Origin of the sequence: Enterococcus sp. FDAARGOS_375 (assembly GCF_002393265.1) — a bacterium.
Classification (GTDB): domain Bacteria; phylum Bacillota; class Bacilli; order Lactobacillales; family Enterococcaceae; genus Enterococcus_D; species Enterococcus_D innesii.
In genome coordinates this window covers 1-115,343 of the sequence record NZ_CP023515.1, presented here as the reverse complement: position 1 = coordinate 115,343, position 115,343 = coordinate 1, and the positions used below count along the sequence as shown (strand labels likewise).

The 115,343-nt window shown below is 43.1% G+C and carries 114 protein-coding genes, 1 tRNA gene, 1 pseudogene and 3 other annotated features (1 of these 119 running past the window's edge); of the genes and pseudogenes, 90 read left to right on the top strand and 26 right to left on the bottom strand.

Annotation, left to right across the window (positions count from 1 at the left end):
* From CO692_RS01560 to CO692_RS17625, 3 genes are all read left to right on the top strand, one after another.
* Window positions 1-540, top strand: partial view of an NAD(P)/FAD-dependent oxidoreductase gene (locus tag CO692_RS01560; RefSeq protein ID WP_005225695.1) — the 3' portion only. 486 nt of this gene lie to the left of the window's left edge; only the last 540 of its 1,026 coding nucleotides appear in the window; the start codon falls outside the window, past its left edge; its stop codon occupies window positions 538-540.
* Window positions 541-740: 200 nt separating this feature from the next.
* A complete protein-coding gene (locus tag CO692_RS01550) occupies window positions 741-1,616 on the top strand; it encodes a cation diffusion facilitator family transporter (protein WP_005225697.1) in 876 nt (291 codons plus the stop codon).
* A 131-nt stretch (window positions 1,617-1,747) separates the two neighbouring features.
* Entirely contained in the window at window positions 1,748-1,918 is a 171-nt protein-coding gene (locus CO692_RS17625; RefSeq protein ID WP_005225698.1) for a hypothetical protein, read from the top strand.
* Between the two features lie 116 nt (window positions 1,919-2,034).
* On the opposite strand, the gene CO692_RS01545 is transcribed toward CO692_RS17625, so the two are convergent.
* A complete protein-coding gene (locus CO692_RS01545) occupies window positions 2,035-2,298 on the bottom strand; it encodes a hypothetical protein (protein ID WP_096741345.1) in 264 nt (87 codons plus the stop codon).
* Window positions 2,299-2,465: 167 nt separating this feature from the next.
* Between CO692_RS01545 and CO692_RS01535 the strand changes: the two genes are divergently transcribed.
* Both CO692_RS01535 and CO692_RS01530 read left to right on the top strand, forming a co-directional pair.
* Entirely contained in the window at window positions 2,466-2,954 is a 489-nt protein-coding gene (locus CO692_RS01535) for a GNAT family N-acetyltransferase (RefSeq protein WP_096741344.1), read from the top strand.
* Window positions 2,955-2,984: 30 nt separating this feature from the next.
* Entirely contained in the window at window positions 2,985-3,722 is a 738-nt protein-coding gene (locus CO692_RS01530; protein ID WP_096741343.1) for a MurR/RpiR family transcriptional regulator, read from the top strand.
* A gap of 23 nt (window positions 3,723-3,745) precedes the next feature.
* Here CO692_RS01530 and CO692_RS01525 read toward each other — a convergent pair whose 3' ends face one another.
* Window positions 3,746-4,516, bottom strand: coding sequence for a MurR/RpiR family transcriptional regulator (locus CO692_RS01525; protein WP_016620488.1), 771 nt, complete (start codon window positions 4,514-4,516; stop codon window positions 3,746-3,748).
* A 171-nt stretch (window positions 4,517-4,687) separates the two neighbouring features.
* Here CO692_RS01525 and CO692_RS01520 point away from each other — a divergent pair, with 171 nt between their 5' ends.
* From CO692_RS01520 to CO692_RS01475, 10 genes and pseudogenes are all read left to right on the top strand, one after another.
* Window positions 4,688-6,079, top strand: a complete 1,392-nt coding sequence (locus tag CO692_RS01520; RefSeq protein ID WP_096741342.1) for a glycoside hydrolase family 1 protein — start codon at window positions 4,688-4,690, stop codon at window positions 6,077-6,079.
* A gap of 12 nt (window positions 6,080-6,091) precedes the next feature.
* On the top strand, window positions 6,092-7,396 hold the full coding sequence (locus tag CO692_RS01515) for a PTS sugar transporter subunit IIC (RefSeq protein WP_096741341.1): 1,305 nt from the start codon (window positions 6,092-6,094) through the stop codon (window positions 7,394-7,396).
* Window position 7,397: 1 nt separating this feature from the next.
* Window positions 7,398-7,643: a hypothetical protein gene (locus CO692_RS01510; RefSeq protein ID WP_010747943.1), complete on the top strand. Its 246-nt coding sequence runs from the start codon at window positions 7,398-7,400 to the stop codon at window positions 7,641-7,643.
* A gap of 140 nt (window positions 7,644-7,783) precedes the next feature.
* A complete protein-coding gene (locus tag CO692_RS01505) occupies window positions 7,784-9,082 on the top strand; it encodes a PTS sugar transporter subunit IIC (protein ID WP_005225702.1) in 1,299 nt (432 codons plus the stop codon).
* A gap of 27 nt (window positions 9,083-9,109) precedes the next feature.
* Window positions 9,110-9,361, top strand: a complete 252-nt coding sequence (locus CO692_RS01500; RefSeq protein ID WP_005225703.1) for a hypothetical protein — start codon at window positions 9,110-9,112, stop codon at window positions 9,359-9,361.
* A gap of 1 nt (window position 9,362) precedes the next feature.
* Window positions 9,363-10,457 (top strand): DUF871 domain-containing protein, encoded by a 1,095-nt coding sequence (locus CO692_RS01495; RefSeq protein WP_096741340.1) that lies wholly within the window; start codon window positions 9,363-9,365, stop codon window positions 10,455-10,457.
* 4 nt (window positions 10,458-10,461) lie between these two features.
* Window positions 10,462-11,574, top strand: a complete 1,113-nt coding sequence (locus tag CO692_RS01490; RefSeq protein WP_096741339.1) for an amidohydrolase/deacetylase family metallohydrolase — start codon at window positions 10,462-10,464, stop codon at window positions 11,572-11,574.
* Window positions 11,558-12,664, top strand: coding sequence for a DgaE family pyridoxal phosphate-dependent ammonia lyase (locus tag CO692_RS01485; protein ID WP_010747946.1), 1,107 nt, complete (start codon window positions 11,558-11,560; stop codon window positions 12,662-12,664). The genes CO692_RS01490 and CO692_RS01485 overlap by 17 nt, the downstream gene beginning before the upstream one ends.
* Complete coding sequence (gene dagF / locus CO692_RS01480; RefSeq protein WP_074931736.1) at window positions 12,661-13,410, top strand: 2-dehydro-3-deoxy-phosphogluconate aldolase; 750 nt, start codon at window positions 12,661-12,663, stop codon at window positions 13,408-13,410. The genes CO692_RS01485 and dagF overlap by 4 nt, the downstream gene beginning before the upstream one ends.
* Window positions 13,411-13,419: 9 nt before the next feature.
* Window positions 13,420-14,423, top strand: a pseudogene (locus tag CO692_RS01475) (sugar kinase).
* Window positions 14,424-14,529: 106 nt separating this feature from the next.
* On the opposite strand, the gene CO692_RS01470 reads toward CO692_RS01475, so the two are convergent.
* From CO692_RS01470 to CO692_RS01430, 8 genes are all read right to left on the bottom strand, one after another.
* Window positions 14,530-15,108 carry a TMEM175 family protein gene (locus CO692_RS01470; RefSeq protein ID WP_010747949.1) on the bottom strand — a complete coding sequence of 193 codons (579 nt, stop codon included), beginning with the start codon at window positions 15,106-15,108 and terminating at the stop codon, window positions 14,530-14,532.
* A 99-nt stretch (window positions 15,109-15,207) separates the two neighbouring features.
* Window positions 15,208-15,723 (bottom strand): TetR/AcrR family transcriptional regulator, encoded by a 516-nt coding sequence (locus tag CO692_RS01465; RefSeq protein WP_016610348.1) that lies wholly within the window; start codon window positions 15,721-15,723, stop codon window positions 15,208-15,210.
* Between the two features lie 47 nt (window positions 15,724-15,770).
* Complete coding sequence (locus CO692_RS01460; protein WP_010747951.1) at window positions 15,771-16,694, bottom strand: phytoene/squalene synthase family protein; 924 nt, start codon at window positions 16,692-16,694, stop codon at window positions 15,771-15,773.
* A complete protein-coding gene (locus CO692_RS01455; protein ID WP_005235239.1) occupies window positions 16,684-18,171 on the bottom strand; it encodes a phytoene desaturase family protein in 1,488 nt (495 codons plus the stop codon). The genes CO692_RS01460 and CO692_RS01455 overlap by 11 nt, the downstream gene beginning before the upstream one ends.
* Entirely contained in the window at window positions 18,168-18,884 is a 717-nt protein-coding gene (locus CO692_RS01450; protein ID WP_005225713.1) for an ABC transporter ATP-binding protein, read from the bottom strand. The genes CO692_RS01455 and CO692_RS01450 overlap by 4 nt, the downstream gene beginning before the upstream one ends.
* Window positions 18,885-18,895: 11 nt before the next feature.
* Window positions 18,896-19,960, bottom strand: coding sequence for an ABC transporter permease (locus CO692_RS01445; RefSeq protein WP_005235249.1), 1,065 nt, complete (start codon window positions 19,958-19,960; stop codon window positions 18,896-18,898).
* 313 nt (window positions 19,961-20,273) lie between these two features.
* Window positions 20,274-20,933 carry an HD domain-containing protein gene (locus tag CO692_RS01435; RefSeq protein WP_096741337.1) on the bottom strand — a complete coding sequence of 220 codons (660 nt, stop codon included), beginning with the start codon at window positions 20,931-20,933 and terminating at the stop codon, window positions 20,274-20,276.
* Window positions 20,923-21,846: a dihydrodipicolinate synthase family protein gene (locus tag CO692_RS01430; protein ID WP_096741336.1), complete on the bottom strand. Its 924-nt coding sequence runs from the start codon at window positions 21,844-21,846 to the stop codon at window positions 20,923-20,925. The genes CO692_RS01435 and CO692_RS01430 overlap by 11 nt, the downstream gene beginning before the upstream one ends.
* A 335-nt stretch (window positions 21,847-22,181) precedes the next feature.
* Between CO692_RS01430 and CO692_RS01425 the strand changes: the two genes are divergently transcribed.
* From CO692_RS01425 to CO692_RS01415, 3 genes are read left to right on the top strand one after another with little or no spacing between them, the layout of a single operon-like run.
* Window positions 22,182-24,014: a beta-glucoside-specific PTS transporter subunit IIABC gene (locus CO692_RS01425; RefSeq protein ID WP_096741335.1), complete on the top strand. Its 1,833-nt coding sequence runs from the start codon at window positions 22,182-22,184 to the stop codon at window positions 24,012-24,014.
* Window positions 24,015-24,061: 47 nt separating this feature from the next.
* On the top strand, window positions 24,062-25,525 hold the full coding sequence (locus CO692_RS01420) for a glycoside hydrolase family 1 protein (RefSeq protein WP_096741334.1): 1,464 nt from the start codon (window positions 24,062-24,064) through the stop codon (window positions 25,523-25,525).
* Window positions 25,526-25,545: 20 nt separating this feature from the next.
* On the top strand, window positions 25,546-26,394 hold the full coding sequence (locus CO692_RS01415) for a PRD domain-containing protein (RefSeq protein WP_077454460.1): 849 nt from the start codon (window positions 25,546-25,548) through the stop codon (window positions 26,392-26,394).
* A gap of 67 nt (window positions 26,395-26,461) precedes the next feature.
* On the opposite strand, the gene CO692_RS01410 is transcribed toward CO692_RS01415, so the two are convergent.
* On the bottom strand, window positions 26,462-26,827 hold the full coding sequence (locus CO692_RS01410) for an HIT family protein (RefSeq protein WP_008378569.1): 366 nt from the start codon (window positions 26,825-26,827) through the stop codon (window positions 26,462-26,464).
* Between the two features lie 208 nt (window positions 26,828-27,035).
* Between CO692_RS01410 and CO692_RS01405 the strand changes: the two genes are divergently transcribed.
* The 4 genes from CO692_RS01405 to CO692_RS01390 all read left to right on the top strand — a co-directional run bounded on the left by CO692_RS01405 (window position 27,036) and on the right by CO692_RS01390 (window position 29,916).
* The gene (locus tag CO692_RS01405) at window positions 27,036-28,016 is read left to right on the top strand and encodes an aldo/keto reductase (protein ID WP_074931714.1); all 981 of its coding nucleotides are present in this window, start codon (window positions 27,036-27,038) and stop codon (window positions 28,014-28,016) included.
* Window positions 28,017-28,091: 75 nt separating this feature from the next.
* Complete coding sequence (locus CO692_RS01400) at window positions 28,092-28,496, top strand: MerR family transcriptional regulator (protein WP_096741333.1); 405 nt, start codon at window positions 28,092-28,094, stop codon at window positions 28,494-28,496.
* Window positions 28,497-28,563: 67 nt separating this feature from the next.
* Complete coding sequence (locus tag CO692_RS01395; RefSeq protein WP_096741332.1) at window positions 28,564-29,124, top strand: NAD(P)H-binding protein; 561 nt, start codon at window positions 28,564-28,566, stop codon at window positions 29,122-29,124.
* Window positions 29,125-29,292: 168 nt separating this feature from the next.
* Window positions 29,293-29,916 carry a YitT family protein gene (locus CO692_RS01390; RefSeq protein WP_096741331.1) on the top strand — a complete coding sequence of 208 codons (624 nt, stop codon included), beginning with the start codon at window positions 29,293-29,295 and terminating at the stop codon, window positions 29,914-29,916.
* A 46-nt stretch (window positions 29,917-29,962) separates the two neighbouring features.
* Here the strand turns inward: CO692_RS01390 and CO692_RS01385 are convergent, their stop codons facing one another.
* The 4 genes from CO692_RS01385 to CO692_RS01370 are packed head-to-tail and all read right to left on the bottom strand — an operon-like array spanning window position 29,963 to window position 33,042.
* Complete coding sequence (locus tag CO692_RS01385; protein ID WP_096741330.1) at window positions 29,963-30,727, bottom strand: ABC transporter permease; 765 nt, start codon at window positions 30,725-30,727, stop codon at window positions 29,963-29,965.
* Window positions 30,724-31,635: an ATP-binding cassette domain-containing protein gene (locus tag CO692_RS01380; RefSeq protein WP_096741329.1), complete on the bottom strand. Its 912-nt coding sequence runs from the start codon at window positions 31,633-31,635 to the stop codon at window positions 30,724-30,726. Before CO692_RS01380 ends, CO692_RS01385 begins: the two co-directional genes overlap by 4 nt.
* Entirely contained in the window at window positions 31,632-31,859 is a 228-nt protein-coding gene (locus CO692_RS01375; RefSeq protein ID WP_074931695.1) for a PLD nuclease N-terminal domain-containing protein, read from the bottom strand. Before CO692_RS01375 ends, CO692_RS01380 begins: the two co-directional genes overlap by 4 nt.
* Window positions 31,852-33,042, bottom strand: coding sequence for a helix-turn-helix domain-containing protein (locus CO692_RS01370; protein WP_096741328.1), 1,191 nt, complete (start codon window positions 33,040-33,042; stop codon window positions 31,852-31,854). Before CO692_RS01370 ends, CO692_RS01375 begins: the two co-directional genes overlap by 8 nt.
* 170 nt (window positions 33,043-33,212) lie before the next feature.
* Between CO692_RS01370 and CO692_RS01365 the strand changes: the two genes are divergently transcribed.
* Window positions 33,213-34,364: a glycerate kinase gene (locus CO692_RS01365; RefSeq protein WP_096741327.1), complete on the top strand. Its 1,152-nt coding sequence runs from the start codon at window positions 33,213-33,215 to the stop codon at window positions 34,362-34,364.
* A 73-nt stretch (window positions 34,365-34,437) separates the two neighbouring features.
* On the opposite strand, the gene CO692_RS01360 is transcribed toward CO692_RS01365, so the two are convergent.
* Window positions 34,438-34,776: a RidA family protein gene (locus CO692_RS01360; RefSeq protein ID WP_096741326.1), complete on the bottom strand. Its 339-nt coding sequence runs from the start codon at window positions 34,774-34,776 to the stop codon at window positions 34,438-34,440.
* Window positions 34,777-35,044: 268 nt separating this feature from the next.
* Here CO692_RS01360 and CO692_RS01355 point away from each other — a divergent pair, with 268 nt between their 5' ends.
* Window positions 35,045-37,609, top strand: coding sequence for an HAD-IC family P-type ATPase (locus CO692_RS01355; protein WP_096741325.1), 2,565 nt, complete (start codon window positions 35,045-35,047; stop codon window positions 37,607-37,609).
* Between the two features lie 16 nt (window positions 37,610-37,625).
* Here CO692_RS01355 and CO692_RS01350 read toward each other — a convergent pair whose 3' ends face one another.
* A complete protein-coding gene (locus CO692_RS01350) occupies window positions 37,626-39,077 on the bottom strand; it encodes a helix-turn-helix domain-containing protein (RefSeq protein WP_096741324.1) in 1,452 nt (483 codons plus the stop codon).
* A gap of 844 nt (window positions 39,078-39,921) precedes the next feature.
* Window positions 39,922-40,136 (top strand) — a binding site (T-box leader).
* A gap of 65 nt (window positions 40,137-40,201) precedes the next feature.
* Window positions 40,202-40,446: a binding site (T-box leader), on the top strand.
* A gap of 58 nt (window positions 40,447-40,504) precedes the next feature.
* On the opposite strand from CO692_RS01350, the gene trpE reads away from it, so the two are divergent.
* Genes trpE through trpA form a run of 7 tightly spaced genes read left to right on the top strand, consistent with a single transcriptional unit; the run spans window position 40,505 to window position 46,915 of the window.
* The gene (trpE, locus tag CO692_RS01335) at window positions 40,505-41,911 is read left to right on the top strand and encodes an anthranilate synthase component I (RefSeq protein ID WP_096741323.1); all 1,407 of its coding nucleotides are present in this window, start codon (window positions 40,505-40,507) and stop codon (window positions 41,909-41,911) included.
* A complete protein-coding gene (locus tag CO692_RS01330) occupies window positions 41,892-42,470 on the top strand; it encodes an aminodeoxychorismate/anthranilate synthase component II (RefSeq protein ID WP_096741322.1) in 579 nt (192 codons plus the stop codon). The genes trpE and CO692_RS01330 overlap by 20 nt, the downstream gene beginning before the upstream one ends.
* 18 nt (window positions 42,471-42,488) lie before the next feature.
* Complete coding sequence (gene trpD, locus CO692_RS01325) at window positions 42,489-43,523, top strand: anthranilate phosphoribosyltransferase (protein WP_096741321.1); 1,035 nt, start codon at window positions 42,489-42,491, stop codon at window positions 43,521-43,523.
* 26 nt (window positions 43,524-43,549) lie between these two features.
* Window positions 43,550-44,308 (top strand): indole-3-glycerol phosphate synthase TrpC, encoded by a 759-nt coding sequence (gene trpC / locus CO692_RS01320; protein WP_096741320.1) that lies wholly within the window; start codon window positions 43,550-43,552, stop codon window positions 44,306-44,308.
* Window positions 44,305-44,952 carry a phosphoribosylanthranilate isomerase gene (locus tag CO692_RS01315; protein WP_096741319.1) on the top strand — a complete coding sequence of 216 codons (648 nt, stop codon included), beginning with the start codon at window positions 44,305-44,307 and terminating at the stop codon, window positions 44,950-44,952. The genes trpC and CO692_RS01315 overlap by 4 nt, the downstream gene beginning before the upstream one ends.
* Entirely contained in the window at window positions 44,949-46,142 is a 1,194-nt protein-coding gene (gene trpB / locus CO692_RS01310) for a tryptophan synthase subunit beta (protein ID WP_096741318.1), read from the top strand. Before CO692_RS01315 ends, trpB begins: the two co-directional genes overlap by 4 nt.
* The gene (gene trpA / locus CO692_RS01305) at window positions 46,139-46,915 is read left to right on the top strand and encodes a tryptophan synthase subunit alpha (RefSeq protein ID WP_096741317.1); all 777 of its coding nucleotides are present in this window, start codon (window positions 46,139-46,141) and stop codon (window positions 46,913-46,915) included. Before trpB ends, trpA begins: the two co-directional genes overlap by 4 nt.
* A 146-nt stretch (window positions 46,916-47,061) precedes the next feature.
* Here trpA and CO692_RS01300 read toward each other — a convergent pair whose 3' ends face one another.
* From CO692_RS01300 to CO692_RS01285, 3 genes are all read right to left on the bottom strand, one after another.
* Window positions 47,062-47,919, bottom strand: a complete 858-nt coding sequence (locus CO692_RS01300; protein ID WP_096741316.1) for a PhzF family phenazine biosynthesis protein — start codon at window positions 47,917-47,919, stop codon at window positions 47,062-47,064.
* Window positions 47,920-48,400: 481 nt separating this feature from the next.
* Window positions 48,401-48,474: transfer RNA gene (locus CO692_RS01290), tRNA-Arg, on the bottom strand.
* Window positions 48,475-48,619: 145 nt separating this feature from the next.
* On the bottom strand, window positions 48,620-49,318 hold the full coding sequence (locus CO692_RS01285; protein WP_010747978.1) for an O-methyltransferase: 699 nt from the start codon (window positions 49,316-49,318) through the stop codon (window positions 48,620-48,622).
* A 577-nt stretch (window positions 49,319-49,895) separates the two neighbouring features.
* On the opposite strand from CO692_RS01285, the gene CO692_RS01280 reads away from it, so the two are divergent.
* Genes CO692_RS01280 through leuD form a run of 4 tightly spaced genes read left to right on the top strand, consistent with a single transcriptional unit; the run spans window position 49,896 to window position 54,427 of the window.
* Entirely contained in the window at window positions 49,896-51,416 is a 1,521-nt protein-coding gene (locus CO692_RS01280; protein ID WP_096741315.1) for a 2-isopropylmalate synthase, read from the top strand.
* Entirely contained in the window at window positions 51,413-52,477 is a 1,065-nt protein-coding gene (gene leuB / locus CO692_RS01275) for a 3-isopropylmalate dehydrogenase (protein WP_096741314.1), read from the top strand. Before CO692_RS01280 ends, leuB begins: the two co-directional genes overlap by 4 nt.
* Window positions 52,458-53,840 (top strand): 3-isopropylmalate dehydratase large subunit, encoded by a 1,383-nt coding sequence (leuC, locus tag CO692_RS01270; RefSeq protein ID WP_096741313.1) that lies wholly within the window; start codon window positions 52,458-52,460, stop codon window positions 53,838-53,840. Before leuB ends, leuC begins: the two co-directional genes overlap by 20 nt.
* Window positions 53,840-54,427, top strand: coding sequence for a 3-isopropylmalate dehydratase small subunit (leuD, locus tag CO692_RS01265; protein WP_016612252.1), 588 nt, complete (start codon window positions 53,840-53,842; stop codon window positions 54,425-54,427). Before leuC ends, leuD begins: the two co-directional genes overlap by 1 nt.
* Before the next feature lie 17 nt (window positions 54,428-54,444).
* Here the strand turns inward: leuD and CO692_RS01260 are convergent, their stop codons facing one another.
* Window positions 54,445-55,098 (bottom strand): uracil-DNA glycosylase, encoded by a 654-nt coding sequence (locus CO692_RS01260; RefSeq protein ID WP_081118056.1) that lies wholly within the window; start codon window positions 55,096-55,098, stop codon window positions 54,445-54,447.
* 169 nt (window positions 55,099-55,267) lie between these two features.
* Window positions 55,268-55,338 (top strand) — a sequence feature (ribosomal protein L21 leader region).
* A gap of 19 nt (window positions 55,339-55,357) precedes the next feature.
* On the opposite strand from CO692_RS01260, the gene rplU reads away from it, so the two are divergent.
* From rplU to CO692_RS01065, 37 genes are all read left to right on the top strand, one after another.
* Window positions 55,358-55,666, top strand: coding sequence for a 50S ribosomal protein L21 (rplU, locus tag CO692_RS01255; protein ID WP_005225751.1), 309 nt, complete (start codon window positions 55,358-55,360; stop codon window positions 55,664-55,666).
* A gap of 26 nt (window positions 55,667-55,692) precedes the next feature.
* On the top strand, window positions 55,693-56,037 hold the full coding sequence (locus CO692_RS01250) for a ribosomal-processing cysteine protease Prp (RefSeq protein ID WP_005225752.1): 345 nt from the start codon (window positions 55,693-55,695) through the stop codon (window positions 56,035-56,037).
* Window positions 56,038-56,049: 12 nt separating this feature from the next.
* Window positions 56,050-56,343 (top strand): 50S ribosomal protein L27, encoded by a 294-nt coding sequence (gene rpmA / locus CO692_RS01245; protein ID WP_003126181.1) that lies wholly within the window; start codon window positions 56,050-56,052, stop codon window positions 56,341-56,343.
* 109 nt (window positions 56,344-56,452) lie between these two features.
* Entirely contained in the window at window positions 56,453-56,917 is a 465-nt protein-coding gene (locus tag CO692_RS01240) for a GNAT family N-acetyltransferase (protein WP_081118057.1), read from the top strand.
* Window positions 56,918-57,377: 460 nt separating this feature from the next.
* Window positions 57,378-58,313 carry a phosphate/phosphite/phosphonate ABC transporter substrate-binding protein gene (gene phnD, locus CO692_RS01235; protein ID WP_005235326.1) on the top strand — a complete coding sequence of 312 codons (936 nt, stop codon included), beginning with the start codon at window positions 57,378-57,380 and terminating at the stop codon, window positions 58,311-58,313.
* Window positions 58,314-58,404: 91 nt separating this feature from the next.
* Entirely contained in the window at window positions 58,405-59,187 is a 783-nt protein-coding gene (phnC, locus tag CO692_RS01230; RefSeq protein WP_096741312.1) for a phosphonate ABC transporter ATP-binding protein, read from the top strand.
* A 2-nt stretch (window positions 59,188-59,189) separates the two neighbouring features.
* The gene (gene phnE / locus CO692_RS01225; protein ID WP_096741311.1) at window positions 59,190-59,972 is read left to right on the top strand and encodes a phosphonate ABC transporter, permease protein PhnE; all 783 of its coding nucleotides are present in this window, start codon (window positions 59,190-59,192) and stop codon (window positions 59,970-59,972) included.
* Window positions 59,969-60,760, top strand: a complete 792-nt coding sequence (gene phnE / locus CO692_RS01220; protein ID WP_096741310.1) for a phosphonate ABC transporter, permease protein PhnE — start codon at window positions 59,969-59,971, stop codon at window positions 60,758-60,760. The genes phnE (CO692_RS01225) and phnE (CO692_RS01220) overlap by 4 nt, the downstream gene beginning before the upstream one ends.
* Before the next feature lie 145 nt (window positions 60,761-60,905).
* The gene (locus tag CO692_RS01215; protein ID WP_096741309.1) at window positions 60,906-61,814 is read left to right on the top strand and encodes a diacylglycerol/lipid kinase family protein; all 909 of its coding nucleotides are present in this window, start codon (window positions 60,906-60,908) and stop codon (window positions 61,812-61,814) included.
* Between the two features lie 95 nt (window positions 61,815-61,909).
* On the top strand, window positions 61,910-62,443 hold the full coding sequence (locus CO692_RS01210) for a GNAT family N-acetyltransferase (RefSeq protein ID WP_081118061.1): 534 nt from the start codon (window positions 61,910-61,912) through the stop codon (window positions 62,441-62,443).
* A 180-nt stretch (window positions 62,444-62,623) separates the two neighbouring features.
* Window positions 62,624-65,446 (top strand): sigma-54-dependent transcriptional regulator, encoded by a 2,823-nt coding sequence (locus tag CO692_RS01205; RefSeq protein WP_096741308.1) that lies wholly within the window; start codon window positions 62,624-62,626, stop codon window positions 65,444-65,446.
* A gap of 229 nt (window positions 65,447-65,675) precedes the next feature.
* Window positions 65,676-66,170 carry a PTS system mannose/fructose/N-acetylgalactosamine-transporter subunit IIB gene (locus CO692_RS01195; protein ID WP_026008065.1) on the top strand — a complete coding sequence of 165 codons (495 nt, stop codon included), beginning with the start codon at window positions 65,676-65,678 and terminating at the stop codon, window positions 66,168-66,170.
* A 69-nt stretch (window positions 66,171-66,239) separates the two neighbouring features.
* Window positions 66,240-67,232, top strand: a complete 993-nt coding sequence (locus tag CO692_RS01190; RefSeq protein ID WP_096741307.1) for a mannose/fructose/sorbose PTS transporter subunit IIA — start codon at window positions 66,240-66,242, stop codon at window positions 67,230-67,232.
* 30 nt (window positions 67,233-67,262) lie between these two features.
* Window positions 67,263-68,066, top strand: coding sequence for a PTS mannose/fructose/sorbose transporter subunit IIC (locus CO692_RS01185; RefSeq protein ID WP_081118064.1), 804 nt, complete (start codon window positions 67,263-67,265; stop codon window positions 68,064-68,066).
* A 20-nt stretch (window positions 68,067-68,086) separates the two neighbouring features.
* Entirely contained in the window at window positions 68,087-68,998 is a 912-nt protein-coding gene (locus CO692_RS01180; RefSeq protein ID WP_005235347.1) for a PTS system mannose/fructose/sorbose family transporter subunit IID, read from the top strand.
* Between the two features lie 116 nt (window positions 68,999-69,114).
* The gene (locus tag CO692_RS01175) at window positions 69,115-69,480 is read left to right on the top strand and encodes a DUF956 family protein (protein ID WP_005235348.1); all 366 of its coding nucleotides are present in this window, start codon (window positions 69,115-69,117) and stop codon (window positions 69,478-69,480) included.
* A gap of 74 nt (window positions 69,481-69,554) precedes the next feature.
* Entirely contained in the window at window positions 69,555-69,794 is a 240-nt protein-coding gene (locus CO692_RS01170) for a GlsB/YeaQ/YmgE family stress response membrane protein (RefSeq protein ID WP_005225767.1), read from the top strand.
* A 214-nt stretch (window positions 69,795-70,008) separates the two neighbouring features.
* Entirely contained in the window at window positions 70,009-71,073 is a 1,065-nt protein-coding gene (locus CO692_RS01160; protein WP_096741306.1) for a M24 family metallopeptidase, read from the top strand.
* Window positions 71,074-71,282: 209 nt separating this feature from the next.
* Window positions 71,283-71,708: an Asp23/Gls24 family envelope stress response protein gene (locus CO692_RS01155; protein WP_005225770.1), complete on the top strand. Its 426-nt coding sequence runs from the start codon at window positions 71,283-71,285 to the stop codon at window positions 71,706-71,708.
* A complete protein-coding gene (gene nusB / locus CO692_RS01150) occupies window positions 71,701-72,165 on the top strand; it encodes a transcription antitermination factor NusB (protein WP_005235350.1) in 465 nt (154 codons plus the stop codon). The genes CO692_RS01155 and nusB overlap by 8 nt, the downstream gene beginning before the upstream one ends.
* Before the next feature lie 293 nt (window positions 72,166-72,458).
* A complete protein-coding gene (locus CO692_RS01145) occupies window positions 72,459-73,310 on the top strand; it encodes a bifunctional methylenetetrahydrofolate dehydrogenase/methenyltetrahydrofolate cyclohydrolase (RefSeq protein WP_077454331.1) in 852 nt (283 codons plus the stop codon).
* Window positions 73,311-74,663, top strand: a complete 1,353-nt coding sequence (gene xseA, locus CO692_RS01140; RefSeq protein WP_096741305.1) for an exodeoxyribonuclease VII large subunit — start codon at window positions 73,311-73,313, stop codon at window positions 74,661-74,663.
* Window positions 74,644-74,865 (top strand): exodeoxyribonuclease VII small subunit, encoded by a 222-nt coding sequence (locus CO692_RS01135; protein ID WP_005235356.1) that lies wholly within the window; start codon window positions 74,644-74,646, stop codon window positions 74,863-74,865. Before xseA ends, CO692_RS01135 begins: the two co-directional genes overlap by 20 nt.
* Window positions 74,862-75,758 (top strand): polyprenyl synthetase family protein, encoded by an 897-nt coding sequence (locus CO692_RS01130; protein ID WP_096741304.1) that lies wholly within the window; start codon window positions 74,862-74,864, stop codon window positions 75,756-75,758. Before CO692_RS01135 ends, CO692_RS01130 begins: the two co-directional genes overlap by 4 nt.
* Window positions 75,755-76,576, top strand: coding sequence for a TlyA family RNA methyltransferase (locus CO692_RS01125; RefSeq protein WP_077454328.1), 822 nt, complete (start codon window positions 75,755-75,757; stop codon window positions 76,574-76,576). The genes CO692_RS01130 and CO692_RS01125 overlap by 4 nt, the downstream gene beginning before the upstream one ends.
* Before the next feature lie 97 nt (window positions 76,577-76,673).
* Window positions 76,674-77,123: an arginine repressor gene (gene argR, locus CO692_RS01120; RefSeq protein ID WP_005235362.1), complete on the top strand. Its 450-nt coding sequence runs from the start codon at window positions 76,674-76,676 to the stop codon at window positions 77,121-77,123.
* A gap of 15 nt (window positions 77,124-77,138) precedes the next feature.
* Entirely contained in the window at window positions 77,139-78,812 is a 1,674-nt protein-coding gene (recN, locus tag CO692_RS01115; protein WP_096741303.1) for a DNA repair protein RecN, read from the top strand.
* A gap of 96 nt (window positions 78,813-78,908) precedes the next feature.
* A complete protein-coding gene (locus CO692_RS01110) occupies window positions 78,909-79,640 on the top strand; it encodes an alpha/beta hydrolase (protein ID WP_175632080.1) in 732 nt (243 codons plus the stop codon).
* A 398-nt stretch (window positions 79,641-80,038) separates the two neighbouring features.
* On the top strand, window positions 80,039-80,893 hold the full coding sequence (locus tag CO692_RS01105; protein WP_086292174.1) for a phosphate ABC transporter substrate-binding protein PstS: 855 nt from the start codon (window positions 80,039-80,041) through the stop codon (window positions 80,891-80,893).
* Window positions 80,894-80,990: 97 nt separating this feature from the next.
* Entirely contained in the window at window positions 80,991-81,911 is a 921-nt protein-coding gene (gene pstC / locus CO692_RS01100) for a phosphate ABC transporter permease subunit PstC (RefSeq protein ID WP_077454324.1), read from the top strand.
* Window positions 81,911-82,795 carry a phosphate ABC transporter permease PstA gene (gene pstA, locus CO692_RS01095; RefSeq protein WP_077454323.1) on the top strand — a complete coding sequence of 295 codons (885 nt, stop codon included), beginning with the start codon at window positions 81,911-81,913 and terminating at the stop codon, window positions 82,793-82,795. Before pstC ends, pstA begins: the two co-directional genes overlap by 1 nt.
* Before the next feature lie 13 nt (window positions 82,796-82,808).
* Window positions 82,809-83,615: a phosphate ABC transporter ATP-binding protein PstB gene (gene pstB, locus CO692_RS01090; RefSeq protein WP_005225783.1), complete on the top strand. Its 807-nt coding sequence runs from the start codon at window positions 82,809-82,811 to the stop codon at window positions 83,613-83,615.
* 31 nt (window positions 83,616-83,646) lie between these two features.
* Window positions 83,647-84,405, top strand: a complete 759-nt coding sequence (gene pstB / locus CO692_RS01085; RefSeq protein WP_077454322.1) for a phosphate ABC transporter ATP-binding protein PstB — start codon at window positions 83,647-83,649, stop codon at window positions 84,403-84,405.
* Window positions 84,406-84,416: 11 nt separating this feature from the next.
* The gene (gene phoU, locus CO692_RS01080) at window positions 84,417-85,094 is read left to right on the top strand and encodes a phosphate signaling complex protein PhoU (protein WP_008378477.1); all 678 of its coding nucleotides are present in this window, start codon (window positions 84,417-84,419) and stop codon (window positions 85,092-85,094) included.
* Window positions 85,095-85,626: 532 nt separating this feature from the next.
* Complete coding sequence (gene liaX / locus CO692_RS01075) at window positions 85,627-87,189, top strand: daptomycin-sensing surface protein LiaX (RefSeq protein ID WP_086292175.1); 1,563 nt, start codon at window positions 85,627-85,629, stop codon at window positions 87,187-87,189.
* 49 nt (window positions 87,190-87,238) lie between these two features.
* The gene (locus CO692_RS01070) at window positions 87,239-87,547 is read left to right on the top strand and encodes a PspC domain-containing protein (RefSeq protein ID WP_005225787.1); all 309 of its coding nucleotides are present in this window, start codon (window positions 87,239-87,241) and stop codon (window positions 87,545-87,547) included.
* The gene (locus CO692_RS01065; protein ID WP_005225788.1) at window positions 87,547-87,906 is read left to right on the top strand and encodes a phage holin family protein; all 360 of its coding nucleotides are present in this window, start codon (window positions 87,547-87,549) and stop codon (window positions 87,904-87,906) included. Before CO692_RS01070 ends, CO692_RS01065 begins: the two co-directional genes overlap by 1 nt.
* 62 nt (window positions 87,907-87,968) lie before the next feature.
* Here CO692_RS01065 and CO692_RS01060 read toward each other — a convergent pair whose 3' ends face one another.
* Complete coding sequence (locus CO692_RS01060; protein ID WP_096741302.1) at window positions 87,969-89,669, bottom strand: M3 family oligoendopeptidase; 1,701 nt, start codon at window positions 89,667-89,669, stop codon at window positions 87,969-87,971.
* A gap of 157 nt (window positions 89,670-89,826) precedes the next feature.
* On the opposite strand from CO692_RS01060, the gene hprK reads away from it, so the two are divergent.
* From hprK to CO692_RS01030, 6 genes are all read left to right on the top strand, one after another.
* Window positions 89,827-90,762, top strand: coding sequence for an HPr(Ser) kinase/phosphatase (hprK, locus tag CO692_RS01055; RefSeq protein ID WP_005235388.1), 936 nt, complete (start codon window positions 89,827-89,829; stop codon window positions 90,760-90,762).
* Between the two features lie 14 nt (window positions 90,763-90,776).
* On the top strand, window positions 90,777-91,607 hold the full coding sequence (gene lgt, locus CO692_RS01050) for a prolipoprotein diacylglyceryl transferase (protein ID WP_005235390.1): 831 nt from the start codon (window positions 90,777-90,779) through the stop codon (window positions 91,605-91,607).
* A gap of 75 nt (window positions 91,608-91,682) precedes the next feature.
* The gene (locus CO692_RS01045) at window positions 91,683-92,711 is read left to right on the top strand and encodes an NAD(P)H-dependent glycerol-3-phosphate dehydrogenase (RefSeq protein ID WP_096741301.1); all 1,029 of its coding nucleotides are present in this window, start codon (window positions 91,683-91,685) and stop codon (window positions 92,709-92,711) included.
* A 17-nt stretch (window positions 92,712-92,728) separates the two neighbouring features.
* The gene (galU, locus tag CO692_RS01040; RefSeq protein WP_074931604.1) at window positions 92,729-93,646 is read left to right on the top strand and encodes a UTP--glucose-1-phosphate uridylyltransferase GalU; all 918 of its coding nucleotides are present in this window, start codon (window positions 92,729-92,731) and stop codon (window positions 93,644-93,646) included.
* Between the two features lie 160 nt (window positions 93,647-93,806).
* Entirely contained in the window at window positions 93,807-94,232 is a 426-nt protein-coding gene (locus tag CO692_RS01035) for a DUF948 domain-containing protein (protein ID WP_005235398.1), read from the top strand.
* A gap of 14 nt (window positions 94,233-94,246) precedes the next feature.
* A complete protein-coding gene (locus CO692_RS01030) occupies window positions 94,247-94,927 on the top strand; it encodes a YtxH domain-containing protein (protein ID WP_096741300.1) in 681 nt (226 codons plus the stop codon).
* An 81-nt stretch (window positions 94,928-95,008) separates the two neighbouring features.
* On the opposite strand, the gene CO692_RS01025 is transcribed toward CO692_RS01030, so the two are convergent.
* Window positions 95,009-95,887: an NAD-dependent epimerase/dehydratase family protein gene (locus CO692_RS01025; RefSeq protein ID WP_096741299.1), complete on the bottom strand. Its 879-nt coding sequence runs from the start codon at window positions 95,885-95,887 to the stop codon at window positions 95,009-95,011.
* A 53-nt stretch (window positions 95,888-95,940) separates the two neighbouring features.
* A complete protein-coding gene (locus CO692_RS01020; protein WP_096741298.1) occupies window positions 95,941-97,041 on the bottom strand; it encodes a M24 family metallopeptidase in 1,101 nt (366 codons plus the stop codon).
* A gap of 194 nt (window positions 97,042-97,235) precedes the next feature.
* Here CO692_RS01020 and ccpA point away from each other — a divergent pair, with 194 nt between their 5' ends.
* Entirely contained in the window at window positions 97,236-98,234 is a 999-nt protein-coding gene (gene ccpA, locus CO692_RS01015; RefSeq protein WP_008378470.1) for a catabolite control protein A, read from the top strand.
* Between the two features lie 144 nt (window positions 98,235-98,378).
* Here the strand turns inward: ccpA and CO692_RS01010 are convergent, their stop codons facing one another.
* Window positions 98,379-100,817 (bottom strand): transglycosylase domain-containing protein, encoded by a 2,439-nt coding sequence (locus CO692_RS01010; RefSeq protein WP_096741297.1) that lies wholly within the window; start codon window positions 100,815-100,817, stop codon window positions 98,379-98,381.
* Between the two features lie 262 nt (window positions 100,818-101,079).
* Between CO692_RS01010 and tyrS the strand changes: the two genes are divergently transcribed.
* From tyrS to CO692_RS00990, 4 genes are all read left to right on the top strand, one after another.
* On the top strand, window positions 101,080-102,342 hold the full coding sequence (gene tyrS, locus CO692_RS01005) for a tyrosine--tRNA ligase (protein ID WP_096741296.1): 1,263 nt from the start codon (window positions 101,080-101,082) through the stop codon (window positions 102,340-102,342).
* A gap of 69 nt (window positions 102,343-102,411) precedes the next feature.
* On the top strand, window positions 102,412-103,323 hold the full coding sequence (locus CO692_RS01000) for an AEC family transporter (RefSeq protein WP_096741295.1): 912 nt from the start codon (window positions 102,412-102,414) through the stop codon (window positions 103,321-103,323).
* An 88-nt stretch (window positions 103,324-103,411) separates the two neighbouring features.
* Window positions 103,412-104,305 carry a deoxyribonuclease IV gene (locus CO692_RS00995; protein WP_077454311.1) on the top strand — a complete coding sequence of 298 codons (894 nt, stop codon included), beginning with the start codon at window positions 103,412-103,414 and terminating at the stop codon, window positions 104,303-104,305.
* A 43-nt stretch (window positions 104,306-104,348) separates the two neighbouring features.
* Window positions 104,349-104,735 carry a cytidine deaminase family protein gene (locus CO692_RS00990; protein ID WP_096741294.1) on the top strand — a complete coding sequence of 129 codons (387 nt, stop codon included), beginning with the start codon at window positions 104,349-104,351 and terminating at the stop codon, window positions 104,733-104,735.
* Between the two features lie 140 nt (window positions 104,736-104,875).
* On the opposite strand, the gene CO692_RS00985 is transcribed toward CO692_RS00990, so the two are convergent.
* The gene (locus CO692_RS00985) at window positions 104,876-105,493 is read right to left on the bottom strand and encodes an FMN-dependent NADH-azoreductase (RefSeq protein WP_005225804.1); all 618 of its coding nucleotides are present in this window, start codon (window positions 105,491-105,493) and stop codon (window positions 104,876-104,878) included.
* A 161-nt stretch (window positions 105,494-105,654) separates the two neighbouring features.
* Here CO692_RS00985 and CO692_RS00980 point away from each other — a divergent pair, with 161 nt between their 5' ends.
* The 7 genes from CO692_RS00980 to CO692_RS00945 all read left to right on the top strand — a co-directional run bounded on the left by CO692_RS00980 (window position 105,655) and on the right by CO692_RS00945 (window position 115,042).
* Entirely contained in the window at window positions 105,655-106,350 is a 696-nt protein-coding gene (locus CO692_RS00980; RefSeq protein ID WP_096741293.1) for a response regulator transcription factor, read from the top strand.
* Complete coding sequence (locus tag CO692_RS00975) at window positions 106,347-107,294, top strand: sensor histidine kinase (RefSeq protein WP_077454308.1); 948 nt, start codon at window positions 106,347-106,349, stop codon at window positions 107,292-107,294. Before CO692_RS00980 ends, CO692_RS00975 begins: the two co-directional genes overlap by 4 nt.
* A gap of 89 nt (window positions 107,295-107,383) precedes the next feature.
* On the top strand, window positions 107,384-108,160 hold the full coding sequence (locus tag CO692_RS00970) for an ABC transporter ATP-binding protein (RefSeq protein WP_077454307.1): 777 nt from the start codon (window positions 107,384-107,386) through the stop codon (window positions 108,158-108,160).
* The gene (locus tag CO692_RS00965) at window positions 108,132-110,222 is read left to right on the top strand and encodes an ABC transporter permease (protein WP_096741292.1); all 2,091 of its coding nucleotides are present in this window, start codon (window positions 108,132-108,134) and stop codon (window positions 110,220-110,222) included. The genes CO692_RS00970 and CO692_RS00965 overlap by 29 nt, the downstream gene beginning before the upstream one ends.
* A 303-nt stretch (window positions 110,223-110,525) precedes the next feature.
* Complete coding sequence (locus CO692_RS00960; RefSeq protein WP_096741291.1) at window positions 110,526-111,986, top strand: Ig-like domain-containing protein; 1,461 nt, start codon at window positions 110,526-110,528, stop codon at window positions 111,984-111,986.
* Between the two features lie 181 nt (window positions 111,987-112,167).
* Window positions 112,168-113,220 (top strand): LPXTG cell wall anchor domain-containing protein, encoded by a 1,053-nt coding sequence (locus CO692_RS00955; protein WP_096741290.1) that lies wholly within the window; start codon window positions 112,168-112,170, stop codon window positions 113,218-113,220.
* Window positions 113,221-113,518: 298 nt separating this feature from the next.
* Window positions 113,519-115,042, top strand: a complete 1,524-nt coding sequence (locus tag CO692_RS00945; protein ID WP_096741288.1) for a helix-turn-helix domain-containing protein — start codon at window positions 113,519-113,521, stop codon at window positions 115,040-115,042.
* Window positions 115,043-115,343 lie beyond the last annotated feature (301 nt).

The following is a 115,343-nucleotide window of genomic DNA, read 5'->3' as shown; positions in this document are numbered from 1 at the left end:
GATTATGCGATCGAAGCAGTGTCTTATGGTGCCAAAGTCACCCTGTGTTACCGAGGAGAAAAATTGAAAGCCCATGAAGCACAAGTAAAGAAGATGAAAGCAGAAGGGATTCAAGTGCTGATGAATCACACCATCGATGGGGTGAATCAAGCTGAAACATTCAATATGGTTCTACGACTAAAAAACAGTGCCAACCATGAAACGATCGATTTTTTATGTGATCATCTACTGATCCAACACGGGTATGACCGTGACAGTGGCTTGTTAGATAAAGTCTCCTTTGATCTTGCACGCCATGAAGACTTTTACCTCAATTGCGAGATTCCTACAAAAACTAGCCATCCCGGTGTTTTTGCGGCGGGCGACATTCATTATTTCAAAGGCAAAGTGAATCTTTTGGCGGGAGCCTTTCAAGATGCTGCGCAAGCAGTCAACCAAATCAAGCACTATTTAGAGCCGACCAGTGTCCCACAGGCGATGGTTTCATCCCACAATGAGAAATTCAGTGAAAGAAATCGCCAGTTGTTGGTGAATGAGTAGCCATGCTTCTTTGTGAAAGAAAAAGTAGAAAAAGCAGGAGTCCCTTATGGGTCCTGCTTTTTTGGTGTCCTCAGAACAGAAATTCGTTTCACTAGAAGTGAATGTTTGCCGCTCCTAAAAAATAAAATCTCTCAAATAAATGATGCAAACTGTGAAAATTTCAGCTATTATTTTCAAGTTGACTATTTGGAGGGGATGACATGAATCAAACAAGATACGCAGAATTAAAACAAGCAGAAAGAGGCGCCATCTTAAGTATCGTTGCTTACATTTTGGTTTCGATCGCCAAACTTGCCATCGGTCGTTTGGCAAACTCTGAAGGACTATGGGCAGATGGGTTGAACAATGCGACGGATATCGTAGCGTCGATCGCTGTCTTGATTGGTTTGCGTTTGGCTCAAAAGCCAGCAGATGAAGACCATAAATATGGTCATTGGAAAGCAGAAAACGTGGCGAGTCTCGTAACGTCCTTGATTATGCTGGCAGTCGGTCTGCAGGTCTTATGGTCTTCCATTCAAACGATTCTACTCGGAGAAACGCAAAGTCCCGATATGATCGCGGCAGTCGTCGGTATCATTTCAGCTATTTTGATGTATGGCATGTATTATTATAATAAGCGATTATCCGCTCGCGTAAAAAGCTCCGCTCTGCTAGCAGCTGCTAAAGACAACCGCAGCGATGCGTGGACGAGTATTGGAACTGCGATCGCTATTTTTGCCGCCTCATTTGGTATCGGTTGGTTGGACAGTTTGACTGCGATCGTGGTAGCTCTTTTGATTATCAAAACCGCCGTCGATATTTTTCGTGAGAGTGCCTTTTCACTTTCTGATGGGTTTGATGAATCGTTAGTCGTGGAGTATGAAGCGGCAATCGCTGGTTTTTCTGAAGTGAAATCTGTCAAATCGATTCGAGGAAGAATGTATGGCGCCAATGTTTTTCTCGATGTCGTCGTGACGATGGACAAATCTTTGACGGTTGAAAAGAGTCATAACGTTGCAGATGCTATTGAAGATCTCTTAGCTGATCGTTTTCAGGTGTTTGATACTGACATCCACATCGAGCCTGCTACCGAATAAATTTTCTGGCAAAACCTTGATAGGACAAGGATGTAAACCACCCGTTTCCTGTTTGTAAACTGAAAAGTTCTTACGGAACCTGCTCATTCATGGCAAACTAGAGGTAACAAAGGAAGAAAGTAGGGAGCCCTATGAATAATAAGCAGGTAGTAGAAAATGAATTAGTTATTTCTTTAGATAAAATGGATGAAACAGAAATGATGGCACTTTGCCAACAATATATTGCGGCTATTGATGATAGCCAAGTCCTCTTCGCTTTACTAAAAAAAGTTCAAGCCTCAAAAGCAGCAGTAAGTAAATAAAAAACAAACCGGCATCTTATGCATTGATGTTCCCCTCAGCGAAAGCGAAAGGCGCATTGATCAACAGGAAAAGATGCCGGTTGTTTTTTAATTTGTTTGAGTCTTTTTAAAGACTTTTAAAGGACGTTTAATAGTGCGATTAACCCATAGATGATCAAAGAGGCTATTCCTAGAGGAACAATGCGTCGGAATATATTCTCTTTCAAGCGCTTGCCTGCTTGTCGTTCTTTTTCATAGTTAGGATCATGGGCATGCGCTTTAAATTGCTGAGGAGAACGAGAGAAGATCAAGCCGTTGGTCATCGATAAAACCCAGCCAATCAACGCCATGAAGAACGAAACAAAAATGATTGCCAGTAAAAGTAGTTGCAAGAGCTGCATCGTGTTGCTACCTCCTTTTCGTCACCATTTTTTCACTTCTAGTTTACCATCTTTTGAGACATTTTGGGGTCTTTGTTCCACGTGCCCTTTCTTTTTTTCCTTATCCCTTATAATAGAGATATTTATAAACGAGTTTTTGTTTCGTGCAGCAGAAAGAAGGGGTTCTTATGGCAATCACAAAAAAAATCGTTCAATCACCTGAAGATTTCCAAACGTTGGATCGTTTGATCAAAGAAATCTGGCCAGAAGTGTTTACACCTATCATTCGGTCCGATCAAGTCGCGTATATGCTGGCTCATTACCAATCACCAGCAGCGATTCAGAACGAAGTCCAGCAAGGAGCAGTCTATCTTTTGTTATTAGAAGGAGACCGAGCAGTAGGATATACAGCGTATGAAGAAACACTGCAGCAGATTTATTTAAGTAAATTGTATCTCCATCAATCCACTAGAGGCAAAGGCTATGCCAGCCAAGTCTTTGATTGGTATGAGGAGATCGCCTCAGGAAAAACACTGCATTTAAACGTCAACAAACAAAACCAGCAAGCGATCGCTGTTTATGAGCATCGCGGCTTTACGCGTGTTTCTGAACGCACCGTTACGATTGGTTCGGGATTTGTGATGGATGATTTTATTTATGAGAAGAAGATGGTTTGAAGGCGAAGGTGCGCAGCAAGGAGAAAACTGATGGAACTCACTGCCGAGAATAAGTCATTTAGTAAGAAAGAATGGCAACTATTTCAGTACGTATTAAATCAGCAAGCAGAAGTCTGTTCGATGTCTATTCGTGAGTTGGCGGATGCAACAAAAACTAGCTCAACGACTGTTCTACGGTTTTGTCGAAAATTTGATTGCGAAGGTTTTTCAGAATTTAAAATCAAGCTGAAAAAGACGTTACAGAAACAAGGAAAGACTGATCGATTATTCAAACAAGATAAAAAAGCCCTGCACTATTTTTTTGAACGTATGGATGAATCCTTCTATCGAGAAACATTATTAACGATTGCTAAACGAATAAGCAAAACAAAACTTTTAATCTTAGCCAGTGATAGGGAATCAACACTTGCTTTGACCTATGCCCAACAAAAGTTTGCACGTTTAGATAAGATCGTGAGCGTAGAGGAAGAAGCAGCACCGATTAAATCTGTTTGGCGAACCTTAAGTAGCGAAGCCACGTTGCTGGTTTTTTCTAATAAAGGCGCCGATCCATTCCTTGAATCCTTGATTACTGAATGTACCACCGCTGGAATTTCGACCATTTCACTAACAAATCGTTCAACAACGTCAATTGCCAAACTTTCTGAGCGAAACTTTGCTTATTATTTTTCCGATAATCAAGCAGCTGATTCATTGTCCTCACAAATTCCAGCCATTTATTTGGTGGAACTTTTATTTGATTTAGTTACAGATTATGAAGATCGCTGAATAAATGAAACTACCTGCGCCTATCAGAGAAGTTCTTCTGATAGGCGTATTCTTTTGGCAATTTTTTCAATTAAATAGATTGCTGGTAGTTGAGAAGTCAGTTCAATGGTTTTCTCTTTTTTCTGACTGGCTTTAAAAATAGTCTCTCTTTCGATGTAATAGGGCACCGTTAAGTCGGATAACTGGCTGATGGTTGAATCTTCAGTATTCGTGATGGCAATAATCTGACAATCTTTTTGATTTAACTTTTGTAAGTATCGAATCATTTCTTGTGTTTCCCCAGAAATAGACAAAACAATGATACCGGTTTTGCACAATATGTCTTCTGGAAACCAGTCGATAGGATAATTTGAGGGATCGTCAACTTTTAATGCCGTTTTTCCCAAGTCAGTAAAATAGAGTGCGCCATATTCCGCAATCGTTTCAGATAAGCCTGATCCTATAAATAGCACGAAGCTTTTGTTCTTAAGAATCTCTGTTGCCCGATCGATTCTTTCAGATAAAAAGGGCTGGTTTACTCGCTTCAAGAAATCAATTGTTTGGGATTCATCACTATCGGATATTTTAGATTTTACGAGAGAATCTAAGTAAAAGCGCAAATTGATCTTAAATTCAGTAAACGTATTACATTCAAATTTCTTGCAAAAGCGGCTAATACTAGCAGTACTGGTATGGGTCTCTTTGGCAAGTTCTTTCATCTTCATTTTAGACACTGAAGCCAAGTTTTTTGATACAAATCGGTAAACCTCGTATTCTAGTGCAGTAAGTTCAGGATTGTAGTCAAGAAAAAGCATGATGCACCTCCGTAACAAAGTGTTTTTTTTGTGGAACAAATGACAAGGGATGAATACGTTCTCTATTTTGGATTATAACATTATATTGATTTTACTTCATGCTATACTTTCGTTGTTCAATAATGTAAGCGGATGCTTCGCTTAGTAAAAAAGGAATTGTAGGAGGGCGACATGGCGTATAATTTTTCGAAAGACTTTTTCTGGGGTGCAGCAACAAGTGCGACACAATCAGAAGGAACGATTGCTGGAGACAATAAAGGAGAAAACATTTGGGATTATGCATCAAAAAACTATAACCATCGGTTTTTTGAAGGAGTTACAACAGAACATACATCAAGGTTTTATCAGGAAATGGAAGCGGATTTGGATCGAATGGCGGCACTTTCTTTTAATTCTTTTCGGACTTCGATCTCTTGGTCACGTCTTATTCCCGAAGGTACAGGGGAAGTTAATCCAGAAGCTGTTGACTTTTATACCAGAATGCTTGACGGGTTAAATCAAAGAGGCATCAAACCGTTTATCAATCTTTATCACTTTGACATGCCAATGAAATTACAAGAAATCGGCGGATTTGAAAATCGTGAGGTCATCGAAGCGTATCGGGCGTATGCAAAAATTTGTTTTGATCTATTTCATGAGAAAGTTGCGTACTGGTTTACCTTTAATGAGCCGATGATTCCAGCAGAAGCCGGCTATTTGCATGACCGACACTATCCTTATGTAGTTGATTTTAAACGAGCGGCGCAAGTACTTCACCATATCATCCTTGCTCACTGTGAGGCAGTTAAGGTCTTTCGACAAGGAACATATCAAGGAAAAATCGGTATCATTATGGATGTGATTCCAGTTTACCCAAGAAGCCAGCATCCTGCCGACTTAAAAGCAGCGGAAATGGCAGACCTCTTCTATACTCGCTCGCTTAATGAAGCGATTTTAAAAGGTCGTTACCCGCAGGAGTTAAAGGGTATTTTAACGCGCTACAACCAAATGCCACGAGTGGAAGAACAAGATCTTGCCTTGATTGCTGAAACAACGATTGATCTGTTAGGAATCAATTATTACCGTCCACGGCGAGTGAAAGCCAAAGAATCTTTGCCTAATCCCGAGGGAGTTTTCTCACCAGAATGGTTTTACGATGATTACGAGATGCCTGGCAGAAGAATGAATACTTCAAGGGGGATTGAGATTTATCCTCATGGCTTGTATGATATCGCTAAAAAAATCCAGTTAGAATATGGGAATATTGATTGGTTTGTTTCAGAAAATGGCATCGGAATCCAGGGAGAAGAAACATTTATCGAAGGGGGGCAAGTGCAAGACAACTACCGAATTGCTTTTTTAAAAGAGCATTTAATTGAGCTTCATCAAGCAATGATGGAGGGGAGTAACTGTCTGGGGTATCACATGTGGACATTTGTGGACTGTTGGAGTTGGCAGAATGCGTTCAAAAATCGCTATGGCTTTTATAGTCTGGATTTAGAAACGGGAGAAAAAACGATGAAAAAGTCTGGTCTATGGTTTAAAGAAGTGATTCAAAAAAATGGTTTTTCAAACGAATTTTAGGAGGGTTTTATAATGAAAGTTTTAGACTCGGTTGCAATGAAGTTATTACCGATTGCCAATGCTATTGGACAGCAGCGGCACTTGCAGGCAATTCGAAATTGGTTGATTTCTATTTTGCCGCTCACGATCGTTGGCTCTTTTTTCACCATTATTTTAAATTTGCCGATTCCTGGTTATACCGAATGGGTCGCTCCTTATTTACCGGCACTTGACATTCCTTTTCGATTTACGGTGGGGTTAATGTCTCTCTATGCCTCATTTACGATTGGCTCCAACTTAGGTGCTAGTTACAAACTCGATCGGATAACAAGTGGGTTTTTATCCATGTTAGCGACGATTTTAATGGTCGTTCCGATCAATTTGGCGGAAGGCATCAGCACGACAGGAGATGCCGTACTTGCAGGAAGGTATTTACCCATCGCTTCCCTTGGATCCCAAGGATTATTCGGTGCGATCATTGCGGCGCTAGTTTCAGTAGAGATTTATCATTTTACAAAAGCAAAAAACTTGGAAATCAAGATGCCAGAAGGCGTACCGCCTGTTGTAGGCGAATCCTTTGCGGCACTCCTACCAACCTTGCTGGTTATCTTAGTCTTTTGGATTCCGCGCCACTTTTTCGGCTTTGATTTAAATGGATTGCTGACGATCGCCATCTCTCCTTTAAAAGGTTTCTTAACAGGTAATAATTTGATAGGCGGAATCATCACACAATTTGTTATCTGTGTTTTCTGGGTATTGGGTATTCATGGCCATGCCGTTTTAGGACCCATCATTCGTCCATTTTGGGATCAAGCAATTTTAGAAAATGCGGAATTATTCCAAAACGGTATGTCTGCCTTTGATCTACCAAATCTTTTTACCGAACAATTTTATCAATGGTATGCGCAAATGGGTGGTACTGGATCAACGCTTGCATTGGTTGTTTTGTTTATGTTCTCTCGTTCAAACTATTTAAAACAATTGGGTCGTCTTTCCATTTTACCAGGGATTTTTAATATTAATGAACCGATGATCTTTGGGACGCCAATTGTGATGAATCCACTGTTGGCAATTCCGTTTATTCTTGTGCCAATCGCTAATACTATCTTAGTCTATATCGTTACCGCTTTAGATTGGATGCCTAAGATGATGGTCAAACCACCATTTTCGATTCCCGCACCTCTTGGCGCATTGATTACCTCAAATTGGAATTGGGTTGCTTGTTTGATGGTCTTCGTCTGTTTCTTCGTTTCATTAGCGATTTACTATCCATTCTTTAAAGCATTTGAGAAACTTCAAGTGGCGCAAGAGCTAGAAACAGCTAAAGAAGGTGAGTAGAATGGTTCTAGTAGTGAGTTGTTTGCTCTTGATTTTTCTGACCCATCTTCTTTTAGAAAAAAATAATGCCAAAATCACGCTGGCTTTTTGGAAACTATTACTTGTTTCCTTACTTTTCTTACTCAGTTTGTTTTTCTTGTTGATCCGCACTCCTTTGGCACCAGTTTTCATTTTGTTACTTATTATCAATTGTACCGTCATCCAAAATCGTTTTATGTATCAGTATCGACCGAAAGGACAACGATAGGACGCTTGATGGTTACTGTAGGAAATGTTATTGCGAAAAGATTATTCTATCTACTGTTTAAAAAACTATTTACGAACCCAGATCCTCAGTGCTATTATCCTTGTATAAACATTATAATGTTATAAACTAAGGAGGCGATTATGAAAGGGTTTGTAGAATTTATTGAACAGAAGTTGATGCCGATTGCAAATAAAGTGGGGATGCAACGGCACATGGTAGCGATTCGTAAGGGGATCATCGCTACGTTACCGTTAACGATCGTTGGGTCTTTCTTCACGATCTTGCTGAATTTTCCCATCGAATCAGTCGCTGCGGTGATCGAACCGTATCGGGAAGTTTTGGATATTCCCTTTCGTTATACAGTCGGATTATTGGCATTGTATGCAACGTATGGGATTGCTTCATCGCTAGCCAAAAGCTACAAGCTGGATTCATTGACTGCGGGTATCTTAGCAACGATGTCCTTTCTTGTAACCGCTGCACCACCGTTGCGAGTCTTTGATTCTGTGGAAGGCATCATTGATGCGGGACGTTATATCAATGTGGCAAATTTAGGGTCAGGCTCTTTGTTTGGCGCGATCGTCACGGCAATCTTATCCGTTGAAATCTATCGTTTCTTTATCGTAAAAAACATTACCATCAAAATGCCAGATGGCGTGCCACCAGAAGTGACGAATTCATTCATGGCGTTGATTCCTGGAGGAGCGATCCTGATTTTGTTCTGGGTGATCCGTCATATGTTAGGCTTTGATATCAATGGCTTTTTAAGTAACTTGTTGATGCCGTTAAAAGACGTGCTAGCTGGTAACAGCTTGTTTGGTGGCTTATTGACTGTCTTCTTGATCTGTTTCTTCTGGGTACTGGGGATTCATGGACCAGCCATCATGGGTCCTGTCATTCGTCCATTCTGGGATATTTCCATCGCTGAAAATATGGAAGCGTTCCAAGCATCTGGCAATGCGCATGAATTGCCTAATATTTTTACGGAACAATTTTTACAATGGTTCGTCTGGATCGGTGGAGCCGGTACGACCTTAGCGTTGGTCGTTTTGTTCTTCTTCTCCAAATCAAAATACTTGAAACAATTGGGCCGTTTGTCCATCTTGCCAGGCTTATTCAATATCAATGAACCAGTGATTTTCGGTGCACCGATCGTAATGAACCCGATCTTAGGCATTCCGTTCTTGGTGGCACCATTGATTACGACAACGATTTCTTACTTCGCGACCATTACGGGTGTCGTACCGATGATGGCTGCCAGACTTGGGTTTGCCATTCCAGCACCAATCGCCGCCTGGATGAGTACGGACTGGAGTATCGCAGCAGCGATTTTAGTGATCGTCAACTTCTTTATCACACTCGCAATCTACTACCCATTCTTTAAAGTCTTTGAGAAACAGCAGATTGCCCGCGAACAAGAAGAAGAAACTGCCGCTTAGGCAAGACAAAAAGAGTGAGGTGCAAACATGGGGATTTATGCCATTTGTTTATTTTTTGGTTGTCAAATTTGGTTAACAAAATCAGCACAAGGGAAAAAAATTCAAGAAGTGCCGTTTTGGCGGATGCTTTTGTTCGGGATTCTTGGCGTTGCTGCAGCGATCCTACTGAGCCGTCAGTTTCCGTGGGGACCATTTTTGACGATAACGGCGACGATTGTTTGCAGTTCGCTTTTACTGACACGTTTTACTGCTTTTTATGAAGAAATGAGGATGAGATAAGTTGAAAAGACAACTAGGAGTATCGGTGTATCCCGATCACAGTGATTTTGAAACAGACAAAGCCTATCTGCAATTAGCCCATGATTATGGCTTTAGCCGCATTTTTATGAGTATGCTGGAAGTGAGTGACGGCAAAGAAAATGTGCAGAAAAAATTTAAAGCGTTGATTGATTTTGCCAAAGGATTAGGCTATGAAACGATTTTAGACGTGGCACCAGCCATCTTTTCGGAACTAGGCATCTCCTATGATGACTTGACCTTTTTCCATGAACTAGGTGCCGATGGGATTCGTTTAGATTTAGGCTTTGACGGCAATAAAGAAGCGATGTTGACCTACAATCCCTTTGGCTTAGCTGTTGAATTGAATATGAGCAATGATGTGGCGTATTTAGACAATATTTTGACCTATCAAGCCAACATTCCTTACTTATATGGCTGCCACAATTTCTATCCGCAAGAAGGGACTGCCTTGCCCTATGATTTCTTTGAAAAATGCAGTCGTCGTTTCAAGGAAAAAGGCATTCGAACCGCCGCATTTATCTCTTCTCAAAAGGGAACGATCGGACCTTGGGATATCAATGATGGCTTACCGACCTTAGAAATGCACCGAAGAATGCCTGTAGAAACTGCCGCAAAACATTTGTTTGCCACAGGCTTGATCGACGATGTCATTATCGGAAATGCTTATGCTTCTGAAGCAGAATTGGCAGCGCTAGGAGCGATTGATCGCTATCAGACCGCATTTGCTATTGAATTTGTGCCTGAAATCAATGAAGTTGAACGCCAAATCGCCCTGGACGAGCAGCATTACCGTCGAGGCGACATCACCGATCGGATGATCCGTTCCACAGAAGTTCGTAAAAAGTATAAGAACCATGACAATCCTGTCCATGACCACGAAGGCATCTTTCAACGAGGGGACGTTGTGATCGGCAACGATCGTTTTGGCAAGTACAAAAACGAGCTGCAAGTCGTGCTGGAGCCTCACTCAGATCCACGAAAAAATAAAATCGGTTCGATCGTCGAACAAGAGTTAGTTCTGCTGCCCTTTATCCATCCTTGGTCGAAATTCACTTTCACAGAGAGGAAGGTGTAACGAAATGTTTGATATGATTATTCGTCAAGCTCGCACGATCGATGAAGAAGTATTTGATATTGGGATTCAAGACGGCAAAATCACTGCTCTGGCACCCACATTGCAGGAGCAGGCGAAACAAGAGCTGACCTTAGCAGAAGGGGAGTTCTTGTCAGCTGGTTGGATCGATGACCATGTCCATTGTTTCGAGAAAATGACGCTCTATTATGATTATCCAGACGAGATCGGTGTCAAACAAGGCGTCACGACCGTTATCGATGCGGGGACGACGGGCGCTGAAAATATCCATCGGTTTTATGATTTAGCCAAAGAAGCCAAAACCAATGTCTTTGCTTTAGTCAACATTTCCAAATGGGGGATCGTAGAGCAGGATGAACTTGCGGATCTGTCAAAAGTCAAAAAAGAATTGGTCAAAGAAGCACTGCAGAAGTTTCCTGACTTTATCGTCGGGATCAAAGCCCGAATGAGCAAAACGGTGATCGGCGAAAATGGCATCACGCCGTTGAAATTAGCGAAAACGATCCAAGCTGAAAATCAACCGCTGCCTTTGATGGTCCATATTGGTTCAGCACCACCGAATTTAGCAGAGATTCTCGCTGAATTGGAAACAGGCGATGTGGTAACCCATTGCTTTAACGGCAAAGCCAATGGGATTTTGGATCAGACAAACCAAACCATCAAGCCTTTCGTCTTTGCTGCCTATGAAAAAGGCTTGGTCTTCGATATTGGTCATGGGACAGACAGTTTCAATTTTGACGTGGCGGAGACAGCCTTTGCCAATCAGCTGAAGGCTTCTTCCATTAGTACAGATATCTACATTCGCAATCGTACCAATGGACCAGTCTTTGATTTAGCGACGACTATGGAAAAATTAGCGGTCGTAGGGTATGATTGGCGTGAGATCATCGAGAAGGTGACCAGTGCCCCTGCGAAGCAATTTCATTTACAGAACAAAGGCGAGATCGCATTGGGATATGATGCTGATTTTACGATTTTCCGCTTTGAAGCGGGCGAAAAGGAATTGACGGATTCTAACGGCAATCGCCGAATCACGACACAACAGATCGTGCCGCAAAAAGCGGTGATAGGAGGGGAACTTTTTGACACTGAATATTGAAGAATTAGGCTTGAAAGAAGTCATCAATGCTTCTGGCAAAATGACGATTCTAGGTGTCTCGAAAGTCAGCGAAAGTGTGCTTGCAGCCCAGCGCTACGGCGGGGAGCATTTCTTTGAAATGGCAGATCTAGCAGAAAAAACCGGAGCCTATTTAGCAGAATTGTTGAAAACGGAAGATGCACAGATCGTTTCTTCCGCTTCAGCGGGGATCGCCCAATCAGTGGCGGCACTCATCGGTCAAGGCGACAGCTATCATTTGTATCATCCATATAGTGAGAAAATCAGTAAGCGGGAGATCATCTTGCCCAAAGGCCACAACGTAGATTATGGCACACCAGTGGAAGTGATGGTGACACAAGGTGGTGGGAAGGTAGTGGAAGCAGGCTATGCCAATATGTGTACACCCGAGCACATTGAACAGATGATCACACCCGAAACGGCGGCGATCCTCTACATAAAGAGTCATCACACCGTTCAAAAAAGTATGCTGACGGTAGCAGAAACGGCCCAAGTTGCCAAGGCACACGATCTTCCATTGATCGTTGATGCGGCTGCTGAGGAAGATTTGTTTGCCTATACCCAAGCTGGTGCTGATTTAGTGATATATTCAGGTGCCAAAGCATTTTCAGGACCGAGTGCTGGCTTAGTGATCGGCAAGCAGCCCTATGTCTCTTGGGTGCGCCTGCAATCCAAAGGGATAGGTCGAGCAATGAAAATCGGTAAAGACAATATTCTCGGATTTACCCAAGCCGTGACGGATTATCTAGCGGAGGGAACGGAATCTGGCGCTTCGATGCAAGAGCGTCTGCAACCATTTATTGCGGCAATCAATGAAATCACTGGTTTCGAAGCAAAAATCGTTCAAGACAGCGCGGGCAGAGACATTTATCGGGCGAGTGTTAAAGTGAAAGAACCAAGTGCCAAAGCAGTGATCGACGCGCTAAAAGCAGGAGAACCAGCGATTTATACCCGTGAGTACCAAGCCAATAACGGCATTATTGAATTTGATATCCGAGCAGTCAATGAACAAGAAATGGCAGTGATCACTGATCGCTTACAAGAAATTATGTTAGGAGCAACCCAAAAATGAAAACTTCACCCAATTATTTCGCTGACCGTGTCTGTCTAAATGTGTTAGCAAACTCCATCGACAATGCGAAAGCTTGTTACGAAGCAGCAGAGGGCAACATCGTCCTAGGTGTTTTATCAAAAAACTATGATAGTGACGAGGCGGCTATCGCTGACATGAAGAACTATCAAGTGGCAACAAATAATGCCCTTTCTGTAGGGCTTGGTGCTGGCGACCCCAATCAAAGTGAAATGGTCTCCCGAATTTCCGCTGTTCTTCAACCACAGCATGTTAACCAAGTGTTCACGGGAGCGGGGACCTCACGAGCTTTGCTAGGACAATCTGAAACGATCGTCAATGCCCTTGTTTCACCAACGGGAAAAGTCGGCTATGTCAATATTGCGACTGGTCCATTGAGTTCACAAACTCCAGCTGCAGAAGTCCCAGTTGAAACAGCGATCGCTTTATTAAAAGACATGGGCGCTAGTTCTATCAAGTATTTTCCAATGAAAGGGTTGGCTCATAAAGCAGAATATCAAGCGGTAGCCGAGGCTTGTGCCGCGAATGATTTTTATTTGGAACCGACCGGCGGTATCGATTTAGAAAACTTTGAAGAAATCTTGCAGATCGCTGTTGATGCAGGAGTGAAAAAAATCATTCCACATATTTACAGCTCGATCATCGATGGAGAAACAGGGGACACACGCCCTGGAGATGTACAGACATTAGCAGAAATGACGAAAAAGGTGTTGGCAGCAGCCAAATAGGGGGGATCAATGATGCGGATCGGTGCTTACGGTGAGGTAATGATGCGGTTGACGCCACCAGAATATCGAACGTTGGAACAGACCCACTCTTTGCGGATGGATTTTACGGGAACAGGGGTCAATCTGTTAGGCAATTTGGCGCATTTCGGCTTGACGACGTCGATGCTGACGCAGGTGCCAGCCAACCGATTAGGAGATACGGCAAAAGCCAGCTTGCGTTCCTATGGGATTCAAACGGCATTTGTTGGCAAAAAATATAGTCATATCGGCAGTTATTTCGCCGAGATCGGCTACGGCGCTCGTCCGACTTATGTGACGTATCAAAATCGCCATCATAGTTCCTTTGGCGTTTCAGGTCCAGAAGAATATGCTATCGATGGATTTTTAGAAACGGTCGATCTCATTCATATTTGCGGGATCTCTCTTAGTTTGACTGAGAAAACCTGGCAAACAGCTTTGGCTTTGGCGAAACAGGCCATGCCAAGCAGATTCGCGTCTGCTTTGATTTCAACTTCCGTCCAAGCTTGAATGAAGAATTAAATCGGGAGGTACTGAAACGACGGTATGAAACGATCCTACCCTATTGTGACCTAGTTTTCGGCTCTGTCCGTGACTTGGAGGAGCTATTGGCTTATCCCTTAGAGGAAACAGAAGGCGCAGAGCTTGCGTTGATCCAATCCTTTATTGACCAGTATCAACTAGAATGGTTCTGCGGGACACGGCGTCTAGCCGTGGAAGACAAGCAGTTTATCAGCGGAAGGATCATTACGGCACAAGATACCTATGAAACGGCACCGCAGCTGCTGCAAGTGTTGGATCGGATCGGGGCAGGGGATGCCTATGCTGCTGGCGTATTATTAGGCTATGCCGAAAAATGGTCGCTCCAACGCACCGCTGATTTTGCTATCACCAATGCAGTATTGGCTCATACGATGCTGGGGGATGTCCCCTTAACCACCAAAGAACAAGTTGAGCAAGTCTTGCAGGCACCTGGGAAAGACTTGATTCGCTAGAAAAAACACTTGTGTCCTTCTCTTGATGGATGACTGTGCAAAAGTAGACCAATCGGCTGCTTGTGCGCAATCATTCACCGCTTTTAGGAGAAGGACGCAAGTGTTTTTATTGTTTTAAAAAGGTTTCTACTTTTTTCTCAGGGATCACCCACAACAATAGCACGAGACTATCCAGTGTGATGATAAATAGGGGATGGATCAGCCAGCCGAGGAGCAATGCCAGCACGTTGATAAACAACGTAAAGTAGAGTTTCTTGTATCCGCGAAACAGTTCCACGATGGCTTGATTGTCAGGATTGGCACGAACCAAGGATTTTCCAACTAGGAAATAGCTGAAATCCGTCAATAAAATGACAGCCCCGTATAGCAGCTGTGGGGCAAGAGCGACTGGATAACGACTGACCCATGACGTTACAAAAGGAAAGAGGGTCAGTGCCAGAATCAACAAATGATTCGCCCACAAGGTCCAACCGTCGATTTTAGACACTACTTGAAATAGATGATGGTGATTGTTCCAGTAGATCGCTAACATCACAAAGCTGATCAAATAAATAATAAATTGCTGTTCCACTCCTAAAAAAGAAGCAAAGGTATCGCCTTCGGGCTGGTGCAATTCCAATACTAATAAGGTCATTACGATCGCAATGACCGCATCCGTAAAGGCTTCGATTCGATTTTTTGACATGTACATCCATCCTTTTAAGTTTCTGTTTACTGGATCAGTGTACGCGATTGTCAGAAATTCGTCGAATGATTATTCTCGGGACAAAAGCCAACGTTCCAGCTATTTCGCAATTGGCCCATTGCCTAGTGCACCGAATAAAAACAAATCGATCGCTTCTGGCATCTTGTCTTCTTTTTCTGGTGAGTCCAAATGAGCCGCCATCAGTACTAACAATTGACTGGTGACAAATTCTGGGTCGACATCCGAACGGAGATTGGAATCACTGCGACGAAACAAGTCAAGAAACGGTTCTTTGTAATTTTTCCGCCAAAGCAAGTACAGTTTTTTAGAAGTGTCCTCAGAAACGGTATGCTGAATGTCGTGCATCATCATATAAAAATTGATCCGATGCCGACTTCTTAAAAAAAGAAACATGTTCAAGATTTTTTCAGAGATCGTCAAGGAAGTATCTTCAACGGTCTGATTTAGCTTTCCAGAAACCTCTTGTGCCAAAGAGACCATCACTTCATAATAGATGGCTTCTTTGCCTTTGAAGTGATAATAAAGATTGGGTTGGGTGATGCCGACGGCTTCTGCGATCTGTCTAGTAGAAGTTGCTTGATACCCCTGCTGCATAAACAGGTTCTCTGCCACTCGTAATATTTTTTCTCGCAAGTTCAAAGTCAGCCCTCCCAACGTTCCTGACGAAGCATTTTTTTCGCGGTAAACAAAAGTTGGATTTTCCGTTGTTTCGGTACCGCTGTTTTTTCAGCAAATACTTGATAGTTGTTTTTGCGAATCACAGTCAAGATTTCCCGATAGATCAAAGCAGCTGCTAATAGAGCTTCACGGCAATCTTCATCGATTTGCGGCATCATGACAAAAGATTCTTGATAAAGCGTCTCTGCCAGTTGCGCCTCGTGTTCCCACATCTCGATAAACTGCGGGTTTTGATTGCCAGCTGCTAAAGCCTCTCGCGAAAGGTTGTATTGCGCCAAGACCGTTTGCGGCAAATAGATGCGGCCCATCCGCAGATCCTCGCCAATATCACGTAAAATATTGGTGCGCTGCATCGCTTCACCCAATTTGATGGCAGGCTCTTGAATCGCAGCGGCTGCTTGCGAGAGAATCGGCAAGAGCATCAGACCTACACTGCCAGCTACGTAGTAACTATAGTCAGAAAGCTCTTTTTCAGAGGTGGGCTGCTGGAAGTCAAGGTCTTGTTTTTGCCCCACCAATAGGTCGAAAAAGGGTTGAAATTGCAGATCAAACTGTTGGAAAGAAAGGGTCAATGCCCGCCAAATGGCTTCATCAGGATCTTCTTCCTTGACGGCTTGCGGCAAGTCGATCGTATCGTCTGATACTTGTTTTTGCATTTCTTCCAAGCGTTTTTTCATGGCTTCGATCAACAATGGGTCTTGCTTTTCATCGACGGCATCATCGGCACGTCGGCAAAAGGCGTAGACGGCATAGACGGCGCGGGCTTTGTCTTTTGGCAATTGAGAAAAGGCGGTATGAAAATTTTTCGAATGCTTTTTTATGATGGCCTCACAGTATAAAAAATCGTTGTCGTATTCATCAAAGACGCTTAATGATTTAACGGTCATCTTTTAACAACTCCTCCACAGCTAACTTGGCACTTTGCATCACGATTGGCACACCCGCTCCTGGATGCGTACTGCTGCCGCAGAAGTATAGGCCTTCTGCATAATCAAATTTATTATGGGGACGATAGTAATTGCTTTGGGCTAAGGTCGGTTTCAAGCCAAATGTCGCACCGTTGTAGGCATTGAACCGATCATTGAACGTATCTGGCGTATACATTTTTTCATACACGATGTGTTCATCGATATCCGTAAAGATCGTTTTTTCTTTTAATAATCCAATGATCTGCTGGCGGTAGCTTTGGATCGTTTCATCCGTCCATTGATCAAATTTAGATAATTCAGGTACTGGGACTAAAACATAAAGACCTTCTTGACCATCAGGTGCTAAGGAAGCATCTTTCAGGGTTGGGCGATACAAGTAGAAGGAAGGATCTTCTGGCAGCTTACCAGCCTCGAAAAGATCATCTACATTGCGTTTGAAATCATTGGCAAAATAAATGCTGTGGAGTGCGCTATCCTCATATTTTTTGTCCAGACCTAAATAAAGCAAGAAACAAGAACAAGAATAATCCATCGAAGCGATTTTTTGATTGGTGTATTTGCCGCGTTTTGATTCATCAGGAATCAAGCTTTCCATAGCATAAGGAAAATCAGCCGCACAAATCACGGCATCTGCGGTGATCGTTTCTCCATTGACACGAACGCCTTTGGTTTGCTTGTTTTCGATCAATAATTCATCGATCGGCGTATTGTAATGGATCGTACCGCCTAATTCTTGGAACAAACGTGCCATACCAGTGGCTAACGTATACATGCCACCTTTGATGAAATAGACCCCATACATCAACTCGATCATAGGGATGATCGTATAAAGGGACGGCCCTTGGTAAGGGGAGACACCGATATACAAGGTTTGAAACGCCAATGATTTACGCAGGCGATCATCTTTGACAAATTTAGAAATGGAAGAGTAGGCGTCACTAAACGTTCGCAGCTTTAACCCTGCCCATAATGATTTGGGATTGTAAAAATCTCGCCATGTCCGAAACGACTTGGTGATGAAGGACTCTTTGGCGATCACATAGCGTTTGTAAATATCTGCTAAAAAGGCAAAATAGCCTTGAGCATCTTCTTCTGAGATCGCTTCTAGCGTTTTGGTCAATTCTACTAAGTCATTTGAGAAGGTCAGCGGTTCGTCTTGGGCAAAATACAGCTGCAGCATCGGATCGACTTTCTCCATAGGAATATAGTCATTCGGATCAACGCCAGCAAATTCAAACACTTCACGATAAATTTCAGGCATCATCACGATGGTGGGGCCCACATCAAAGGTAAAGCCGTTTTCCTTGATCTGATTCATTTTGCCCCCAGGTTGACCTTCTTTTTCGTAGAGGGTGACGTCATAGCCAAGTTTTTGCAAACGGACAGCAGCAGCTAATCCTGACACGCCCGCACCGACAACAATAATTTTTTTCATGCTTGCTCCTTCTGCGAATCATCTGATTCGGCTTCTTTTTTCGTGTGTTCTTTTTCTTCTAAAACGCCATCTTTCATGACGAGAACCCGATCACAATAATCTGTTAAACGGGTATCATGGGTCACCATAATGGTGGCTTTTTGTTTTTCTTTGGTTTCTTTTGCTAAGATTTTGACGACTTCGACGGCTTTTTTTGAATCAAGACTCGCCGTTGGTTCATCTGCCAATATGATGGTGGGATCATGATAGAGCGCTCGGGCAATAGCCACACGCTGTCTTTCACCACCAGAAAGTTCATCGGGGTATTTGTTCTGCAGCTTTTCGATCCCAAGTTGTTCAAACAATTCAGTTGCTGATTGCTCTTGGGTTTCTTTGCTGACCTTATCCACTAATTGGAGTTGCTTTTTGACCGTCAAAAAAGGGACAAGGTTGGAAGCTTGTAAAATAAAGCCGATCTTTTTGAAACGAGTTTTTGCCCGTTGCTTTTCTTTTTGTTTACTGAAGGGTTCGTCATTGATAAACACTTCGCCTTCAGAGGGGGCTTGCAGACCACCGGCGATCGTTAGAAAGGTACTTTTCCCAGAGCCAGAAGGACCGATGATGGCGACAAATTCGCCTTTTTCTACCGAAAAGTTGGTTTCTTTCAAGGCTTCAATTGTCGCGTCCCCATCTTTAAATGATTTTTTGACTTGTTTGAATTCAATGGCACTCATGTTTTTTCCTCCTATCCGATTGCTTTCAATGGGTCGATTTTTACAATCGTTCGCACCGAGAAGAAAGCACCTAGCATCGCGATCAGAATCATCATGACACTGATACTAGCAAAGAATAATAGATTGATTTGGAATGGCACTGCCGCAGGTAACACGAGGGCGGTACCGATCGTTGCCAAACCACCGATCAAAACACCCGAGGTTGCCAATAAGAACGTTTGGGCGATCACCGAAAAAGCAATGTAGCGGCTAGAGATCCCTTGAGCTTTCATGACACCAAAAATTTCTGATTTTTGCATCGTTAGCACATAGATAAAAATACCGATAACGATGGCAGCGATCACGATCAAGAACCCGATCATAAAGCCAAAGGTCAGCACTTGTGCGTTGTAACCAGGCAATTCATTAATAAATTTGCTGATATCCGTAGCGACCAGATCATCTGGCACTTCTTTGATTTTGCCACGAGTTACGATCGCGTTGATACGGGCATTTTCAGAATCATCTTCTTTTTCAAACCGAATTTCTTGATAGGCACCGATCGACGTGTAGAGGACCGGAGCGACACTGAAGCGGGCGTTATCTGTAAAACCGACGATTTTTAATTTTTTGTCACTGCCGGCTAATTTGATGGTGTCACCAATGGAAATCCCGTATTCTTCCTCAATACTGCTGTCGGCGACCGCTTCATCATCTGACGCAAACATCTCGCCATCGGTAATATTTGGTGCTAAAAATTGATCTGGATCAATGCCGAAAAAGGTGACATCGACTTTTTCACCGTTGTCTTCTTTGGTCACAACCCCAGCGGTTTGCGCCAAAACTGCTTTTTCTGGTGCATCGACTTCATCATAAAGACTGCGAGGAAGCATCGACATGTTTAAATTATCATTTGCTTCTTCGGTCAACAAAATTTGATCTGCCTCCCATTTGTCGACCGCCATCCGATTATCTTGAGCCAACCCGTAAGCTAACCCAGTTAAAAAAAAGACCAAATAGGCGATTAAAAACATGACCCCTGTGACTAGGGCGTAACGCAATTTGGAATGGCGTATTTCATTGATTGCCAAAAACATAACGATTCCTCCTACTATTTTATCACTTGATAAAATAAAAATACCATTTTTTTTATTTTCAGCAAACTATCTTGCTTACAAAGAGTAAATTCGGTTAAAAAAAGGAGGTTATGTAGAAGGGGCGTCTGTTGATTGAAGAAAACCAGTTGCTGCTCCCTGATTTCACTAGGTGCGAGGGAGCAGTGAAGGAGAGGGGGGACTATAGTGAAAAAAGAACTAGAATAACAGTAAAAGCCCTCTGATTCAGCGCACACACAGAAGCGACGCTAAATCAGAGGGTTTCTATTTTAAAGAAAGTTGTTGGAATGAATTGTTACTTGTCAGTTTCTCCACTTGTAGCGATAACTAACGGCACGATTTTTTCAAAGGAGTGACGGAAGCTTTCAGGTTGTGCTAATTTTTGATAAATGATCGCCAAACCGTCTTGGTTTTTGCGATAATCCAACCAAACCTTCAGCTCACTTTGAGGACCGTATTTCTTTGAAATGTACTGATACGCTTCATGATGCAATTGTTCTAAATCTGTGAGCTGCTTTTTCTCATAAGCAAAAAGCAAGGTTCGCTTGAGGATTCGCTCAAAATCTAAGTCGCGATCGGCTTCGGAAATAATTTTGCCATAAAGCGAGCGAGGCTCATAGGGCAGCGAGGCGCGATGATCTTCTACAGCTTCACCGATCATTGAAATGACTGAAGGAGAGAAAAAGCGTGGCAACACAGCATCTTGTTCAACGATCTTGCGAGAATTGCTTTCGTGGTTTTTGCGGCCATAGAGCAAGCCGATATCATGGTAGGCAGCTACCGTATAGACGATATTCAGGTCAACAGGCAATGTTTCAGCAATCTCAAAACTATTTTGGATCACTTGGTGGACGTGCGCTGGGGCGTGACTGCTATCCAATTGGTTGTATTGCGGGATGATGGAGCTTTCAATATAGTGCTTTAGTTGTGAATCAATCGGTGGATCAATCTTCATGAGTCTGGTTCTCCTGCCTTTCTTGTGTTGGATGAGAGGGAATTGAGCCAGTGCCAAACCGATCACTCGTTTCTAGACCTAGCGGCTGACGACAAATGCCAAAGGGCTGTCCATCAATGGTGATTTGTTGCTTAAGCCACGGAAGATAGCTGATGGTATCTGTTGGATCGCCGGCAGCTGCTTGTTCCATTTTCTGCCATTCATTCGACTTAGGAATCGTTGCAGCACCTTGGAGTAACCCTTGCCATATCACCTGGATTTCCTTGGGACAAAGGTTGCCTGCCATTGATGACAGCCCGTTAAACCCTAGTGCGACCTTTTCCGCTAAGTCCGCTTCACCACCGGCATAAAAGCGAAAATCGACAGCCGTCTTTGTTTTTAGTTGAGGCACTCGCTCCTTACTACCAGCTTCTTTTAAGCCGATCACCCGAGGGTCAGCGATCAAGGTCAAGAGACTTTCTGCAGATAAATCAAAGCCCGTGCGGCGGGGATTGTTGTATAAAATAACTGGTTTTTCGCAAGTATGGATCAATCCCTGAGCGTAGAACACGGCTTCCTTTTGGGTCAGGCAAAGATAAGGGGGAAAGCCTAAAACCACACCATCGATTCGGGGATTTTTGCTGATTGCTTCTGCCAACGCGAGCGTTTCATGAAATACGATGCCAGCTAAACCGAAGAGGACTTCGAAATCGGCTGGCCAGCTGGTTTCTTGCGCTAAGGCATGTAGAAGCTGTTTTTTTTCTGTTAAAGTCAATGAGTGTTGTTCACCGGTGGAGCCGCACACCAAAACCGATTTGATCCCTAGTTTTTGCAGCTGCAAGATATGGGCAATCGTCCTTTTCGTGTCAAGTCTTTCTTCATGATCAAATGCTGTGGGGACGGCAACATGCAGTGAGTGATTCAATGGAGTCATCCGATTCATCCTTTCTTGAGATACGTTTAGCCAGCGATGTTCTTCTTGCTTATAGTGCAAGCCTAGTAAGACAAAACAACTGATTATCCACTAAGTGTAGCAAACTTCTCGTTTCAGCAAAAGGCTTAGCGAAATTTTTTAAAACGGTGGTTGCGTTTTCAAAAAAAGCATGGTATTATGCAAGTAATAAAACAGGCATGTGACTGGTAATGCAGGCAGGAACTATAAAAAACATGGAAGGGATCGTTGGATTCCGTTCAATGTTTTTGTAGGTGCTGCCTGCTTTTTTCTTTGTTTGGCCAACAAAGGAAAACTAATTAAAGGAGAAGAAAATTATGAATGTAAAAGAAACGGCAACTGCCATCGTTGAGTTGATTGGCGGAAAAGAAAATATCGCACATTTGGAACATTGCTCCACCCGCTTGCGCTTTACTTTAAAAGACAATAGCCTCGTACAAAAAGATGCCTTGGAAAAAGTCGCTGGTGTGATTGGTGTGCGACAAAATGTCCAATGCCAAGTCATCATCGGCAATGATGTCGTCGAAGTGTATGATGAGGTGATGAACGTGTTAGGTCATGAGCTAACAGCGGATGGAGGAAGTGAAGCGAAACAAAAACAATCGTGGGGGGCGGTCCTGCTTGATTTTATTATCTCGATTTTTCAACCGTTGATTCCAGCGGTCGCTGGTGGGGGCGTCTTGAAATCCTTACTATTACTTGCTTCTGTCACTGGATTGATGGACAATACGAGCCAGACGTATCAAATTTTGAATCTGATCGGTGGCGCACCATTGTATTTCTTACCGATTTTAGTGGCGATCACCACGGCAAATAAATTAAAGGTCAACCAATTGGTGGCGGTTTCCGCTGTCGGTGCCTTGATTTTGCCTGAACTAACGACACTATTGACAGATGGCGCAGCGTTCATGGGCTTCGGTTTACAAAATATCGCCTATGCGTCACAAGTATTTCCAGCCATTTTAACGGTTTTATTTTACGCTCAAATTGAAAAGCTGTTTACCCGAATCTCACCAAAACCGATCCGTATCTTCTTTGTTCCGATGATGAGCTTGGTTATTACGGTTCCAGTTGCTTTATTGATTTTAGGCCCATTAGGCTTTGAAGTCGGAACGATTTTTTCAGCAGCGATCATTTGGCTGTACGCTCATTTAGGTTGGGTGGCAACAGGGATCTTAGCCGCTGTTTTACCATTAATGGTGGTTACCGGTATGCACAAAGCCATGATTCCCTATGCTGTTTCGTCCATGAGTGAGATGGGGGCAGAGCTGTTATACTTGCCTGCCTCATTGGCACATAACATTGCAGAAGCTGGTGCTTGTTTTGCGGTGAGTGTTCGGACCAAAGACCAAAAACTTCGTTCAACCGCTGTTTCTGCAGGCATCTCCGCCCTTTTTGGCATCACCGAACCTGCTTTGTATGGGGTGACGATCCTGCATAAACGAGTGCTTTACGGCGTGATGGCTTCCAGCCTAGTTGGTGGAGCGGTGGCTGGTTTGTTTGCTATCAAGGCCTTCGCATTAGTTGGCCCTGGTCTAGCAAGTATCACTATGTTCGTGGATGAAGCCAACCCGATGAATCTTGTGTGGGCTTTGGTCACGTTAGGGGTATCCTTTGCTGTTTCCTTTGTCCTTGTCCTTTTCTTATTCAAAGACAAAGTAGTAGAAAATAAGACGACTGTTGCCGATCCGAAAGCCGAAGTATTGAGTAAACCAGTAGAAGGCCAAGTGGTAGCCCTCTCTGAAGTCAACGATGAAGTCTTTTCAAGCGGTATGATCGGAGAAGGGTTCGGGATCATCCCGACGTCTGGCGAATTGATCGCACCAGAAGATGGCGAGATCACGATGTTGTTTGAAACCAACCATGCAATCGGGTTAAAAACCCGTAATGGCGCAGAATTGCTCTTTCATATCGGCTTGGATACCGTTCAATTAGAAGGCAAACACTTTACCCCTTATGTAAAAGCGGGGGATCAAGTGAAACAAGGGCAACCCCTGATCCAATTTGATCTAGAGGCTATCAAAGCAGCTGGTTTTGATCCAATCGTGATCTGTGTGGTCACCAATCAAGAAAACTTTACGGTCAAAACGATCGAATCAAGCGATGAGCGCAACGACCAAGGTGTTCTATCGATCGCACCGGTCGTCTAAACAAATCAGCAATGCAACAAAAACAATGTAAAAAGGAGATTGAACAAATGACTAAAACAACTTTTCCAAAGGACTTCTTATGGGGCGGCGCTATCGCCGCAAATCAAGTAGAAGGAGGTTGGAATCTTGGCGGCAAAGGTTTGTCGGTGGCAGATGTAGCGACTTACAAACCGCATGTCGACGTGAAAAACTATGCAGCACACATGAGTGTGACTGTTGATGCCGTCAAAGAAGCAATGGCGGATCAAACGGATACCATTTATCCAAAGCGCCGAGGGATCGATTTCTATCATCGCTATCCAGAAGATTTGGCTTTGTTTGCGGAAATGGGCTTTAAAGTACTGCGCCTGTCGATTGCGTGGACCCGCTTGTTCCCAACCGGGGAAGAAACGACACCTAATCCAGAAGGGATCGCTTTTTACCGCAATGTCTTCCAAGAAATGCAGCGCTTGGGGATCAAACCGATCGTAACGTTGTCTCACTATGAGATGCCGCTAGCGCTGAGCTTGAAGTACAATGGCTGGGTGGAACGCAAAGTGATCGATGACTTTGTCCGCTTTGCGACCGTCTGTTTTGAAGAATTCGGGGAATACGTGGAGTACTGGTTGACCTTTAACGAAATCGACAGTATCCATCGTCATCCCTTTACGACAGCAGGCCTCATTCCTGAGCAATCAGAAGCTGGCAAGGAAGAGCAAGATGTGTATCAAGCCCTTCATCATCAATTTGTGGCCAGTTCATTAGTGACCAAAATCGCCCATGAGATAAATCCTGACAACAAAGTCGGCTGTATGATCACGAAGTTGATGACCTATCCATTGACTTGTGACCCACTGGATGTTGAATTGACCTTAAAGAAAAACTTAGAAAATGATTTCTATGCAGACGTTCAAGTCAAAGGTGCTTATCCGCGAATGATTGAAAAAGATCTGGAAAAACGCGGTATCAAGATTGAAATGGCACCAGAAGACCGCCAAATCTTAAAAGATCACACCGTTGATTTTCTCTCCTTTAGCTATTATATGTCTATGGCTGAATCAGGTGATCCAAATGCCGAACGGACGCCAGGTAATACAGTTTTAGGAGTAAAAAATCCCAAGCTGCCATCCACTGAATGGGGCTGGCAGATCGATCCTAAAGGCTTGAAAATCTCCTTGCTTTCATTGTATGATCGGTATCAAGTGCCATTGATGATCGTTGAAAATGGCATGGGGGCCATTGATATCCTCGAAGATGGGCACGTGCATGATCCGTATCGGGTCGATTATTTCAAGGCACATTTCAAACAAATGAAGGAAGCCATCGATGAAGGGGTCGATTTGATTGGTTATACTTCATGGGCACCGATCGATCTGGTCAGTGCGGGGACGTCACAAGTGACGAAACGTTATGGCTTCATTTATGTGGATGCCGATGATGAAGGTAATGGCAGTTATGACCATTTGAAAAAAGATTCCTTCGACTGGTACAAAGAAGTGATCGCCACCAATGGCGCAAATTTGGCAGAATAAACAGTGAGGAGCGAGAGTGCATGATTTACATCAAGAAAGTCTTAAATTCAAGTGTCGTACTTGTTGATAAGGAAGGCCAAGAAATGATTGCACTTGGGAAAGGGATCGGCTATGGAAAAAAAGTCGGCGACAGCATAGCTGATACTCAGATCGATCAAGTTTTTCTGCCGATCGATGAAAAAAAATCGGGTCAGTTTGCCGATTTGGTGGATGAGATTCCGTTGTACTATTTTGAAATGACCAAAGAAATCGTTCAGCTAGCGCAAAAAATGCTGCCTTATCCGCTAAATTCAACGATTTACCTCACCTTATCGGATCACTTGCACTTTGCTGTGGAACGTCAGCAAAAAGGCTTGAGTGTGACGAATCGGCTCTATTGGGAAATCAAGAATTACTATACGGAGGAATTTCGAGCCGCCGAACAGGCACTACGCTTGTTGAAAGAGCAGTATCAAATTGATCTACCAGAAGAAGAAGCCTCCAATATCGCGTTTCATTTGATCAATGCCCAGTCGAACACCGAGGAAAATCAAGATGGGCTGAAAAAAGCCAAATTGATCGGGTTGATCGTCAATATGGTGCGCTACTCGATCCAGCAAGACGTCAACACCAATTCGATCCATTACAATCGCTTTATTACCCACGTGCGTTTCTTCGTTGACCGGTTCTTTTTGGATGGTCTGCTGCAAGAAGAAGATGAAGGACTATACCGTCAAATGTGGGCTCTTTATCCAAATGCTATGGAGATCGCGACAAAAGTCAAAGCCTATATCGACAAAGAATATCAAACGAAGATCCCTGTCAATGAAATCGTCTATCTAGGCGTTCATATCAATCGGTTGATGAACCATTCAGCGATCAATTCCTAAGCGTCCTCATTTTTAACAAATACAAACAAGCCGTTTCCCTTTGCTGGAAGAAACGGCTTGTTTGTATTTAGTAGGCTTGCTTGTCAGGAATCACGCCTCGAACGCCGCCTTTTGGTTCCTCCACGTCGCCTTGGTAGCGTGGGATCAAATGACAATGGCAATGAAAGACCGTTTGTCCGGCAGCCTCCCCGCAATTGAAGCCGATGTTGAAGCCGTCTGGTCGATAGGTTTCCAACAAATAGGCTTTGCCTTCCTGCAACAAAGCCTGCAAGTCTTGTAATTCCTCTTGGGTGAGGGCAAAATAATCCCTTCGATGTTCTTTGGGTATCAATAGCAGGTGTCCAGGGGTGACGGGAAACTTATCAAAGATCGCATAAAAGCGTTCGTTTTCAATGATCGCATGTTTTGAGGCAGTACAAAAAATACAAGTCAAAATCTTTCACTCCTTTTTCTCGGCTAGATAGCGTATCAATACTTATCTTTAGTGTACCAAAAGCTGATTTGAAATGAAACGCACGACAAAAAGCATGTCCTTTTGAGTCAATTGACAGTAAAATAAAAAAAGTTTATAGATTCGCTTGACTTAGAGTGCACTTCAACCTGTATGCTTAGTGTAACTTAAAAAACAGGAGGACGTACAAATGGACTATGTAAAATTTGGCAATACAGGACTTGATGTGTCACCTTTGTGTTTAGGGACAATGGGATTTGGCGATCCCAACAGTGGGTTTCATGAGTGGGTCTTAGAAGAAGACGATAGTCGTGAAGTCATCAAAAAAGCCTTGGATCTAGGCATCAACTTTTTTGATACGGCAAATGTCTATTCTTATGGAGCGAGCGAAGAAATCGTCGGTCGAGCATTGAATGATTTTGCGCCCCGGGATGAGATCGTGGTTGCCACAAAACTATATTCTAAAATGAAGCAGCGACCTAACAGTGGAGGCTTATCCCGAAAAGCGATTTTTTATCAAGTCGAGCAAAGCTTAAAACGCCTGCAAATGGACTACATTGATTTGTATATCATCCATCGTTGGGATTACCACACGCCAATTGAAGAAACCATGAAGGCACTACATGATTTGGTGGTTTCTGGAAAAGTACGCTATATTGGTGCATCTGCGATGTACGCTTGGCAATTTGCCAAAGCGCAAGCAGTCGCTGAAAAAAATGGCTGGACCAAATTTGTTTCGATGCAAAATCACTTGAACTTGCTTTATCGAGAAGAAGAGCGAGAAATGATGCCCTTGTGTGCCGATCAAAAAATTGCCGTGACGCCATATAGCCCACTGGCAGCCGGACGTTTAACAAGAGATTGGGGTGCAGAGACCAAGCGGTACTTAACGGATAAAACCGCCAATCAAAAGTACGACAAAACGATGGAACAAGACCGGGAGATCGTGGCACGAGTCGCACAAATTGCTGACAAACACCAAAGCAAGCGGGCGCAAATCGCCTTGGCTTGGTTATTACAAAAAGAACAAGTGGTCGCACCAATTATCGGCGCAACAAAAGAAAGCCACTTATTGGATGCATTACCAGCCCTTGACTTGAAGCTGACAGCCGAAGAGATTGCGTATTTGGAAGAACCTTACTTGCCTCATGCAGTGGTAGGGGCGGTATAACGAGTAACAAAAGGGCTTCTGGCTCGTAGCATACAAAACGATCTAGGAAAAAATGCAAAACAAGGAAGTGAAGCCATGAATATCAAAAAAGTCAGTGAACTGAGCGGTGTCTCGGCTGATACCATCCGTTACTATGAAAAAATTGGGCTGATTCCGCCGGTCAAACGCAATAAAAACGGTGTTCGTGAATTTGATGATGACGACTTAAAGTGGATCACGTTTGCAAGGCAAATGCGCAATGCTGGATTATCGATTGAGGGTCTAAGTCATTACCTGGCTTTATTTGAAGAAGGACGAGAGACGGTTCCTGAACGAAAGCAGCTCCTAGCAGACCAAATAGCGGTACTGAGGGAGAAAATCTCTGATATGACGGAAGCTGTCGAGCGCTTAGAATACAAACTTGAACATTATGATGAGCATGTTTTACCGACAGAAGAACGATTGCGTCAACGAAAAGCCAATTTAGTCACTAAGTCTTAATGACTGGATTTGTTGGAATGGAAACCAGAAGCAATCTGCATAATACAATCGAAAAGAAAGGAAGCTTATGAAACAACTTGCGATTTTAGGTGCTGCTGGGACGATTGGGCAGCTGACACGTAAAAAAATTTTAGAAAGAACCAATTTATCCCTGGTACTTTATGCTCGTCGTGCGAAGGAGCGTTTGCAATCAGCAGATCCAGAACGTGAGACCATCATAGATGGTGACTTTCTGGACTTGGGTCGACTGGTTCGTGCTTTTCAAGGATGTCAGTATGTTTGTCTGACGGATATTCACGATCCGCGGGCAACGCTACGGGTGATCGAAGCAATGAAATTAGCAGGCGTCAAAAAGTTGATCAGTATTGCACCAGAAAGAAACCTGTGTCAGCCAGAGGCATTAAAGCAATTGGCATCCTCATCTGATCTTTCCCTTTCCCCAAAAACGCATCAGCTGCTTTTGCAGCAAAAAAATCGGTTGATGTCCTATCATTTGATTGCGGGATCAGAATTGATTGTTTCCTTTGTCCATTTGCCGTCAGAGAAGAAACGTATGGCGAATAGAAGAGCATGGCGGGAATCTGTTGTAGAAGAAATCCTTTCCGCTTGTGATTGCTGTGCAGCTTAACAGCAATCTTAAAGGAATGAAAAAATAGCAGAATACTTTCTAGAAGGTCAGAATCAATTTTTTCATGTTTTCATGAAAAAATTGGTTCTTTCTTTTAGTGTTTTTTTGATAGAATAAACAGAAGCTTTTCTACATAAAAATAGGTGCCAGATTGAAAGGAGAACGTTGATGGACTCATTAATCAAAAAAAATCTTGCTTTATTGCTTGGGGTGCTGTGGATTTGCATTGCTTTAAATTTTTTTCTGTTACCTCATAGCATTGCTTCTGCCGGCGTTGGTTCGATTGGTTATCTTATTGAAACTGGATGGTCCATTAATCGGCACATCATTGTCTGGGGCATCAATTTATTGATGTTGGCCCTTGCGTTTTTACTTTTGAAACGAGAGGTCTTTGTCAACACGGTTATCGGTAGCTTGGCATTTCCCGTTCTACTGGCGCTTTTACCCGAAATCATGGTACTGCGCTTTTATTCCATCTCATTGATTTTAGGTAGTTTCTTCTTTAGCTTCGGCATCTTTTCGCTCTATAAAATTGGTGCTTCTAACGGTGGCGTAACGATCCCACCGCTGATTTTGGAAAAATACTATGGCATTCGCAGATCTAGTGGGGTTTTCTTAACTAATTTGATCATCATCTTGCTGAACCTTTTGATCTTTTCTTGGCAAGAAGCGCTTATTTCTGCCTTTTCAATTTACTTGATTGCCTTCTTCATGCGGCTCTTCATGCGGCTCGAGCAAAGAATGCAGGCTAAAAAATCTGTTGAAGTCCAAGAGACAGGAAAAGTAGAGTGAAATAGCAGTAACAAAACATCGGTGCAAAAATCTGCACCGATGTTTTTTAATATTTTCTTTTTCTTAGAACAGCTACGGCACCAGTCAAACAAGCGATGATCAAAAAGCAAGTTAACAACAGTGCTGGCAGCAGTTCCCCTAACTTGATTTGGTCGGTTAAGTAGTTAGGAAATTGGCTGGAAAGAGAGTAAGGGTTCCAATTTGTTAATTGACTCCACAGATTGCCTAACATACCCATCAGATAACAGACACCAAGAAACAACAGTCCTTGATAGATACTTTTAGCAAAGCTAGAACCTAGCAGCAGGATGCTGATTGCTAATAAACCGAAGAGCCAATAGCTGACCAAAGCGCTAGGGACTTGAACAGCTCTGTCATCATGGAAATAAATCATCGTATAAAAAGCACTGACACTGGCACTTAGGAGGAAACTCAAAGACCAAAGGATCGATAAATAGCAAGCTTTGGCTAAGACGATCGTGGTTTTCGGTAAGCCTTTCGTGATCAGTTGAATAAAGGTGCCATGACTGATTTCGGCGGAGATCGTATCGGTAAAAAGAATCACAAACACTAGTAACCCGATCGTGCCGATGTTGCTGTAAAACTGAAGCCATGCATCGATCGAAGTCGGATCAGCAATCGTGATCTGAATTGATTCTGGCACCATACTGGCCATCAGATCGGGCATGATTTTCGCTGTAAAGGGAGAAAGCATGCCAATCAGGGCAAACAGGATCAAGCAAATCAACAATTTCTTACTGCGAAGGCCGCCGAGAAATTCTTTCTTTAAGAAAACAAGAAACGTCTTCATTTGATCACCTCCAAATAAATCGCCTCTAACGTTGGTTCGATTCGTTGAAAGGATTCAGGTACTATCTGTTGTTCATTGAGCAATCGCAGCAACTGCTTTCCAACATTCGTGTCAGCAGTTTCGTCGATCAGTAATTGATTGTTCTTTCTTTCTGCCGCAATGCCGTGGAATGCTAACACATTGGCAAATTTCACATGCTCACCTTCGTCGGCAAAGACAATCCCAAAGGCGGTTTTTCGATAACGGTTTTTTAAGGAATCCATCGTTTCAAATGCCCGGATCTGGCCTTTGTGCAAAATCGCAATGTAATCTGACAGCTGCTCGACATCTGCAAGAATATGGGATGAAAAAAGAACCGTTGTTTCTTCTTTGATTTTTGCCAATACATCAAGAAACGCTTTGCGACCTAAAGGGTCTAGTGCGGATGTTGGTTCATCGCAGATCAAGATGGCGGGGCGATTGATCAGAGCTTGGGCTAACCCGAGACGTTGTTTCATACCACGAGAAAAGCCAGCGATTTTTTGTTTCGAAGCTTCTAGACCTACCAATTCTAAGACTTCTGTTACCCGCTGAGGTTGAAAAGGTTCTTGATTGGGCTGGATTTTTCCGCAGAAAGTCAAATATTCTGCAGCTGTCATAAAAGAGTAAAATTGCGGCACGTCTGGCAGATAGCCGATCCAGCGATTGGTCTTTGCTGAGCCAAATTGCACCGGTTCGCCACAAACGGTGATTTCTCCTTCATCAATGGGGAGTAATCCTAAAATCGCCTTCATGGTCGTTGTTTTGCCGGCACCGTTTTCCCCTACAAAACCCACAACGCTGCCCTTTGGAACCGAAAAGGTTAGGTCTTGTAGCACTTGTTTGTGCCCAAAACGCTTGGATAAATGATTGATCTCGATCATCTTCATTGTTGGTCCTCTTTTCCGAAAGCAAAATAAAGGATAGGACCAATCAGGCTAATACAACATGATATTAAAAGCCATAACGTGCGAGAGCCAAATTTAAACTGTTCCTGCTTTAAAATATCCCGAACTGACAGGACGATTAAGACCAGTTGTAAGATAATTAGGGGAATCAGTATGGGCAAATAATCAGCCATATTGTTTGGAATATTTAGTTGAACACTATCCATGGGAATCACTCCTTTGGGAATTAGATGCTTGCTCAGCTAGTTTGCTCAAGCGCTGAAATAGTTCTTTAAATGGGGGTTTTTCTTGATACGGTTCAAACAAGGGTGTCAGCTGTGCTAATTCAATAAATTGTTTTTTGACACTACCTGAGTTACGCGGGATCTGACTGCCTAATTCCAATTCACTAATCCACTCATCGATGCTGTTGAAATAATCATCTCCTTTCAAAACGATTTCTTCAGGTGTTGTTGCTATCGTTTTGACGTACTTTTCTAATGCATCTGCTAGTAAGTCCTCTTTTCCTAAAGCGGCAAAAGAAACCATTCCAGCGGCTAAAAAGTTCAGCACAGAAATAGGATGCAGTTCGGCCAGATGGAAGCTCTCGCTGAGTGCCAGTCCACGTGCATAGGTTTTTTCCAGTTGCTCCTCGTCTTGTGTGAGCATTGCTAAATAATTCGTCAGTAAGCTCATAAAAATAATCAAGTATTGATAAATCGCACTTTGAGTAACGATCTCAGCTTGTTGCAACTGATTGTTTTGCTGGAATGCGGCGGCAATCAACGGTTCGCTAGGTAAAAAAGAGAGAGTTTTCGTGCCAAGGATCGCCAAGACTTCTTCTGGCTTGTTTCTCATCAGCAGACAATAAGCATCGATCTGTTTCGCTTGTTGGGCGAGCTCACTGTCTCCTTGGTCCATGATCCGTTGGTACAGGGTTTCTGCTTCCTTCAAATAGGTGTTTTTCTTCGCTTCCATTAGAGCGTTTTCGTAAGTTTGTCCTTCTGGGATGCTTTCTACAGGGACATCTGGCAGTAGATCCCAATGATTTAAGTAAAAGGACCCCATTTGTAATAAGAACGGATAACAAGAGTAATACCGTTTGGTAAAACTTTGAGCAAGAGCGAGAACTTCCGTCGATGTTTTTGTTTGGAAGGCGTCTTTTAATAGTTGGTAAATCCGTTGAATCTCTTTAGGGGATAGCTGCGAGTCCAAAATCAATAATTCATCGACGCTGCAATCAAAATACGCTGCTAATAAGGGCAGCGAGGTGATATCTGGATAAGACTGTCCCGTTTCCCATTTCGAAACGGATGCTTTGGACACATTCATAAACACTGCTAATTCTTGCTGGGTAATACCTCGTTGTTTTCTTCTCCGAGCGATTTCCTCGCCAATTGGTAAGACCATGGTGCACCTCCGATAGGTTTGTTTGGTATACTTCTATCATAAGAGGAGAAGGGATGACTTACAATGGATTGCTAGTTAATTTTTGGTTGATTTAATTAACTAAAAGTTGATTATAAGACAAAGTATTCCAATCTTTGGGAAAGAGATGATCGTAAATGAGAGGTAGAAAAATGAAAGTTGTAGCAGCAATCGATTCCTTCAAAGGAAGTGCCACTTCCGCAGAATTAAATCAAGCGGTCTTAAGCGGGTTCTCAGACCAGTGGGAAAAACGCAGTATTCCCATCGCTGACGGGGGAGAAGGATCAATGGCAGCAGTCATTGCTGCGCTGGGAGGAAATTACGAAACGGTTTCAGTGACCGCGCCATTGGGCGGTAAGTTGCAATCTCGTATGTTGATCACAAAAATCAAGGAAGAAAAAATAGCCCTGATTGAATCTGCAGAAGTGATTGGGTTGCAACTCGTGGAACCTAGTGACGAGACCACCCGCAATAGCTCTTCTTTTGGGTTAGGCCAAATGGTCTTAGCAGCTTGCAAGCAAGGAGTGAAAAAAATTTACCTGACCCTTGGCGGTAGCGGCACTTCTGATGGGGGCGTAGGCTTTTTACTTGCGTTAGGAGCAAAAATCACAACAAATGGGCAAATGGAAAAAAATCCATTGTTGCAAACAGATGCATTAAAACTCAGCGAGTTGAATCCTCTACTTAAGCAAATTGAATTGTTTGCCTTAGCTGATGTAACAAATCCTTATTCAGGTGAACAAGGATTTGCGCCGGTTTTTGGTCCGCAAAAAGGGGCATCCAAAGAAACGATCCAGCAGTTGGATCAGCAAGCAAAGCGTTTGGCTGAACACATCAAGCAAACCACGGGGACCGATCTGGAAGTCCCTGGTGCTGGTGCGGCAGGGGGGCTTGGTGGTGCTGTTCGTTTGGCAGGTGGTCAATTGGTTCCAGGATTTGCGACGATCGCTTCATTGATTGGATTTGAGGAAAAAATCAAAGGCGCAGATTTGTTGATCACCGGTGAAGGACGCATCGATGGGCAAACCGCTGGGGGAAAAGTGCCCTATGGCGTCGCGTTGCTCGCCCACAAACATCAGGTCCCAGTCGTTGCCATCTGCGGCTCTCGAAGCGACGATCCAGGAAAACTGCCGCAACTCTTATCTGCCGTTTTTTGTATCCAGCAAGGTCCGGTTTCATTGACAGAAGCGATGGAGAAAAAACGAACCTTAACGAATGCACAACAGACTGCTCAAGCGATCGCTGGTTTTGTGGAGCAGTGGCAAAAAAAGATCGAATCAGATGTTTCAGAAGGGACTGAATAAGAAGATAGCACCAAAAAACTTCGTACAAAAGGCTGCAGCCGGTACGAAGTTTTTTTGGTGTTTTTCTCTATGCTTAAGCCATGGTAGCTTGTGCTTCAATCTCTACTTTAAATTCAGGTGCAACCAATCCGGCGACGATGACGAGACTCATAGCTGGTTTGTTTTCTGCCAAAATAGCTGTAAACGCCATACGGATAGCAGATAAGTAAGCGGCATCTGTTAAAAAGACGGTCATTTTGACCACTGATGACCAAGACAGTTGATTGGCTAATAAATGCTCTTCGATTTTCTTCAAAACGATGGCTGCTTGTTCTTGTGGGTCCTCAGGTGTGGCTCCGTCTTGCGACGGCGTTTGACCAGAAATGAAAAGAAATGGTCCTTGAGCGATTTTTGTATCGGTATAGATTGCCATTTATTTGGCTCCTTTCGTCTATCTTGCCTTTGGATGATGGGACAGATAGAAATTGATTGGGTGGGTCCTAGTTTACTTGATTTCACCTGCAAAAACAATCAACGGAGGTTTTCAGTTGGTTGTGTGAAGCCACGCGACCAAGCCGCTCTTCCCCTTTAATAAAAGCACTCATTTTTTTCAGGCTCCGCTGAAATTATCGCCAGAATTTTATGGTTTTAATGTTTTATACTATGTTCAGATCAAATAAATAAACAAGGAGGAAAAAAATATGAATTGGTACAAAAACACAACAGAAGAACTATTACACACGTTGCAAACAACACGGCAGGGCCTTTCCTCCGAAGAACGCAACCAGCGTTTAGCAAAGCAAGGTGAAAATAAAATTACTGAGGCAGCGCAGATCCCTACATGGAAGAAAGTCGGCAAGCATTTTACAGACTTACTGATGTTGGTCTTGATCGTCGCAGCCGTCTTAAAAGGGGTTTCTGGTGATTATATCGAAAGCGGCATTATTATGGCGGTCGTCGTCATTAATGGATTAGTCGGCTACTGGCAAGAGCGTAAAGCCCAAGAGTCACTGGATGGGTTGAAGCAATTCATGGGGCAAGAAGCAACGATTTATGTTCATGGCCGCAAGAAGAAAATTGCTGTTTCTTCCTTAGTAAATGGAGATTTAGTCGTTTTAGGACCAGGAGATGTCGTACCAGCAGATATGCGCTTGATCGAAACCCATGATCTGGTGATTGAGGAGTCGATTTTAACCGGCGAATCTGAGCCAGTTCAAAAAATGACCGAACCCATTACTCAAGAAAGTACGATTGGCGACCAGCGGAACATGGCGTTTTCTGGTACCCATGTAGAGAGCGGAACCGCCAGCGGGATCGTCGTTGAAACAGGCGACGATACGCAAATCGGCGAGATCAATCAAGCAATTCAGTCTGTGAAAGCGCAAGAAACCCCCTTGATCAAAAAAATGAAGCAATTAAATCACCAAATCTTTAAAGGCATTATCGGATTAGTGATTTTCTTGATCTTCTTTACTACCTTCCGCTACGGCTTTGATCTTGATCTCTTGTTCTCATCAGGTATTGCATTAGTTGTAGCAATGATTCCTGAGGGCTTGCCAGCCGTGCTGACCATGATTTTATCGATGGGTGTCAAGGAAATGTCTGAGGAGCAAGCAATCATCAAAACGATGCCATCAGTGGAGACACTAGGTGCCATGACGGTGATTTGTTCAGATAAAACAGGAACCTTGACCAAAAATGAAATGACGGTTGTCGATGTCTTGGTTAAGTCGAACGTGGATAAAGAAATGGTGCTTGATATCATGGCGAATTGTCAAGATTTGAAGCAGGACGAAGAACAAAAGGCTGCGGATCTCGTTGGTAACCCAACCGAAAAAGCCTTGTTGCAATACGCAGAATCAGCGCAGCAACCATTGCGTAAAACAGTCGATAAGATTCCTTTTAGTTCCTCTTACAAGTACATGGCAACCCGTCATCAAAATCAAGAAGAGCCGAATGCCTCGGTAATTTTTGTCAAAGGTGCGCCCGAAGTATTGCTTGAGAAAAGCCAACTGACTTCAGATCAAAAGCAATGGTGGTTAGATGAAAGTGCAAAATTAGCAGCGAAAGGGCAGCGGCTGATCGGCTTTGCGCATCTGACGCTGTCGGCACAGGAGTCCTTGTCCCACGAAGCACTCATCAATTTATCCTTTGTTGGGATCGCTGGCATCATTGATCCTCCGAAAGACAGTGCCATCAAAGCAGTAAAAGAGTGCTTGCAAGCGGGCATCCAAGTTAAAATGATCACAGGAGATCATGGCAAGACCGCTCAAGCCATCGGCAAGCAAATTGGCTTGAAGCACACGAATCACGTGTTGGAAGGGCTGGAAATCGATCTGCTGTCTGAGGAGGAGTTGCAGCAAGCAGTCCAAAAGACAGATATCTTTGCTCGAACGACCCCAGAGCATAAATTACGAATCGTCAGTGCTTTGCAGGCGAATGAAGAGATTGTCGGAATGACCGGCGATGGTGTAAACGATGCACCAGCGCTGAAAAAAGCCGACATTGGGATCGCTATGGGAATCAAAGGCAGTGAAGTAACCAAGCAAGCAGCCGATATGGTTTTGGCAGACGATAATTTTCATACGATCGCCAATGCCGTCCGCGTGGGTCGTCGGATCTACGATAATTTGAAGAAAACCATCAACTTCTTCTTACCAACGGCCGTTGCACAAGGATTGATCGTTATTGCGGCACTCTTGTTGAACCGACCACTGCCACTGACACCTGTACAAATTTTATGGGTAAATATGGTGACAACCATCACGCTTTCATACGCACTCGGTTTTGAAAAAGCAAGTGCGGATGTCATGAATCGACCACCACGGCCAATCAAAGAAGGTATCTTATCTTGGTACAGTCTGTTCCGCATCTTCTATGTCTCGTTGTTAATCATGATTCCTTCCTACGTCTTAGCGATTCAGTTTGAAGGAACGGTCCTTCAGCAAAGCATGCTACTGCAAAGTATCGTCTTCGCCCAAGCGGTCTACTTGTTGAACTGTCGTGAGCTGGTAAAGCCGGCGTTGAATCGCCAACTCTTTGCCAATAAAGCACTCTTAGTCTCCCTAGCACTACTGATCGTATTGCAGGCAGCGATTTTCCTAACACCTATCGGACACCAGCTTTTAGGGATCGGTTCTTTGACGCTGATGCAGCAGTTGAGTATTGCAGCCAACGGGGCACTTCTTTTCACAGTCGTCGAAGGTGAGAAATTTATTACAAATAAGTTGCAAGGACGTCAAAAAGCTGCCCCAGTGAAACAATAAAGGCAGCTTGATAATTCTAGTGATAACTTAAATAATAGGTTTGAATGAGCTCAGTCACTTGATTGAGCTCATTTTTGGTTGGTACCATCGATAAATAAAAGACTGGGACAGGAGCATCATCTAATGGAAAATTTGATAAGACAAAATCAACGTCGATTGCCGATAGCCCTTCTAGTTGACCTGGTTCGATGGCTGATAAAAGGATACGAGCTCCGAGAAAGTCATTCAATTCTTGTAAAAGGTAAGCTTTCCATGCCGGCTCCCCTTGAAAGACAAAGTATCCCTTTGCTCGGATAGGGTTGATTTGTAAAATTGCTTGTTGAATCAACAAGGTGGTGGTAGACCACAAAGGGAAACTCGTCTCCCTTTGTCTGCTTGTCTGCTCCTCTAAAAAGTCATGGATCGTTGCTTCGATCGGTAACGAATAGGGCTGATTCAGGCGCTGGATCTCGTGAAATTCTAACCCAAACCATTCTGAGAGTTTGGCAGACTCTTGCGTTTTGATCAAGAGCAGCAACAGATTCTCAATCAGTTGCGTCCCACTAGCGAGAGGTAGCTGCAGCAAGCGGGCTAATTTTTCGACAAAATAGGTTGTTTTTTTATAAATGGCTTGATACGTTTCAAGGGTTGTTTGAATTGTTTCGGACCATTCATTATTGTAGTTCCAACTTTCTAAAAAGCAATAGAAGCTAAAGAAGTGTTCGCTGCGCTCTAAATAAACACCTTCTTTTTGATAGAGCTGACTTAATGGCTGTTGGAAAAGGCCATAAAGGGGATCATCTTCATTAAATTCGAAGGAATCAATGCGGCAATTGGCTTTGATACGGATTGAATTGATAAAAAACCAGCAGGTGCCGAAGATTTGTTCCACATCAATTTGCAGCTTGGCTTTTGCCAAGCGATCCAAGAAATGATAATAGTGGGACTCATGAATCGTATATTCCTCAAAAAAGTAATTGTTATGGGTGTAAGGCAGTAAAAGACGATGGAAGAAGACGCGAATATTGATCTCACTTCCTTCAAAACGAATCACTCGATTTGTGACGCGAATCCGCAAAGAAAAATCCGTCAGACTTTTGTTTAATTTTGAGATATGCCGCCGCAGGGTTTCATAGGAAGTCCCTGTTTGGCTAAGAATCTCTTGGGTACGGAGTTCGCTAGAAAAAAGCAATGCTTTCATTAAAGAAACTCCGATCGATTGAGGAAAAAATGTTTCCCATAGCTGACTCATCAGCAATGGGCCATCATGGGTCAAAGCAAAGCCACTACTGGCAGCTTCGATCTGCCAACCATCAGGTAATTGTTGACGAATATAGGTTATATCAGAAAAAACCGTTCGTTCCGTCGTATTGATTAGTTCTGCCAAATGTTTGGCAGTGATCATTTTGTGATTGGCTAACTGTTCCAAGAGCAAGATTTGGCGCAACAAATCTTTCTCCGTAATGATTTTTTTCATCATCCCATCCATGACAAAAACTTCCTTTCCGATTCTTGAAGGTCAAAAGCATCCCATTGACTGCTTTGGTGTAAAACAGCTCGTTCGTGTTCTTATTGATTTTATACGAAAAAGCCAAGTTTTGCTATTTACAATTCATCGGAAGAGGTTATTTATCAAAAAAATGGGGATCAGGTGTAGTAACGGTCTGCAAAGAGTGAGCGCTATTTTTTCATGTGTCTCAACTGTTAAAGATCGATCATATGCTCGTATTTCTTCATTCGTAAATATAAAGAATAACTTTCTTTCGATAATTTTATCTTAGAAGAAAACAAACTTTTTTTGCGTGAAGCATAGAGTTTTCGATGGAGAGCAGAGTCAATGATCCACTCAATTTCTACTTGTTCTTCCCTGGATAAAGAAATTTTTTTCTCATTGGATTGAATAAGTGAGTAAGTAAATTCCAAACAACTCATTTTATAAATAAAGTTAGAAAAATAGGATTTATCTATGTACATTTAATCACCCTTTCTCACATCTGGTTCAATCATATGAGATTTCATTTAAAATAACAAAAATATATTTTCACCATGTGATGAAAATATAAAAAAATGCAATAATTTTTTGAAAAAAGAAAACCGTTTTTTAGGTGATAACGTAAATAAAAAAACAAAAAGTAGAAATTTGGAAGGGGATGTTTCGACGTTTTTTTTAATGAGAAGGGAGAATGTATCGTAAGTAAACGCCGACTCATCCATTTATCAGAAGCGTCAAGTTCTGTTGTGCTCATGTTAACAAAGAAGGAATAAAGCAAAAAAAATGATCTTTTCCTGTTGACAGATCAGCAAAAGCCACGTAATATAACTACCAATAACTCATTAAGACCATACAAAAGAGAAGTATGAGGATGTTCGTCTTGCAGAGAGCTGATGGTGGTGTAAATCAGCAGATGGGTGCTTCAGAAATGGACTTTTGTGTCGAAAGGCTGAAATCAGTAGGCTTTTTCCGGGAACTCCCGTTACAGAGAGCGATCGTTGATAGACGATCTAGAAAGAACCAATTGAGGTGGCACCGTGAGTAATCGCCCTCAGGCAGACAAGTTTGTTTGCGTGAGGGCTTTTTTGTTTTTTTCCCCTCGATCAATGAGAAAAATAGCAACAAAATCAAACTAAGAGAAGTACTTGAATATTTTTGGCTACAGAAAGTCGGCGATGATGAGAGTCCGGTACCAAGAAATCAAGGAAATGGCCTTAGCCGATCATTTTTTGAACCCTTTTTTGGCAGTAGGAAAATGCGGGAACTCCCGTTATAGAGGAAGACCGTTGTTAGACGGTTGATAGAGATGAAGTTGTTTATTTGGGCAACTTCAATTGAGGTGGTACCGCGATCATTCGCCCTCAAGCAGACGTTTTTATGGCGTTTGCTTGAGGGCTTTTTGTTTACAAAGAAAGGAGCAGCTTATGTATCGAATGGAACGAATCAACAGCGATTGTTTGACACCTGTCTCAGTGTTTTTACGGATTCAAGGGGCGCATAAATGTTTATTGGAAAGTATTCCCAGAGAAGAAGATACCGGACGCTATTCGATCCTTACCTTTGATCCCGTTCAGAAACTGACCTTTAAGGATGGTGTTTTTCAAGTGGAGGATCTTTTGAAAAAAACGGTCAACAAGTATCCCTGCCAGGACCCTTTAAAAGAAATGGAACGATATGTAGTCAAAAAAGAAATCACCGCTTTACCGGATCTGCCGTTGCAAAGTGGGGCTATCGGGTATGCGGGCTATGATATCGCCGCTTGCTATGAAGACATTGGACAACTGCCCGCAGATGAATTGCAGGTGCCTGATATGGCCTTTTGGCTTTTCGAAACTTTTCTCGTTTTGGACCATCAGACGGAAACTTTAACGATCATTCTTGAAAATTGCTACAGCCAAAGAGGAACCGTCGAGATGGAGCAGGTACTGCAAGCAGTGAAGCAGCAGTTAAGGACACCAGTCGCCGCTGAGACCCGTGTATTGTCAAACGAAAACCTACATTTTACCAGCCATGTCACACAGCAAGCCTATGAAGCGATCGTTCAAGAGGCGAAAGCCCGGATTACGGCGGGAGACATGTTCCAAGTTGTTCCTTCGCAACGTCTGAAAGCGTCATTTAAACAAGAGCCCTTTGACTATTACCGCAAACTGCGAGTGACAAATCCTTCCGCTTACCTCTATTATCTTGATTTCGATCAAGGATTCAAAGTAATCGGTAGCTCACCTGAAAGCCTGATTCGCGTTCAAGGCGACGCAATCACCACAAATCCCATCGCTGGTACCCGCAAACGAGGGGCGACCAAAGCGGAAGACGAAGCTTTAGCAAATGAACTGTTGGCAGATGAAAAAGAGCGTGCGGAGCACCAGATGCTGATCGATCTTGGACGCAATGATTTAGGGCGGATCGCTGAACATGGGACGGTTCATGTTCCTTTATACATGGTGATCGAGAAATACCGCTATGTCATGCACATCGTTTCGGTAGTGGCTGCCAAGCGCAGAGCAGGTGTGACGGCAATGGATGCCTTGAAAGCAACCCTGCCAGCAGGCACGGTCAGCGGGGCACCAAAGATTCGTGCCATGACACGCATCTATCAGTGGGAAGCTGTTCGAAGAGGGGTCTATGCGGGAGCCGTTGGGTATTTTTCTCGTAATGATCAAGCGGATTTTGCCATCGGGATTCGGACAATGGTTTTGAAAGACGAGATCGCTTATGTCCAGGCAGGGGCGGGTGTCGTCTATGATTCTGATCCTTCATCTGAATACCAAGAAACATTACACAAAGCCAAAGCACTATTGGAGGTGTCAGCCAATGATTTTACTCGTCGATAATTATGATTCCTTTACGTATAACTTAGTCCAGCAATGTCCAGCGGATACGATCGTCTTGCGAAATGACGATCCAGAGCTTTTTATTGTTGCTGAAGAAGCAGATGGCATCATTTTTTCCCCGGGACCAGGCCGACCAGAAGAGGCAGGATTCATGATTTCTTTGATCAAAACATACCATGATAGCAAGCCGCTTTTAGGTATCTGCTTAGGGCATCAAGCCATTGGTGAAGCGTTTGGTGCCACAGTGGTCCAAGCACCAGCCATTATGCACGGCAAGCAATCGAGCCTTACGTATCAGAAAAAAGGCGTGTTCGAAACCTATCTAGGAGATATGACGGTCATGCGCTATCACTCGCTGGTCATTGAGCCAGCGACACTCCCAGCGGAGTTTGAGGTATTGGCTGAAACAGAAGGGATCATCATGGCGATTCAGCATCGCGAAAAACCAATCGTAGGACTCCAATTCCATCCAGAATCAATGGGAACAAACGAGGGGGCATTTTTCATAGAACAGTTTCTTGGACTCGTCTCAGATAATACAGCAAAAAACACAAGATGAAAAAAGGAGGAATCGTAAATGCAAGCAATAAAAAAACAGCCGCCGCAACAAATCACTCAGCAATTATTCAATGGCCGTCATTTAAGTTATCAGGAGATGCGCCACTTTGCTCAAGGAATTTTAAGCGGGGTGTTTTCAGAAAGTCAATTGGGGGCAGCATTAGTTGCAATGAAGATCAACGGCATCACAGCTGCCGAATTGACTGCTTTAGCAGAAATTATGTTAGAGCATGCCGTGACCATTCCTTATGAAGGAGGAGACGCCATGGACAATTGCGGCACTGGCGGTGACCACTCTAATAGTTTTAATGTCTCTACTACGGCAGCCTTCGTTTTAGCAGCCGGGGGAATCACGATGGCAAAACACGGCAATCGCAGTATCTCTAGTCGTTCAGGCAGTGCCGATGTCTTAGCCTGCTTGGGGGTATCGATCCAAGCATCGCCAGAAAAAATCGCTGAGCTATTAGCGACAGTTGACATCGCTTTTCTCTTCGCTCCCTCGTTGCATCCGGGGATGAAAGCAGTGATGAAGATACGGCAAGAATTAGCGACACCAACGATTTTTAACTTACTCGGGCCCTTGATCAATCCTGTGCCATTGACCACTCAACTGATCGGTACCTACGCAGGCGAGAGCTTGGCCGACACCGCTCAGGCGTTAGGCAGTCTTGGTCGACAACGAGCAATGGTGATCCATGGATGCAATGGAATGGATGAAGCCAATTTGGCAGGTGAAACGGCGATCAGCTTTTATCACGAAGGAGAGGTAGCCAATTTTTCTTTGGATCCACAAGCGTACGGCTTTACGCCAGCGCCAATCAAGGCGATCGTCGGCGGGGATGCCGCTCAAAACGCCGCAATCTTAACAGCAGTTTTGAAAAATCAACCTTCCGTTTATCTTGAGACAGTGGTCTTAAATGCAGGCTTAGGCTTTTACGCCAACGGCAAAGCCGCCACCCTAGCGGAAGGCTTTGAGATGGCACGAGCGTGTATCGCTTCGGGCGCCGCCTACGACAAACTGCAGATGCTGATTCGTCAGTCAAATAGTCAATAACTACGAAAGTTGTAAGGAGGAGAAACATGGATTTTTTAGAAACGATCATCCAGAAAAAAGTTGAAGAAGTTGCCGCGATGCCGCAAGAAACCGAAAAGGTTGTAGCGAAACGACCATCATTTTATCAGCATGTCAAGGACCGACCACAGAAGATGCACCTTATTGCTGAAATCAAGCGTGCTTCACCCTCCAAAGGAGACATCAACCAAGGGATCGATCCTGTCGCTCAAGCGCAAGCATATGAAGCTGCAGGTGTCAGCGGGATTTCCGTTTTGACCGACCAGCAGTTTTTTAACGGCTCGCTGGCAGATCTTAAAGCAGTCAGTAATGCCGTTTCGGTGCCTATACTATGCAAAGATTTTATTATCGACAAAAAACAATTGATTTGCGCCAAGAATGCAGGTGCCAGTATCGTTTTATTGATCGTGGCTGCGTTGGAGCCAGCCCGTTTCGTTGCGCTGTATCAAGAAGCCGAAGCACTAGGGTTGGAAGTACTCGTTGAGACTCATAATGCGGCAGAATTTCAACAAGCCCAAGCAGTAGGTGCCAAAATCATCGGCGTCAACAATCGCGACCTAAAAACTTTTGACGTTTCCTTGGATGTCAGTGTTTCTCTAGCGCCTCAGCCATCAGAGGCGATTTACATCAGTGAATCTGGTATTCGAACTGCCGCCGATGTGCTGCAGCTTGCACCGTTTTATCATGGAATCCTCGTTGGAGAAACGTTGATGAGAAGCAATCGAATTGCTGAAACAGCGGCAGATTTGCAGGTGAGTCGACCATGACCAAAGTGAAAATTTGCGGACTCACCGAACGCCTCCATGTCGAAGCTGCCATCAATGCTGGAGCAGATTACCTTGGCTTTGTTTTTGCCGAAAGCCGCCGGAGAATCGATCCGACACAAGTCCGCAAGATAACGGAGCAAGTACCCCAAAATATAGGGAAAGTCGGAGTCTTCGTTTCTCCAAGTTTTGAAGAAGTTCAAGAGGCAATTCAAGCCGCCCAGTTGACAGCGATTCAGCTCCATGGAAAGATCCTGCCATCTTTGCAAACAGCCATCCAAAAGGGGGTTTTTGCTCATCAAAAGATCGCAGTGATCCAAGCCTTTGATGGAGAAGCAGATACTTTAGAACAAGATTTCCTAAGCTGCGATGCAGATTTTGGGTTATTGGACGCTCCAGTAAGAGATCACCCTTATGCTGGCGGCAACGGCCAATCCTTTGATTGGCAAAAAGCGGCGAGAAAACCGTTGCCGTTGTCTGAGCGATTTTTTATTGCTGGCGGTTTGCACGCGGAAAATGTAGAAGAGGCGATCCAACTTTTTAGGCCTTATGCTGTCGATGTTTCTTCAGGCGTGGAAACTCAGGGCAAGAAAGACAGTCGGAAAATCGAACAATTTATTCACTTAGTAAAGGAGAAGATAAAATGACCCAATACCCCACAGAAGCAGGTTTTTATGGTTCTTTTGGCGGGCAGTTTGTGCCAGAGACATTGATGTATGCAGTCAAGCAATTAGAAACTGTCTACCGTGAAGCACAAGCGGACGCAAGTTTTCAAGCAGAATTACAGGAATATTTGCAAGAGTATGTAGGAAGAGAAACACCTCTTTATCATGCCCAGCGCTTGTCACAACACTTAGGCGGTGCCAAAATTTATCTGAAGCGAGAAGATTTGAATCATACGGGCGCCCATAAAATCAATAATGCGTTAGGGCAAGTGTTATTAGCAAAACGGATGGGAAAAAAGAAAGTGGTAGCGGAGACCGGTGCTGGACAGCATGGCGTCGCCACCGCGACTGCGGCTGCGTTGTTCGGTATGGAATGTACGATTTTTATGGGCGCAGTAGATGTTCAGCGGCAAGCACTAAACGTCTTTCGAATGGAATTGTTGGGAGCAAAAGTGGTTTCAGTCACTTCAGGCAATCAGACATTGAAAGATGCTGTCAATGAAGCGCTGCGCTACTGGGTTGCAACCGTTGAGGACACTCACTACGTGATGGGTTCGGTACTCGGTCCGCATCCTTTTCCAGAGATCGTTCGAGATTTTCAAAGTGTGATTGGCAGTGAGACACGGCGGCAACTATTAGAAAAAGAAGGGCAACTGCCAACGACAGTCGTTGCGTGTGTTGGCGGCGGCAGCAATGCAATGGGGATGTTTTACCCTTTTATCAACGATCAGACCGTTCGTTTGATTGGCGTTGAAGCAGCTGGAAAAGGCGTGGATACTACCGAGCATGCGGCGACTTTAACGAAAGGCAGTATCGGTATTTTACATGGTACCAAAATGCATCTGCTACAAGACGGTGATGGGCAAGTGATCGAACCCTATTCGATTTCAGCTGGTTTGGATTACCCAGGGGTCGGTCCCGAGCATTCTTATTTGAAGGAAATTGCACGCGCGGAGTATTTCGCGGTCACTGATGAAGAAGCCGTTGACGCCTTTTATCTCTTGTCTCAAATCGAAGGCATTATTCCTGCTTTGGAAAGTGCTCATGCCGTTGCCTATGCCTTAAAGTTAGCACCAACAATGACAGCAGAAGAACGCTTAGTGATCTGTTTGTCTGGGCGAGGGGACAAAGATGTTCAACAAATCAAAGACCGGAAAGGAGCAGCGAAATGACCAGCAAAACATTGACGATGAAACTAAAGGAGCGCCAAAAACAAGGCAAGCCACTGTTTGTCCCTTATATCATGGCGGGGGCCAACGGACTGGAACGCCTGCCAGCAGAAATCGAACTGTTGACGACACATGGCGCCGCCGCCATTGAAATCGGCGTGCCCTTTTCAGACCCGGTCGCAGATGGACCGATCATTCAAGCAGCTGGAATGCAGGCATTAGCCAATGGGACCACTTTAAAAAAGATCATTGCTGCGCTGCAAACCATCCATTCCGAGGTTCCACTGGTATTGATGGGGTATGCCAACTCATTCTTTCATTATGGCATTGAACAGCTAGCAAATGAATTAAAAACGACGGATGTGAAAGGGGTGATTATTCCAGATTTGCCCTTTGAACATCGATCGCTAGTAACGCCTACGTTTGATGCGGCGGATCTCGCGCTGATCACATTGGTTTCCTTGACCAGTCCGCCAGACAGAATTCAGACACTGAACGAAGAAGCGGAAGGATTCGTTTATGCTGTGACAGTGAACGGTGTCACTGGAGAAGATCGCCAATACAACGAACAGCTGGATCAGCATTTGCAAGCCATTTCGGAAAAAAGTCCGATTCCAGTACTAGCTGGTTTCGGGGTCTCGACCCATGCAGACGTGCAGCGCTTTGCCCAAGTGTGCGATGGGGTAGTGATCGGTTCAAAAATTGTAGCAGCCTTACAAAACGAGCCACTGCCTGAAGTCAGTGAGCTGTTAGCAGAACTTGTTGGTAAGCCATAGAAAATCAATGTGAGGAAAGAACCCGATTTGGGTTCTTTTTTTTGAGAAAACTAGTATTCGAGGTACTGATGGGCTGTTATGGAAAAAAGAACGTGATTTGTGAAGAGGAAAAAAGGCTGATGGAAGATCAGCCCAAATTCCCATGATTATGCCAGTGTATCGGTGTCGATGGTGACCGTCTCGCAATAATGCCCTCTGCCCCCAACGTAAACATGTTGGATTTCCTTTTGTGAGTTCGTTGCGAGTTTAACACAAATTTCAGAAGGTTCACCTAAATTGCTGCCTTGCTCAAAACGATACACTTCTTTTTCGAGAGCACACTTTTGATACAAGAAGCAAGCCAAAGCGGCATTGGAAGTGTCTGTGGCAGATTCTTCATTGATGTCAAACAATGGGGCAAAGTTACGGCAAACGATTCGTTCTTTTTCCATTGCATATAAGTGCATGCCAACTACTTGTTGAAGTGCACTTACTTTTTTTATTTCCTCAAAATCAGGTACAACTTGCTGCAACTGCGCCGTTGTTTTGATTGGAACAAGGATATCCTTTAATCCAGTCGAAACGATTTGAATAGGAATTTGATCATTGATAGCATTGGTATCGAAACAGTCAGCTAATTGTTCTAGTGAAAGCACATCTGAAAACAGCGGTTTGTTCTGTTCCATGAAAATAACACCGTCTTTGATGGTGATCGACAAACGTCCGGCGTTGGTGTCGATGCGATACTGTTGCTTGGAAAGTTTGTTTAGATACGATAATAGGGCAAAGGAAGCGATTGTTGCATGTCCGCATAAGTCAACTTCTTCTTTTGGCGTAAAATAGTCAAATCGGAAATCGGCCTGCGGGGCTTTCGATAAAAAAGCTGTTTCTGAAAAGCCTAACTCTTTTGCGACAGCTAACTTTTGGCGTGGTGTAAGGGGCTGTTCCAGCAAAACGACTCCAGCCTTGTTGCCACCCGTTTGGTTTTTACTAAACCCGCTTGCGATATGTACCGTTATCTCCATAGGACACCTGCTTTCTTTATTCTTGTCAAGCATAGCATAATTTTTGTAGGGGGAGGATAAGAAAGGGATTGGGTAAGCGATTAATCATGAAGAGCCGATGAAATGAAAAAACATGGGTGTTCAAAGAGTGCGGTATTTAAGCATACTATAGCAAAAACGTTTCTTTGAGCATTCCAACCTTTCTCGTCAACGATTATCTTATAGGTACCAGTGAATATTTTAGATATAAAAAAAGCAAATTAGAACGCAGCATCTTTGTTGCTTTCTCATTTACTTAAATCGTTTGGTAAAAAGCGTTGAGGTTATGCTAAAATCATTGCTGCATAAAAAAATGATAACCTTACTGCGAGGCGGAAATAGTTTAACTTTGATTGTAAACTTTCAATATTGCTATGGCAAAAAATCTAAATCAATTTGGCACACATTTGGCACAAGAACAAACAAAAACCGCCAAGAACAAGGGTTCTCGACGGTTAAATAACGTTCCAGGAGGGATTCGAACCCCCGACCGTTCGCTTAGAAGGCGAATGCTCTATCCGGCTGAGCTACTGGAACAAATAAATTTCAGCGAATGCTCACTTCGCCTAAGCTGTTGAAATCAATCAGCAACAAATAACATTATAGAAAAAGGGCGCAGCAATGTCAATCGCTTTTCGCCCTTTTCTTATTTTTTCTTTGAAAAAAGGAAGCGCAGCTGCCCTCAACCTTTCTCAGGTTCCTCAAGTATTACGCTATCGGCTTCTTTCGTAATGAGAATCACGCCATCTCCTAAAGGGACGAGGGTGGAGGTCAACTGAGGATGGTTCATCACGGTATCCAAGAAAAGATTCAATTTGCGATGGATCGCTCGCTGGTTGCGCGGGATTTCTTCGATGGGTTGTAGAATCGTTCCAGCTTGAAACACGTCATCCACCATCAACACGCCACCTTTGCGTAACAGGCGTAGACATTCTGGCAAAAATTCAATGTATTTCGATTTGGCACTGTCCATGAAGATAAAATCATAAGGCCCACTCAATGTAGGCAGGACATCTGCCGCTTGTCCTTCTAAAAGCGTGATTTTGTCTTCATTTCCTAAGCGAGCATAGGTTTCTTTGGCTTTGCGGATCATGACGTCAAAGCGATCGATCGTTGTGACATGCCCCTCTTTCACACATTGCGCCATCAAGCTTGAAGAAAAACCGATCGCTGTGCCGATCTCAAGGATTTCTTTTGGCTGAAGCTGTCCCAATAAAAACTGCAAAAAGACCACAGTTTCATGTGGGATGATTGGCACTTCTTTTTCATGAGCGGCTTGCTCGATTTCACCAAGTTCGCCGGGTAATTGTTTTTGTTTTTCACGCATAAACGCCACTAGTTCTGGTTTGACTACTGGACGATGCATCATTTCGTTGCGCATCTTCATCCTCCTCATTTATCGCTGCCCCTTATTATACGAATAACTTACCTTAAGTTCAATCTTTTCGAGTCTTTGGGAACAACAAAAAAACCAGTCATACGACTGGCAGGATAAAGGGGTGAAAAAATATTTTTGGGATATTTCTATCATAACGGTGTTATGTGGAGGTTTGGTTAAAATCCTGTGAAGATCTCGTCAGGTTCTGCTTAATTTTTTATCAAGGAAGAAAAGCAACCCATCATCAGGGTGAAAACGAACTTTTTATCGAAATATTCAGAAAATTCAGGGAAAAGTGTTGACAGAGGAACCTGCTGTTTGGTATCTTCATAACAAGATAAAAAAAGTGATAGGTGACGACGATGGATAAACGATTGAAACAAACAGCAGCATTTTTATTATTATTATCGTAAGGACTCTTTTTCTATGACCCGCCTTTTTAAGGCATCATTTGAAGAGTCCTATTCGCATTGCATGAAGGAAACCCTTTATGGAGTGCTTTTTTTATACCATTTTTTCAATGGTGTTTGAATGATATCGAGCCAATCGTGCACCTACAAAAGCTTAGGAGGAACTAGTGATGAGAAAAATCCAGTTTTTTGATACGACATTGAGAGACGGTGAACAGACCCCAGGCGTCAACTTCAATACGAAAGAAAAGGTTCAATTGGCGTTGCAATTAGAAAAATGGGGGATCGATACGATCGAAGCAGGTTTTCCGATTGCATCAGAAGGAGACTTTCAAGCAGTCCAAGCGATTGCTGGGGCGGTGACGAGGATGACCGTTGCAGGACTTGCCCGCTGTCAGAAAAAAGACATTGATCGTGCCTATGAAGCTCTTCATCAAGCCGTCGATCCCCAGATCCATGTCTTTCTAGCAACGAGTGAGGTACATCGCCAGTACAAGCTGAATATGACGAAAGCAGAAGTACTCGCTTCCATCAAAGAACATGTGGCTTATGCCCGTGAACGCTTTGAAAAAGTTCAATTCTCGCCAGAAGATGCCACCCGCACCGATAAGGCTTTCTTACTTGAGGCGGTTCAAACAGCGATTGATGCCGGAGCGACGATCATCAATGTGCCCGATACAGTAGGGTTTACCAATCCTACAGAATATGGTGCACTTTTTGCCTATTTGATTGCCAATATCAAAAGCGAGCAGCCGATCATTTTTTCTTCCCATTGTCATGATGACTTGGGAATGGCGACAGCCAATGCGCTGGCAGCTATCGAAAATGGTGCTGATCGGGTGGAAGGAACGATCAACGGGATCGGCGAGCGAGCGGGCAATACCGCATTAGAAGAAGTGGCCTTGGCGTTGCATATTCGCAATGATTTCTATCAGGCTACCTCCAACATCAAATTAAATGAAACGAAACGCACCAGCGATTTGGTAGCGCGTTTGTCAGGAATCACGGTACCGAAAAACAAAGCGATCGTCGGCGGCAATGCCTATGCCCATGAATCTGGGATTCATCAAGATGGTGTCTTGAAAAATCCTGAGACCTACGAAATCATTACCCCACAGTTGGTGGGGGTAGAAACCAACTCGTTGCCTTTAGGTAAACTTTCTGGCCGCCATGCCTTTGTCGATAAAATGCAGCAGCTGGGGTACCAGTTTGACCAAGAAGAAACCAACGAGTTGTTTAAACGTTTCAAAGAGTTAGCAGATAAAAAGAAACAAGTGACCGAACAAGATTTGCTGGCTTTGGTGGCTGATCAGGGCCGCAGCCAAGAAGATGGCTGCGAGTTGGACGTCGTTCAGCTGCAATACGTGTCCAATGGTCATCAAGGAGCGGTGGTTTCTATCATCAAAGATGAGGAAAAACAAGTGGCATCAGCTATCGGTGCCGGCAGTATCCAAGCAATCTACAACTCGATCGATCAGATTTTCCAGCAGCAGCCAAAGCTGTTGAATTATGAGATCACTGCCTTGACCAGTGGGGAAGATGCGCAAGCCGAAGTGCACGTGGTCATTGAATGTCAGGATACCAATGAAAAAATCAGCGGGATTGGCTTAGACTTTGATGTCTTGCAGGCATCAGCCAAAGCCTATGTGCAGGCCAGCGCTGCATTGAAGAAACGAGGTGTCCTTGTTTGAAAAAGATCGTTGTTTTAGCAGGAGATGGCATTGGACCAGAAATTATGGACAGTGCCCTTGCGGTATTGAAAGCAGCTTGTCCTGACCATCTCCAACGCTTTCATTTTGACCAGCGGCCATTTGGTGGTGCGGGGCTGGCACTTACTGGAGAGCCATTGCCGCAAGAAACACTACAAGCTTGCCAGCAGGCGGATGCGATCCTCTTAGGAGCCATTGGTGATCCAATTTGGGAAAACGCACCGATAACACCCGAGAAAGGACTTTTGAATTTGCGTCAAGCGTTAGGGCTATACGCCAATATTCGACCCATCAAAGTTGTTGATGCGGTGATTGCCTTGTCTCCCATCAAAGAAGCGATCCTTCGGGGGACAGATTTTGTCATCGTTCGTGAGTTGACTGGCGGTATCTATTTTGGCGAAAAAGCAGAAAAACCTGAAGAAGCCTACGACATCAATCATTATCATCAAGCAGAGATTCGACGGATTTTGCGTAAAGCCTTTGAGATCGCCCGCACGCGGAAGAAGCGGGTTCTCTCTGTCGATAAAGCAAATGTGTTGGCGACTAGCCGACTTTGGCGCCGATTAGCGGAAGAAATAGCACAAGAATTTCCAGATTGTCAGTTGACTCATCAATATGTTGATTCCGCCGCTATGAAAATCATCCAAAATCCTAAAGACTTTGATGTAATCGTGACAGAAAATCTCTTTGGCGACATTTTAAGTGATGAAGCCTCGGTTTTGCCAGGGTCATTAGGAGTGCTGCCTAGCGCAAGTCATGGCGCAGAAGGGGTTTCTTTATATGAACCGATTCATGGCTCGGCACCGGATATTGCTGGGCAAAATTGCGCCAATCCGGTTTCCATGATTTTGTCTGTCGTCATGATGCTAAGAGAGTCCTTTCAAGAGGAAGAGCTGGCGGATACCATCGAAAGTGCTTGTTCCGAGGTAATGGATGCGGGGATCTTGACCCGCGATTTAGGTGGTACGGCAACGACAACTGCCTTTACAGAAGCGGTTATTGCACAGTTAGGAGTGAGCAATTATGGGGAAAACGCTGTTTGATAAACTATGGGATCGGCATGTCATCACAGGAGAAGAAGGGCAGGCTCAGCTGCTTTACGTCGATCTGCATATGATCCATGAGGTGACGACACCGCAAGCCTTTGAAGGGTTGCGGCAAGCGGGACGGACAGTCCGTTGTCCCGAAAAAACCTTCGCAACGATGGATCATAATGTGCCTACCAAAGATATTTTTACTATCACCGATCTGGTTGCAAAAAAGCAAATGGATACGTTACGTAAAAACTGTCATGATTTTGGGATCGAATTGTGTGACAATGGCTCTGCCAACCAAGGAATTGTCCATATGGTTGGCCCAGAAGTAGGCTTGACGCAACCAGGAAAAACGATCGTTTGCGGTGATTCCCATACTGCCACCCATGGCGCTTTCGGCGCGATCGCGTTTGGGATCGGTACGAGTGAAGTGGAGCATGTCTTTGCGACACAGACGATTTGGCAGACAAAACCGAAACGGATGGGCGTTGAGATCACAGGTCACCTGCAGCCGGGGGTGTACGCCAAAGATATTATTTTGGCATTGATCGCGACCCATGGCACTGATTTTGGTGGTGGCTATGCCGTAGAATTCTTTGGCGAAACGATCCGTAGCCTGACGATGGAAGAACGCATGACTATTTGCAATATGTCGATCGAAGGTGGGGCGAAAATGGGCTTGATCGCACCTGATGAAACGACCTTTGCTTATGTGAAGGATCGACGCTTTGCGCCACAAGCGTTTGCCAGTGCGGTGGCTGATTGGCAAACCCTTTATACCGATGAAGATGCCAATTATGATGCCCTGATCACCTTAGACGCAGCAACCTTAGAACCTTACATCACTTGGGGAACCAATCCAGAAATGGGGGTACCGGTCAGCGAAGCGTTTCCTGAAGTGCGGGATCACAATGATCAGCAAGCCTATGAATATATGGCGCTGCAACCTGGACAGACAGCTGCTGATATCCCCATTGAATACATTTTTATTGGATCGTGTACCAATGGTCGTTTGTCTGATCTGCAAGAGGCAGCGGCGATTTTGAAAGGTCAAACCATCAAAGAAGGGGTCACTGGTATTATCGTTCCTGGTTCACGCCCTGTTCGTAAAGCAGCGGAAGCGATCGGTTTAGACAAAGTCTTTATTGAGGCTGGTTTTGAATGGCGGGAGCCTGGCTGTTCCATGTGTCTAGGAATGAATCCTGATAAAGTTCCAGAAGGCGTCCACTGTGCCTCGACGTCAAATCGGAATTTTGTTGGACGGCAAGGGAAAAACGCGCGGACGCACCTCTGTAGTCCAGCGATGGCGGCAGCAGCTGCGATTCATGGTCGCTTTGTCGATGTACGAGAAGTGGTTGGAGGTGTTGGTTAATGGAAGCTTTTACGCAATTTGAAGGTACGACGCTGCCTTTGATGAATGACAATATCGATACCGATCAAATCCTACCGAAAAATTATTTGAAGCGCGTTGAAAAAACGGGGTTTGGCGAATTTTTATTTGACGATTGGCGCTATTTGCCGCAACGCAAGCCTAATCCAGCATTTATCTTGAATGATCCAGCATATCAGACCGCTCAAGTCCTCGTCACTGGTGATAATTTTGGTTCTGGCTCTTCTCGAGAGCATGCGGCATGGGCGCTGTTGGATTACGGCTTTAAAGCCGTGATTGCTGGCAGCTTCGGTGATATTTTCTATATGAATGCCACCAAAAACGGGCTGCTGCCCATCGAGCTGCCTTTGACTGTTCGCCAAAGGATCGCCTCGCTGCCTGCTTCTGAAAAAATCAGCATCGACTTGCCGAGGCAATGTGTGATCGTTGCCGGGGAGGAGCATTTCTTTGCAATCGATGCTACCTGGAAACACAAATTGATCCACGGTCTCGATGAAATCAGTATCACCTTGCAGGAAGAGGCGAAAATCACCGCCTATGAGCAGACGATTCCAGCGTATTGGCAATAGGGCTAGGGGACTGGTCGTTATTCGTCGGCTGTTATTTGTGAGAGAATGTTTCTTAACCCTCGCCAATCAGCTTCGATTTGCGGAGTCAACGTTCGATTGTAAAAGATCGCAGCGGGATGATACATCGGCACGATCAAATATTCTTTTTCCGACCATTGATAGCCATCCTTTGTCGGATTGCTTTCTTGTATTTTGGAACGGATCACTTCGCCATGGTGGTCTTTGATATAATAGGCGTTGCCTAATAATCGCTGCAGTCCGATATTGCCAACAGTTGCAATGACGGGCGGATCTACAACGGACAACTCGTAGTCAAGCAGCGGTGCGTGTAGCAAGACTTCTTTTTTGGTAGGTGTACGATTGGGATGGACGATCTCATGGGCACCGCTGCGCTTGTTGATCCGTTCTTTGACGGAATATGGGCGGCTGCGGACAGCGCTAGTGATGTAGACATCCTCACGGGTCAAACCGGCTAAAGCCAACGATTTCATCAATTCTTTTCCTGCTTGTCCGCTAAAAGGAATAAAATTCTCGATTTCGGTTCGACCAGGGGCTTCACCAACGATCATCAGTTTTGGCTGCAGCGGTCCTTGACCGGGAACAAATCCTTCCAATGGATAATTGCGGGACGCCTGTTGAACGGCAATGGCTAATTCTTTGGGGTATTGCATGAAAACTCCTCCAATTCTGTTTCACTTGTGCTCTTTCTTCTATAGTAATAGAAAATAAAAAATGCACAAAAGGAAATGACTAGTAGCAAAAGAATTCTGTCTTTTCCCTAATTAGTGATTGACTTTAGGAAAACATTTTGATAAAGTTAATCTGTTGTAATTGTGGACTCCACAGCTACAACCGCACAGAACAAGTAGTAAGTACGAAAGTCACTTGGGATGGCGAGTCTAAGTATATTATAAGGAGGTGCTGTAGAGCATGTACGCAATTATCAAAACTGGTGGGAAACAAGTAAAAGTTGAAGTGGGTCAAGCAATCTACGTTGAAAAATTAGACGTTGAAGCTGGACAAAAGGTTACTTTTGATGAAGTTATCTTAGTAGGTGGCGAATCAACAAAAGTAGGTGCCCCAATCGTTGCAGGAGCAACTGTTGAAGGGACTGTTGAAAAACACGGCAAACAAAAGAAAGTCGTAACTTTCAAATACAAACCTAAAAAACATTCACACCGTAAACAAGGTCACCGTCAACCTTACACAAAAGTTGTTATTGACGCGATCAACGCTTAATTCTTACGAAAAGCAGGGTAACGAATATGATCAAAGGGACATTCAAACGAAATGACTCTGGTCGGATTGTTTCTTTTGAACTGGCTGGACACGCACAAGCAGGAGAATACGGCAAAGACATCGTCTGTGCTGCAGCATCCGCTTTAGCGATCAGTGCAGTCAATGGGATCGATGCTTTGGCTGGCGTTGCGCCAAAAGTTGAAGCAGATAACGAAAATGGTGGGTACTTATTAGTCACACTGCCTTCTCGTTTGACCCAAGAGCAGTCGAATATCGCACAAATTCTTTTAGAGAATTTGTTGATCGGCTTGCAATCAGTTCAAGAAGAGTACAACGATTATATCCAAATCAAAACTACTAAAGAAAACTAGGAGGTGCATCTCATGTTGATGAAAATGAATTTGCAATTCTTCGCTCACAAAAAAGGTGGGGGTTCTACTTCTAACGGACGTGACTCTCAATCAAAACGTTTAGGTGCGAAACGTGCTGACGGTCAAACCGTTTCAGGCGGATCAATCCTTTATCGCCAACGCGGTACTAAAATTTACCCAGGGGTAAACGTAGGTATCGGTGGAGATGATACATTGTTTGCAAAAGTTGACGGCGTTGTTCGTTTCGAACGTAAAGGCCGCGACAAAAAACAAGTATCTGTTTATCCAGTAGCGCAAGAAGCATAAGAAAATGACATCCAGATTACGTAAAAGTAACCTGGGTGTTTTTTTATACATCAATGAAACCGTTTTAACAAAATAGTCAATATTAATGACTTTTAAAAGGAGCGAAGCAATGATTCAATTAAAAGAAATCACGAAGGAAAACTATCGTGCGTGTATGAATTTGAAGACAACGAAGGAGCAAGAAGACTTTGTTGCGCCCAATTGGTACTCAATGTTAGAGGCGATCTATGAGGAACCTCGTCAGGCATTTGCCCTATACAATGGTGAGGAAATGGTCGGCTTTATCCTATTTAGTTTTTACGAGGCGGATGAGGATTATCCAAAAGCTTCGTGGTGGATCGAGCGGTTTATGATCGCAGAAAAATTCCAAAATCAAGGGTTAGGCACTCAGGCGTTTCTTGCTGGGTTAGATTGGTTCAAAACCCATATCCAAGCGCAAGAATTAAGGATCTCCGCTGTGGATGGCAACGAGATCGCAACGAAGCTTTACGAACGCAATGGCTTTGTTTTGACGGGTGAAATGATTGAGAACGAGCATGTACTCTTGTTGCAGCTGCCAACGGATCAAGGGTAAATGACTCTTTTTACAGTAAGAGAATGAGGTCAAAAGCAGAGGTTCTTAAGGGAATCCTCTGTTTTTTTTGTGTTGTTTCGTTAAAAAAAGTGTGCGGTCATCTTCTGGTTAGACGTTTCAAGAAATTTTGTGCACTTGGGGTAAGAATTACGAGTATGTCCATGCTTTGTTGTTCACAAAGTTCCTTTTGCTGTTAACAGAATCTTTACACGTTGACAACACAAACCTTATATTCATTTGATACTCTGAGGAAGTAGAACAAATGGAAAGAAACTTTCGAAAAACGTTGATTATTGAGAATGTGCTCACGAATGATCCCGGTCAAAACACGAACATTATCAAAAAAGAAAACGTTCGTAATTCGAAAAAGATTGTTTTTAATTCGGTGGTTTTTTATAATCAAAAAGGAAAGTTCGGAATTCCATGAGTTCGATTTTTTATATGAAAAGGAGAAAAAGTGATGAAAGTTTGGAAGAAAACGGCAATGTTTGGTTTAGGTTTGGTGGCGGCAGTTACGCTGGCGGCATGTGGCTCAGGTGGAGCAAGTACTGACTCGGCGGCTGAGGAAGCAGGATATGTACCAGAAAAGTTGACCGTTCAATTTGTCCCATCACAAGCAGCAGAAACATTAGAAGCAAAAGCAAAACCACTTGAGCAATTGTTAAGTGATGAATTGGGGATTCCAGTCACAGTGAGTGTTTCCACTGACTACAATACAATCGTTGAAGCAATGGCTTCGAAACAAGTAGATGTCGGCTTTTTACCGCCGAATGCCTACGTTTTAGCAAATGAACAAAGCAATGTTAAGGTACTGTTGCAAGCGCAGCGTTATGGCATCAAGCAGCCTGGTGGCGAATCAACAGATGAATTGGTTGATAGCTATCGTTCAATGATCGTCGTAAAAAGCGGCAGTGACATCAAAGAGTTGGAAGATTTAAAAGGCAAAACGATTGCCACGCAAGATGTTACTTCTTCTGCCGGTTATGTTTGGCCAGTAGCAGAAATGAAAAAAGCAGGCATCGACATCAATACAGATGTGACGACTGTTCAAGTCAAAGGCCATGACCAAGCGGTCTTATCTGTCTTGAATGGCGACGTTGACGCGGCCTTCGTTTTTGAAGATGCCCGTAACACGGTCAAAAATGATTACCCTGAAATCATGGATGAGGTAGAGCCAATGTACTTTACCGAACCGATCCCGAACGATACGATCAGTGTTCGCAGCGATATGAGTGAAGAGTGGGACAAAAAAATCCAAGATGCCTTTATCGCGATCGGAAAAGATGAAGAAGGAAAACAAATCATCTCTGATATTTACTCGCATGAAGGATACGTTGTTTCACAAGACAGCAATTTCGACATTGTAAGAGAGTATGCGGAACAAGTCGGACAATAATAGATGAATAGATCGGGAGGGTACCGGTACTTGAGGTACCCTTTTCGAATGGACAGCAATTTTTATCTAATGGAAAGAAAGTAGGAGAATCATGGCTCTAGAGAACGAAACGATTATTTCATTTCAAAATGTGACCAAGCAATACCCAAATGGGGTGTTGGGGTTGAAGGATTTGAACATCGATATCAAAAAAGGAGAATTTGTCATCGTCGTGGGTTTATCCGGTGCAGGCAAATCAACGATGTTGCGCTCCATCAATCGACTGCACGAAATTACAAGCGGCGAGATTTTAATCGATAACAAGTCGATCACAAAAGCAAAAGGAAGAGAGCTACGCTTGATTCGTCGAGACATTGGCATGATTTTCCAAAGCTTCAATTTGGTGAAACGTTCGAGTGTCTTGCGAAACGTCTTAACGGGGCGAGTGGCTTATCATCCCACGATCAAAATGCTGCTTGGTCTCTTTCCGCAAGCGGACAAAGAGTTGGCGTATCAATCACTGCAGCGGGTCAATTTAGCAGAAAAAGTCTATACCCGAGCCGATGAATTGTCTGGCGGTCAGCAGCAGCGGGTTTCGATTGCCCGTGCGTTGACGCAAGAGCCGAAGATTATTTTAGCGGATGAACCGGTTGCTTCATTAGATCCGTTAACCACTGAAAAAGTCATGAATGACTTAAAACGGATCAATCAAGATCTGGGTATCACTATCGTAGTCAATTTACATTCTGTCCAATTGGCAAGAGAATACGGCACACGGATCATCGGGTTACGAGATGGGGGCTTGGTTTTTGATGGCCCTGTCAGTGAAGCGACCGATCAGCGATTGAAACAGATTTATGGTAGCGAGATCATGGAAGAGCAGGAAGGGGCATGACAATGACGACAAATACGTTGCCGAAACGCAGCGGACTATGGAAAAATGTTCTGTGGCTCGTCATTTTTTTAGTGGTATTGTTCGTTAGCGGCTCTATTTCTGGCGTTGATTTGGCACGGTTCTTTAGCAACAGCAGTCAAATGAATGTCATTTTACAAAAGATGGCTCATCCTGATTGGGCATATGCCAAAATCATTGTTGAGCCGATTTTGCAAACGATCCAAATGGCGATCATCGGTACAACCTTTGGTGCACTGGTGGCCTTTCCGTTTTCACTTTTAGCAGCACGAAATATCATGACGAATCATTGGATCAGCGGTTGTTTCCGTCTTGTTTTAAATATCATTCGGACAGTACCTGATTTGATGCTGGCGGCTTTATTTGTTGCCATTGTCGGAATCGGTCCCGTAGCCGGGGTGATCTCCATCTCTGTGTTTTCTTTTGGGATGATCACCAAATTGTTTTATGAGTCGATTGAAACGATTGATGAAGGTCCAATCGAAGCGATCACGGCTTCTGGAGGATCGAAGTTTGATATCATCCGCTATGCAGTCGTACCGCAAGTCATGAGCCATTTTCTCAGTTACTTGCTTTATGCCTTTGAGATCAATGTGCGGGCATCGACGATTCTTGGGTATATCGGCGCAGGCGGAATCGGTGTTTTCTTACAACGATCTTTAAGCCAGTTTCGATATGACCAGACGTCGATTATCGTCTTAGTGATTTTTGCAGTTGTTTTGGTGATTGATACCATCAGTAATAGATTAAGGGAGCGATTGTTATGATGTTGCCAGCAGAACCGAAAAAGAAAAAAATACGGAATTGGCTGATCGCAGTAGTCGTTATCTTCCTTTATATTTGGGCTTTCGCTGGTGTACCTTTTGCCGGCGTCAAAGAAAATGTCGGTCAAATTGTCGGCTCAATCTTTTATGGGCTGATTCATCCCGATTGGGACTATGTTTATACCGGTGATGGCGAAGATTTGATCAGCTTGATGATCGAAACCGTTGCGATCGCCTTTGTCGGGACCTTTTTGTCATCGATTTTAAGTATTCCTTTTGCCTTTTGGGCGGCGCGCAGCAAAAATAGTCCTCGCTGGTTATCGGGATTTGGGAAAATCGTACTGACGGCGATTCGAACGTTTCCAGAAATCGTCTTAGCCATTATGTTTATTAAAACAGTGGGTCCCGGATCCTTTGCCGGAGTGCTGGCGGTCAGTGTCCATTCCATTGGGATGTTGGCGAAACTCTATAGCGAAGCGATCGAGAACATGGATCACGGTCCTTCAGAATCGGTCGTTAGTGCGGGAGGAAGTCGTTGGGATGTATTAGGCTTTGCGACATTGCCGCAACTGATCCCAGAATTTCTATCTTTTACCTTATATCGATTTGAACTGGCTGTCCGTTCGGCTTCGATTTTAGGGATCGTAGGGGCAGGCGGGATCGGTACACCGATGATCTTTGCTATCAATGCACGTTCATGGAGCCGCGTGGGGATCATTTTATTGGGGATCGTTGTGACGGTCACGATCATTGATTTTATTTCTGGGCGCTTGCGTAAACGATTGGTTTAATAAAAGGAAGTGCGTACTCGAAAAAACACAGTCTAAATAGGCTGTGTTTTTTTGCAGCGGAGGAGTGGAGGTTGTTTAAGACAGTTTTTGTGAAACTTGTTATACTGGATTTATAGAAAATGAACCTAAACAAGGAGGCTGTTTTATGAAAGCATTATTGATTGTCAATCCAAGTTCTGGTGGTGAACAAGCGAAAGAATTTGAGAAGATGGCAGCAGACAAGTTGCGGGAAAGCTTTGCGGAAGTCGTAGTCAAACATACCGAAAAAGAAGGCGATGCCACACGCTTTGCCTCTGAGGCAGCAGCAGAATTTGACAGTGTCTTCGCAATGGGCGGTGATGGTACCGTCAATGAAGCGGTCAATGGCTTAGCCCCTCATGACAAACGACCAAAATTTGGTTTCTTTCCGCTGGGTACAGTGAATGATTTAGCTCGAGCATTAGCGATTCCACTAGATCCTAAGGAAGCCATCGAATCATTTGCAGTGGATCACACCCGCAAAATCGATATTGGGCAGGTCAATCAAGCTTATTTTACCAATGTGGTGGCGATCGGTATGATTCCAGCAGCGATCAACAATGTGGAAGCTGAAGAAAAAACCAAGCTGGGAAAAATGGCCTATTTTATTTCTGGTCTACGGGAAGTGCGGAAAAATGAAAGTCATCAGTTTGAAGTGATCGCCGAAAATAATGGTGAAAAAACGACGATCGCTGTGGAAAGTAGTACGATAATCGTTGGGTCATCGAATACGATTGGCGGTTTTGAATCTCTTTTACCTAAAGCGAGTACCGATGACGGAAAATTGCATCTGATCTACTTGAAGGATACGAATCTTTGGGAAACTGTCAAAAGTGTGCCTGAGCTTCTCAAAGGAGTTACGGAATCAAATGATGTTCTTGGTTATCAAACCTTTGCTAAAGCTGCGATTCGTTTGACAGATGGAACAACGATCGAAACGAATGTCGATGGTGATCCAGGACCTGAATTGCCAATCACAGTACAGGTGCTGCCACGACATCTCACCGTGTATTGCGGTGCTGAAAAAGCCCGCTAAATCATCAATTACTAGGAAACGATCCGCTAAAAGCGGATTGTTTTTTTTCTTTAGAAAGAGTATACTGGAAAAAATTTACTGAAAGAAGGGATTCTATGACGATACGTTCTGCCACCATTGCAGATGCCCAAGCCTTGACAGCAATCTATGCTTATTATGTAGATAATACACCGATTACCTTTGAAACGGAGGTGCCCACGGTTCAAGAATTCGCGGAACGCATCGCCAAGACCTTGAAACGCTACCCGTATCTCGTTGCAGAAGAGGCTGGTGAAATCGTCGGTTATGCCTATGCGTCAGCCTATAAAGAACGAGCAGCCTATGATTGGACCGTTGAAGTAACCGTTTATTTAGCCCCAGATGCCAAAGCAAAAGGGCTCGGTACCGCTCTTTACCAAGCGCTTGAGGAAAAATTAAAAGCGCAAAACGTGGTCAATCTGACTGCGTGTATTACAGGAGGCAATCAACAAAGCGAGGCTTTTCATGAGAAACTTGGGTATCGGAAAGTTGCTGATTTTGCGCATGTCGGCTATAAGTTCAATCAATGGCACGATGTGATATGGATGCAAAAAGAACTGCAACGATTTCCAGACCAGGTGCCAGCGTTCATTCCTAATGAAAAAGCCTAACGCATCCTGACTTTTGAATATCTTTTTTTGGCAAAATGCTTTATGCTGAAAGTAACAGGTGAAAATTTTTTCTATTGCTACTAAATGCAAAGCATTTTGTTTTTTCTATGTGGAAAAAAGTTGCTTTTTTATAGAAAAATGAGTAAAGTATTCAAGTGGAAAAACAAGGAGGCGAAGCTGTTGGGCAAGCGAATCGAACGTATCTATCAATATATCCTTGAAAACACGCGGAGCGGCTTAGGGGAGAAAAAGGGGTTGTCTACTTCGGAAGTTGCCGATCACTTAGCCATTCAGCGCAGTAATGCCAGTAAAGATTTAAATCAGCTTGTCAAAGAAGGACGCGTTGAAAAAAGTGATTCACGTCCTGTGCGCTATTGGGCAGCAGGTGTTGACGCAAGCAGTTCTGAAAAGTATGTCCCAAGCTATAAAGAAAATCGTCCCCAAAGGGAAAAAGCTTTCCCTCAGCGAGTACAAGGAAAACCTTCTGACCGGGATATTTTTGCGACAATCATTGGTGCCAATGGCAGTATGAAAAACGCCGTTGAGCAAGCCAAAGCAGCGATTTTGTATCCGCCAAAGGGGCTAAACTGCTTGATTACAGGTCCTACAGGTTCTGGGAAAACCTACTTTGCCCATGCGATGTTTCAGTTTGCCAAAAGCAATCAGGTGATTGCCGAGGATAAAGAATTGATTGTCTTTAACTGTGCGGACTATGCGAATAATCCGGAACTTTTGATGAGTCATTTGTTTGGTTATGTGCGAGGCGCATTTACGGGTGCCGATCAAGAGAAAATCGGTATTATCGATCAAGCAGATGAAAGTATGCTATTTCTCGATGAGATCCATCGCTTACCACCAGAAGGTCAGGAAATGATCTTTTACTTTATGGATCATGGAACCTTCAGTCGTCTAGGAGAGACGGGCAAAAACCATCAAGCGAATGTCCGAATCGTTGGAGCGACTACGGAAGACCCCAACTCAACACTCTTAGATACCTTCACCCGGCGGATTCCCATTAACATTCAATTGCCTTTCTTTGAAAAACGACCGGCGTCAGAAAAAGTCGACCTTGTTCGGGTATTAGTTGGGCAAGAGGCGACCCGCATCCAACGGACGATCACCTTGACAGAGGATGTGGTCAAAGCACTGATCGGCAGTGTTAGTTTTGGGAATATCGGACAATTGAAGTCGAACGTGCAGCTTGTTTGTGCTCGTGGATTTCTAAACCATATGCAGCAGGATGAAATTGAAATCGATTTATTAGATCTTCCAGAAGGGATCCGTTCAGGGTTGATCGTCTTGGGAAATCGTCGCAATGAGCTGGCAGAGCTTTCAAAGATCCTTGAACCGAAAATCAGTGTTCAGCCGAATCAAAACTTAAACAATATCCAATCAGATTCCTATGAATTGCCTTATAATCTTTACGATATTATCGGCGACAAGGCTGCTTTGCTAAAAGCAGATGGGTTAGACCAAGAGGCGATCAATCATTTTATCTCAACAGATATTAATGTTCACTTAAAGTCTTTTTATAAAGATCACGGGTTTTCCTTTAACTCGGTCAATAAACTAAGTGAATTTGTCGACCAGAAAGTGATCAGTGTAACAAATCAAATCTATGAGATGGTTCGACAACGCTTAAATTACGATTTTCAGCAAAACTTCATCTATGCCATGAGCTTACACATCAGCTCATTTTTGAAAAAAATCCATCTAGGAGAAGAACGACAAACCAATGACAATATTCGTCAGATGGTAGCTGACTATCCGCAAGAGTTTGAAGTCGCCAAAGAAGTCCGCGATTTTATTGGTGATAGTTTCCAAGTGGCGATTCCGGAGAGCGAATCTTATTATTTAGCGGTTCTTCTGGTTTCTCTTAGAACCTCTCATTCCTCTGGGAAAATCGGCGTCGTCGTTGCAGCCCACGGCAACAGCACAGCCAGTAGCATGGTACAAGTGGTCAAACAATTGCTGGAAGTCGATCAAGTTACCGCGGTGGACATGCCATTAGATATGCCACCAGCTGTGGCGTTGAAAAAAATCGTGGATAGTGTGCGTGCTGTCAATGACGGTAGCGGAGTGATCCTGTTAGTCGATATGGGGTCTTTAGCAACCTTTAATAATGAGATCCAGCGGGAAACAGGCGTGGCTGTGCGGACAGTCGACATGGTGACCACCTCCATCGTCCTTGAGACGGTCCGTAAAGCATCGGTTATTGGAACGGACCTCGATCAACTGTATGATTCGTTACGGAAGTTCCGTGGATATGGAGCGGTCACTGTGGAAGAACCAGTGACACAAAACCACCACCCTAAAGCGATCTTAGCGGTCTGTGCTTCAGGAAAAGGAACGGCGCAGCGTATCAAAGAATTGATCCAAAGTTCATTGTCAAAACGGCAAAACCAAAATGTTGAAGTGGTGACCTTATCGGTGGCGGATCTAAGAACGGATTTGGAACAGATTCAACAGCGTTATCGATTGATTGCTGCAACGGGGATCATCGATCCCCATATAGATGCGCCATTTATTTCGCTGGAACGTTTTATTGACCAAGATGTCGATCTTTTGTTAGATGATATCCTATTAGAGAACGATTTGAGTTTTGAAGATGAAGTTCAGCTGGATGACCAACAGGCGAAAGCAATCTGCGTCCAGTATCTAGAAGAAAACTTTACGTATATCAATCCGAAAAAAGTGGTCGATCCTTTATGGAAGTTCAGCCAGGAGATCATTCGTGATCTTGAATTAGGGCAAGCGCAGCAAGGCTTTTTGATCAACTTTGTCATGCATAGTGCAGGTATGCTGGAACGAATCATTTTGCGGCAGCCGTTGACAGTTGGGGAGAATGAGTTAGAGGCGATGCGTTCGGACCCACTTTACGCACTGCTTCATGTCCATGTCCAGTCGTTTAGTCGTTTGATGAATATTGAGATTCCTGATGCGGAAGAGTATTACTTGATGGAACTCGTAAAGAACCATCGGGACAAAGAGCAATACCAATAATCATGAAAAATAATACAGATACACTAAAAAAGATACAGTGTTTTTTAGTGTATCTTTTTTAGTGTATTATTCAAATGCTGATTCTTAAGGTTTTTTCAAGAATAGTGTATCGTAAAAACTTGGCACGCTTCTTGCTTCTATATAAGTGGATACAGGAGGTGATAGAAAAAAGAACAGATCCTCAATATGAAAAGCGGATCGATGGATGTAGGAGGCTTGCACAATGGGAATGGATATACGTCTTGCCCGAATCGACGATCGGTTGATTCATGGTCAGGTCGCCACAGCTTGGTCGAAAATGACTGGTATCAATCGAATCATCGTGGTCAGTGATGAGGTCGCAAATGACCAATTACGGAAGTTTCTCTTGAAAGAGGCTGCTCCACCAGGAATCAAATCCAATGTGGTGACAGTAGCAAAAATGCTTGAGGTGGCGCATAACACATTATTTAATACGCAAAAAGTCATGTTATTATTTACCAACCCTCAAGATGTCGTGACTCTGGTCAAAGGAGGCATTGACATTCGTTCCGTCAATATCGGCGGCATGAGCTTTTCAATGGGAAAACGGATGATCACTAATTTCGTGTCAGTCAATGATCAAGATCTTGCTTCATTGCTTTACTTGCAAAACCAAGGCATTGAAGTGGAGATACGCAAAGTTCCAGCTGATCGTAAAATCTTTTTGAAGGATATTTTGGAAAAAGAAGGTAGTCACCCTTAATTTTTTCGATGTTGTTTTTTCTTTCGTATTCGTGTCACATTTTTCAATTTTGATATAGGAGGTAAAAAGATGGTAGGAATTATCCTAGCAAGTCATGGAGAATTTGCTAACGGCATTTTGCAATCTGGTTCAATGATCTTCGGCGAACAAGAAAATGTTAAAGCTGTTACATTGATGCCAAGTGAAGGTCCAGATGACATCAAGGCAAAAATGCAAGAAGCAATTGCTACATTTGACGATCAAGAAGAAGTATTATTCTTAGTTGATCTTTGGGGTGGTACTCCTTTCAACCAAGCGAACAGCTTGTTTGAAGATCACAAAGACAAATGGGCAATCGTTGCTGGTATGAATTTACCAATGGTGATCGAAGCCTATGCTTCACGTTTTTCAATGAATACAGCGCATGAAATCGCTGCGCATATCGTTGAAACAGCTAAAGAAGGGGTCAAGGTCAAACCAGAAGAGCTTGAACCAGAAGAAGCGGCAGCACCAAAAGCAGTGCAAGACGATCAACCTAAAGGATCACTTCCTCCGGGAACTGTTCTAGGCGATGGCAAAATCAAAATCGTACTTGCACGTGTCGATTCACGTTTGTTGCATGGTCAAGTCGCAACAGCTTGGACAAAATCAGTCAATCCATCTCGGATCATCGTTGTTTCTGACGCGGTGGCAAAAGATGACTTGCGTAAAAAACTGATCGAACAAGCAGCTCCTCCAGGAGTAAAAGCGAACGTCATTCCAGTGGATAAAATGATCGAAGTTTCTAAAGACCCTCGTTTCGGGAATACGAAAGCTTTACTATTATTTGAAAACCCACAAGATGTATTACGCGCTGTTGAAGGTGGCGTTGACATCACTGAAGTGAACGTTGGTTCAATGGCTCACTCTGTTGGGAAAGTTGTTGTAAGTAAAGTATTGTCGATGGGTACAGATGATGTGAAGACATTTGAAGATCTAAAAGAACGCGGCATCAAATTCGATGTGCGTAAAGTACCAAATGACTCTCGAGACAACATGGACGAAATCTTACGCAAAGCCAAAAATGAATTGGCAAATAAATAGAAACGTATTCAACTAAATAGGAGGTCTATCATGACTATTATATCTATGGTATTAGTAGTACTCGTTGCCTTTTTAGCTGGTATGGAAGGGATCTTGGATGAATTCCAATTCCATCAACCGCTAATCGCGTGTACTTTGATCGGTTTAGTGACCGGTAATTTGGAAGCATGTATCATTTTGGGCGGATCATTACAAATGATCGCACTTGGATGGGCAAACATCGGTGCCGCTGTTGCACCTGATGCTGCATTGGCGTCTGTTGCATCTGCAATTATTTTAGTTTTAGGTGGACAAGGAACTGCTGGTGTTGATACAGCGATTGCCGTTGCAATCCCTCTAGCTGTTGCTGGTTTGTTCTTGACAATGATCGTTCGTACATTGGCTGTGCCAATCGTTCACTTTATGGATGCGGCTGCTGAAGAAGGCAACATTCGTAAAATTGAAATGTGGCACGTGATCGCTGTATGTATGCAAGGGGTTCGTATTGCGATTCCTGCAGCTGCATTGTTGGCAATCCCTGCTGCAACTGTTCAAAACTTCTTAGAATCAATGCCTGCATGGTTGACTGATGGTATGGCTATCGGTGGTGGTATGGTTGTTGCCGTTGGTTACGCAATGGTTATCAACATGATGGCAACTCGCGAAGTATGGCCATTCTTTATTATCGGTTTCGTTATCGCAGCTATCTCTGAATTGACATTGATCGCTATCGGTGCCTTGGCAGTAGCAATCGCATTGATCTACTTGAACCTAACTAAAATGGGTGGATCATCAAATGGAGGCGGCGGCAGCAACACTGGCGACCCTCTAGGCGATATCTTGAATGACTATTAGAATCGAAGGAGGAGAAAAAAATGGCAGAAAAAATTCAATTAAATAAAAAAGATCGTTTAGCCGTAGCATGGCGCTCTACCTTCATTCAAGGTTCATGGAACTATGAACGTATGCAAAATGGTGGTTGGGCATTCTCAATGATTCCAGCAATCAAAAAATTATACAAAACAAAAGAAGACCGTGCCGCTGCTTTGAAGCGTCACTTAGAATTCTTTAATACTCACCCATATATCGCATCACCAATCTTAGGTGTAACACTAGCGTTAGAAGAAGAACGTGCCAATGGCGCGCCTGTCGATGACGTAGCGATCCAAGGGGTAAAAGTTGGGATGATGGGTCCTTTAGCCGGTGTCGGTGACCCTGTGTTCTGGTTTACTGTCCGTCCGATGTTAGGTGCATTAGGTGCTTCTCTTGCTTTAGGCGGAAACATCTTAGGCCCAATCATCTTCTTCGTTGCTTGGAACATCATCCGTTGGGCATTTATGTGGTACACACAAGAATTCGGCTACCGTGCTGGTTCTAAAATCACTGATGACCTTTCAGGTGGTTTGCTACAAGATGTAACAAAAGGTGCTTCTATTTTAGGGATGTTCGTATTAGGGTCACTTGTTCAACGTTGGGTATCGATTTCCTTTGCACCAGTTGTCTCAAGCGTACCGCTTGATGAAGGTGCCTATGTCGACTGGGCAAACTTGCCTTCCGGTTCAGCTGGTTTGCAACAAGCCTTCCAACAAGTAGCTGAAGGCCGTGCATTGACTGATACAAAAGTAACAACATTGCAAAACAACTTGGATCAATTGATTCCTGGTTTAGCTGCACTATTGCTTACTTTGTTATGTATGTGGTTATTGAAGAAAAAAGTTTCTCCAATCGTCATTATTATCGGTCTATTCTTAGTCGGTATCGGTGGACACTTGATCGGATTGTTATAATCTTTTCAATGATAGGTGCTTGGGGAAACCCAAGCATCTTTTTATTTATTCGCCAAATATGCTGCAAACACGTATAATAGGTAACAATAAGACGATATAGAATGGAGTAAGCGCAAATGGTACAATCCCTTAATACAAAAGTTGATTTGACGATCGATGCTACGTCTTTTTTAGGTATCAATGAATACGGCAAAATCATGATCGGCGATAATGCCTTTGAGTTTTACAATGATCGTGACAAACGCAAGTTTATTCAAATTCCTTGGGAAGACGTCGACTATGTGATCGCTTCGGTCTTGTTCAAAGGACGTTGGATCCCACGTTATGCGATTCGGACCAAAAAGAATGGGACGTATACCTTCTCATCAAAAGAACCAAAAAAAGTTCTGCGGGCAATTCGCGAATACGTTGACCCAGATCATATGGTCCATTCTCTTGGCTTTTTCGATATCTTGAAACGGGCAATTACCCGTAGAAAATAACAAGAGAGCATATGTTTTTCCAATTGATTCTCAATGTGTTACCCTTTTTATAAGAAAGTTTAGGAGGGGTTATTATGCACTTTTTATGGACATTGATCGTGGGAGCGGTCATCGGGTCGATCGGCGGTGCTATCGCAGGAGAAAAACGCGGTTGCATTTTTGATATCGTGGCAGGACTTGTGGGCGCATCAATCGGACAAGGCTTATTCGGCACTTGGGGACCACAAGTGGCAGGAATGGCAATCGTGCCGGCAATCATTGGCGCAGTCATTTTCGTGGCAGTCGTATCGTTCTTTTTGGGACGTAAAAGATAATTATCAAAGAAGCAATCCATCGACTGGGTTGCTTTTTTTGTGCATTGAAGCTATCTAGAAGAGAGTAACGAGAGAGTAAACTAGAGTCTTTTTAAAATACCATTCTTTTCATTCGTATTGTTTGATTTTTTAGAAAACTTTTCGCTTACTTTCCGCTTTTTCTGGAAGTTTGTTATAATACTATCGTATAGAAAAAGAAAGTAGGGAACGATACATGTTAAGAGTCGAAAAATTACGCGAAGCAATGAGAAAAGATTCGATTGATGGGTTCTTGATCACCAGCCCATACAATTTGCGTTACTTGACAAACTTTACTGGTACAACTGGTTTAGCAGTCATTACGTTAGACAAAGCCTTTTTTGTAACAGATTTTCGTTATACAGAACAAGCAGCTGCTCAAGCCCAAGGATTTGAGATCGTAAAAAATAGCGGGCCGATTTTTGAAGAAGTTGCAACCATCTGCCAGAATGAAGAAATCAATGTCTTAGCATTTGAAGAAAGTTTCGTCAGCTTTGCTGAATACTCCATCTTAGAAGACTTGATCGAGGAATCATCACTAGCCCCTGTATCGGGGATGATCGAGGCTTTGCGGGAAGTCAAAGATGAGGAAGAGATCGCATTGATCCAACAAGCCTGCCATATCGCCGATCAAGGATTTGAACATATTTTGAAAATGATCCGCCCAGGAATGACCGAAATCGAAGTGGCGAATCAGTTAGATTTCTTTATGCGTTCATTAGGTGCCACAAGTGTATCTTTTGAAACGATCGTGGCTAGTGGTCTGCGTTCAGCAATGCCCCATGGAGTTGCCAGTGAAAAAGTGATCGAACAAGGTGATCTGATCACGTTAGACTTTGGCTGTTATTATCAAGGCTATGTGTCTGATATGACTAGAACCTTTGCAGTAGGCGATCCTGGCGATAAATTGAAGGAAATCTATCAAATCGTACTTGAAGCACAAGAAAAAGTCTTGGCAGCAGCAAAACCTGGAATGACCGGAATTGAACTAGATGCGATCGCTCGGGATCACATTGCTTCCTTTGGCTACGGAGATGCCTTTGGACATTCAACAGGTCATGGGATTGGTTTAGAGATCCACGAAGGACCAAATGTATCTTTCCGCGCTGATAAAGCATTTGTTGTCGGAAACGTCATTACAGATGAACCAGGAATCTATCTTCCAGGAATTGGCGGCGTTCGTATCGAAGATGATCTTTTGATCACCGAAACGGGCAATAAAGTGTTGACACATTCACCGAAAGAATTGATCATTCTCTGATTCATCGACCTTGTTTTTCAGAAAATTCATTGAGAATAGTGGGTTATTATAGATTCTCAGTGCAGAAAATGATAAACTTAGAGCGAGAAGAAACACTGTGCCATGGATGTTATTGATTGAATCAAGCGTTGGTTTGCTTCAAACGGAAAAACCGAGCGATTTTTTTACAAACCAGACGGTACAGCTGTTTAGAATGGAGGCAAAAACGTATGAATGAAGATAAAAACCTTGTATTAAATGCAAGTCCTGAATTAGGCGAGATCGTCATCGCGCCAGAAGTGATCGAGATCATTATTGGGATCGCTGCTTCTAAAGTTGAAGGTGTCTATGGGATGCGAGGAACACTGGCAAATAGTGTCACTGAATTATTAGGTCGCGCAGCTCATGGCAAAGGGGTCTACTTAACGATCGATGAAACAGGGATCAAAGTGGATATCTACTGCTATATCACTTATGGGATGTCAGTGCCTAAAGTGGCAATGGAGATCCAAGAACGGGTCAAACAGCAAGTCTTATTTATGACAGATGTACAACTGGCTGAAGTAAATGTTCATGTTGTGGCAGTCGTGCCAGAAAAAGTTGATTTACCAGACATCGAAGAATTATTTGGAAACGACGAGGAAGAAAATGAGTAAAGAATTATCACGGCATGAAATACGGAAAATGGCGTTACAAGCTTTATTTCCACTAGACTTTAACAAAGATTTAACGAAACAAGATGCCATCATGCATGCCATCGAGTTGGAACACCATGAATTGATTGATGAAGAACAAGAGCATTTTGTGCCTGTTTATTTAGATCAATTAGTGGCAGGTGTTTGTCATTACAAAGAAGCTTTGGATGAAGTCATTCAAAGTCATTTAAAAGCCGGTTGGAAAATCCAGCGTTTATCAAAAATGGACGTGACGATTTTACGAATTGCTTTGTATGAAATGATCTATGTGGATAATGTGCCGAATCGTGTGGCTTTGAATGAAGCGATCGAATTAGCGAAAACCTTTAGTGACGATCAGTCAAGAAAGTTTGTCAACGGTATTTTATCGACAGTCAATCAAGAGCTAGAAACAAAAAACAACCAAGTAAGTGAGTAATTTTCAGCCCTAACCATATCGATCAAAAAAGCACAGCTTTTTTTCGATCGAGTCAGAAACCGAACGATTTATGAGCAACCGCCTTGTTTTGACGGTCTTGCTTGATCGTTCGGTTTTTTCGCACATACTTTGTCGGTTTACCCTCGTATTTTCCGAAAAAAGGGAGCGTTAGACGGTGTTTTTCTTTTCAGAAAATGCTATGATAGAACACATGAAGAAGCAGATCGACAAACGATTGGTGCGTTTCTTTTTACAAACTAAGTCAGTATAATCAGGTTGGAGGAGTTGTCAGAATGGGTACATTGATCAATGGAAAAGAATTGGCTGAAAAAATGCAAGCAGCGTTTCTTTCAGAGACAGCATCACTAAAAGAGCAAGGTGTGACACCGGGATTAGTTGTTTTGCTTGTTGGAGAAGACAAAGCAAGTCAGACTTATGTGAAAAATAAAGAACTAGCTGCGGCGAAAATCGGCATTAATTCCCGTGTTGCCCGCTATCCTGAATCCATTACCGAGGCAGAATTATTAGCAGAAATCGAACAGTTCAATAACGATGACGCCTTTCATGGCATTTTGGTTCAACTTCCTTTGCCAAAACATATCAATGAAGAAAAAGTACTGTTAGCCATCAAACCAGAAAAAGATGTCGACGGCTTTCATCCAATCAATTTAGGAAAATTATTTGCCGGTGTACCTGACCGAATTCCTTGTACCCCTTATGGCATCATGAAAATGTTTGCTGCGTATGGGATCGAATTGGAAGGGAAAAATGCCTTAGTGATCGGTCGCAGCAACATTGTCGGAAAACCAATGGCGCACTTGCTCTTAGGGGCAAATGCCACTGTGACCATCGCTCATTCAAAAACCAAAAATCTGCCTGAGTTAGCGAAGCAAGCGGACATTTTAGTCGTGGCGATCGGCCGCGGTCATTTTGTCACAAAAGACTTCGTAAAAGAAGGGGCTGTGGTGATCGATGTAGGAATGAATCGGGATGCCAATGGCAAGTTGATCGGTGATGTCAAATTTGATGAAGTTGAACCGATCGCTAGCTATATCACCCCAGTACCTAGAGGTGTAGGACCAATGACGATCACGATGTTGATGGCCCAAACGATCGAGGCAGCAAAGGAGACAATGAAAAACTAAATGGCGCAAGAATATTTAACGGTGACCGCATTAACAAAATATATCAAGCGTAAGTTTGACGTCGATCCGTATCTAGAGCGGGTTTATTTGACGGGGGAGATCTCTAATTTTCGTCGTCGCCCCAATCACCAATACTTTAGTTTGAAAGATGATGGAGCAAAAATTTCGACCGTCATGTTCAAAGGCGCTTTTGACAAGCTGCGCTTTCAACCAGAAGAGGGCATGAAAGTCATGGCGGTCGGACGTATCACTTTGTATGAGGCAAGCGGAAATTACCAGATGGTGATCGATCACATGGAACCAGACGGTGTCGGTGCTCTTTATCAAGCCTATGAACAATTAAAGCAGAAATTGGCAGGGGAAGGATTATTTTCTGCACCGAAGCAGTCATTGCCGAAATACCCGAAACGCATCGCAGTCTTGACCAGTCCTAGTGGGGCGGTGATCAGAGATATCATCACGACGACCCAGCGGCGTTACCCCATTGCTCAGATCGTTTTGTACCCAACCGTGGTACAAGGCAACAAAGCTGCGGATGATGTGGTGAAAAATATCCAACGAGTCGAAGCCGATGGGACCTTTGATACTATGATCATCGGACGTGGGGGTGGATCGATCGAAGACCTCTGGCCTTTCAATGAAGAACGAGTGGCAAGAGCCATTTTTGATGCAAAAACCCCCATTATTTCTTCAGTGGGGCATGAAACCGATACGACGATTGCCGATTTAGTGGCGGATGTGCGGGCGGCAACCCCGACCGCCGCTGCCGAATTAGCGGTGCCAGTGCTGTCGGAGGAGATTTTGCGGATCGAAGAAAGACAAGCCCGATTAGAGCAAGCATTTATGCACCAGATCCAGTACAAACAAGAACGCTATCAGCGAGTGATTGGATCGTATGTTTTTCGTCAACCAGAGCGCTTGTATGAGGCACAGTCGATCAAACTCGATCAGTTGCAGCAGCGGATGCAGCAAGGCTTACAAACTTTGCTTTATGACAAGGATCGCCATGCACAGCAATTGATTTCACGGTTGGCACAACAACAACCAAAAGCGCGATTACAAGCCAGCAACCAAGAGGTCAGTTATCTTTCCCAACGCTTAACCAAAGCCATGAAAGATATCTATGCAGCAAAAGAAAATCAATTTGCAAATGCAGTCCAATCCCTTGATTTGCTAAGCCCACTAAAAATCATGGGTCGGGGCTACAGCTATACCACGAAAAATGAGCAGGTGATCAAATCGATTGATGCGATCGAGCCAGAAGATCAGTTGACGATCCATTACCAAGATGGCCAAGCACTTGTCGAAGTTATTAGTACAGAAGGAGTTAATCATGGCAAATCCAACATTTGAAGAATCATTACAAGAATTAGAACAAATCGTAACCCGTTTGGAACAAGGCGATGTTCCATTGGAAGAAGCGTTAGATGCTTTTCAAAAAGGCATGGTTTTGAGCAAGCAATGCAAGGATACTTTGAGTAAAGCGGAAAAGTCCTTAACAAAAATGATGACTGAATCCAACGAAGAAGTGCCTTTTGAAGAGGAAAACCAATGAGTGCCTTAACCGAATTCACAAAAGCGCACGCCTCTTTGATTGAAGAAGTCATGGAACGCTTTGTCAAAGAACACACCTCTGATCAACGATTGTTTGAAAGCATGCAGTATTCGATCCAAGCCGGCGGCAAACGCATTCGTCCGCTTTTATTGGCTGCAACAGTCGCCGCTTTTCACAAACCTATCAATACCGCGGTGTACCAGTGTGCGGCAGCCTTAGAAATGGTGCATACCTATTCGCTGATCCATGACGATCTGCCTGCTATGGACAACGATGATCTGCGCCGAGGCAAACCCACCAACCATAAGGTTTTTGGTGAAGCTTTAGCGATTTTAGCTGGAGATGGTCTTTTGACAGCTGCGTTTCAATTAGTCGCTATGGCGGAAATCGAAGCCAATCAAAAAGTCTTATTGCTACAGCAGTTAAGCAAAGCGGCGGGAACACAAGGCATGGTCGCCGGCCAAGCAGCTGATATTCAAGGAGAAAACCAAGCCCTTAGTCTTGAGGAACTGATGTTTGTTCACGAACGGAAAACCGGCGAATTGATTCGCTTTGCGGTGATTGCCGGTGGTGTCTTAGCCGACCAGACGGAAGAAGTTCTGCAAGAATTGGATCGCTTTGCCCAGCATATTGGGTTAGCCTTTCAAATTCGCGATGATCTGTTGGATGCTACTAGCACGACCGAAGAGCTAGGAAAAGTTGTCCGTCGAGATGACGAGTTGGCGAAAAGTACCTATCCTGCTTTGCTTGGCTTAGCAGGGGCGCAGCAAGCGTTGACAGAGGAATTATCCAAGGCTAAAGAAATTCTGGCGCAATTAAGTCAATACGGTCAATTTACACCGGATGTTTTATTGGCATTTGTGGAAAGATTTGAGATTCGAGGGAACGCATGAAGAAAGAACGAGTAGATGTTTTAGCTGTCCAGCAAGGCCTGTTTGAGACTCGCGAGCAAGCCAAACGAGGAGTGATGGCTGGATTGGTTTACAAAGAAAAAAATAATGAACGACTTGATAAACCGGGAGAAAAAATTGCTGCAGATACACTGTTACAGATCAAAGGCAAGAAGCTGCCGTATGTTTCTCGTGGTGGTCTCAAGTTAGAAAAAGCGCTCAAAGTCTTTGATTTTGACGTAACCGATAAAATCATGTTAGATATCGGCGCTTCCACCGGCGGCTTTACCGATGCAGCGTTGCAAAATGGTGCCAAAAAAAGCTATGCACTAGATGTCGGTTACAATCAGTTAGCCTGGAAGCTGCGGCAAGATGAGCGAGTGATCGTAATGGAACGGGTCAACTTTCGTTATGCAAAACCCACTGATTTCTTAGACGGTCTTCCTGAAGCCGCTACGATCGATGTTTCTTTTATTTCACTTAAACTGATTTTACCCCCGCTGTATGATATTTTGGTAGCGGGCGGCGAAGTGATGGCGCTGATCAAGCCCCAGTTTGAAGCAGGTAAAGAAGCGGTGGGGAAAAACGGGATCGTACGTGATCCCAAAACCCATGAACGAGTGTTGGAGGAAGTACTCACCTTTGCGCAAGAAACAAAATTTGATGTATTAAATCTAAGTTTTTCACCCATCACTGGCGGCGAAGGGAATATCGAGTTTATCGTACATTTAAAGAAAAGCCTACAAGAAGGTACCGCAGCAGGGATCGATATCCCGAAAGTTGTTGCATCAGCACATGAGACCTTTCATCAACCAAAATAAAGAATGGAAGAGAGTGGACATTTTACTTGTCGGCTCTCTTTCTTTCTTGCGCAAAATAGGATAAAATTAGTAGGAATTCATTCAGGAGGAACAAGAGATGAGAAAAAAAGAACGGCATCGCTTGATTACACGATTGTTAAGTGAACAAGATATTCAGAAACAAGAAGATTTTGTCGAGTTGTTAAAAGATCGCGGCGTCTCAGTCACACAAGCAACCATATCAAGGGATATCAAGGAATTGAAGTTAGTGAAAGTTCCTTCCCAAAAAGGCGGCTATCGCTATAGTATTCCACAAGAGACAACGGAAGACGTGAGTGGTAAACTAGATAAAATCCTAAAAACGGCGTTTGTTTCTGTCGATCGAATGGACAAATTTGTGATCCTGCGCACACTGCCCGGCAATGCCTCGGCTTTGGCGAATTTAATCGATAAACGTTATGCCAAGGAATTATTTGGCACGTTAAACGATGATGACAACGTCTTGATGATCACTAGAACAGAAGCAGATACTGAGAACCTATTCAGGGATTTCCAACGTTACGTTTAGAAGAGGAGGCAAGGGATGCTTTTAGAATTGTCGATCCAAAATTTTGCGATTATTTCCAACTTGCACTTATCTTTCCATGAGGGAATGACGGCACTGACAGGTGAGACAGGTGCCGGGAAATCAATTATTATCGATGCGATGGGTTTGCTAGCAGGCGGTAGAGGTTCCAGCGACTATTTGCGTCAAGGAGCAGAGAAATGTCGTTTAGAAGGGATCTTCGAATGGCCGAATCAGCAGGAGTTCAAAGAGTTGACCGCAGATTTAGGTATTGATGAAGAAGAAGTTTTGATCGTACAACGAGATATCTCTCAATCGGGGAAAAATATTTGTCGTGTCAATGGTCGAACCGTTACCTTGTCGGTTTTGCGTCAAATCGGTTTATTCTTAGTCGATATCCAAGGACAAAATGAGCATCAAGAGCTGCTGCAACCGGAAAAACATTTGGCATTGATGGATGGATTTGGGGATGATAGCTTTAAAGCGGAACTTGCGGATTACCGTCAAGCCTATCAAAGCTATTGCTCCTTAGAAAAACATGTCCGAACCATTCAAGAAAATGAACAGCTCTATGTGCAGCGAATGGACATGCTGCGTTTTCAACAAGAAGAGATCGCCCAAGCCGAATTGATGGAAAACGAAGAAGAACTGCTGATCGACGAACGGGAAAAACTCACGAACTATCAAAAAATCGTGGATGCCTTGGGACAAAGCTATGGTGCTCTATCAGCTGAGGAAGTCAATAGTTTAGATGGGGTCAGTGTGGCATTGTCAGAGATCCAGTCGATCGCCCATCTTGATCCTGCGTATGAAAAAATCAGTGAAGCGATCCAAAGCGCGTATTACTTGTTGCAAGATGCAGCCACCGATATTTCGCGACAAGTCGACAACCTTGAATTAGATGAAGGCCGACTGGAAGAAGTCATTTCACGGCTGGAAACGATTCGTCAATTGAAGCGCAAATATGGGGAGTCGATTCCTGTGATCCTAGCTTATTATGATGAGATCAGTAAAGAAATCAGCGAATCAGCCTATACGGAAGGTCAGTTGGAGCAATTAGAAGAAGAGCTTGCCCAAAAAGCTGAAGCAGTTTGGCAGCTGGCGGAAGCCTTGCACGTCAAACGTCGTGAATTGGCTCATCGTTTAGAAAAAGAAATCGTTCAAGAGTTAAAAGAGCTGTATATGGAACACGCGCAGTTTGAAGTACGGTTCGCACCTGGCTCAAAACAATTGAGTAGCAGCGGCTTTGATACTGTGGAGTTTTATCTGACCACCAACCCCGGTGAAGGCATGAAGCCGTTAGTGCGGGTTGCTTCTGGGGGAGAACTTTCACGGATCTTACTGGCTCTCAAATCAATTTTCTCTCGGAAACAAGGAATCACCAGCATTGTCTTTGATGAAGTGGATACTGGGGTTAGTGGCCGAGTAGCTCAGGCGATCGCCGAAAAAATCGCCAAGATCGCAGCCAATTCGCAAGTTTTGTGTATCACTCACTTGCCGCAAGTAGCTGCTGTAGCGGATAATCAATATTTTATTGAAAAAGCAATTCAAGAAGGACGGACGGAAACCCATGTCCGTAAACTATCTAAAGAAGAACGAGTGGCAGAGATTGCCCGTATGCTCTCAGGTGCAGAAATCACCGATTTAACGATCGAACATGCACGAGAACTATTGGCACTGGCACACCGATAAAAATTGGGAAACATTCGTAAAAAGAGTCAGGAGATGATGGGCCCGTAAGTTTCGTCTGTCATCCTTTCCTGATCTTCTTTTTTGCAGGAGGATATGATGAGAAAAAGAACAAAAGTTTTGATCGGTGTATTGATCACCGTTGTTATTTTAACTATTGCCGGTTGGGTCGGTTGGCAACAACTCCATTACCCCGCAGTGGATGCTGCAGTTACAGCTGCGAAAGAGGCAGATGATGAGGGAAATGTCCTTTATTTTGCTGGAGATGAAGAAAAGCCATTGGTTATTTTCTATCCTGGTGCGCTTGTCGATGCGGAAAGCTATAGTGTATGGGCAGCAGGTTTAGCTGAAAAAGGCTATCCTGTCGCGATCGTTAAAATGCCCTTTAACATGGCTGTTTTAGCAGGCAATCGTGCAGAAGCGGTTTTGAAAGAAATTCCCCATGACTCCTATGTGATAGGTGGTCATTCATTAGGTGGCGTCATGGCAAGCCGTTTTGCAGCGAATCAGTTGGCCGCAAATGACAAGGATTTAAAAGGGGTCTTTTTCTTTGCAAGTTATCCCGATGAAAAAGGTTCGTTAGCTGATCAATCGATTTCTGTGTTGTCACTATCAGGTAGTCAAGATCAAGTAGTAAATCAAGAAAATTGGCAAGCCGCCCGCAGCTTCCTACCAGATTCGACCATCTTCGAAACAATTGAAGGCGGCAATCATGCTGGCTTTGGTACTTATGGGTTACAAAAAGGAGAAGCAGCTGCTGATTTATCAAATGAAGCACAGCAAAAAGCCATCATTGAGCAGATGGCATCATGGTTAAGTGAATTAGAGTAAAAAAGACGGCAGAAGATGCATAGAAATGCTTCTTTCTGCCGTTTCGATTCAACAGACATTTTGGGGAAATGTTGATGAAATCGTGAAAACGCTGAACATAACAACATATTGTACTTGATTGGGGAAGCAAGATTAATAATTATGTTCTTTTAAAATACGTTTCCTCTCACAGTATAGCATAGTACACGTTCATGATGCACGTAATTTAATTAAGAAATCCTGTCATTTTATTTACAAAACAGTTATTTTGTAAAAGAAAAAAAGCGTTTTAAATAAACGGACAATCGTAGTCCCAGAAAAAAAAGCAAATAATAATTTTCATTAAATTCAACTAATGGTAAAATGAAAATAATTGATTTTTACAATCAATGACTTTCGAAAGTACAAGGAGCGTTATGATGAAAAAATTAAAACTTCTAAGTCCTATCATCGGATTGGTTATTTTACTCTCAGGATGTGCAAGCTGGGCAGATCGAGGAGAATCGATCACAGCAGTCGGGTCTTCTGCCTTGCAGCCACTCGTAGAAACAGTTGCGGAAGAATTTCAAAACTCAAATCCGGGACGGTTCATTAATGTCCAGGGGGGCGGAAGCGGAACTGGATTAAGTCAAGTCCAAGCAGGTGCAGTCGATATCGGGAATTCTGATTTGTTTGCAGAAGAAAAGCCGGGAATCGATGCGGATGCCCTCGTTGACCACCGGGTCGCAACGGTGGGTATCACACCGATCGTTAACAAAGGGGTCGGGATCACAGATATCTCTACAGAAGATTTAAAAAATATCTTCCTAGGAAAGATCACCAATTGGAGCGAAGTCGGCGGCAATGATCTACCCATTGTTTTATTGAACCGGGCGACAGGTAGTGGTACGAGAAGTACGTTTGAAAAATGGATCATGGATGGTGAAACAGCAATTCCTTCCCAAGAGCAAGATTCTAGTGGGATGGTTCGCTCGATCGTTTCTGATACACCAGGGGCTATTAGCTACGTTGCATTTTCTTATGTGACCGATGAAGTCAATGTCCTTTCAATAGATGGTGTTGAACCTACGATTGAAAATGTGACGACGAATGATTGGAAAGTTTGGGCGTATGAGCATATGTATACAAAAGGAGAACCAACCGGATTAACTGCTGAGTTTTTAGAATATATGCTTTCTGACGAAGTCCAAGAGCATATCGTTGGCGATCTAGGCTATATTCCAATCTCGATCATGCAGGTGGAAAGAGACTGGGAAGGCAACATTGTCGAATAATCTTTACACAAAATTTACACAAGCTTTAACAGAAATTGATGTTGAACCGATAAACTAATGGTTATGAGTTTAGTTTGATTTTTGAGGAGGAACCCTCGTGGAAAATGTAAAAGAAGTGTTAACAAAAAAATCTAAGCGCGCAAGAATGGAGCAAAGAGGAAAGCTGGTCAGCTTTCTATGTATCGCGTTGATTGTATTGGTTGTGATCTCCATTTTTTATTTCGTTGCTAGCCGAGGATTAGCGACATTCTTTGTAGACAAAGTCAATGTGTTTGACTTTTTGTTTGGTACCCAATGGAATCCAAGTGCTGTTGGTCCTGATGGCCAACCTTTAGTTGGTGCTTTACCGATGATTCTTGGTTCGTTCTTCGTAACGTTCCTATCAGCAATCGTTGCAACACCTTTTGCCATTGGTGCAGCCGTCTTTATGGTAGAAATCTCACCTCGTAATGGAGAGAAGATCTTGCAGCCGGTCATCGAACTTTTAGTCGGTATCCCTTCAGTTGTTTATGGTTTCATCGGTTTGTCTGTCGTTGTACCAGCAGTCCGCTCCGTTTTTGGCGGTACTGGTTTTGGGATCTTGGCGGGGACCTTTGTCCTGTTTATCATGATCTTACCGACAGTGACTACGATGACGGTCGATGCGCTGCGGGCAGTCCCTCGGCATTACCGTGAAGCTTCGTTAGCTTTAGGTGCAACGCGCTGGCAGACGATTTACAAAGTGGTTCTACGAGCAGCTGTTCCTGGTATTTTAACAGCGGTTGTTTTCGGAATGGCTCGCGCATTTGGGGAAGCATTGGCGATCCAAATGGTTATCGGTAATGCGGCATTGATGCCAACTAGCTTAGTGACACCAGCTTCAACATTGACTTCTATCCTAACGATGGGTATCGGAAATACGATCATGGGGACAGTCCAAAATAATGTCTTGTGGTCATTAGCCTTGATCTTGTTATTGATGTCCTTACTGTTTAACATTGTGATTCGCTTTATTGGGAAGAAAGGAGCCTTGAAATAATGAATGCGAAACGTTCAGATAAAATTGCTACCGGCGTCTTGTATGCCGTTGCTGGAATCATTGTATTGATTTTGGCTTCCTTATTACTGTACATTTTGGTTCGGGGGGTTCCCCATATCAATTGGGAGTTTCTGACTTCTTCTTCAAAAGCGTACCAAGAAGGTGGCGGGATCGGCATCCAATTGTTCAATTCCCTTTACTTGCTTTTAGTAACAATGATCATTAGCTTCCCGATTTCTTTAGGAGCAGGGATCTACTTATCCGAATATGCAAAGAAAAACTGGTTGACGGATATCATTCGGACATCAATCGAAATCTTGAGTTCACTGCCTTCTGTGGTTGTCGGTCTCTTTGGTTTCTTAGTCTTTGTTATCCAGTTTGGTTATGGCTTTTCAATCATTTCAGGTGCTTTGGCATTGACTTTCTTTAATTTGCCACTATTGACGAGAAATGTGGAAGAATCTCTACAAGCGATTCATTACACGCAGCGTGAAGCGGGCTTGTCTTTAGGCTTATCACGTTGGGAAACTGTCACACGCATTATTGTTCCAGAAGCAACACCAGGGATTTTGACTGGGGTCATTCTAAGTTCTGGTCGGATTTTTGGTGAAGCGGCAGCGCTGATCTACACTGCAGGACAAAGTGCACCGGCCCTTGATTTTACAAACTGGAATCCATTGAGTGTTTCCAGCCCGATCGGTCTTTTCCGACAAGCGGAGACGCTAGCAGTCCATATTTGGAAAATCAATACAGAAGGTACGATGCCTGATGGCGCTCAAGTTTCAGCCGGGGCTTCGGCGGTATTGATCATTGCCGTCTTGCTATTTAACTTTGGCGCCCGTGCAGCTGGCAAACGGTTGTACAAGAAAATGACGTCAGCATAAGGAGAATGACAGTATGAACGATTACAATTGGGACGATCGAAATATCATTACCTTCGATAAACCAGAAGACGTGGCGCTTTATACCACTGACTTGCATGTATGGTATGGATCAAATGAAGCCATCAAAGGCATTGATCTACAATTTGAAAAAAATAAAATCACCGCATTGATCGGACCTTCCGGTTGCGGAAAATCAACGTATCTGCGTTCTTTGAATCGAATGAATGATGGGATCGCAAACACGAGAGTCACAGGAAACATCATGTATAAAGGAGTCGACGTCAACACAAAAGAAGTCGATGTCTTCGAAATGCGCAAGCGGATCGGCATGGTTTTCCAACGACCAAATCCTTTCAGTAAATCGATCTATGACAATATTGCCTTTGCTTTACGTCGTCATGGAGAAAGAAACAAAAAGAAATTGGATGAAGCAGTCGAAACCAGCTTGAAACAAGCGGCTCTTTGGGACCAAGTAAAAGACAGTTTAGACAAAAGTGCTTTGGCATTATCTGGTGGGCAGCAGCAACGTCTGTGTATCGCTCGAGCAATTGCGATGAAACCAGATATCTTACTTCTAGATGAACCAGCCAGCGCCCTTGACCCCATCTCGACCGGGACAGTGGAAGAAACCCTCATCAACTTGAAAAACGACTATTCAATCATCATCGTGACCCACAACATGCAGCAAGCTGCTCGGATCAGCGATTATACTGCCTTTTTCTACTTAGGAAATGCGATCGAGTACGATGAGACCCGTAAGATATTTACTCGTCCAAAAATTAAAGCAACAGAAGATTACGTATCCGGTCACTTTGGCTGAGCCGATTCGATCAGTAAACGGAGGCAAAACAATGGCAGAAGAAATTATTACATCGAAAGATCTGCATTTATACTACGGAAAAAAAGAAGCATTAAAAGGAATCGACCTTTCCATTAAACAAGGCGAGATCACTGCGATGATCGGTCCTTCAGGTTGTGGGAAATCGACCTACTTGCGTTCTCTTAATCGAATGAATGATTTGATCCCTGGTGTGACAATTACAGGAAGTGTTGTCTATAAAGGGAAAGACATTTATAGTCCGAAGCAAGACATCGTTGATTTGCGTAAAGAAATCGGGATGGTTTTTCAACAACCGAATCCATTTCCCTTTTCAATTTACGAAAATGTGATTTATGGGTTAAAATTAAAAGGAGTCACCGACAAAGCGATTCTTGATAAAACAGTGGAAGAAAGCCTGAAAGCAGCGTCTGTCTGGGAAGATGTCAAAGATAAGCTTCACCAAAGTGCGCTATCTTTATCCGGTGGACAACAGCAGCGGGTATGTATCGCTCGGGTATTGGCTGTCGATCCAGAAATCATTTTGCTGGATGAACCAACCAGTGCGTTAGACCCAATTTCATCTGGGAAAATCGAGAATACCCTTTTGGCACTGAAAGAACGCTATACCATGATCATCGTGACTCACAACATGTCACAAGCTTCAAGAATCTCAGATAAAACCGCGTTCTTTTTGGACGGCAACTTGATCGAGTTCAATGACACGAAAAAAGTGTTCCTAAGTCCAAGCAAAAAAGAAACAGAAGATTATATCTCAGGAAGATTTGGTTAGGAGGAAAAGGGATGTTGCGTACACAGTTTGAAGAAGAATTATTAAATCTACACAATCAATTTTATGAGATGGGTATGCTAGTCAGCAGTGCGATCCACAAATCCGTACGAGCATATGTTAGACATGATAAAGCAATTGCTCAAGAAGTGATCGAAAATGATTTGGCGATCAACAATATGGAAGTTCGTTTGGAGAAAAAGAGCTTTGAAATGATTGCTTTGCAACAACCAGTAACCACCGATCTACGAATGATCATTACTGTAATGAAAGCCAGCTCTGACTTGGAACGAATGGGAGACCATGCAGTATCGATCGCGAAGTCAACGATTCGGGTCAAAGGTGAAACACGGATCGCCGAAATCGAAAAAGAAATTTCTGATATGTCGGATTATGTCAAGAAAATGGTCGATAATGTTTTAGTTGCCTATGTAAAAACCGACCAAGAAGATGCCCGTATGATCGCCCAAATGGATGATCGGGTCAATGAGTATTACAAAGATATCTATTACAAAACGATCGAGAGTATGAAAGAAAATCCGGAAACCGTTGTTAGTGGAACCGACTATTTATCTGTTGCTCAGTACCTAGAACGTATCGGTGACTACGTAACGAATATTTGTGAATGGATCGTGTATCTTGCTACTGGGAAAATCAGTGAATTGAATACCAACCGTACGGAAATGATCTAAGAAACCAGCTTAGATTCTTGATCACTTATCTCTTTTATTAGAGATGGGACGGACCGTCGAAAGAAGTTGACCTTCGGGAAACAACTTCTCTCGGCGGTCTTTTTGATGTGAAGCAAGTGCTACGGATGATTATGATTCATTGAAAAGGATCGTTAGTTTTTTACTAAGAGTTACAGAAGTAAGCATGCTTTTGACCTTCCATGCATTGAAAAGTCGATTATTGATTGAGTAGCGGCCAACAGCGGAAAAAACTGTTGTGAATGACCTCGAAAATCCTTCACAGTAGCAGTTTTATTCCTCAGAGTTGTTACTAGCTGAAACTTTTGTTTCCAATGGTTTTTCGTGGTACTGTTAAGATAAGGAAGATCGTTTTCTGCCTAAAGTAATCAAGAAGAAGTGCCGGTTCTGCTTGCCAATCTGCAGATTGAGAAAAACTTGGTACTTAAGACCTATGACACTTTCGCAAAAACAAGGCATAATAGGTTCGTAAGCTAAACTTGCAATCACACATTTGCTGAAGGAGGCAATTTCCATGAACGAAAGAGAACGTATATTGGATCTAGTAAAAAAAGGTGTGCTTTCTACAGAAGAAGCCTTAGATTTACTAGAAGGTATGGCAAAAGCCAAAGACGAAAAACAAATTAACAAAGCTGCTGCTGAGGTAACCGCGGATAAGAATGCGACAAGCCCATTTGATGATACTGAAAATAACGATGAGATGTTCACGTTTGACGGCGAAGAAAAGCTTCGTCAAAACGAAGCGCAAGACAAAGAAAATCTTGAAAAGATTCTCGATGGCTTAGCAACAGAAGCCAACCAAGCATCTGCTGAGTTGGACGAAATCAATGCTGAAATTCTTGGTGTCAAAGAAGAATTAAAAGAAGCACAAGAAACACTGATGCAATTGAACACCAAAGAAGAATTGGATCAATTGTCAGAAGATGAATTGGCAACACGTCATGAAACAGAAGCGACCATTACTGGCTTAGAAGAAACCTTAGATGGTTTAACCGAAGAAAAAGCAGAATTGGAAGCTAAACTAAAAAATATTCGTAAAGACCAATGGTCTCAAACGAAAGAGAAAATCTCTCAAAAATTAGATATTCCAGAAGATTGGAAAGAACAAGCGACCGATACTATCAATCAAGTAAGTGAAAAAATGGTCGATGCCAGCACACACTTCGGACATTTCTTGAAGAAAACGGTTCGGGCAGTGACAGAGTCAGTCAATGACAACATGGAATGGAAAGACATCAACTTAAAAGTTCCCGGTGTTGCAGCGACAAAATTTGAGCATACATTCAGCTATGACGAAACGGCAGCGACATTGATCGATGTGAAATTAGCAAACGGCAATGTTTCCTTCCAATTATGGGATGAACCAGGTGTCAAAGTAGATGCCAAAATCAAACTATATGGTAAAATGGATGCGGCGGAGCCTTTCGATGCTTTTGAAGCAAGAAGCCAAATCAATGTTGATGATGAACGCATCTCTTTCCAAATTCCCAACAAACGCATTCGTGCCGATCTCGTTTTCTACTTGCCAAAACGTACCTATGATCATGTGGCAGTAAAACTATTGAACGGCAATGTTACATTCAATGAATTAGATGCGAAAGATGTTTATACAAAGTCAACAAACGGCAATATCGATTTCCGCAAAGTAAATGCATCGATGTTAGAGATTGAAGGCGTGAATGGAACGATCACTGTTCAAGATGGTGAGATTTTAGATGCCATCATCGAAACGGTGAACGGCGACGTTACGTTGACAGCAACGCCACAAAACACCGGTATTTCTTTAGTAAACGGAAATATCCGTGTGACCTACAAAGAAGAAACGGTCCAAAAATTAAACGCCAGCTCTGTAAATGGGAATGTCAAAGTAGCATTACCGACAGGAATCGGTTTTGAAGGGATCGCCAAAACAAGTTTAGGTAGCATCAACAATCGTTTAAGCGAGATGGAAGTTGTGCGTGAGAAAAAAGAACGCCTAAACCAACTATTGCAATTCCGTCGGGTTGCCGATAAAGTCGCACAAATCGATCTATCCACAACAACAGGAAATGTCTTTATCAAAGATACAGACAAATAAGAATCGCTGGGTTTACACTCATTAAAGAAAAGAAGGAAGGTGTAGATAAATGAACAAAAAATTAACAAAATCAGCCAATAACGTTGTCATTACAGGTACTCTAGGGGGTCTGGCAGAATACTTGCGAATCGATCCAACCATCGTTCGCGTGATCTATGTCTTTCTATCTTTAGTGACTGCTGGGTTCCCTGGAATCACTTTATATATCATCATGGCGGTCTTGATTCCTTCAGGACGCAAGAGCACCTCAGGATATGGCCACGACAATCACTACTACAAACAAAACAAATACAATGAAGCAAATCGTCCCCGTAAAGAAGCGGAAAAGGTGGAGGATGAGGACTGGAGTGACTTCTAGTGTCTTATTTTCAACGGCTTATCATGAATACACTGACGTTTGTCACATTGGCGGTTCTATTACCAAATATGATCCACGTTCAAAGCATTATGACTGCAGTGATCGCCAGTTTCGTACTGTCGATTCTGAATGCTTTGATTAAACCAATTCTGATCGTCATTTCATTTCCATTGACTTTACTGACGCTTGGTTTCTTCACTTTTGTGATCAATGCGCTCATGCTGAATTTGACTTCGTATTTTGTTGGGTCAGCCAACTTCGGCTTCTCCTCGTTTGGGGCTGCGCTCTTAGTGGCGTTGATCATGTCAGTAATCAATATGATCGTGACCGAACACCATATCGAAAAATATTCACGTTAAAAAGACGTTTCACGTTTTCTCCACTAACTAAGAAGCTAGTGGAGAAACGGAAACGTCTTTTTTTAGTTTAACTGTTCTTCTTTGATGGCTGCCAGGTACGTATCTACTGCCTGTAACGTTTCATCAAGCGCTCCTTTTTCAAAAGGTGAACGCAAATGAGCAAGAGCCAGGATCTCAAGGAATGTTTTCGTGCCGCCGACTTCGCAGATGGCCAAATAATCTTGCCAAGCGGTTTCGTCTTTTGCCACGATGAATCGATACCAAAATTGGAATGCACACACTTGCGCCAATGTATAATCGATATAGTAGAAAGGTGATTCAAAAATATGCCCTTGTCTAAACCAATACAAGCCACGATCAAGGTCTGGATATTCTGAATAATCCCGTTCTGGGCAATATTGGCGTTCTAATTCCCGCCAACGAGCTTTGCGCTGTGCTGGTGACCATTCGGGATGCTCATAAACGTCCTGTTGGAAGTGATCCACTAAAACGCCATAAGGCAGAAATTGCAGGCTACTAGCAAGATGCGCGAATTTGTATTTTTCTGTTTCTTCTTCGAAAAAGGCATCCATCCATGGCCAGGCGATAAATTCCATCGACATTGAATGGATCTCGCAAGACTCATAATTTGGAAACAAAATTTCCGGTTCTTTGATCCAACGAGAGCGAAAGGCTTGAAAGGCATGGCCAGCTTCGTGGGTCAAAACATCGACATCACCAGAAGTACCGTTAAAGTTGGCAAAGATAAATGGCGATTGATAGTCTTGGATAAACGTACAGTAGCCGCCAGATTGTTTGCCTTTTTTGCTTAGTAGATCAAGTAGGTCATGCTCGACCATAAAATCAAAAAATTCGCCAGTTTCAGGGGATAGTTCCTGATACATCACACGGGCTTTTTCTACTAGTTCTTCAGGAGTTCCTTTAGGCTCTGCGTTACCACTAGGATAAACAAGCGGCAGGTCGGTAAAGGTTGCCTGAGTCAATTGGTTACGCTGCGCCTGTCTTTGGTACAGTTTTTGGGTAATTGGGACGACTTTTTCTAAAATTTCCCGACGATAGGTCTCGATCATTGAACGATCATAGTCCCAACGATTCATTTGGGTATCCGCAAAGGCAACATAATTTTCAAAGCCGAGCTTGTGGGCGATCTCGGTACGAACCTTGACCATCTCGTCATAAATTTGATCAAAACGGTCTTCATTTTCCGTGAAGAAAGCCGTTTGTTTTTCAAACGCTTCTTTTCGAACACCGCGATCTTTGTTTTCGGTAAATGGTCGCAGTTGTGCGAGGGTATAGGTTTCTCCTTGGAAGTCGATTTGGGCAGAAGCGACCAATTTGCTGTAATCGGAAGCCAATTGGTTTTCTTTTTGAAACAATTCGATCAAGGCCTCATCAAAAAGCTTCACGCGGCTTTCGGCAAACAAGAAAAGTGTTTCTGGATATTCGGCTTTTAATTCATCTAAGACCGGTGAAGCCAGGAGTGCTTGATAGAATTGAAAATCCAGAGCTTCAAAATGAGGCTGGTATTCATTCCAAAAAGTATCTTCTGCTTCATAAAAGGCATCGTTGGTATCGATCGAATAGCGGATCGAAGCCAAGTTCATTGCAGTATCGATCGTTCCTCTTAGTTCGTTCAAAGCATCAAGTGCTTGCTTCGCCTCCGAGAAGGTATCGGCTGAATGAAGGTTTGCTAAGGCTTTTTTGAATGTTTCTTGATAGACTGGAAAATCAGGGCGTTGATACGTGTATGCTGAAAATTTCATTAAAAATCCCTCCTTAGTAAAATAATAACACAAACGAAAAAGAATGAGGACTTCTATTGGCGAAGGTAGTAACTTTACTGATAGAATGATAAAATAGAACCAGAGTGTCGTTTACAAGAAGCAGCGGCAAGAATCATTGAGAAAAGAGGGAAAACCTATGGCAGAAACCGTCAAAGTCAGCGAGCTGGCGGAGGCTTTAAATTTAGAGATAGTGGAAGGAACTGAAAACAGTTTAGAAAGAGAAATCATTACCGGCGATATTTCCCGACCTGGTTTGGAATTGACGGGTTATTTTAATTACTATTCCCATGATCGTCTGCAATTATTCGGCAGCAAAGAGATCACCTTTGCGGAACGAATGATGCCAGAAGAACGCTTGATGGTGATGCGCAAAATGTGTGCCGATGATACACCTGGATTTATCGTTTCTCGCGGCTTGGAAGTACCAGCGGAAATGATTCAAGCTTGCAAAGAACATGAGATCACGATTCTACGTTCGCCCATCTCAACGTCACGTCTGCAAGGAGAGCTTTCTAGTTTTCTCGATGGGCGTTTAGCAACAAGAACCAGTGTTCATGGGGTATTAGTGGATGTCTATGGCTTAGGCGTTTTGATCCAAGGCGATAGCGGAATTGGGAAAAGCGAAACAGCATTAGAGTTGATCAAACGTGGGCATCGGTTGATTGCTGATGATCGGGTGGATGTGTATAAGCAAGATGAATTGACTTTGGTGGGGGAACCGCCGAAAATCTTGCAACACTTGATCGAGATCCGCGGAATCGGGATCATCGATGTCATGAATCTTTTTGGTGCCAGTGCCGTACGAGGATATATGCAGGTTCAAGTAGCGGTGTATTTAGAAGCTTGGGCGAAAGACAAAAAGTATGATCGACTAGGAACCGATGATACGACGGTTGAAATTGGTGGCGTCGATGTACCACAAATCAAAATCCCGGTAAAAACGGGTCGAAATGTTGCGATTATTATCGAAGTTGCTGCCATGAATTTCCGAGCGAAAACGATGGGCTACGATGCAACGAAGACCTTTGAAAATCGATTGACGCAATTGATCGAAGAAAATTCTGGAAACTAGAGAGGATAAGATAGATGTTAGGTTTAGTAAATCGAGTCGCATTTGAACTATTTGGTTTGCCGATTTATTGGTATGCGATCATTATCGTATCAGGCGTGATCATTGCTATGTGGTTAAGTACGAGAGAAGCGGTTCGTGTCGGGCTCAAGCCAGATGATGTGACTGATTTTATGTTGATTGGATTGCCAGTATCGATCATTGGTGCGCGGCTTTATTATATTCTATTTGACTTGCAATACTACATTGATGACCCAAGTCAAATTTTCAATATTCGCTCTGGTGGGATCGCCATCTACGGCGCTCTGATCGCCGGGGGGATCTGGCTGTACTTTTTCTGCCAACGAAATTTTATTTCTCCCTGGACCTTCTTAGACATCGCCGCACCAAGTGTTTTATTGGCACAAGGAATCGGGCGTTGGGGCAACTTTATGAACCATGAAGCATTTGGAGCTGAAGTCAGCCGCTCCTTCTTAGAAAGTTTGTATATACCGAAATTTATTATCGATAATATGTATATCGATGAAGCGTATCGGCAGCCGACCTTTCTTTATGAATCGGTTTGGAACGTGATTGGATTTATCGTTTTGATCTTCTTGCGTAAGAAAACTGGGTTATTAAAAGAAGGCGAAGTCTTCTTAAGCTACTTGATTTGGTATGGATTCGGACGCTTCTTTATTGAAGGAATGCGCACCGATAGTTTATACTTATTTGGGGATATCCGTGTGTCACAAGCACTTTCCGCATTATTGTTCTTCGGAGCGATCGGACTATTGATCTGGCGCCGGAAAAACCAAACCTTAAAAGACTACAACCGTAGCTTTGGCAAAAACCAAACGATTATCTAAACAGTTATTTTATTGAAATTATGGTAAAATGATAAAGTGCATGAATTTGCGAAAAGGATAGAGGAGGTTTCCATAGTGAAACAGAAAATCGCCGTATTAGGTCCCGGATCATGGGGGACTGCTTTGGCACAAGTCTTGTCCGAAAATGGACATGAAGTGACTATTTGGGGGAACAATTCCGCCCAAATCGATGAAATCAATACGTATCATACCAATCGGCATTATTTGCCTGATTTGAAATTACCTGAAAATATCTTAGGCTGCAAAAATCTAGAAGAGGCGATCCAAGGAGCAGATGCTGTCTTGTTTGTGGTACCAACCAAAGCGATTCGTGCCGTGGCACAAGAGTTCGCTGAAAAGACAACCGGCAAACCAGTTATCATCCATGCCTCAAAAGGATTAGAACAAGGCAGCCATAAACGAATCTCAGAAGTACTTGCTGAAGAGATCCCAGCTGATAAACGCCAAGAAATCGTTGTCCTGTCAGGACCATCACATGCTGAAGAAGTCGCTGTCCATGATATCACCACGATCACGGCAGCTTCAGAAAATGAAACGGCTGCTAAATATGTACAAGAGCTGTTTATGAATGATTACTTTAGAATCTATACCAATAACGATGTGATCGGTGTCGAAACTGGTGCCGCTTTGAAAAACATCATCGCTATTGGTGCCGGTGCGATTGCTGGACTGGGCTTTGGGGATGATGCGAAGGCTGCGATCATGACCCGTGGGTTAGCAGAAATCAGTCGTCTTGGTGTGGCAATGGGTGCCAATCCTTTAACCTTTATCGGATTGAGTGGGGTTGGCGATTTGATCGTTACGTGTACCAGTGTCCACTCGCGGAATTGGCGTGCCGGAAATCTATTAGGAAAAGGCCATAGCTTAGATGAAGTGTTAGACAATATGGGGATGATCGTTGAAGGAGTTTCAACCACTAAAGCTGCCCGCGAATTAGCAGAAGCTTTGTCGGTGGAAATGCCAATCACAGAAACGATTTATTCGGTCTTGTATGAAGGCAAAGACATCAAGCAAGCAGCGAAAGATATTATGCTGCGAGACGGCAAAGAAGAAAACGAATTTACGGTAGATCAATCATTATGATTAAAGGAGCGAGTCACATGAATGTCAAAAAAGCAGTTATCCCAGCAGCCGGTCTAGGTACCCGATTTTTACCAGCTACAAAGGCAATGGCAAAGGAAATGTTGCCGATCGTTGACAAACCAACGATCCAGTTTATCGTGGAAGAAGCTTTACAATCAGGAATCGAAGATATTTTGATCGTAACAGGGAAAGCAAAGCGTCCGATCGAAGACCATTTCGATGCCAATTTAGAATTAGAGATGAATCTAAAAGAAAAAGGCAAGACAGAGCTTTTAAAATTAGTGGAAGAAACAACGGACGTAAATCTTCATTTCATTCGTCAGTCCCATCCGAAAGGACTAGGTCATGCGGTTTTACAAGCCCGTGCGTTTGTTGGCAACGAACCATTTGTGGTCATGCTAGGTGATGACTTGATGGAAGATCAAGTACCATTGACCAAACAGCTGATCGATAATTATGAAAAAACGCATGCCTCAACGATCGCTGTTATGGATGTTCCTCATGAAGATACATCAAAATACGGAATCATTGATCCTGGTATGGAAGTTGAAAAAGGCTTGTTCAATGTCAAAAACTTTGTTGAAAAACCAGCGCCAGAAAATGCGCCAAGTGATTTAGCGATTATTGGCCGCTACTTGCTGACCCCTGAAATTTTTGATATTTTAGCCAATCAAGAACCAGGTGCTGGCGGCGAGATCCAATTGACGGATGCCATCGACACATTAAACAAAACCCAACGCGTCTTTGCCCATCAATTTACCGGCAAACGTTACGATGTAGGAGACAAATTCGGTTTCTTAAAAACAAGTATTGAATATGGTTTAGTGCACCCTGAAGTCAAAGACAACTTGAAAGAGTATTTGATTGAGTTAGGAAAAGAACTAGCTCCAGCTCAAAAAGAAGTCAAAGAAGCACCGAAAGCGTCAAAAAAATAACACAAACTCCTAAACAAGGCAATTTCTGATGAAATTGCTTTGTTTTTTTATTATTTCCTGTTGAAAGCGGATAATTTTCTTAAAAATGCAGTCTTTTATTTGTAGAAAGTGCAGTGAAATGCTATTCTTAATATAAGTAAATGGGGAAAGGAGCCATTCTATGTCAGGAGGAGAACTAGCTGCATTAATTGCTGCGATCGCATTTGTCGTACTGGTTATTTTCGTCGTTCGTTTGTTGATGCAAGTCAGCAAGACAATGACCAAAGTCGACAAAACGGTTGAAGAGGCAAACACAACCATCCGTGTCATTACCAAAGATGTTGATATTCTTTCAAAAGAGGTTGAAGGTCTATTGGTAAAAACGAATGAGCTTTTACAAGATGTGAACGGAAAAGTCGCAACCATCGATCCTTTGTTCACAGCAGTCGCAGATCTAAGTACCAGTGTTTCAGAATTAAATGTTTCTGGAAAAAATTTAATTACGCGTGTGGGTAGTCTTGGCCGGACGACTGCCAAAGCAACGGTAGCTGGAAAAGTCGGTCAAACAGCCATGAAATTTTTCAAAGACAAAAATAACCAAAAATAAAAGGAGGACTTTCAATGAGTAAAAAAGGCGGATTTTTATTAGGAGCAATCATCGGAGGAACAGCGGCAGCAGCAGCAGCACTTTTGTTGGCGCCAGAATCTGGTAAAACATTAAGAAATAAATTAGCAAAACAAGCAGACGATTTATTAGATAAAGCATCTGATTATGGTGATTTAGCCAAAGAAAGAAGTACGGATCTTGTTGATATCGCTAAAGATAAAGCAGCAAAATTAAGCGAGCAAGCATCTGATTTTACCGGTTCTTTAACAGCGAAAGTTGATGACTTAAAAGAAACAGCAGCTGGTTCTTCAGAAGAAACTATTGAAGAGTTAAAGAAACAAGCAGGGGATCTATCAGAACGCTTCAAAAAATCAGCGAGCGATGTAAAAGAAACATCCAAAGATGCCAAAGAAGATGCAGATGATACAGTCCAAGATATCATCATTGATGCAAAATCTTCAGCAGCAGATATGAAAAAAACTGTCAAAGAAGGGGTAGAAGAAGCGAAACCTGTTGTCGAAGAAGCAAAAAAAGATGGTCAAGCAGCCGCAGCTGATTTGAAAAAAGAAGCTGGAAAAGCAGCAGATGATGCCAAAAAAACAGCGAAAGCAGAAACAAAAGCAGCCAAAGCTGACTTGGAAGATGCGAAAGAAGAATTAAAAGACACATTAGAAAAAAACAACCCAGAAGCATAAGTAAGGATAAAACTTGATTGCTTTAAAAGATAAAAACGTTCGCCAGTTAAATCGGCGAACGTTTTTTTGTGATTTCAGTAGTTATTCGTTTGATGCTTGGGCGATTTCCCAATCGCAAAGTTGGTAGATCCAATCCTGCAGTTGACTGAATGAAAAACCAATTTCCTCAGCGAGCGCCACATTGATCGAATAAGCAGGTGTACCATTGTAAGGGCCTTGATCGCCTGTTTCTGAAAAGAGTGGGGAAAGACCGGTTTTTTTCGATACGTATTGCAGCACTTCTTCTAAAGAGATCGTACCTTTTGACGCACCATTGATGGGTCCGGTGAATGAGCTAGTACCTAGAAACGCTAAAAATTTACCAGCTTCTTGGGCATCCACAAAGCCCATTTGATGCGTTAAATTATCGACAGCCATTGGCTTTTGCTTTATCAGATGGTCAATGTAAAAGGTAAAACGTTTTGTGTAATCATCTGCACCAATCACATAAGGAAAGCGGACAAAAACGGAGGGGATCTGACTGTATTTTTGGGTCAGGATTTCTTCCACGGTTCGTTTGCCTTCAGCATAATTGACTTCCTCAGAGCTGACCAATCTGAAGGGTTCTTCAGCTGGGTCAAAATCCGTTTCTTTCAAATCCAAGTGTAATTCATGGTACGCAGACATTGAGCTAGTAACGATGTAGCGCTTCGGTGTGACATGACGCAGTAGGATCTCAATGTCGTTGGAAGTATAAGCAATATTGTCGTAAATCACATCATAGGTTTCTTGTGTCAACGTCGTTTTGATACTTTGCTCATCTGTGCGATCAAAGATAAGTCTGTTGACTTGATCACCAAAATTATCTGTCGTCTTTCCTCTGGTAGCAATCGTGACATCACAGCCTTGATCCACTAAAGATTGGACCAAATATTTACCGAAAAAACGCGTACCGCCTAAAACCAACACTTTTTTACTCATAAGAACACTCCTTTTCATGTAATTCCAACATGTTGCGCCGTTTCATTAGAAAATCAAGATAAAACCAGCAATTCTTTTGCTGTTTTTGTAAAAGGTACACAGCCATCTGCAGTGACATACACACAGTCTTCAATACGGACACCGACCTGATCTGGTAAATAAATGCCCGGTTCGATAGAGAAGCACATGCCTTCTTCGATCACTAAATCATTGCCAGTGATCAAAGATGGGAATTCATGAACCGTGGTCCCGATGCCGTGACCTAGACGATGGTTGAAGTAGTCGCCATAGCCATAACCAGTAATCACATCACGAGCAATCTTGTCTAATTCTCCAGCGGTAATCCCAGGTTTGACCGCTGCTTGCGCTGCTAGTTCTGCTTCAAGAACGATGTCATAAATTTTTCTTTGTAATGCAGTCGGTTCTTTATAGGCAATCGTTCTGGTTGCATCACTGCAATATCCTTTCCAAACGACCCCTAGGTCAAACAAGACGAGTTCATTAGCAGTCACTTTGCGGTCACCAGGTACGCCATGAGGACTTGCTGCATTGGCACCAGCTAATACGGTCGTATCGAAGGACATATGGGAGACCCCACGCTTTTTCAGCTCGTACTCAATTTCTGCCACGATTGCCATTTCGCTGACGCCTTCTTTGATGGCAGCAAACCCAATCTCAAAAGCAACATCTGCCCAGTTGCCAGCTTCTAGTAAGGTGTCAATTTCAGCCGCCGTTTTGGTTAACTGCATTTTTTGAATAATCGGTGTCACATCTAAAGAAAATTCGGTCTGTGGCAAAAAGCGTTTCAATGCTTCATAACGCTCGACGGAAAGATCATTCTTTTCTAACGCCAAGGAAGAGACTTGGTAACGAGAGGTCAATTCCTGACAGATTTTCGCCCAAGGGTCTTCACTATCGAGATAGCCGATAATGTCAAAGGGCCAACCGCTATTTTTTGCTTCTTCTACTTCCAGAGCTGGTGTAAAAAGAAAGGGATCTTTTCCAGGAGCGACAAACAGAGCAAGGACCCTCTCATGAGGCTCACTTTTAAAACCGGAAAAATAAGCGATGGTTGCTGGATTAGAAATATAAGCAACATCGGCGCCATTGGTTTTCAACCAGCCATTTAACTCATTGATTTTTTTATCATTCATTTGAAAAAACCTTCTTTCAAGTATTCTTTTTCTATTTTATCATGCTTTGGAAGAGAATAGGGGCGGGGAAAGTAGGAAATTGCTAAGTTTTCATGAAAACAAAATTAAAACGGTTGCAAATCCGGAAAAAATTTGCTATTCTAACAAAGAAATGTAAATAAGATTTTCTGAAAATAGAATAAGGGAGATATATCATGGAAAAACAAACAATTACGATTTATGATGTTGCACGGGAAGCGAATGTATCGATGGCAACTGTTTCACGGGTAGTCAACGGAAATCCAAATGTAAAACCAGCAACTCGTAAGAAAGTGCTGGAAGTGATCGACCGCTTGGATTATCGGCCAAACGCAGTTGCTCGAGGGTTAGCAAGTAAAAAGACCACAACTGTAGGTGTCATCATTCCTGATGTCAGCAATATGTTCTTTTCATCACTTGCTCGTGGGATCGATGATGTAGCGACCATGTATAAATACAATATCATCTTAGCCAACTCTGATGGCGATACAATGAAAGAAGTCAACGTATTGAACAACTTGTTAGCGAAACAAGTGGACGGCGTTATCTTCATGGGTCATCGCATCACGGATGAAATTCGTGGGGAATTCTCTCGCTCAAAAACACCAGTCGTTTTAGCTGGTTCGATCGATCCTGATGAACAAGTAGGAAGTGTCAATATCGATTACACAGCAGCTGCCAAAGATGCTGTTTCATTATTGGCGAAAAACAATCAAAAAATCGCTTTTGTTAGCGGTGCTTTGATCGATCCAATCAATGGCCAAAACCGCTTGAAAGGCTACAAAGAAGCCTTGAAAGAAAACAACCTTGACTATTCTGAAGGGTTGATCTTTGAATCACCATACAGCTTTAAAGAAGGCTTAGCATTAGTTGATCGCATCATCAACAGTGGTGCAACAGCAGCTTATGTTACAGATGATGAGCTAGCGATCGGTGTCTTAGATGGTTTGTTAGACAAAGGTGTTAAAGTTCCTGAAGATTTCGAGATCATCACCAGCAACAATTCATTATTGGCTGAAGCCGCTCGTCCACGCTTATCAAGTGTTACCCAACCATTGTATGATATGGGTGCCGTTGCGATGCGTCTATTGACAAAAATGATGAACAAAGAAGATGTAGAACAAAAAACGATCGTCTTGCCTTACGGTATCTCAGAAAAAAGCTCTACGAAATAAGCAGCGATTCACGGAACCTTTACAAGTGGAACAACACTACGTTGTTCCGCTTTTTACTTTTACGATCGTTCGTGTGGGTAGAAAATCTACGGATTTTTTACCCACACTTTTTTTGCATAAAAAAACTGATCAGCACAAGGCTGATCAGTCATCATTATTCGTTGTATTTGCTTGGTCATTGTCTTGTTCATCGTCATCATCATCATTTGCTGTAGGCGTGGCATTGTTTGAAGTATTATTAGACGATGTATTTGAAGAGCGATTGGTTGAACGGCTAGACGATGCTTTTTTCCAATAGTCAGCGTAATTAGCGTCCGAACCGCCGATCCCAAACTTAAAGTCGACCGTATCCGGTCCGCCAGTGGCCCAATATGAGTTGACGGTATCGCTTGGATTCGTGTAGGTTCGATTATCGACCCGCACGGTGCCTCCTGGTTGGGTCCCTGTAAATTTGGAAACTTTGACTTTTTTCACGTCATTTGAAAGCTCAAACTTCTGATCCACACCAAAAACTTCTTGATTTGTTTGATAGATCCGATTGATTAAGTAAGCCATGTAATTGGCTGTCCGAGTTCCTGCAGCACTATCAGTAGCTTTGTTGTCATCCCGTCCTGACCAGCTGCTGATAGTGATCGATGGGGTGGAAACGACTAGCCAAGAGTCTGACCAGTTATTGGTGGAACCAGTTTTACCGACCCAATCGGCATTCCCGAGATTCCAATCTAATCCACTGATAACTGTTTTGAAGGTACTGGTTTTTTGCTCATCGATGACACTGCGCATCATGTCGGTCATGATAGAAGCCGTCGCTTCAGAAAAGACCTGTACTGGTTTGGCTTCATGCTGATAAAGCACTTCGCCTTCATTGTCTTTGATGGATTCGATGATGTAGCCTTGCTGATAGACACCATTATTAGCAAATGTTTGGAAGCCATTCGTTTGATTCAACACTGTGACATCCGTAACCCCTAATGGCGCTGATTCATATGCCCAGCTATTATCTTCCGGATAGCCCATTTTGCTTAAATAATTTGTGTAGGCGTAAAAATGATCGCCTTCTTTTTCCCAAAGATCTTGGAAAATATTTGTCGCTGCGATATTACTGGAAACTTCTAGTGATTCGCGAATCGACATGAAGGTATTGGTTCCGCGGTTTGTGGCATTGACGATTGACTCACCAGCATTTTCTCCCGTCCGCCATTTTGCGGCATAGTCAGAAACCATCGATTCTGAGCCCATCAAACCACTTTCGATGGCCGGACCATAAACCAGCATTGGTTTGATACTTGATCCTGCTTGACGTTTGGCATCAAAGGCATGATTGAATTGATTTTCAGCATAGTTACGACCACCAATAAAGCCTAATACTTTCCCAGTGGCATTATCCATCATAACATTGCCGACTTCGATGGTGGCGTCGCCCCAATTGTCTAACATAGAGCCGTATTTATCAACGGCATCTTGCATCGCATTATAAATGTCTTTATCGATCGTTGATGTGACGGTATAGCCACCATTAACGAGTTTTTGTTGCGCCAATTCGAAGTATTTTTGATAGGTTTCGTCTTTGGCATATTCTTCATCACTGACATCATCTTCAACTGCCAGTTGTTTGGCAATAATATCTTTTGCTTCATTTAAAACAGTATAATAGAGGAAGCTTTGATCCGTTTGTTCGATAGCTTCTTGCTTTTTGAAGTCTTGTTTTAAGTCATAGTTAAGTGCTTCTTCGTATTCTTCTTTCGTAATATCGTGGTTGCGATACATACTGAAGAGGACAAAGTCTTTCCGTTCTAAGCCCGCAGTCAGGTTCTCCTTGATCTCACCCGTATTTGTATAAGGGCTGTAGACGATCGGACTTTGTGGCAGTCCTGCAATGAAGGCTGCTTGTGGTAAAGTTAGGTCAGCGGCATTAACGCCGAAAATTCCTTGCGCCGCTTCTTGCACACCTGCGATATTTTGCCCTTTATTGTTCCGACCAAAAGGAGAGATGTTTAGATACATAGTGACGATCTCGTCTTTATCAAAAAACTTCTCTACTTCCATAGCTAATAAGATCTCGTTGGCTTTGCGTTTGAAGGTTGTTTCACTGGAAAGGATTTGTTGTTTTACCAGCTGTTGGGTCAAAGTGGAACCCCCGCTGCCGCCAAAACCTGTCGCTTCAGATAATAATGCTCGCACGACCGCTTTTGGTACGACGCCATTGTGAATATTAAAATATTCGTCTTCGGTTGCGATGATTGCTTTTTTCAAGTAGTCTGAAATTTGATCGGAATTAACCGACGTTCGCATCAGGTCTGAGCGAATCGTTGCGATTTTACTGCCATCTGAGTACGCGAGTTGAGAAGTCTCTGTGATGTCGGTCAGTTCTTTCTGCAACTCTTCTTTAGAAGGAGCTGCGGTATCTTCCACAAGAAAAGCAAAGTAGCCGGCACCGATCCCTAAGGCTAAAGAGCCGCCAAGCACCAGCAAAGAAATAGCGACTAAGAATAAGGCATGTAAAACCCTTAGACTGATGTTGAAATAGAACCAGCCTCTATTTTTGTTTTCTGTATTCTTTTGTTTTTTCGTTTTCTGGGACAAAAAGAGTCACCTCAATAAATTAGAATAGATTCCGTGTAATTATAGCAAAAAACAAGACGCTTGGGTAGCACCCTATCCGTTATCTCAAGAAGAGGATCAGGAAAATTCTTTTCACGGTTGGATCTGATCAGTGAAAACAAAGGAAAACGAAAGGATTTGCCTAAAAGTTTCTTTTTTGGTAAAGGACTTTGAGAGAAAGACTTTTCATTGCCCTCTTTTTCAGTTAAGATGAACAATGAAGCAATTATTAGGAGGAGAAAGAATGAGTACAGACTTTTTTGAAGAACTAAAGCAACGCGGATTAGTTCATCAGACCACAGACGAAGCAGCCTTGACCAAACAATTAAATGAAGAGTCTGTGAAACTATATATCGGCTTTGATCCTACCGCAGATAGCCTGCATATTGGTCATTTATTGCCTATTTTGATGTTGCGCCGTTTCCAACAAAACGGACATGTGCCGATCGCATTAGTTGGTGGCGGTACAGGAATGATCGGTGACCCATCCTTTAAAGATCAAGAACGTCAATTAAACACATTAGATACCGTTTTGGAATGGTCACAAAGTATCAAGAGCCAATTATCTCGCTTTATTGATTTTGATGACCAAGAAAATCCTGCCATCATTGCCAATAACTATGAATGGTTAGGGGAATTGAAACTGATCGATTTCTTACGGGACACTGGGAAAAACTTTACTATCAACTACATGATGAGCAAAGAAAGTGTCAAACGTCGGATCGAAACAGGAATTTCCTACACCGAATTTGCATACCAGCTTTTACAAGCCTATGACTTTTTGAACCTTTACGACAACCACGGTTGCTTGTTGCAATTAGGCGGTAGCGATCAATGGGGGAATATCACCTCTGGAATCGAATTATTGCGTCGTGAACGGGAAGTCCAAGGGTTTGGGTTGACTATGCCATTGATCACAAAAGCAGACGGAACGAAATTTGGGAAAACAGAAGGCAATGCCGTTTGGCTGGATGCCAAGAAAACGACGCCTTACGAGTTCTACCAATTCTGGATCAATACGGATGATCGTGATGCAGTTAAATTCTTGAAATATTTCACCTTCTTATCATTAGAAGAGATCGCTGCGATCGAAGCAGAATTTAATGCTGCACCAGAATCTCGAGCAGCGCAAAAAGCTTTGGCAAAAGAAGTCACTACATTGGTTCATGGGGCAGAGGCATATGAACAAGCTGTACGCATCTCAGCAAGTTTATTCAATGGCAACATCAAAGAGTTGAACGCTGAAGAGATCGAACAAGGCTTTAAAGGGGTTCCTAGCCACCAGGTAACAACTGATGATTCTTTGAACATCATTGAAGTATTGACAACTGCTAAAATCGAACCATCAAAACGTCAAGCAAGAGAAGACGTACAAAATGGGGCGATCTACATCAATGGGGAACGCGTCCAAGACCTAACGTACGAGATCCAAGCAAGTGATCGGATCGGTGGGAAATACGTCGTGATTCGTCGTGGCAAGAAAAAATATTTTTTACTAACATTTTAATCGCAAAAAGCGAACCGCCCTGTTGGTTCGCTTTTTTCAAATTTTTGTAGAGGAAGGGTTTTTGTTGGAATGGGAAACATAGTGTTGAATGCCGCCGGCTTATTTGCCATGATTTTCTTAGGATATTTTCTTAAGCAATTGAAAGTCCTTTCGAAAGCCGATGGCTCGATCTTATCCAAAATTATTTTGAATGTAACGTTACCGGCGGCAATCATTTTGAATTTAGCTGCAATGCAAGTACAAGTCAGTGCCCTTAGTTTGATTGTGATCGCGTTGATCATTACGATCGTCCAAATCCTCTTCGCATTTTTCTTGACCAAAAACGAATCAAGTACCTTGCAGCAGTTTGCGATGTACTGCGGGTCAGGCTTTAATATCGGCAATTTTGCGATTCCTTTTGCCCAAAGCTTTTATCCTTTAGGGATTCCGCTGATTTCGCTGTTTGATATGGGAAACAGTATCATGTTGGCAGGGGGAACGACGATTTTCATCGAATTCTTGATTGGAAAGCGGACGACATTTGAACCAGGGAAAATCTTTTTGAATCTCCTGCGCTCGCCAACATTTACCATTTATCTAGTGATGCTGATTATCCGCAGTGCGGATTGGAGGATCCCTGAGGCGGCATTAGCGCTTGTCCAACCAATCGGGATCGCAAATACGTTTTTGTCCATGTTTATGATTGGCTTATTTTTGGATTTCCGCTTACCGAAGCACACTACGCCAACGGTAATCAAAATTTTAAGCTTGCGCTACGGACTGGCCTTCGTGCTGTTTGCGGCTTTCTATGTTTTACCAATCCCAGTTTTATTAAAGCCAGTTCTTTGTTTGTTAGTGTTTGCTCCGATTCCCTTGTTCGGTGTCATTAATTCCGTGATTGCTGGGATGGAGGAAGAAGCAGTAGGGTTCGTTTCTTCCATTAGCTTTTTGATAAGTATGCCGCTAATGACGGGTGTCCTAATGTTATTTGGACTCGCTTGATAAAAAAATACGGCAATGAGCAAAATAATCGCTTTACAAGGCGCTTTTATCGATAATAGAGAAGACTAGATTTAGGAGGAAAAGAAAAATGTTGATTGGTTCACACGTTTCAATGAGCGGCAAAAAAATGCTTTTAGGAGCAGCAGAAGAGGCGGCTAGCTATCAAGCTACTACGTTTATGATTTATACCGGAGCTCCGCAAAACACGCGGCGCAAACCGATCGAAGAGATGCAGATCGCAGCCGGACAAGATTTTATGACGGAAAAAGGAATTTCGAATATCGTCGTGCATGCTCCTTACATTATTAATTTAGGCAATACCATCAAGCCTGAAAACTTTGGCTTTGCCGTTTCATTTTTACAAGAGGAAATCCAAAGAGCGCAAGCTTTAGGTGCGACTCAAATCACGTTGCATCCCGGTGCCCATGTCGGTGCAGGACCCGAAGCTGGGATCAAACAGATCATTAAAGGCTTGAACGAGGTCCTTGAAAAAAATCAAACTGCCCAGATCGCATTAGAAACAATGGCAGGTAAAGGCACCGAGATTGGTCGCAGCTTTGAAGAACTGGCAGCAATTATCGATGGTGTTACTTTAAATGAAAAACTATCCGTTACACTAGATACTTGTCACACGAATGATGCCGGCTATAATGTCAAAGAAGACTTTGACGGCGTCTTAAACGAGTTTGACAAAATTATCGGTTTGGATCGTTTGAAAGTCATCCATGTCAACGATTCTAAAAATCCGCAAGGCAGTCATAAAGACCGACATGCCAATATTGGTTTTGGGACGATCGGTTTTGAAGCGTTGAATAAAATCGTTCATCATGAGCAATTAACAGCGTTGCCGAAAATATTGGAAACACCGTATGTCGGGGAAGACAAAAAGAACAAAAAAGCCCCTTATGGTTATGAAATTGCGATGCTGCGGGAAAAGAACTTTGATCCTGAGCTCTTGACGAAAATCATGGCCGGTGCTTAAACGGTTCATTTAATATGAACTATCTTGTTGTGGGAGGAAGAAAATGGACTTTCAGTTGCTGATCAATGCCGCGAAACAAAAACTGGGATTCAGACAGCTCTCTCAATTTGCAGAAGCAGGGAGTGTCGCAGCAGCACTAGCTACTGCAGATGGACAGATCTATACGGGGATCTGTATCGATACCAGCTGTTCCATGGGCTTTTGCGCCGAACAGGCTGCGGCTGCGCAAATGATCACCGATGGGCAGCAGCGGGTGTTACAGATGGTTGCAATCAATTCGGCAGGTGAGCCGATCCCACCTTGTGGTCGTTGCCGTGAATTCATCAGCCAGCTGGATCCTGCCAACCATAACACGCAGGTCATGATTGCAGCAGGAAAAATCATGACGCTAGAAGAGCTGTTGCCTTTTGATTGGAAAGCATCAAAATAAAAAGAGACTTAGCCCCTTAGACCGCTGTGTTTGAAGGGGCATCTTTGTATTATCAATCCAATAAACGAGCTACGTTTTTGGATAAAAAAACTCCTCAACCAGCAATAGCGCTTTGTTGAGGAGTTGATCAATAGCAATGATTAGAATTTTTTCGCAGCAGCTGCTACGCGTTCTAAACCTTCAGCAATGATTTCTGCTGTTTTAGAAGGATCTGCATTGTGGCCTTCAATGATTACTTCTTCTGTGATGTTCATGCCGAACATACCACCGAAAACTTTTTCCATAAAGGTTACAGCGTTTTCCATTGCGCTCATTTCGCCTGAGTAAACACCACCACGGGCATTCAATAGAACGATTTCTTTGTCTTTCAATAATTGGTTCATTGAACCATCTTCGTTATAAGAGAAAGTAAAGCCAGCTTGGAAGATGTAGTCGATAAAGGTGTGCAAGGCAGCTGGGATCGTTAAGTTCCACATTGGGAAAGCGAAAACGATGGTATCTGCTGCTGCGAATTTGTTCATCACGTCTTGACGGACAGTCATCAATTCTTGTTCTTCTTGGTTTAATTCTTGTTCTTGTGAAAGTTTGCCAAATGCTTCAAATAACGTTTGACCGATATAAGGCATTGGTTGTGCGTACACATCAAAGGTTACAACGTCCACATTGTTGGTATCAAGATTTTCAACGAAGGTATCAAACATTTTTGCAGATACTCCATCAGGACGGTTATTGGCTTTAACAACTAAAATATTTTTCATTTTTTTCCACCTTTACTTTAAGTAAGTTTTAATCACAAAGTGTAGTATACTATAAAATATTTTTGCTTACAATAAATAAGTGTATTTTTTTAAAAAAAGCTGGGATATTGCAGTATTTTTCACGAGGTTTTGGTAAACTTTAGAGAAACAGGAGGGATTCTATGAAAATATTTGTGGTCGAGGATGACAAATCATTAGTCAAAATGATGGAAAATCAATTATCCCGCTATGCCTATCAAACCTTTGTTCCAGAAAATTTCGCTGCTGTTTTAGATGAATTCTTGTCGATTCAACCAGATTTGGTTTTATTAGATGTCAATCTGCCTTATTATGACGGGTTCTATTGGTGTCAAAAAATCAGAGAACGTTCGCTGGTTCCGATTCTGTTTATCTCGGCGCGCGATGGCAACATGGATCAAGTGATGGCTTTAGAATACGGGGCCGATGATTATCTGGTCAAGCCTTTTTCTTATGACTTGCTGCTAGCTAAAGTGAAGAGCCATATTCGCAGAGTTTATGGGGATTATGCGCAGTCGGATCGTGCGCGAAGCTTGAAAGCTGGCGAATTGACCTATTATCCGGAAGCGTTGAAGATGGTCTATCGTGAAGCCAGTGAATGGCTGACTGTTCGAGAAGGAGAATTATTGACTCTTTTAATGTCAGCACACCCAGAGATGGTCAAACGAGAACGAATCTTAAATCTATTATGGGATGATGAGCGTTTCGTTGATGACAATACACTTTCTGTCAATGTTGGCCGTTTGCGAAAAAAATTGGCGGCAATGGGCATCAATGATCCAATCCAAACGATTCGCGGCAAGGGTTACGCCTTATCGGTAGTAGGTACCGAACAATGAGAGAATACGTTAAGCTTCATATAGCGAGAATTTTGATCACCGTTCTCGCTATTTCACTGTTCGTCTTAGTGATTTGGCTCGATGGGTATCGAAATTATTTAGTCATTGGGTATGGTCTGTTACTATTTTGCTTGTTGCTTTTGTTTGTTTCTTTGGCGGAATATCTATCCAATGCCGCTTTTTATCACTATCTCAAGAGTGGAAAAGCTGTTCGTGGCAGCAATGGCTCTCTTTCCAAGAAATGGCGTAAACAGTTCGATGCAAGAGAACAGCAAATGCAAGAGAAACTCACCGAATTGAATCAGCATCATCAAAACCACATCCGTTTTATGAATATCTGGGTTCACCAAATGAAAACACCTGTCTCGGTCTTGGCGCTAATGGCTGAAAGTGAGGAAGTCGACAGCTACGATCTTTTGGCTGAGACAGATCGCTTGAAGAGCGGCTTGGCGACCGCCTTGAACTTTGTGCGTTTGGAAGATTTCACGGAGGACTTTGTTATTGAGTCCGTCTCCCTGCTGGAAGTGGTCAAGCACGGGATTGGTGAACAGAAGCGGAATTTTATTCGCAGCGAAGTCTATCCAAAACTGTTGAGTGATGCGGATATCACGGTCACAACAGACAAAAAATGGCTAGGGATCTTGCTGTTTCAACTCATCAGCAACGCCATTAAGTACTCAAAGCCAGAGAGCAAAGTCTGTTTTGAAATTGATCCGTTTTCTAGAAGTTTGACGATCTCCGATGAAGGATGTGGGATTGCGGAAGCGGATCTGCCAAGGGTTTTTCGCCCCTTTTATACAGGTCAGAATGGTCGGCAAACAGGCGAGGCAACTGGAATCGGACTTTACTTAGTCGAAACGATCAGCAAGCAATTGGATATCGATATCGCTTTGGTCTCTAAGGAGAATCTAGGCACGACGGTTACATTAACGTTTCGGACGTAAAGGCGTTCTTACAATTTTGTAAGCTTTCTATCACGAAATCGATAACTGATTGCGCTGCCACCTGCTAAACTGGTAGCAAAGGAGTGAAAATGATGGCTTTACTAGAATTGAAAAATATAACAAAAACCTATGCGGGAGAAGTTTCTGTTGAGGTGTTGCAACAAATCGATCTCAAAGTGCCAGAAGGAGAATTTATCAGCATAATGGGTCCTTCTGGCAGTGGAAAGACTACTATGTTGAATTTGGTAGCAACATTGGATAAACCGACTGCAGGTTCAGTGATCATCAAAGGAGAGCAGCCGCTGGAATTATCTAAGCAAAAACTCGCAGAGTTTCGTCGTCGGCAACTGGGCTTTGTTTTTCAAAACTACAATTTACTTTCACCATTGAGTGTGCTTGAGAATGTTATTTTACCACTGACATTGGATCGGGTGCCGGTTCCTGAGATGAAAGAACGTTCGGAACAGCTATTACGTGAACTTGGGATCTATGAGAAAAAAGACAAACGCATCTATCAGCTTTCCGGTGGGGAGCAGCAGCGGGTTGCGATCGCTAGAGCTTTGATCCATCAGCCGGAATTGCTTTTAGCAGATGAACCGACGGGTAATCTTGATTCCAAGGCAGCACGAGATGTCATGGAAATACTAAGTCAGATGAACAAGCAGCGCAAGGTGACCACCATGATGGTCACCCATGATCCTTATTCCGCCAGCTTTTCTGATCGGGTCGTTTTTATCAAAGACGGAAAGCTGTATAACGAAGTCTATCGCGGGGCTGATCAACAGCAATTTTATCAAAAAATTCTTGAAGTCCTAGCACATTTAGGAGGTCGCCGTCATGAATTTCAGACAGTTGATCATTCGTAATCTGCGGGGGAATTTTCGAACCTATGCGGCCTACTTCGTCAGTAGCGCCTTTGCGGCGATGGTGTTTTATATCTTTAGTCTTTTGCTCTTTCATCCGCAATTGGAAGAAAACTTATCTAATAGCGATACACTTTCAAGCTTAGCTAAGGTTGGTCTATCCGTCGCACTCGTGGTGATCGCCTTACTGTCGCTGTTGTTTTTATGGTATACATTTGTGGTCTTTTTGAAACGACGCAAACGTGATCTGGCAATCTACTTGATTTTGGGGATCGAAGAAAAAGATCTGCGAAAGATTTTATTTGTCGAAAATGCCTTCTTAGGGACCGGCGCCACAGTGACCGGTATTGGCTTAGGGATTTTATTGACGAAATTGTTGTTGCTGATTGCGCAAAATGTCATGTATCTAACAGAAGGACTGAAATTTATGGTTCCTATGGAAGGTTTAGGATTGACCTTTGGGATCTATGTCTTTATTTTTCTCTTGATCTCCTTTTTCAGTACCCGCGCCTTGCAAGGAGAACAGATCATCTCATTGATCAAGGAAAATGAAAAGCCACGTCCTGAACCAAAAAGCCATTGGGCATTGGCATTTTCAGGAATTATATTATTGGTGGCGGGCTATGGATCGGTCTTTTATTTTAGCTACCAAACGTACTCGATGCTGCCGCTTATGCTAGGAGTCTTGTTGACTGTTGCGGGCACGATTTTGTCATTCCATCAGTTCAGCGTATTTCTATTGAAACGATTAAAGAAACGCCCGACCTTCTTACGAGGGACTCGGATGCTGACTATCAGCGAATGGATTTTTCGCATGCGAGACAATGCGGCGATGTATAGTCTGATTGCTATTAGTACCTCCGTGGCATTCGTTGGGATTTCCGTGATGCTGGCGATTGGCAGTTCTTCTTTTTCTTCGATCCAAGGAATTAGTGTAGCCTATGTATTTCCGTGGTCTGGGCCAGAAGACCTCGATCATTCTGAGAGAAAAGTGAATGAAATTAAAACTGCCATAGAAGAAAAAGGGTATGCACCTGTAACGGATAGTGTTTCCTTACTATGGGCCTATGCGAATCTTGATGAATCTGCAGTTATGAATGATTCATTTTATACGACGAATGGCTTTTCAATTATGCGAGAAAGCGACTATCAGAAAATGATGAAACAAATCGGTGAGGAAGCTGATTCCGTTGCAGATAATCAAATAATGACACTTAGTGCTAATTATTCACGTCGAAAACAGCTCCTAGAAGTCCCTGAGAACGAACGCACAAGTATCTACCCACTTGAATTGGGTTCAGAAACCGGTATAAAAAAGGATGTTACGATTGTCCACAGCCCCTCAATGCTTTCTCTGGATTACTTTGGATTGTCAGTTGTGACAGATAAGACCTTTGAGGAATGGCAAGATCTCTTACAAGAGTCTAACGATGATATGGAATCTGGTTTTATTTGGTTAGACTATCCAGAATGGGCTGAGACACCTGAATTGGTATCTGATTTCAATGGGAATTTAGATAAAGAAAATGCCTTGATCGATCAGCAATACGAAGAGCTCAGTCAGGAGTTTGAAGCCAAAGGAGACTATACGGATGAAGAGTGGTCAGAAGCGGCAAAAGACATTCCGATGCGTACGTCTTATACCTCGAAATACCAAGTTTTCCAAGAAAATCGTCAGGGAAATGGCATCATTTTAATGATCACGGTATTACTGGGTTCGGTTTTCTTTATTTTCTCCGCTTCAATTATCTATTTCCGTTTATTTGCAGATTTAGATAAAGATGGGGCGTATCATCGTTCCTTGCATATCTTAGGTGTGTCTCCGAAGGAGCGGCACAACGTTCTGAGACGCCAGCTCCAAGTGATGTACTTCTTGCCAACAGTCGTGGCAATGATCCATTTTGCGGTAGCGATGACCGCTTTGCGTATCTTAGTAGAATTGCCTGTTTGGCAATACTACGGTGTGATCGCTAGTCTCTTTTTGATTTTTCAAATCGTTTTTTACTTGATTTGTCAATATCGATACTTCCAGCAAATTGATAGGATCGCCGATCCTACAGAGTAGTTTGATTTTTAAGTCAAATCCCTTTCAGTCAACACGGATTGGGATTTGGCTTTTTATTTGCTGCAATGTTATTTTCCTTTGGCAATGAAGCGTTTTAATTGTGTAAATCACTAATATGCAGATAAAATTAGTTAACACTTATTCTATCAAGCAGTCGCCGATTCGCTGCTAGAATGTGGCAACTGGAAGTCTATTTTCTCAACGTGAAACGAAAAGACACTTGTTAAGTACAATATTCATGTCGAGCACAGTGACTGCTGTGATCGGTAGGTTTAGCTAAGCGCTCACTTAAGGAGGAAACCAATGATCAAACGACTAGGAAAAGCATTTGCTGTCTTGCTACTGTTAGTTCCTGTTTTTGCCGGTATGCGGATTGTTTATGGAGAAACCGATGTGGGAGCCAAGCTGATCACAAATGTGTCGATCGTCAATAGCCACAATGAAGTCATTACAAGTATCGAAAAAGATGACTCGTTTAAAATAGATATGAGGTGGAGTTTAGAAAATTTGGGTGACTTAAAAGCAGGTGACAAAGCAACAGTCACCTTGCCAGTTGAGATTGAAGGCGTCAATAATACGTATGCTTTATACGATGAAAATAACAACTTAGTGGTCAATGTTACCCAAGTTGGCAATCAGCTGACCTTTGTTTTCACGGAATTTGTCGAAAAAAATACCAATGTACATGGGGACTTTTATTTTTGGACAAAGTTCAGCGATGAAGTGACAGAGAACCAAATCAACAACATTAACTTCGAAACAGTAAATGGAACGCAATCGGTACCTATTTTTATTCAAGCAGTGGATGATACAGGGGAGGGTGCCTTACTCACCAAACAAGGACTGTATTTAGGTACGCAAGAACCCAAACGGATTATTGATTGGCGTGTGTACATCAACTCGTTTGATACAAACCAAGTGACGATCAAAGATGGAACGTTTATTGATATTTTAGGTCCCCATCAGACACTCGTCAGTACGACTGCTCGAGTGGTCTATGGACCCAGCGTTTCCAACCCAACATATGTTGATGAAGTACCGATCGTTTTAAATAGTGATGGCTCCTTTGAAATTCCTTTGCGGGATACGGAGGAACGGATCTACATTACCTACAAAACAGAAACGGATGGTTCATTGGAACAATATACCAATCGGGGCATCCTCGATGCCGTAGTCAATGATGTGCCAAGAACAAGCAGTATTACTGGCTATACACCACGCTATGGTGGCGGTGGTGGTGGAACCGGTGAACTAGGGGAGTCCAGCAGCACGGAACCAAGTAGCGAAAGCAGCACCAGTAGTAGCACGGAACCAAGTAGCGAAAGCAGCACTAGTAGCAGCACGGAACCAAGTAGCGAAAACAGCACTAGTAGCAGCACGGAACCAAGTAGTGAAAGTAGCACCAGCAGTAGCACGGAACCAAGTAGCAGCACGGAACCAAATAGTGAAAGTAGCACCAGCAGTAGCACAGAACCAAGTAGTGAAAGCAGTACAAGTAGTAGCACGGAACCAAGTAGTGAAAGTAGTATGATTAGTAGTTCAGAATCAAATAACGGGAGTAGTTCTAGTAATAATGGAGCGATTACACATCAAAGTTCAACCCCTGGGAACATGCAGGTATCCCAATCAAATAATTTGCATAATCAATCAGAAAAACAGCAGTTTCCTCAAACGAATGAATCGTCTAATCATTTATGGATTGCAATAGGAATGGTTTTAGCAGGATGCGCATTGAAGTTAAGTTGGAGTAAATTTATCAGGTAGATAGAAACTGAAATTTTGGAGGCAGTTTTTTTACTTGGAAGAATAATTAATAAAGACTTATTTAAAGGGAAGATGCCATTTTATTGGGTCTTTCCTTTTTTTTCGGCGCATGTTTTCTCTGAGAATTTATTATAATTTCCTTATCAAGTTATCTTGAAATATTCATTTAGGAAGTGAGGAAATGAGAAAACTGGTTGGAATTGTGTTGATTTTGCTGTTAGCGGGATTATTGCTGCTGGTGTTTGGTTTCGATCATACTTCAGCAAAAGAACGAGCCGGAGGGAATTTATCGTTTTCTGTTCAAACGAATCGAGTGATCTATGATGAAGCCTTGAAAGTCATTACGATCCCGGTACGGCCGAACAAAACGCTGACTTCACAAAACGTTTGTATCCGTTTAACTTATGGTTGGGATGGCAATGGACACAGTGAAAAGGTGATTGGTGAAACGTATCTAACAAATGTCGATTGGTTTTCAGGTGTTGAAAACTACTTAAGGATCTATGCTGAGATGGCCATCGATGAGATCAAAAGTGTGGATAAAGTAGATTTAGTTGTGATTTATGACGGTGAAACAACGATTACTGAAAACTTGAAGCCTAGTCAATGGCAGGTAATCACACCCCCGAGCTCTAGTGAGACCACGAACTCTGAGATAAGCGCAAGCTCTAAGGTGACTGAAGAAACGGGCTCTTCCTTTAGTAGTATCGAACCGAAATTTAGCGACTCTCAATCCACGGATCCAAGGACTTCTACTACGGAAAACACAAGTCAGGATTCTCAAAGGATCGAAAGTAGTCACAATTCAAGTGAGTCAGAAAACTTCAACACCCAACCAGTTAGTGAGAGTGAATCGAGTCAGACAATTAGGAGTCAAGAAACCACCGCAACAACAGGAACAATGACCGTTAGTGAAGCGGCATCTGAGAATCTTTCAGATTCAGAAACGAAACCAAACAAATTAGCGCCTAACCAAAGTCAGTCAAGCAAGCGAAGTGTTTCCTCCAATGATCCCGTAGGCAAACAACTCGCTAAAGCATCGTCTTCAGTGAAAATGGAACAGGAACAACGTACGGAGACAAGCAGTGCTAAGGAGGTCAATGGAGCCTTACTACCGAAAACCGGCAGCAAAAATACGAGTATTCGTTATTTACTCTTTGGTCTAGGCGTGGTTATCCTTACTGTCTTCCTTTACTGGCTGAATCGAAAGTTATTTTCTGATGAGAGAGAGTAAAGAAAAATGCCGAGGATAATGAGAGAATTGATAACCCACGATTGGAATTTTCTTCCCCAGAAAGCACAATCACGTTTTTGTTTTACCGTTTTTAACAAAAAGTCTGACGATCGTTTTGAGGCGTCAGACTTTTTTTATGAAAATATACAGATAACGAAAGGAAAATTTGTTAAAAGTGATTTGACAGAAAAGAGCGCACGGTGGTACGATCACCAAACACTGCTAGCTTACAATTTTGTAAGATGACAAATTTAGGATAAAAACAGCGTTTGCTGATTATACAAGCGAGGGAAATTTCATGTTACAGGCACTTTTGGATACGACAGAAAAACAAATTTATGCGTTTCTAAGTTATTGTTACGAAACGAACAAGAAAGACTATACAATTAAAGAGCTCTCAGGTGTTTTCGATAGGAAAACCAACAAAATGCAGTCGATCGTTCAGCAAGTAGAGGTGTTTCGTGCACGCTATCCTCAGTTTACTTTGACCTATGATCGGCTGGAAAAAGAAGTGTCGATTACTTTTTCTCCACGATTTCTATTGAGCCAAGCCTATAGTGTATTGTTGCAGGGAACCGTTGGGTTTATCTTGCTGGATGCACTCTTTCAGGGGGATTATCATTCCCTTGAACAACTCAGTCACAAAACCTTTAGCAGTCCCCGCACGATTCAACGAAAATTGCAGGAGTTAAATCATGTTTTGGCGAATTATCATTTGTCCTATAGTTTAAAAAAAGGTGATCCTTTGGCAGGTGCCGAATATGCGATCCGCTATTTTTATCATCTTACCTATTGGCAAATTTTTGATGAGAAGGACTCACAAGTCTTGGCATCGATCAAGGAGAAAGAGCAGGCTGAAGCGTTGTTTGAAACCCATGCTTCTTATATGAGAAAAATCGATATCGATAAATTTCTTCATCTATTCGCTATCACCGTGCAAAGAATCCATCAAAAGCATCCGCTTTCGTTTTTACCCAACGAAGTACTGACGTTTGAGCACCCATTAATTGAAAAAAATCAGTTTGATCAGGTCTTTTTGAACCCATTGTTTCACAGGAATCATCTGCCGTTTTCTGAAATTTCGGAGGTTGAACGCAGCTTCTTGTATTATATGTTTGGGGTAATGAACACCTATCTTGAGGAGGATCTCGATGCTGCTAATATCTCGTGGCTGACTCAGCCAAAGTACCAGCAAGAAGCGCAGCTTGTTGAAAAACTTGCCGTGTATTTTCGGTTGACGTTTACAGAAGCCGAAAAAAACTATTTACTGGTTAATCTGGTCATGATCCATTCCGCCTCTGGCTGTTTTGGTACGCGACAAAAAAGCGATAGTTTTGGCAAAACAACCGACGAACAAGAGCTGCAAGCCGCTTTTCCAGTGCTTTATCCAACCATGAAACGGTTTTTTTTGGAAGCGACTGTTTCTTTACCAGCGTTGCGTAGATTACTGCAAATGAATGATCGCTTGATTTTCCAATACTGTATGTTACTGAGAGTTATTTTTATCAAATATGAACAGCCGGTCACGTTCTCGATCCATTCGAAATACGGTAAAACGCAAGAGCTTTGGATCAAGAACCGCTTGATGAATGCCACGCATCGAGCGATGGCCCATTATTCGCTGTCTCAAAAACCAGATTTGGTGATCAGCGATTATCCGATCCATCAGGAATTTTCCGAGGAAGAACAGCCTTACCTCTTTTATTGGAATGGTCACCCAAGCGCAAAGGAGTGGAAACAGCTCAAGCAAGTGATCAAACAGATCAGAAGTGCCAAGAACAAGGCAGCGTTCGCCCAACTGGCATTCACCCAAACGGAGTGAGCCCGCTATAAGATCGAGCAAATAGAACTTATAATTTTGCCAAGCGTTTGACCAGCAGCAATTGGGCAAACGTGAAAAGCAACAGTGATACAGGAAGTTGTCAAGAAGCAAAAACAGGAGCATCGATGTTCCTTTTTCGCTTCTTGACTTTTTTTTACAGAGATGGCATGGTATACATATTATCATAACGTTTTTTGTTTAAAATCGTTGCAGAAATGGTGTTAGGAAGAAGGGGTAACTTTGACAGAAGTATTAGCACTGCAAAATGTTTCCAAATTGATTGGAACCAAACGAATCATTG

Bases quoted from the DNA above. Each gene is read 5' to 3' on its own strand.
- CO692_RS01550 (WP_005225697.1), top strand. From the start codon at position 741: ATGAATCAAACAAGATACGCAGAATTAAAACAAGCAGAAAGAGGCGCC.
- CO692_RS17625 (WP_005225698.1), top strand. From the start codon at position 1,748: ATGAATAATAAGCAGGTAGTAGAAAATGAATTAGTTATTTCTTTAGAT.
- CO692_RS01545 (WP_096741345.1), bottom strand. From the start codon at position 2,298: ATGCAGCTCTTGCAACTACTTTTACTGGCAATCATTTTTGTTTCGTTC.
- CO692_RS01535 (WP_096741344.1), top strand. From the start codon at position 2,466: ATGGCAATCACAAAAAAAATCGTTCAATCACCTGAAGATTTCCAAACG.
- CO692_RS01530 (WP_096741343.1), top strand. From the start codon at position 2,985: ATGGAACTCACTGCCGAGAATAAGTCATTTAGTAAGAAAGAATGGCAA.
- CO692_RS01525 (WP_016620488.1), bottom strand. From the start codon at position 4,516: ATGCTTTTTCTTGACTACAATCCTGAACTTACTGCACTAGAATACGAG.
- CO692_RS01520 (WP_096741342.1), top strand. From the start codon at position 4,688: ATGGCGTATAATTTTTCGAAAGACTTTTTCTGGGGTGCAGCAACAAGT.
- CO692_RS01515 (WP_096741341.1), top strand. From the start codon at position 6,092: ATGAAAGTTTTAGACTCGGTTGCAATGAAGTTATTACCGATTGCCAAT.
- CO692_RS01510 (WP_010747943.1), top strand. From the start codon at position 7,398: ATGGTTCTAGTAGTGAGTTGTTTGCTCTTGATTTTTCTGACCCATCTT.
- CO692_RS01505 (WP_005225702.1), top strand. From the start codon at position 7,784: ATGAAAGGGTTTGTAGAATTTATTGAACAGAAGTTGATGCCGATTGCA.
- CO692_RS01500 (WP_005225703.1), top strand. From the start codon at position 9,110: ATGGGGATTTATGCCATTTGTTTATTTTTTGGTTGTCAAATTTGGTTA.
- CO692_RS01490 (WP_096741339.1), top strand. From the start codon at position 10,462: ATGTTTGATATGATTATTCGTCAAGCTCGCACGATCGATGAAGAAGTA.
- dagF (WP_074931736.1), top strand. From the start codon at position 12,661: ATGAAAACTTCACCCAATTATTTCGCTGACCGTGTCTGTCTAAATGTG.
- CO692_RS01470 (WP_010747949.1), bottom strand. From the start codon at position 15,108: ATGTCAAAAAATCGAATCGAAGCCTTTACGGATGCGGTCATTGCGATC.
- CO692_RS01465 (WP_016610348.1), bottom strand. From the start codon at position 15,723: ATGCAGCAGGGGTATCAAGCAACTTCTACTAGACAGATCGCAGAAGCC.
- CO692_RS01460 (WP_010747951.1), bottom strand. From the start codon at position 16,694: ATGACCGTTAAATCATTAAGCGTCTTTGATGAATACGACAACGATTTT.
- CO692_RS01455 (WP_005235239.1), bottom strand. From the start codon at position 18,171: ATGAAAAAAATTATTGTTGTCGGTGCGGGCGTGTCAGGATTAGCTGCT.
- CO692_RS01450 (WP_005225713.1), bottom strand. From the start codon at position 18,884: ATGAGTGCCATTGAATTCAAACAAGTCAAAAAATCATTTAAAGATGGG.
- CO692_RS01445 (WP_005235249.1), bottom strand. From the start codon at position 19,960: ATGTTTTTGGCAATCAATGAAATACGCCATTCCAAATTGCGTTACGCC.
- CO692_RS01435 (WP_096741337.1), bottom strand. From the start codon at position 20,933: ATGAAGATTGATCCACCGATTGATTCACAACTAAAGCACTATATTGAA.
- CO692_RS01430 (WP_096741336.1), bottom strand. From the start codon at position 21,846: ATGACTCCATTGAATCACTCACTGCATGTTGCCGTCCCCACAGCATTT.
- CO692_RS01425 (WP_096741335.1), top strand. From the start codon at position 22,182: ATGAATGTAAAAGAAACGGCAACTGCCATCGTTGAGTTGATTGGCGGA.
- CO692_RS01420 (WP_096741334.1), top strand. From the start codon at position 24,062: ATGACTAAAACAACTTTTCCAAAGGACTTCTTATGGGGCGGCGCTATC.
- CO692_RS01415 (WP_077454460.1), top strand. From the start codon at position 25,546: ATGATTTACATCAAGAAAGTCTTAAATTCAAGTGTCGTACTTGTTGAT.
- CO692_RS01405 (WP_074931714.1), top strand. From the start codon at position 27,036: ATGGACTATGTAAAATTTGGCAATACAGGACTTGATGTGTCACCTTTG.
- CO692_RS01400 (WP_096741333.1), top strand. From the start codon at position 28,092: ATGAATATCAAAAAAGTCAGTGAACTGAGCGGTGTCTCGGCTGATACC.
- CO692_RS01395 (WP_096741332.1), top strand. From the start codon at position 28,564: ATGAAACAACTTGCGATTTTAGGTGCTGCTGGGACGATTGGGCAGCTG.
- CO692_RS01390 (WP_096741331.1), top strand. From the start codon at position 29,293: ATGGACTCATTAATCAAAAAAAATCTTGCTTTATTGCTTGGGGTGCTG.
- CO692_RS01385 (WP_096741330.1), bottom strand. From the start codon at position 30,727: ATGAAGACGTTTCTTGTTTTCTTAAAGAAAGAATTTCTCGGCGGCCTT.
- CO692_RS01380 (WP_096741329.1), bottom strand. From the start codon at position 31,635: ATGAAGATGATCGAGATCAATCATTTATCCAAGCGTTTTGGGCACAAA.
- CO692_RS01375 (WP_074931695.1), bottom strand. From the start codon at position 31,859: ATGGATAGTGTTCAACTAAATATTCCAAACAATATGGCTGATTATTTG.
- CO692_RS01370 (WP_096741328.1), bottom strand. From the start codon at position 33,042: ATGGTCTTACCAATTGGCGAGGAAATCGCTCGGAGAAGAAAACAACGA.
- CO692_RS01365 (WP_096741327.1), top strand. From the start codon at position 33,213: ATGAAAGTTGTAGCAGCAATCGATTCCTTCAAAGGAAGTGCCACTTCC.
- CO692_RS01360 (WP_096741326.1), bottom strand. From the start codon at position 34,776: ATGGCAATCTATACCGATACAAAAATCGCTCAAGGACCATTTCTTTTC.
- CO692_RS01355 (WP_096741325.1), top strand. From the start codon at position 35,045: ATGAATTGGTACAAAAACACAACAGAAGAACTATTACACACGTTGCAA.
- CO692_RS01350 (WP_096741324.1), bottom strand. From the start codon at position 39,077: ATGGATGGGATGATGAAAAAAATCATTACGGAGAAAGATTTGTTGCGC.
- trpE (WP_096741323.1), top strand. From the start codon at position 40,505: ATGTATCGAATGGAACGAATCAACAGCGATTGTTTGACACCTGTCTCA.
- CO692_RS01330 (WP_096741322.1), top strand. From the start codon at position 41,892: ATGATTTTACTCGTCGATAATTATGATTCCTTTACGTATAACTTAGTC.
- trpD (WP_096741321.1), top strand. From the start codon at position 42,489: ATGCAAGCAATAAAAAAACAGCCGCCGCAACAAATCACTCAGCAATTA.
- trpC (WP_096741320.1), top strand. From the start codon at position 43,550: ATGGATTTTTTAGAAACGATCATCCAGAAAAAAGTTGAAGAAGTTGCC.
- CO692_RS01315 (WP_096741319.1), top strand. From the start codon at position 44,305: ATGACCAAAGTGAAAATTTGCGGACTCACCGAACGCCTCCATGTCGAA.
- trpB (WP_096741318.1), top strand. From the start codon at position 44,949: ATGACCCAATACCCCACAGAAGCAGGTTTTTATGGTTCTTTTGGCGGG.
- trpA (WP_096741317.1), top strand. From the start codon at position 46,139: ATGACCAGCAAAACATTGACGATGAAACTAAAGGAGCGCCAAAAACAA.
- CO692_RS01300 (WP_096741316.1), bottom strand. From the start codon at position 47,919: ATGGAGATAACGGTACATATCGCAAGCGGGTTTAGTAAAAACCAAACG.
- CO692_RS01285 (WP_010747978.1), bottom strand. From the start codon at position 49,318: ATGCGCAACGAAATGATGCATCGTCCAGTAGTCAAACCAGAACTAGTG.
- CO692_RS01280 (WP_096741315.1), top strand. From the start codon at position 49,896: ATGAGAAAAATCCAGTTTTTTGATACGACATTGAGAGACGGTGAACAG.
- leuC (WP_096741313.1), top strand. From the start codon at position 52,458: ATGGGGAAAACGCTGTTTGATAAACTATGGGATCGGCATGTCATCACA.
- leuD (WP_016612252.1), top strand. From the start codon at position 53,840: ATGGAAGCTTTTACGCAATTTGAAGGTACGACGCTGCCTTTGATGAAT.
- CO692_RS01260 (WP_081118056.1), bottom strand. From the start codon at position 55,098: ATGCAATACCCCAAAGAATTAGCCATTGCCGTTCAACAGGCGTCCCGC.
- rplU (WP_005225751.1), top strand. From the start codon at position 55,358: ATGTACGCAATTATCAAAACTGGTGGGAAACAAGTAAAAGTTGAAGTG.
- CO692_RS01250 (WP_005225752.1), top strand. From the start codon at position 55,693: ATGATCAAAGGGACATTCAAACGAAATGACTCTGGTCGGATTGTTTCT.
- rpmA (WP_003126181.1), top strand. From the start codon at position 56,050: ATGTTGATGAAAATGAATTTGCAATTCTTCGCTCACAAAAAAGGTGGG.
- CO692_RS01240 (WP_081118057.1), top strand. From the start codon at position 56,453: ATGATTCAATTAAAAGAAATCACGAAGGAAAACTATCGTGCGTGTATG.
- phnD (WP_005235326.1), top strand. From the start codon at position 57,378: ATGAAAGTTTGGAAGAAAACGGCAATGTTTGGTTTAGGTTTGGTGGCG.
- phnC (WP_096741312.1), top strand. From the start codon at position 58,405: ATGGCTCTAGAGAACGAAACGATTATTTCATTTCAAAATGTGACCAAG.
- phnE (WP_096741311.1), top strand. From the start codon at position 59,190: ATGACGACAAATACGTTGCCGAAACGCAGCGGACTATGGAAAAATGTT.
- phnE (WP_096741310.1), top strand. From the start codon at position 59,969: ATGATGTTGCCAGCAGAACCGAAAAAGAAAAAAATACGGAATTGGCTG.
- CO692_RS01215 (WP_096741309.1), top strand. From the start codon at position 60,906: ATGAAAGCATTATTGATTGTCAATCCAAGTTCTGGTGGTGAACAAGCG.
- CO692_RS01210 (WP_081118061.1), top strand. From the start codon at position 61,910: ATGACGATACGTTCTGCCACCATTGCAGATGCCCAAGCCTTGACAGCA.
- CO692_RS01195 (WP_026008065.1), top strand. From the start codon at position 65,676: ATGGATATACGTCTTGCCCGAATCGACGATCGGTTGATTCATGGTCAG.
- CO692_RS01190 (WP_096741307.1), top strand. From the start codon at position 66,240: ATGGTAGGAATTATCCTAGCAAGTCATGGAGAATTTGCTAACGGCATT.
- CO692_RS01185 (WP_081118064.1), top strand. From the start codon at position 67,263: ATGACTATTATATCTATGGTATTAGTAGTACTCGTTGCCTTTTTAGCT.
- CO692_RS01180 (WP_005235347.1), top strand. From the start codon at position 68,087: ATGGCAGAAAAAATTCAATTAAATAAAAAAGATCGTTTAGCCGTAGCA.
- CO692_RS01175 (WP_005235348.1), top strand. From the start codon at position 69,115: ATGGTACAATCCCTTAATACAAAAGTTGATTTGACGATCGATGCTACG.
- CO692_RS01170 (WP_005225767.1), top strand. From the start codon at position 69,555: ATGCACTTTTTATGGACATTGATCGTGGGAGCGGTCATCGGGTCGATC.
- CO692_RS01160 (WP_096741306.1), top strand. From the start codon at position 70,009: ATGTTAAGAGTCGAAAAATTACGCGAAGCAATGAGAAAAGATTCGATT.
- CO692_RS01155 (WP_005225770.1), top strand. From the start codon at position 71,283: ATGAATGAAGATAAAAACCTTGTATTAAATGCAAGTCCTGAATTAGGC.
- nusB (WP_005235350.1), top strand. From the start codon at position 71,701: ATGAGTAAAGAATTATCACGGCATGAAATACGGAAAATGGCGTTACAA.
- CO692_RS01145 (WP_077454331.1), top strand. From the start codon at position 72,459: ATGGGTACATTGATCAATGGAAAAGAATTGGCTGAAAAAATGCAAGCA.
- xseA (WP_096741305.1), top strand. From the start codon at position 73,311: ATGGCGCAAGAATATTTAACGGTGACCGCATTAACAAAATATATCAAG.
- CO692_RS01135 (WP_005235356.1), top strand. From the start codon at position 74,644: ATGGCAAATCCAACATTTGAAGAATCATTACAAGAATTAGAACAAATC.
- CO692_RS01130 (WP_096741304.1), top strand. From the start codon at position 74,862: ATGAGTGCCTTAACCGAATTCACAAAAGCGCACGCCTCTTTGATTGAA.
- CO692_RS01125 (WP_077454328.1), top strand. From the start codon at position 75,755: ATGAAGAAAGAACGAGTAGATGTTTTAGCTGTCCAGCAAGGCCTGTTT.
- argR (WP_005235362.1), top strand. From the start codon at position 76,674: ATGAGAAAAAAAGAACGGCATCGCTTGATTACACGATTGTTAAGTGAA.
- recN (WP_096741303.1), top strand. From the start codon at position 77,139: ATGCTTTTAGAATTGTCGATCCAAAATTTTGCGATTATTTCCAACTTG.
- CO692_RS01110 (WP_175632080.1), top strand. From the start codon at position 78,909: ATGAGAAAAAGAACAAAAGTTTTGATCGGTGTATTGATCACCGTTGTT.
- CO692_RS01105 (WP_086292174.1), top strand. From the start codon at position 80,039: ATGAAAAAATTAAAACTTCTAAGTCCTATCATCGGATTGGTTATTTTA.
- pstA (WP_077454323.1), top strand. From the start codon at position 81,911: ATGAATGCGAAACGTTCAGATAAAATTGCTACCGGCGTCTTGTATGCC.
- pstB (WP_005225783.1), top strand. From the start codon at position 82,809: ATGAACGATTACAATTGGGACGATCGAAATATCATTACCTTCGATAAA.
- pstB (WP_077454322.1), top strand. From the start codon at position 83,647: ATGGCAGAAGAAATTATTACATCGAAAGATCTGCATTTATACTACGGA.
- phoU (WP_008378477.1), top strand. From the start codon at position 84,417: ATGTTGCGTACACAGTTTGAAGAAGAATTATTAAATCTACACAATCAA.
- liaX (WP_086292175.1), top strand. From the start codon at position 85,627: ATGAACGAAAGAGAACGTATATTGGATCTAGTAAAAAAAGGTGTGCTT.
- CO692_RS01070 (WP_005225787.1), top strand. From the start codon at position 87,239: ATGAACAAAAAATTAACAAAATCAGCCAATAACGTTGTCATTACAGGT.
- CO692_RS01060 (WP_096741302.1), bottom strand. From the start codon at position 89,669: ATGAAATTTTCAGCATACACGTATCAACGCCCTGATTTTCCAGTCTAT.
- hprK (WP_005235388.1), top strand. From the start codon at position 89,827: ATGGCAGAAACCGTCAAAGTCAGCGAGCTGGCGGAGGCTTTAAATTTA.
- lgt (WP_005235390.1), top strand. From the start codon at position 90,777: ATGTTAGGTTTAGTAAATCGAGTCGCATTTGAACTATTTGGTTTGCCG.
- galU (WP_074931604.1), top strand. From the start codon at position 92,729: ATGAATGTCAAAAAAGCAGTTATCCCAGCAGCCGGTCTAGGTACCCGA.
- CO692_RS01035 (WP_005235398.1), top strand. From the start codon at position 93,807: ATGTCAGGAGGAGAACTAGCTGCATTAATTGCTGCGATCGCATTTGTC.
- CO692_RS01030 (WP_096741300.1), top strand. From the start codon at position 94,247: ATGAGTAAAAAAGGCGGATTTTTATTAGGAGCAATCATCGGAGGAACA.
- CO692_RS01025 (WP_096741299.1), bottom strand. From the start codon at position 95,887: ATGAGTAAAAAAGTGTTGGTTTTAGGCGGTACGCGTTTTTTCGGTAAA.
- CO692_RS01020 (WP_096741298.1), bottom strand. From the start codon at position 97,041: ATGAATGATAAAAAAATCAATGAGTTAAATGGCTGGTTGAAAACCAAT.
- ccpA (WP_008378470.1), top strand. From the start codon at position 97,236: ATGGAAAAACAAACAATTACGATTTATGATGTTGCACGGGAAGCGAAT.
- tyrS (WP_096741296.1), top strand. From the start codon at position 101,080: ATGAGTACAGACTTTTTTGAAGAACTAAAGCAACGCGGATTAGTTCAT.
- CO692_RS01000 (WP_096741295.1), top strand. From the start codon at position 102,412: ATGGGAAACATAGTGTTGAATGCCGCCGGCTTATTTGCCATGATTTTC.
- CO692_RS00995 (WP_077454311.1), top strand. From the start codon at position 103,412: ATGTTGATTGGTTCACACGTTTCAATGAGCGGCAAAAAAATGCTTTTA.
- CO692_RS00990 (WP_096741294.1), top strand. From the start codon at position 104,349: ATGGACTTTCAGTTGCTGATCAATGCCGCGAAACAAAAACTGGGATTC.
- CO692_RS00985 (WP_005225804.1), bottom strand. From the start codon at position 105,493: ATGAAAAATATTTTAGTTGTTAAAGCCAATAACCGTCCTGATGGAGTA.
- CO692_RS00980 (WP_096741293.1), top strand. From the start codon at position 105,655: ATGAAAATATTTGTGGTCGAGGATGACAAATCATTAGTCAAAATGATG.
- CO692_RS00975 (WP_077454308.1), top strand. From the start codon at position 106,347: ATGAGAGAATACGTTAAGCTTCATATAGCGAGAATTTTGATCACCGTT.
- CO692_RS00970 (WP_077454307.1), top strand. From the start codon at position 107,384: ATGATGGCTTTACTAGAATTGAAAAATATAACAAAAACCTATGCGGGA.
- CO692_RS00965 (WP_096741292.1), top strand. From the start codon at position 108,132: ATGAATTTCAGACAGTTGATCATTCGTAATCTGCGGGGGAATTTTCGA.
- CO692_RS00960 (WP_096741291.1), top strand. From the start codon at position 110,526: ATGATCAAACGACTAGGAAAAGCATTTGCTGTCTTGCTACTGTTAGTT.
- CO692_RS00955 (WP_096741290.1), top strand. From the start codon at position 112,168: ATGAGAAAACTGGTTGGAATTGTGTTGATTTTGCTGTTAGCGGGATTA.
- CO692_RS00945 (WP_096741288.1), top strand. From the start codon at position 113,519: ATGTTACAGGCACTTTTGGATACGACAGAAAAACAAATTTATGCGTTT.